The organism is Paenibacillus sp. V4I3 (assembly GCF_030817215.1).
In the GTDB taxonomy this organism is placed as follows: Bacteria; Bacillota; Bacilli; order Paenibacillales; family NBRC-103111; genus Paenibacillus_E.
Window position 1 is genome coordinate 3,478,558 of record NZ_JAUSZA010000001.1, and the last position, 115,343, is coordinate 3,593,900.

91 protein-coding genes and 7 pseudogenes (1 of these 98 running past the window's edge) are annotated in these 115,343 nt (G+C 44.2%); 67 read left to right on the plus strand and 31 right to left on the minus strand.

Features of this window, described 5'->3' with window-relative positions; translation table 11 throughout:
- Positions 1-21: 21 nt before the first annotated feature.
- The 6 genes from QFZ77_RS16065 (at position 22) to QFZ77_RS16090 (ending at position 12,735) form a co-directional block, all read left to right on the plus strand.
- Positions 22-1,620, plus strand: coding sequence for an ABC transporter substrate-binding protein (locus tag QFZ77_RS16065; RefSeq protein ID WP_307440988.1), 1,599 nt, complete (start codon positions 22-24; stop codon positions 1,618-1,620).
- 152 nt (positions 1,621-1,772) lie between these two features.
- Positions 1,773-7,406, plus strand: a complete 5,634-nt coding sequence (locus tag QFZ77_RS16070) for an OmpL47-type beta-barrel domain-containing protein (RefSeq protein ID WP_307440989.1) — start codon at positions 1,773-1,775, stop codon at positions 7,404-7,406.
- A 140-nt stretch (positions 7,407-7,546) separates the two neighbouring features.
- Positions 7,547-11,050, plus strand: coding sequence for an OmpL47-type beta-barrel domain-containing protein (locus QFZ77_RS16075; protein ID WP_307440990.1), 3,504 nt, complete (start codon positions 7,547-7,549; stop codon positions 11,048-11,050).
- Between the two features lie 193 nt (positions 11,051-11,243).
- Entirely contained in the window at positions 11,244-11,642 is a 399-nt protein-coding gene (locus QFZ77_RS16080) for a hypothetical protein (protein ID WP_307440991.1), read from the plus strand.
- A 14-nt stretch (positions 11,643-11,656) separates the two neighbouring features.
- Positions 11,657-11,920: a hypothetical protein gene (locus QFZ77_RS16085; RefSeq protein ID WP_307440992.1), complete on the plus strand. Its 264-nt coding sequence runs from the start codon at positions 11,657-11,659 to the stop codon at positions 11,918-11,920.
- 119 nt (positions 11,921-12,039) lie between these two features.
- Complete coding sequence (locus QFZ77_RS16090) at positions 12,040-12,735, plus strand: LVIVD repeat-containing protein (protein WP_483874775.1); 696 nt, start codon at positions 12,040-12,042, stop codon at positions 12,733-12,735.
- Between the two features lie 707 nt (positions 12,736-13,442).
- Here QFZ77_RS16090 and QFZ77_RS16095 read toward each other — a convergent pair.
- Positions 13,443-13,637 (minus strand): hypothetical protein, encoded by a 195-nt coding sequence (locus QFZ77_RS16095; protein ID WP_307440994.1) that lies wholly within the window; start codon positions 13,635-13,637, stop codon positions 13,443-13,445.
- Positions 13,638-14,186: 549 nt separating this feature from the next.
- On the opposite strand from QFZ77_RS16095, the gene tnpA reads away from it, so the two are divergent.
- From tnpA to QFZ77_RS16110, 3 genes are all read left to right on the plus strand, one after another.
- The gene (tnpA, locus tag QFZ77_RS16100; RefSeq protein WP_307440995.1) at positions 14,187-14,513 is read left to right on the plus strand and encodes an IS66 family insertion sequence element accessory protein TnpA; all 327 of its coding nucleotides are present in this window, start codon (positions 14,187-14,189) and stop codon (positions 14,511-14,513) included.
- Positions 14,507-14,842 carry an IS66 family insertion sequence element accessory protein TnpB gene (gene tnpB, locus QFZ77_RS16105; RefSeq protein ID WP_307440996.1) on the plus strand — a complete coding sequence of 112 codons (336 nt, stop codon included), beginning with the start codon at positions 14,507-14,509 and terminating at the stop codon, positions 14,840-14,842. The genes tnpA and tnpB overlap by 7 nt, the downstream gene beginning before the upstream one ends.
- A gap of 121 nt (positions 14,843-14,963) precedes the next feature.
- Entirely contained in the window at positions 14,964-16,328 is a 1,365-nt protein-coding gene (locus QFZ77_RS16110; RefSeq protein ID WP_307440997.1) for a glycoside hydrolase family protein, read from the plus strand.
- Positions 16,329-16,602: 274 nt separating this feature from the next.
- Here the strand turns inward: QFZ77_RS16110 and QFZ77_RS16115 are convergent, their stop codons facing one another.
- From QFZ77_RS16115 to QFZ77_RS16135, 5 genes are all read right to left on the minus strand, one after another.
- Complete coding sequence (locus QFZ77_RS16115; protein ID WP_307440998.1) at positions 16,603-16,731, minus strand: hypothetical protein; 129 nt, start codon at positions 16,729-16,731, stop codon at positions 16,603-16,605.
- Entirely contained in the window at positions 16,732-17,094 is a 363-nt protein-coding gene (locus QFZ77_RS16120; RefSeq protein ID WP_307440999.1) for an IS3 family transposase, read from the minus strand.
- Between the two features lie 171 nt (positions 17,095-17,265).
- Positions 17,266-17,415: a transposase gene (locus tag QFZ77_RS16125; RefSeq protein ID WP_307441000.1), complete on the minus strand. Its 150-nt coding sequence runs from the start codon at positions 17,413-17,415 to the stop codon at positions 17,266-17,268.
- A gap of 475 nt (positions 17,416-17,890) precedes the next feature.
- Positions 17,891-18,523, minus strand: a complete 633-nt coding sequence (locus QFZ77_RS16130) for an acetyltransferase (RefSeq protein WP_307441001.1) — start codon at positions 18,521-18,523, stop codon at positions 17,891-17,893.
- Complete coding sequence (locus QFZ77_RS16135; RefSeq protein WP_307441002.1) at positions 18,520-19,644, minus strand: DegT/DnrJ/EryC1/StrS family aminotransferase; 1,125 nt, start codon at positions 19,642-19,644, stop codon at positions 18,520-18,522. The genes QFZ77_RS16130 and QFZ77_RS16135 overlap by 4 nt, the downstream gene beginning before the upstream one ends.
- 240 nt (positions 19,645-19,884) lie before the next feature.
- Between QFZ77_RS16135 and QFZ77_RS16140 the strand changes: the two are divergent.
- The 3 genes and pseudogenes from QFZ77_RS16140 to QFZ77_RS16150 form a co-directional block, all read left to right on the plus strand.
- A pseudogene (locus QFZ77_RS16140) lies at positions 19,885-20,184 on the plus strand (transposase domain-containing protein); the annotation flags it as partial.
- Between the two features lie 540 nt (positions 20,185-20,724).
- Positions 20,725-21,876 (plus strand): CgeB family protein, encoded by a 1,152-nt coding sequence (locus tag QFZ77_RS16145; RefSeq protein ID WP_307441003.1) that lies wholly within the window; start codon positions 20,725-20,727, stop codon positions 21,874-21,876.
- 240 nt (positions 21,877-22,116) lie between these two features.
- A pseudogene (locus tag QFZ77_RS16150) lies at positions 22,117-22,622 on the plus strand (IS4 family transposase); the annotation flags it as partial.
- A 165-nt stretch (positions 22,623-22,787) separates the two neighbouring features.
- Here QFZ77_RS16150 and QFZ77_RS16155 read toward each other — a convergent pair.
- The 3 genes from QFZ77_RS16155 to QFZ77_RS16165 form a co-directional block, all read right to left on the minus strand.
- Positions 22,788-23,306: a class I SAM-dependent methyltransferase gene (locus QFZ77_RS16155; RefSeq protein WP_307441004.1), complete on the minus strand. Its 519-nt coding sequence runs from the start codon at positions 23,304-23,306 to the stop codon at positions 22,788-22,790.
- A 69-nt stretch (positions 23,307-23,375) separates the two neighbouring features.
- Positions 23,376-24,440: a glycosyltransferase WbsX family protein gene (locus tag QFZ77_RS16160; protein WP_307441005.1), complete on the minus strand. Its 1,065-nt coding sequence runs from the start codon at positions 24,438-24,440 to the stop codon at positions 23,376-23,378.
- A 100-nt stretch (positions 24,441-24,540) separates the two neighbouring features.
- A complete protein-coding gene (locus QFZ77_RS16165; protein WP_307441006.1) occupies positions 24,541-24,903 on the minus strand; it encodes a hypothetical protein in 363 nt (120 codons plus the stop codon).
- A 46-nt stretch (positions 24,904-24,949) separates the two neighbouring features.
- On the opposite strand from QFZ77_RS16165, the gene QFZ77_RS16170 reads away from it, so the two are divergent.
- The 5 genes and pseudogenes from QFZ77_RS16170 to QFZ77_RS38160 all read left to right on the plus strand — a co-directional run.
- Entirely contained in the window at positions 24,950-25,102 is a 153-nt protein-coding gene (locus QFZ77_RS16170; protein ID WP_307441007.1) for a transposase, read from the plus strand.
- Between the two features lie 1,135 nt (positions 25,103-26,237).
- Positions 26,238-26,588, plus strand: coding sequence for a hypothetical protein (locus QFZ77_RS16175; protein ID WP_307441009.1), 351 nt, complete (start codon positions 26,238-26,240; stop codon positions 26,586-26,588).
- 538 nt (positions 26,589-27,126) lie between these two features.
- A pseudogene (locus QFZ77_RS16180) lies at positions 27,127-28,731 on the plus strand (collagen-like domain-containing protein); the annotation flags it as partial.
- Positions 28,718-29,068 (plus strand): hypothetical protein, encoded by a 351-nt coding sequence (locus QFZ77_RS37830; RefSeq protein ID WP_373462610.1) that lies wholly within the window; start codon positions 28,718-28,720, stop codon positions 29,066-29,068. The pseudogene QFZ77_RS16180 and the gene QFZ77_RS37830, both read left to right, overlap by 14 nt.
- 198 nt (positions 29,069-29,266) lie before the next feature.
- Positions 29,267-30,036: pseudogene (locus QFZ77_RS38160) on the plus strand (transposase); the annotation flags it as partial.
- A gap of 575 nt (positions 30,037-30,611) precedes the next feature.
- On the opposite strand, the gene QFZ77_RS16190 reads toward QFZ77_RS38160, so the two are convergent.
- The 4 genes from QFZ77_RS16190 to QFZ77_RS16205 form a co-directional block, all read right to left on the minus strand.
- Positions 30,612-31,214, minus strand: coding sequence for a proton-conducting transporter transmembrane domain-containing protein (locus QFZ77_RS16190; RefSeq protein WP_307441011.1), 603 nt, complete (start codon positions 31,212-31,214; stop codon positions 30,612-30,614).
- A gap of 87 nt (positions 31,215-31,301) precedes the next feature.
- Positions 31,302-31,763, minus strand: coding sequence for a glycosyltransferase family protein (locus QFZ77_RS16195; protein ID WP_307441012.1), 462 nt, complete (start codon positions 31,761-31,763; stop codon positions 31,302-31,304).
- 233 nt (positions 31,764-31,996) lie between these two features.
- Entirely contained in the window at positions 31,997-32,692 is a 696-nt protein-coding gene (locus QFZ77_RS16200) for a class I SAM-dependent methyltransferase (protein WP_307441013.1), read from the minus strand.
- 496 nt (positions 32,693-33,188) lie between these two features.
- Positions 33,189-34,721 carry a glycosyltransferase gene (locus QFZ77_RS16205; protein WP_307441014.1) on the minus strand — a complete coding sequence of 511 codons (1,533 nt, stop codon included), beginning with the start codon at positions 34,719-34,721 and terminating at the stop codon, positions 33,189-33,191.
- Positions 34,722-35,112: 391 nt separating this feature from the next.
- Between QFZ77_RS16205 and QFZ77_RS16210 the strand changes: the two genes are divergently transcribed.
- A complete protein-coding gene (locus tag QFZ77_RS16210) occupies positions 35,113-35,976 on the plus strand; it encodes a glycosyltransferase family 2 protein (protein ID WP_307441015.1) in 864 nt (287 codons plus the stop codon).
- A gap of 261 nt (positions 35,977-36,237) precedes the next feature.
- Here the strand turns inward: QFZ77_RS16210 and QFZ77_RS16215 are convergent, their stop codons facing one another.
- Positions 36,238-36,390: a hypothetical protein gene (locus QFZ77_RS16215; RefSeq protein ID WP_307441017.1), complete on the minus strand. Its 153-nt coding sequence runs from the start codon at positions 36,388-36,390 to the stop codon at positions 36,238-36,240.
- Between the two features lie 426 nt (positions 36,391-36,816).
- On the opposite strand from QFZ77_RS16215, the gene QFZ77_RS16220 reads away from it, so the two are divergent.
- From QFZ77_RS16220 to QFZ77_RS16235, 4 genes are all read left to right on the plus strand, one after another.
- Positions 36,817-38,886 (plus strand): glycoside hydrolase family 31 protein, encoded by a 2,070-nt coding sequence (locus QFZ77_RS16220; RefSeq protein WP_307441018.1) that lies wholly within the window; start codon positions 36,817-36,819, stop codon positions 38,884-38,886.
- A 354-nt stretch (positions 38,887-39,240) separates the two neighbouring features.
- The gene (locus tag QFZ77_RS16225) at positions 39,241-40,842 is read left to right on the plus strand and encodes a glycoside hydrolase family 43 protein (RefSeq protein WP_307441019.1); all 1,602 of its coding nucleotides are present in this window, start codon (positions 39,241-39,243) and stop codon (positions 40,840-40,842) included.
- A gap of 18 nt (positions 40,843-40,860) precedes the next feature.
- Entirely contained in the window at positions 40,861-41,715 is an 855-nt protein-coding gene (locus tag QFZ77_RS16230; protein WP_307441020.1) for an alpha/beta fold hydrolase, read from the plus strand.
- Between the two features lie 68 nt (positions 41,716-41,783).
- A complete protein-coding gene (locus QFZ77_RS16235; protein ID WP_307449571.1) occupies positions 41,784-42,950 on the plus strand; it encodes a glycoside hydrolase family 88 protein in 1,167 nt (388 codons plus the stop codon).
- An 85-nt stretch (positions 42,951-43,035) separates the two neighbouring features.
- On the opposite strand, the gene QFZ77_RS16240 is transcribed toward QFZ77_RS16235, so the two are convergent.
- Entirely contained in the window at positions 43,036-43,896 is an 861-nt protein-coding gene (locus QFZ77_RS16240) for a helix-turn-helix domain-containing protein (RefSeq protein ID WP_307441021.1), read from the minus strand.
- 190 nt (positions 43,897-44,086) lie between these two features.
- Here QFZ77_RS16240 and QFZ77_RS16245 point away from each other — a divergent pair, with 190 nt between their 5' ends.
- Together QFZ77_RS16245 and QFZ77_RS16250 are read left to right on the plus strand one after the other, a co-directional pair.
- Entirely contained in the window at positions 44,087-44,473 is a 387-nt protein-coding gene (locus QFZ77_RS16245; RefSeq protein ID WP_307441022.1) for a beta-L-arabinofuranosidase domain-containing protein, read from the plus strand.
- Positions 44,457-45,932 carry a beta-L-arabinofuranosidase domain-containing protein gene (locus QFZ77_RS16250; protein WP_307441023.1) on the plus strand — a complete coding sequence of 492 codons (1,476 nt, stop codon included), beginning with the start codon at positions 44,457-44,459 and terminating at the stop codon, positions 45,930-45,932. Before QFZ77_RS16245 ends, QFZ77_RS16250 begins: the two co-directional genes overlap by 17 nt.
- Here the strand turns inward: QFZ77_RS16250 and QFZ77_RS16255 are convergent.
- The gene (locus QFZ77_RS16255) at positions 45,886-46,800 is read right to left on the minus strand and encodes an AraC family transcriptional regulator (protein ID WP_307441024.1); all 915 of its coding nucleotides are present in this window, start codon (positions 46,798-46,800) and stop codon (positions 45,886-45,888) included. The two genes, QFZ77_RS16250 and QFZ77_RS16255, sit on opposite strands and share 47 nt — an antisense overlap.
- Before the next feature lie 107 nt (positions 46,801-46,907).
- Between QFZ77_RS16255 and QFZ77_RS16260 the strand changes: the two genes are divergently transcribed.
- The 12 genes from QFZ77_RS16260 (at position 46,908) to QFZ77_RS16315 (ending at position 65,133) form a co-directional block, all read left to right on the plus strand.
- Positions 46,908-48,029: a glycoside hydrolase family 88 protein gene (locus QFZ77_RS16260; protein ID WP_307441025.1), complete on the plus strand. Its 1,122-nt coding sequence runs from the start codon at positions 46,908-46,910 to the stop codon at positions 48,027-48,029.
- 32 nt (positions 48,030-48,061) lie between these two features.
- Complete coding sequence (locus QFZ77_RS16265) at positions 48,062-49,087, plus strand: alpha/beta hydrolase family protein (RefSeq protein WP_307441027.1); 1,026 nt, start codon at positions 48,062-48,064, stop codon at positions 49,085-49,087.
- 41 nt (positions 49,088-49,128) lie between these two features.
- Positions 49,129-52,530 carry an alginate lyase family protein gene (locus tag QFZ77_RS16270; RefSeq protein ID WP_307441028.1) on the plus strand — a complete coding sequence of 1,134 codons (3,402 nt, stop codon included), beginning with the start codon at positions 49,129-49,131 and terminating at the stop codon, positions 52,528-52,530.
- 524 nt (positions 52,531-53,054) lie between these two features.
- Positions 53,055-54,497 (plus strand): glycosyl hydrolase family 28 protein, encoded by a 1,443-nt coding sequence (locus tag QFZ77_RS16275; protein WP_307441029.1) that lies wholly within the window; start codon positions 53,055-53,057, stop codon positions 54,495-54,497.
- A gap of 120 nt (positions 54,498-54,617) precedes the next feature.
- Positions 54,618-56,411, plus strand: coding sequence for a cache domain-containing sensor histidine kinase (locus tag QFZ77_RS16280; RefSeq protein ID WP_307441031.1), 1,794 nt, complete (start codon positions 54,618-54,620; stop codon positions 56,409-56,411).
- Positions 56,383-57,984, plus strand: coding sequence for a response regulator (locus tag QFZ77_RS16285; RefSeq protein ID WP_307441032.1), 1,602 nt, complete (start codon positions 56,383-56,385; stop codon positions 57,982-57,984). Before QFZ77_RS16280 ends, QFZ77_RS16285 begins: the two co-directional genes overlap by 29 nt.
- Before the next feature lie 260 nt (positions 57,985-58,244).
- Entirely contained in the window at positions 58,245-59,582 is a 1,338-nt protein-coding gene (locus tag QFZ77_RS16290) for an ABC transporter substrate-binding protein (RefSeq protein WP_307441035.1), read from the plus strand.
- Between the two features lie 78 nt (positions 59,583-59,660).
- Positions 59,661-60,566 carry a carbohydrate ABC transporter permease gene (locus QFZ77_RS16295; RefSeq protein ID WP_307441037.1) on the plus strand — a complete coding sequence of 302 codons (906 nt, stop codon included), beginning with the start codon at positions 59,661-59,663 and terminating at the stop codon, positions 60,564-60,566.
- Between the two features lies 1 nt (position 60,567).
- Positions 60,568-61,404 carry a carbohydrate ABC transporter permease gene (locus tag QFZ77_RS16300; RefSeq protein WP_307441040.1) on the plus strand — a complete coding sequence of 279 codons (837 nt, stop codon included), beginning with the start codon at positions 60,568-60,570 and terminating at the stop codon, positions 61,402-61,404.
- Between the two features lie 158 nt (positions 61,405-61,562).
- The gene (locus tag QFZ77_RS16305) at positions 61,563-63,065 is read left to right on the plus strand and encodes a winged helix-turn-helix domain-containing protein (RefSeq protein ID WP_307441042.1); all 1,503 of its coding nucleotides are present in this window, start codon (positions 61,563-61,565) and stop codon (positions 63,063-63,065) included.
- Between the two features lie 12 nt (positions 63,066-63,077).
- Entirely contained in the window at positions 63,078-64,274 is a 1,197-nt protein-coding gene (locus QFZ77_RS16310) for a LuxR C-terminal-related transcriptional regulator (RefSeq protein WP_307449574.1), read from the plus strand.
- A gap of 175 nt (positions 64,275-64,449) precedes the next feature.
- Positions 64,450-65,133: a DUF4386 domain-containing protein gene (locus QFZ77_RS16315; RefSeq protein ID WP_307441045.1), complete on the plus strand. Its 684-nt coding sequence runs from the start codon at positions 64,450-64,452 to the stop codon at positions 65,131-65,133.
- Between the two features lie 172 nt (positions 65,134-65,305).
- Here QFZ77_RS16315 and QFZ77_RS16320 read toward each other — a convergent pair whose 3' ends face one another.
- The gene (locus QFZ77_RS16320; protein ID WP_307441046.1) at positions 65,306-65,887 is read right to left on the minus strand and encodes a TetR/AcrR family transcriptional regulator; all 582 of its coding nucleotides are present in this window, start codon (positions 65,885-65,887) and stop codon (positions 65,306-65,308) included.
- Between the two features lie 322 nt (positions 65,888-66,209).
- Between QFZ77_RS16320 and QFZ77_RS16325 the strand changes: the two genes are divergently transcribed.
- Positions 66,210-67,586, plus strand: a complete 1,377-nt coding sequence (locus tag QFZ77_RS16325) for an MFS transporter (protein ID WP_307441049.1) — start codon at positions 66,210-66,212, stop codon at positions 67,584-67,586.
- Positions 67,587-67,653: 67 nt separating this feature from the next.
- Entirely contained in the window at positions 67,654-68,511 is an 858-nt protein-coding gene (locus tag QFZ77_RS16330; RefSeq protein ID WP_307441050.1) for an alpha/beta fold hydrolase, read from the plus strand.
- Positions 68,512-68,578: 67 nt separating this feature from the next.
- On the opposite strand, the gene QFZ77_RS37835 is transcribed toward QFZ77_RS16330, so the two are convergent.
- From QFZ77_RS37835 to QFZ77_RS16345, 4 genes are read right to left on the minus strand one after another with little or no spacing between them, the layout of a single operon-like run.
- The gene (locus QFZ77_RS37835; RefSeq protein ID WP_373462612.1) at positions 68,579-69,109 is read right to left on the minus strand and encodes a GerAB/ArcD/ProY family transporter; all 531 of its coding nucleotides are present in this window, start codon (positions 69,107-69,109) and stop codon (positions 68,579-68,581) included.
- 13 nt (positions 69,110-69,122) lie between these two features.
- Positions 69,123-69,692: a GerAB/ArcD/ProY family transporter gene (locus tag QFZ77_RS16335; RefSeq protein WP_307441052.1), complete on the minus strand. Its 570-nt coding sequence runs from the start codon at positions 69,690-69,692 to the stop codon at positions 69,123-69,125.
- Positions 69,692-70,753, minus strand: a complete 1,062-nt coding sequence (locus QFZ77_RS16340; protein WP_307441054.1) for a Ger(x)C family spore germination protein — start codon at positions 70,751-70,753, stop codon at positions 69,692-69,694. Before QFZ77_RS16340 ends, QFZ77_RS16335 begins: the two co-directional genes overlap by 1 nt.
- A 25-nt stretch (positions 70,754-70,778) precedes the next feature.
- Positions 70,779-72,263 (minus strand): spore germination protein, encoded by a 1,485-nt coding sequence (locus QFZ77_RS16345; protein ID WP_307441056.1) that lies wholly within the window; start codon positions 72,261-72,263, stop codon positions 70,779-70,781.
- Positions 72,264-72,404: 141 nt separating this feature from the next.
- On the opposite strand from QFZ77_RS16345, the gene QFZ77_RS16350 reads away from it, so the two are divergent.
- The 7 genes from QFZ77_RS16350 (at position 72,405) to QFZ77_RS16380 (ending at position 82,579) form a co-directional block, all read left to right on the plus strand.
- Positions 72,405-74,642, plus strand: coding sequence for a helix-turn-helix domain-containing protein (locus tag QFZ77_RS16350; protein ID WP_307441058.1), 2,238 nt, complete (start codon positions 72,405-72,407; stop codon positions 74,640-74,642).
- Between the two features lie 333 nt (positions 74,643-74,975).
- A complete protein-coding gene (locus QFZ77_RS16355) occupies positions 74,976-75,860 on the plus strand; it encodes an ABC transporter permease (protein WP_307449578.1) in 885 nt (294 codons plus the stop codon).
- Positions 75,861-75,931: 71 nt separating this feature from the next.
- Positions 75,932-76,831 carry a carbohydrate ABC transporter permease gene (locus QFZ77_RS16360; RefSeq protein WP_307441059.1) on the plus strand — a complete coding sequence of 300 codons (900 nt, stop codon included), beginning with the start codon at positions 75,932-75,934 and terminating at the stop codon, positions 76,829-76,831.
- Between the two features lie 120 nt (positions 76,832-76,951).
- Positions 76,952-78,646 (plus strand): ABC transporter substrate-binding protein, encoded by a 1,695-nt coding sequence (locus QFZ77_RS16365; protein WP_307441060.1) that lies wholly within the window; start codon positions 76,952-76,954, stop codon positions 78,644-78,646.
- A 120-nt stretch (positions 78,647-78,766) separates the two neighbouring features.
- Positions 78,767-80,011: an alpha-L-fucosidase gene (locus QFZ77_RS16370; protein ID WP_307441061.1), complete on the plus strand. Its 1,245-nt coding sequence runs from the start codon at positions 78,767-78,769 to the stop codon at positions 80,009-80,011.
- Between the two features lie 35 nt (positions 80,012-80,046).
- Positions 80,047-80,919, plus strand: a complete 873-nt coding sequence (locus QFZ77_RS16375; RefSeq protein ID WP_307441063.1) for a sugar phosphate isomerase/epimerase family protein — start codon at positions 80,047-80,049, stop codon at positions 80,917-80,919.
- A gap of 631 nt (positions 80,920-81,550) precedes the next feature.
- A complete protein-coding gene (locus QFZ77_RS16380; RefSeq protein WP_307441064.1) occupies positions 81,551-82,579 on the plus strand; it encodes a hypothetical protein in 1,029 nt (342 codons plus the stop codon).
- Between the two features lie 95 nt (positions 82,580-82,674).
- Here QFZ77_RS16380 and QFZ77_RS16385 read toward each other — a convergent pair whose 3' ends face one another.
- Entirely contained in the window at positions 82,675-83,034 is a 360-nt protein-coding gene (locus QFZ77_RS16385; RefSeq protein WP_307449581.1) for a lamin tail domain-containing protein, read from the minus strand.
- Positions 83,029-83,691: pseudogene (locus QFZ77_RS16390) on the minus strand (DUF2278 family protein); the annotation flags it as partial. The gene QFZ77_RS16385 and the pseudogene QFZ77_RS16390, both read right to left, overlap by 6 nt.
- 444 nt (positions 83,692-84,135) lie before the next feature.
- Between QFZ77_RS16390 and QFZ77_RS16395 the strand changes: the two are divergent.
- From QFZ77_RS16395 to QFZ77_RS16405, 3 genes are all read left to right on the plus strand, one after another.
- Positions 84,136-84,603 (plus strand): DUF2716 domain-containing protein, encoded by a 468-nt coding sequence (locus QFZ77_RS16395; protein WP_307441066.1) that lies wholly within the window; start codon positions 84,136-84,138, stop codon positions 84,601-84,603.
- Between the two features lie 83 nt (positions 84,604-84,686).
- Positions 84,687-85,085, plus strand: a complete 399-nt coding sequence (locus QFZ77_RS16400; protein ID WP_307441068.1) for a hypothetical protein — start codon at positions 84,687-84,689, stop codon at positions 85,083-85,085.
- Positions 85,086-85,140: 55 nt separating this feature from the next.
- Positions 85,141-85,749: a zinc dependent phospholipase C family protein gene (locus tag QFZ77_RS16405; protein ID WP_307441071.1), complete on the plus strand. Its 609-nt coding sequence runs from the start codon at positions 85,141-85,143 to the stop codon at positions 85,747-85,749.
- 129 nt (positions 85,750-85,878) lie between these two features.
- Here QFZ77_RS16405 and QFZ77_RS16410 read toward each other — a convergent pair whose 3' ends face one another.
- Positions 85,879-86,439 carry a DJ-1/PfpI family protein gene (locus QFZ77_RS16410; protein WP_307441072.1) on the minus strand — a complete coding sequence of 187 codons (561 nt, stop codon included), beginning with the start codon at positions 86,437-86,439 and terminating at the stop codon, positions 85,879-85,881.
- Between the two features lie 205 nt (positions 86,440-86,644).
- On the opposite strand from QFZ77_RS16410, the gene QFZ77_RS16415 reads away from it, so the two are divergent.
- The 6 genes from QFZ77_RS16415 (at position 86,645) to QFZ77_RS16440 (ending at position 93,769) form a co-directional block, all read left to right on the plus strand.
- On the plus strand, positions 86,645-87,124 hold the full coding sequence (locus QFZ77_RS16415) for a GNAT family N-acetyltransferase (protein ID WP_307441073.1): 480 nt from the start codon (positions 86,645-86,647) through the stop codon (positions 87,122-87,124).
- Between the two features lie 1,289 nt (positions 87,125-88,413).
- Positions 88,414-88,707 (plus strand): hypothetical protein, encoded by a 294-nt coding sequence (locus tag QFZ77_RS16420; protein ID WP_307441075.1) that lies wholly within the window; start codon positions 88,414-88,416, stop codon positions 88,705-88,707.
- Positions 88,708-88,834: 127 nt separating this feature from the next.
- Complete coding sequence (locus QFZ77_RS16425) at positions 88,835-89,545, plus strand: YebC/PmpR family DNA-binding transcriptional regulator (RefSeq protein WP_307441077.1); 711 nt, start codon at positions 88,835-88,837, stop codon at positions 89,543-89,545.
- Between the two features lie 326 nt (positions 89,546-89,871).
- Positions 89,872-91,455 carry a spore germination protein gene (locus QFZ77_RS16430; RefSeq protein WP_373462746.1) on the plus strand — a complete coding sequence of 528 codons (1,584 nt, stop codon included), beginning with the start codon at positions 89,872-89,874 and terminating at the stop codon, positions 91,453-91,455.
- A 21-nt stretch (positions 91,456-91,476) separates the two neighbouring features.
- On the plus strand, positions 91,477-92,577 hold the full coding sequence (locus QFZ77_RS16435; RefSeq protein ID WP_307441082.1) for a GerAB/ArcD/ProY family transporter: 1,101 nt from the start codon (positions 91,477-91,479) through the stop codon (positions 92,575-92,577).
- Entirely contained in the window at positions 92,564-93,769 is a 1,206-nt protein-coding gene (locus QFZ77_RS16440; protein WP_307441083.1) for a Ger(x)C family spore germination protein, read from the plus strand. The genes QFZ77_RS16435 and QFZ77_RS16440 overlap by 14 nt, the downstream gene beginning before the upstream one ends.
- 85 nt (positions 93,770-93,854) lie before the next feature.
- Here the strand turns inward: QFZ77_RS16440 and QFZ77_RS16445 are convergent, their stop codons facing one another.
- Both QFZ77_RS16445 and QFZ77_RS16450 read right to left on the minus strand, forming a co-directional pair.
- Complete coding sequence (locus QFZ77_RS16445; RefSeq protein WP_307441084.1) at positions 93,855-94,085, minus strand: cold-shock protein; 231 nt, start codon at positions 94,083-94,085, stop codon at positions 93,855-93,857.
- A 72-nt stretch (positions 94,086-94,157) separates the two neighbouring features.
- Positions 94,158-94,358, minus strand: a complete 201-nt coding sequence (locus tag QFZ77_RS16450) for a cold-shock protein (protein ID WP_028553508.1) — start codon at positions 94,356-94,358, stop codon at positions 94,158-94,160.
- A 387-nt stretch (positions 94,359-94,745) separates the two neighbouring features.
- Here QFZ77_RS16450 and QFZ77_RS16455 point away from each other — a divergent pair, with 387 nt between their 5' ends.
- Positions 94,746-95,207 (plus strand): CBS domain-containing protein, encoded by a 462-nt coding sequence (locus tag QFZ77_RS16455; protein ID WP_373462747.1) that lies wholly within the window; start codon positions 94,746-94,748, stop codon positions 95,205-95,207.
- Between the two features lie 102 nt (positions 95,208-95,309).
- Here QFZ77_RS16455 and QFZ77_RS16460 read toward each other — a convergent pair whose 3' ends face one another.
- Complete coding sequence (locus QFZ77_RS16460; RefSeq protein WP_307441088.1) at positions 95,310-96,050, minus strand: SDR family NAD(P)-dependent oxidoreductase; 741 nt, start codon at positions 96,048-96,050, stop codon at positions 95,310-95,312.
- Between the two features lie 126 nt (positions 96,051-96,176).
- Between QFZ77_RS16460 and QFZ77_RS16465 the strand changes: the two genes are divergently transcribed.
- Both QFZ77_RS16465 and QFZ77_RS16470 read left to right on the plus strand, forming a co-directional pair.
- Positions 96,177-97,070 (plus strand): LysR family transcriptional regulator, encoded by an 894-nt coding sequence (locus QFZ77_RS16465; RefSeq protein ID WP_307441090.1) that lies wholly within the window; start codon positions 96,177-96,179, stop codon positions 97,068-97,070.
- A gap of 75 nt (positions 97,071-97,145) precedes the next feature.
- Positions 97,146-97,403: pseudogene (locus tag QFZ77_RS16470) on the plus strand (helix-turn-helix transcriptional regulator); the annotation flags it as partial.
- Between the two features lie 238 nt (positions 97,404-97,641).
- On the opposite strand, the gene QFZ77_RS16475 reads toward QFZ77_RS16470, so the two are convergent.
- On the minus strand, positions 97,642-98,508 hold the full coding sequence (locus QFZ77_RS16475) for an AraC family transcriptional regulator (protein ID WP_307441092.1): 867 nt from the start codon (positions 98,506-98,508) through the stop codon (positions 97,642-97,644).
- 278 nt (positions 98,509-98,786) lie between these two features.
- Between QFZ77_RS16475 and QFZ77_RS16480 the strand changes: the two genes are divergently transcribed.
- The 3 genes from QFZ77_RS16480 to QFZ77_RS16490 are packed head-to-tail and all read left to right on the plus strand — an operon-like array spanning position 98,787 to position 102,671.
- A complete protein-coding gene (locus tag QFZ77_RS16480) occupies positions 98,787-99,866 on the plus strand; it encodes a glycoside hydrolase family 88 protein (RefSeq protein WP_307441093.1) in 1,080 nt (359 codons plus the stop codon).
- Between the two features lie 36 nt (positions 99,867-99,902).
- Positions 99,903-100,583, plus strand: a complete 681-nt coding sequence (locus QFZ77_RS16485; protein ID WP_307441095.1) for an RraA family protein — start codon at positions 99,903-99,905, stop codon at positions 100,581-100,583.
- Between the two features lie 30 nt (positions 100,584-100,613).
- The gene (locus QFZ77_RS16490) at positions 100,614-102,671 is read left to right on the plus strand and encodes a hypothetical protein (RefSeq protein WP_307441096.1); all 2,058 of its coding nucleotides are present in this window, start codon (positions 100,614-100,616) and stop codon (positions 102,669-102,671) included.
- A gap of 46 nt (positions 102,672-102,717) precedes the next feature.
- Here QFZ77_RS16490 and QFZ77_RS16495 read toward each other — a convergent pair.
- Both QFZ77_RS16495 and QFZ77_RS16500 read right to left on the minus strand, forming a co-directional pair.
- Positions 102,718-103,328: pseudogene (locus QFZ77_RS16495) on the minus strand (GyrI-like domain-containing protein).
- Between the two features lie 96 nt (positions 103,329-103,424).
- Positions 103,425-104,315: an AraC family transcriptional regulator gene (locus QFZ77_RS16500; protein ID WP_307441098.1), complete on the minus strand. Its 891-nt coding sequence runs from the start codon at positions 104,313-104,315 to the stop codon at positions 103,425-103,427.
- 116 nt (positions 104,316-104,431) lie between these two features.
- Here QFZ77_RS16500 and QFZ77_RS16505 point away from each other — a divergent pair, with 116 nt between their 5' ends.
- The 7 genes from QFZ77_RS16505 (at position 104,432) to QFZ77_RS16535 (ending at position 114,549) form a co-directional block, all read left to right on the plus strand.
- On the plus strand, positions 104,432-107,797 hold the full coding sequence (locus QFZ77_RS16505; RefSeq protein ID WP_307441101.1) for a DUF5107 domain-containing protein: 3,366 nt from the start codon (positions 104,432-104,434) through the stop codon (positions 107,795-107,797).
- A 117-nt stretch (positions 107,798-107,914) separates the two neighbouring features.
- Positions 107,915-108,853 carry an aldose epimerase family protein gene (locus QFZ77_RS16510; RefSeq protein WP_307441102.1) on the plus strand — a complete coding sequence of 313 codons (939 nt, stop codon included), beginning with the start codon at positions 107,915-107,917 and terminating at the stop codon, positions 108,851-108,853.
- A 103-nt stretch (positions 108,854-108,956) separates the two neighbouring features.
- A complete protein-coding gene (locus QFZ77_RS16515; RefSeq protein ID WP_307441104.1) occupies positions 108,957-109,862 on the plus strand; it encodes an aldo/keto reductase in 906 nt (301 codons plus the stop codon).
- A gap of 16 nt (positions 109,863-109,878) precedes the next feature.
- Complete coding sequence (locus QFZ77_RS16520; protein ID WP_307441106.1) at positions 109,879-111,024, plus strand: glycoside hydrolase family 88 protein; 1,146 nt, start codon at positions 109,879-109,881, stop codon at positions 111,022-111,024.
- Between the two features lie 14 nt (positions 111,025-111,038).
- Entirely contained in the window at positions 111,039-112,973 is a 1,935-nt protein-coding gene (locus QFZ77_RS16525) for a DUF8034 domain-containing protein (RefSeq protein WP_307441107.1), read from the plus strand.
- Between the two features lie 29 nt (positions 112,974-113,002).
- Positions 113,003-113,881: an amidohydrolase family protein gene (locus tag QFZ77_RS16530; protein ID WP_307441108.1), complete on the plus strand. Its 879-nt coding sequence runs from the start codon at positions 113,003-113,005 to the stop codon at positions 113,879-113,881.
- Positions 113,878-114,549 (plus strand): hypothetical protein, encoded by a 672-nt coding sequence (locus QFZ77_RS16535; RefSeq protein ID WP_307441109.1) that lies wholly within the window; start codon positions 113,878-113,880, stop codon positions 114,547-114,549. The genes QFZ77_RS16530 and QFZ77_RS16535 overlap by 4 nt, the downstream gene beginning before the upstream one ends.
- A 636-nt stretch (positions 114,550-115,185) precedes the next feature.
- On the opposite strand, the gene QFZ77_RS16540 is transcribed toward QFZ77_RS16535, so the two are convergent.
- Positions 115,186-115,343: the final stretch of a HEAT repeat domain-containing protein gene (locus QFZ77_RS16540; RefSeq protein WP_307441110.1), read on the minus strand. Its footprint extends 1,420 nt past the window's final position; the window shows 158 of its 1,578 coding nt (coding positions 1,421-1,578); its start codon lies off the right edge, out of view; the stop codon is at positions 115,186-115,188.

The following is a 115,343-nucleotide window of genomic DNA, read 5'->3' on the forward strand; positions in this document are numbered from 1 at the left end:
AAAAAGGGAGGAATAACAAACATGAAAGCGAAAAAAATCTCTGTCGCACTCCTTGCACTAACTGTACTCGGAGTAACGGCATGCAGCAACAGTAAGCAGGATCAGGCAAGTCCAGCCGTGAACGGCTCCGGAAAGCAACCGGCGCTGGCGCCGATTACGTTGAAGGGAATGTTGTTCGGCGATCAGCCGAAGGACTTACAGCTGGTATTCGACGAATTTGAGAAGCGGACGAAGGATACCCTGAATACGAAGCTCAACATTCAATGGAATCCGATCAGCGATCATAAACAGAAGGTTAAGCTGATGATGGCCGCCGGTGAAGAGATGGATTTTGTTTTCGAGGCCGATTTTATAAGTCTGAAGGAGCTTGTGCCGCAGGGCGCCTATGCCCAGCTCGATAAATACTTCAATAATGACGCGTATCCGGGTCTCAAGAAAGCGTTTCCACCGGAATTTGTAGAATCGAACAAGCGGTTCGACGGACACCTGTACACGATTCCGTTCACGCAATATTTCTATGATATTCCCGTTGTCTACCTGCGCAAAGACCTGCGCGAGAAATATGGACTTCCGCCGATCAACAGCTACGACGATCTGCAGAAATTTTATGATAAGGTGCTGGAGAACGACAAAGGTATAACACCGCTTGCATTGCGAGGTAATAGAGGGTTCCAGGAGATTTTTCAAGGAGAAAATCCGGAGCTGCCGAATGTGGTGGTAGGCACGGGGGGAATTCCATCTATTATAAAATTGTCTGATGATTTGAAGAAGGTTGAGACCATTGTCTCGGTAGGCGATCCAGCATCGGAGTGGGCCAAGCTGCCGGCGCCTTACAATACACCTAAGACTGCATTCCCTCATTTAGATAAGTGGGCGGAGTGGAGCAAATACCTGGAAAAGGACGTCGTCAGCCAGAAGGATGATTTGGGTTACTTCATGTCCGGCAAAGCAGCATCTTATTATTCAACCTTGAACGCTTTCGCAAAAGACAGGAAAAAGCTGAAGGATACGATCCCTGGAGCGGATTTGGAAATGTTCGTGCTCAAAACGAAAGTTCGGGAGATGAAGCCGCATGCAATCGGTGTGGACTATGTATCGAACAACTCTGTTGCGATCCCGGCCACTTCCAAAAATATCGACAGAACGATGAAGTTCTTTGACGCGGTGTTCAGCAGCAGAGAAAATCACGATCTGCTTGAATACGGCATACCGGGCAAGCACTGGGAAGCGGTTGGCGACAATCAGATCAAATTGCTCGACGAAGCGAAAAATTACAATTTCCCTGGCTATGAGCTCACATGGAATCCTTCGATGATCCGACTGAGCACCGATCTGGACGAAAATACGAAAAAGTATTACGAATATTCAGCGAAACCGGATACGTATTATACGCCGACGCTGAAAAAATTCAAGTTCGACAACACCGCTGTTAAATCGGAAACCGCGAACATTGCTTCCAAAGTTGATCCATTCACCCAATTGCTCAAGGATGGTCAAATCAAGGATTGGGAAGCGCAGATGGCCAAGCTGAAGGTCGAGGTGGATGCGCTTGGCGGTGAGAAAGTCAACGCCGAAACGAAGAAGCAAATTCAAGCTTACCTTGACAAGGGCGGCAAGTAAACAAGTATAGGCAGGTTGGCCAACCGATCTCATCCGTTAGAGATGAGATCGGCTGCCACCAAGCCCTTCGCAGCAAGAGAAGGAGGAGATAGACAGGTTATACGGACGATAGTTCGGGTAGGATTGCTCATTTTTATTAAAAGGAGGACTTTATGCGTAAGATTTCATTTCATTTAGGAATTCTTTGGAAGCGTTTACTCGCGGTAGTTGCAGTAGTGAACATGCTTGCAACGCTTATGCCGATTAGCACGGCTGCGGCTGCGGACGAAACCGTCAGCACAGGATATCAAGTCGAAATCAATGAAACGATCACCAGTGGTTTTACACATCCGGGTGTCGGTTTAACCAAAGCCACACTTGAAAATATGAGAGCGGAGGTACTGGCGCAAAAGGAGCCTTGGTACTCCTATTATAAGGCAATGACCGTATCTTCTACCTCTTCAACAACGATTACGTCGAGCAACCAAAGCTCCACAGATCCGACAAAACCGGCGGTCACTTCTTTTGACAGTCAGGGCTTTAATCAGAGATTTATACAAGATGCTTTGAAGGCTTATACACAGACGCTTATGTATTATGTTACCGGCGATGAGGTTTATCGGGCAAATGCTATGCGTATTATCCGCATTTGGTCCCAGATGGATCCTACGAAATACGTATATTTTACTGATGCGCATATTCACACGGGAATACCTCTCAACCGGATGGTAACTGCGGCAGAAATCTTAAGGTATTCCAGTTATCAAACCGAAGAGCTGAAGTGGACGGATAAAGATACGGCCGATTTTACGGCTAATCTGATTACGCCGGTCATCGAAACCTTTCAGCATGAAAATAACCATTTCATGAATCAGCATAATTATCCGCTGCTGGGAGCAATGGCAGGTTATATCTTTACCGAAAACAGAGAGAGATATAATGAGGCTGTCGAATGGGCAACCGTTAATAAGACGGCTGTAAATCAGGGCTTCAATGGGTCCATTAAGCAATTATTTCGATTGATTGATACCAATGCAGCAACAGGCGAGAAATTGGATAAGCCGGTCGTTCAGCAAGTGGAGATGGGCCGAGACCAAGCTCATGGCGCTGGTGACTTAACGAATTCGGCCTTTCTGTCGCGTTTGTTTCTTGCCCAAGGCACCAAAGTCGACCCGGTGGAAGGCACTGTATCTACACAGGCCAATGCAGTAGGTTATTATGAGTTTCTGGATGATAGATTTTTAGCGGCCGCCGACTTCTTTTGGAAGTACATGCTTGGTTATGACACGCCGTGGGTACCAGTTGCATACTCCACTTACCCTGATGGAACGGTAAGAGGCATCTACCAAAAGTTCTCGGACTCTTACAGAGGAAGAACGAATACCGCTCTATTTTGGGATATGTACTATTACTATACGTATGTGAAAGGGATTAATGTAGCAGAGAAAGCGCCTTACTTATATGATGCATTTACCAAGAGAAGCCCATCCAATTATTACTATAAAGGGGCACTTACTCAAGCTTGGGAAAGCGTGGATGGAGGCGGAGATTTCTGGCTTTATATGCCAAAGGCAGCTGAGTCCGAGGGGGCAAAGTATCTTCCCAAGGAGCAAACAAGCGCTGCGCTGGTAGAAGTAGAAGACCGTTACACAGCATTTGACAACAATACGGCTACCAAACAAGAGGGAGATACTTCCTATGTGGAGTTTACGGCAACAGCTCAAGGAAGTGAAATTGCCGTACAGAATCTATCCTACGCTGATCGTACGAATTCCCGTCTTATTGGATTAAAATTTAGAACGGGCGGCCCGGCTACATTAGAGCTAAGCAACGGTGTAGCAGCACCATACTATACATTGGCGCTGCCGGATACACAGGGTCAGTGGAAATATGTGACCTATGACATGGGGATTAGCCAAGTTTCCTATGGTCAGCTTGATGGCGATTACAGCCTCGTGTATATGAATGTAAAAGGGGACGGAACGACGGTTGACTTTGACCACTTTAATGTTCAGGCAGGCACTGGGCTGACACCTCCTTCATTTAAAGCTGGAAATTCGGATTTGAATATTTTTGCCTTTGTCGGGTCGCCATTGACTTTGGATTTCTCCGCTACGGATTCTGGTACGACGGATACGGTTGCTTATCAGAGTGGCAATAAGCCGGAAGGCGCCGATTTAAATGCGAATACGGGCGCATTTTCGTGGCAGCCGACGCAAGCCGGAGCGTATTCCTTTATCGTTGAGGCTTCTGACGGCACAACGATTGCAACCAAGAAGGCCAATATTGTTGTAGGTAGTGACAGGGCTTCTGCCGTACAAGCGGCAATTGCGCCATATAATCCGAACACAAGTTACGTTTCAGGATCGCTGAATAATTTTAATACTGTATATAATAACACCATTGGTCAGATTCAGACTGCGTCAGATAGTGCCTTCTCTCAGCAATTGATAACTCTGAGGAGTGCGGTCGAAAGCCTTCAATTGTTGACGCCTTCATTACAAGCTGACGGAAGTATGGCTTATACCAATATGATTACATCCACCTTTGGCAATTCAATCTCTCTCCTCGTGGATGGTAACAATAATACTTTTCCAGTCTATACGCTGGCGCCGTATCCGAATTTGTACCATATCCTGGATTTCGGGCCGGACTATAAATTAACAGCTGATGCTTTTGCTATGCAAGGCAGAATGAATTTCGTGGATCGTATGGCAGGCATGACGGTATTCGGGTCCAATGACAAGGAAAACTGGACGCGAATAACACCGGAACAAACGGCGTTTACGGATGGCTTTTCAAAATTAGACGTAGCAGATGCATACAAAAATGAGAAATTCCGGTTTATCAAGTTAGAAATGATTGATCCACAGCCTGATGTTCTTCGCGGTAATATTCAGAACTTACTTGAATTGTCCGAATTAAGAATCTACGGCGAGCGCCATGAGATTAATAACAAACTAGAGTCGATTTCGATAGGTTCAGATAAGAGCGTCAATGGCAGAATAGTTTTAGGCAGTACGGTAAAATTAACGATTAAAGCAAAAGAAGCGATCAATAACGTTAGTGTCAAAATTCAAGGCCAGGATGCAGCGGTCAGCACGCAAGATAATATCAACTTTACGGCCCTGGCGACTTTGAATGAGAATGTACAAACGGGTATAGTGAAATTTACCATCGATTACAAAAAGAATGACGGAACAAATGGAGACACAACATATTTTACAACCGACAACTCCAAGCTTTACCTTGCTGATGAGTCGGATTTGATTCGCAATGTGGCTAGTATCACTAATTTAATTGATTCTACTACAAGTTCAGGAAGAACAGCAGCAGAAACCTTGAAACAGACGAATTATCTGTTTGACAACGATTTAAGTACGTCTTCCGATTATCGTTTAAACGGCGGCGGATCGGGAAGCTACATTACCTTTGACTTCAAGGAAGGTAATCAAACTGTGCTTTCGAGTGTAGAGCTTCTTGCAAGACAAGATAATAATCTATACAGCAGAATTAGGGGTGCAGTGGTTCAGGGATCCAACGATAATGCGACCTGGACAACTCTCTCGAAAGCAGCGACATCTACGATAGATTGGCAAACGCTGGCGATTAGCGGCACAGAATCTTACCGTTATATCCGTATTCTCAATTCAAATGGATGGTTTGGAAATATGGCTGAATTGAGATTCCATGGTGTTGTTAAGTCCCTAAGCAAAATCGAATCAGCTTCAATGAGTTCGGATCAAAACCTCAATAAAAGGATTGTTCCGGGCAACACGGTCAAATTAACAATCAAATCAAAAGAAGCGATCAATAACGTCAAGGTTGCCATTCAAGGCCAAGATGCAACGGTTACCACACAAGATAATATCAACTTTACGGCCGTGGCGACGTTGAATCAAGGCGCAGCAGCAGGACCAGTGAAATTCACCATTAATTACAAACAGCAAGATGGAGCGGATGGATTCCCCATCACGACTACTTCGGATAACACCACGCTGTTCCTGGCAGACGAGTCAGATTTGATTAGCAATGTAGCTAGTATCGCCAATTTAATTGATTCTACTTCAGGAAGAACGGCAGCAACCACATTGCAACAGGTGAATTATCTGTTCGACAGCAATTTAAGTACGAGTTCCGATTTCCGTTTGGGCAGCAGCTCCGGAACGGGAAGCTACATTACGTTTGACTTTAAAGCAGGCAATCAAGCTATGCTTTCGAGTGTAGAATTGCTGGGAAGACAAGACCAAAATTTATTTACCAGAATTAATGGTGCAGTGGTCCAGGGATCCAACGATAATACGACTTGGACAGCGCTTACAAAAGCAGCGGTATCTACAGCGGATTGGCAAAGCTTTGCGATCAGCAGCAAAGTACCGTACCGTTATATCCGTATTTACAATCCGACGGGGTGGTTCGGTAATATGGCTGAACTTAGATTGCATGGGGCAGTGAAAGCGGCAGACCTGACGCCTCCGGTTACAACGGATGATGCGCCGCAGGGATCGGTCAACAAGGATACGAAGGTAAGCTTCAATGCGACTGATGCAGATTCCGGCGTTGCCTCAACCTTTTTCAAAGTAGACGGAGGCGCACAACAAACCGGGAACTCGGTTACCTTGACTACCGAAGGAACGCATACGTTAGTGTATTGGAGCGTGGACTCGGCAGGGAATGTGGAACAGCCGCATACGGTTGCAGTAAACATTGATAAGACGGCTCCTGCCGATGCAACGTTGTCTGCAGATGTGATAACGCCGACCAACAGCGACGTTACCCTAACGATCGGCTATCCGGCTGATGCCGCTGTGATAGAGTACAAAGTTGGCGAAAGCGGTACATGGACAGCTTACGGGGCTCCTGTAGTTGTTTCAGCAAACGACACGGTGTATGCCAGAGGAACGGATGCTGCAGGCAACGTAAACAATGTAACCAGCTATGAGGTAAACAACATCGATCATGTAGCACCGGTAGATGCAATCATAGCTGTAGATACCACAGCGCCAACCAACCAAGGCGTCACCGTAACGATCAACTATCCGGCAGACGCTACAGTGAAAGAATACAAAGTTGGCGAAAGCGGTACATGGACAGCATACTCCGCTACAGTCATTGTTTCTGATAATGAAACCGTGTATGCGAGAGGAACGGATGCCGTAGGCAATGTGTCGAATGTAACAAGCATGACAGTTAGCAACATTTACAAGATTGCCCCTGTCACAACTGCAACGCTAAGCCCGGCTGCGCCAAACGGCAACAACAGCTGGTACACGACAGATGTATCGGTAAACTTATCCGTAAGCGCCAATGTATACGGAGGAGCTGTGACAACCGAATACCAAGTGAATGACGGTGCTTGGATCACCTACACTGGTTCCATTCCTGCCTTCGGTGAAGGGTCTTATAAGTTCGGTTACCGCAGCACGGATCAAGCAGGCAATGTAGAACAACTCAAAACCGTCGAGTTTAAGGTTGACAAGACGCAGCCATCATTAATCGTCCAATTGGATAAGACGTCGATTTGGCCGGCGGAACATAAAATGGTGACGATCAATGCCACGCTGAATTCGAGTGATGCTGTATCGGGTGTTGAGTCTGTGGTGTTAACCTCCATCACGAGCAATCAACCGGATAGCGGCCAAGGCGACATTCAGGCCAATTTCGGTACAGCCGCCACTTCATTTAGTTTACGTGCGGAAAAATCACGTATCTATACGATTACCTACACTGCAACCGATAAAGCGGGCAACAAAACGGTTACTTCCGTAACAGTCACAGTACCTCATGATCAATCCGATACTCAATAGTTAAATCGTGCCGATTCGTTGATAGTTATCGAAACCTGAACTATTCCTGGCCTTGGGCTTGACTATGATTAGAATAGAGCTCAAGGCCAGGCTGCTTTTATTGCTTACACATAATCACGATAACTTGGAGGAGAGTTGACATGCGAATCAACCGATTGAGAAAAAAACTTGTCTCGAAACTTATTTTAGGCTTGGCCTTACCTCTGGCTTTGTTCTCGGGAGCCGTCGGCCAGCCGCAGACAGCCGCTGCTGACGTCGACGCAAGCTTTGTCCATCCCGGCATGATCTTTACACAGGCTGATCTGGATCGCATGAAACAGCAAGTTGCTTCCAAACACGCTCCGGAAATTTACGAATGGAACAATCTGCAAGCGAATCCGACAGCTTCTTTGAATTTTACCTCAACCTATTATCCTATTGTTTACAGAAACGATCCCGTTAATGGGAATACAGGAAATACCAGCCTCTACTACAGCGCATCGGCAGCCCTTCTGGATGCTATCCAATGGTATATTAGCGGAGACCAAGCCTATGCGGATCATGCGATCCAAATTCTAAACGGCTGGTCCTACAATCTGACCTCCATCCAAGGTCATGACGCGCAATTGGCGGCCAGCATCTACGGGTACAAGCTGCTGAACGCCGCCGAGATTATTCGGTACAGCAATGCGGGGTGGTCCTCTGCGGATATAAGCAAATTCACCGACATGATGACGAACGTATTCTATCCGCTGACAAGCACGTACGGCCAGGTGAATGGCGGCTGGGCCAATGGAAACTGGGACGCCGTCGATACGGTCTTCAATCTCTCCTTCGGAATTTGGACGGGAAATAAAGAAATTTATAATCAAGCCGTAGATTATTATAAGAATGGTGCGGGCAACGGAACCGTCATGCACTATATCCAAAATGACGACGGCCAGGTTCAGGAAAGCGGGCGCGACCAAGATCACACTCAAGGGGGGCTCGCAGGTCTGGCCGAAGCGGCGCAGATTGGCTGGAACCAGAGGGTAGCGGTTCCGAGCGGCGGCGATATGTACTCGTATCCGAACAATACATACCGGTTGCTCAAAGGCATCGAATATACAGCGAAATATAACTTGGGTTACGATGTTCCTTACACACCAATCCCGGGTGTAGGCTATACGCTGGACGACATGTCGAAGGGCTTCTCGTGGATCCCCGGTTTGGCGATTTCGCCGAGAGGGCGGGGTAAATTCAGCCCCATATTCCATCAGGTCTATAACCTCTATGTTAATGATGCTGGTTTGCCGGATTCCATGCTGCCTTATACCAAACAAGTGATAGCGAGACAACCGTTTCAAGCGTTTGCTCTAGACTTCCCGTCGTACGGGGGATTGTTATTCAACAGCCAAGACACCCCGCATTCCGATCAGTGGGGCAAGTCGGAGACAATCACGATTACAAACCGCGGTGCGGGCAAATCTATCGTCGTCATTAACGATCAATCGCCAGCTTCCGTAGAACAGCAGTTCATCTCTGCGGCGGATGCCAATGTACGTGGAGGCACGTCTTCCAAAATCAACTATGGCGCGGACGCAACGATGACGAGCAAGCTATCTGCATCAGATTTCACGCGGGAAGCCTATCTCAAATTCGACCTGAGCGGATACGCAGGAACCAAGGTCGATTCCGCTACCGTGAGGCTTTACGCCACATCCGTAGGTGCCAATGTTGGCAATACGGAGGCCGATTATGTAGCGGACGATAGTTGGACCGAGAGCGGCATTACCTGGAGTACGAAACCGGCTTCCGACGCCGTTCTTGCCACTTGGCCAAAGCCGAAGGCAGCAGGCTTTATCCAATTTGACGTAACGAATCAATTGAACGCCGAACTGGCCCGATCCGGGGATAAGAAGCTTTCCGTCCGAATTCAATCTCTTCTTAATGGCGATGGAGTGGACTACAGCACCAAAGAGGCAACGACAGCCGGCAACCGGCCGACACTCATCCTCAAGAACGAGGCGATGTCGTACCGTTATGCTATCGAATACCTCGGCACAAGCAATTATTACGCGTACAGGTCGCTCGCCAACAACAAATATTTGACCGTGTTGTCGGACAGCACATTAGTGGCCAATTCGGACACTATCGGAACTGCACAAACGTTTGCTTACAGCAATAATGGTTCAGGCAACGTCATGCAGTCGATGCTGAACGGCAAATATGTGGCAGTCGATTCGGCAACGGGACAGTTGAAAGCGAATGTAGACAATGTAACTAACGATTACGGGAGATTCGATTATTTAACCCCGCTTGATTCGCCGGTTACAACAGCCGTATTGTCAAACGCGGCACCCGACTGGCAAAATGGGTGGTATGTGCATCCGGTTTCATTAGCGTTACCGGCATCCCCTTCGGTACTTCCGGTGAAAAACACCGTTTATACCCTTAATGAAGGGCAAACTTGGCAAACCTATGAGGGACCGATTACGTTCAATCAAGACGGCAAGTATTCGGTTTGGTATGAATCAAGAGATATCGGGGGCGGCGTAGAAATTGCCCGCAACGTCTTATTCAAACTGGATACGACCGCACCTGCCGATGCTACCTTTGTTGCAGATGTGACATCGCCGACCAACAGCGACGTCACCGTAACGATCAGTTATCCGGATGACGCAGAAGTGAAGGAATACAAAGTGGGCGATAACGGCACATGGACAGCATACGGTGCTCCAGTGGTTGTTTCCGCAAACGACACGGTGTATGCAAGAGGAACGGATGCAGCGGGCAATGTATCCAATGCAACCCATTATGTGGTCAGCAATATCGATCATATAGCACCGGTAGATGCAATTTTAGCTGTAGATACCACAGCGCCGACCAACCAAGGTGTCACTGTAACGATCAGTTATCCGGCTGATGCGTCGGTGAAAGAATACCAAGTGGGCGACAGCGGGACTTGGACAGCATACACAGCACCAGTCGTCGTTTCCGATAATGACACCGTGTATGCAAGAGGAACGGATGCCGTAGGAAACGTATCCAATGTCACCAGCATGACAGTAAGCAACATCTATAAGATTGCCCCTGTAACAGCCGCAACGTTAAGTCCGGCTGCGCCTAACGGCAAGAACAGCTGGTATACAACGGATGTTACGGTAAGCTTATCCGTGAGTGCGAATGTATACGGAGGGGCTGTGACAACCGAATACCAAGTGAATGACGGTGCTTGGATCACCTACACCGATTCCATTCCTGCCTTCGGTGAGGGGACGTATAAGTTCGGTTACCGCAGTAAGGATCAAGCAGGCAATGTCGAACAACTCAAAACCGTTGAGTTTAAGGTTGACAAAATGGTGCCATCATTTACGGTCCAATTGGATAAGACGTCGATTTGGCCGGCAGATCATAAGATGGTGACGATTCAAGCCACACTGAATTCGAGTGATGCTGCATCGGGCATTGAATCTGTTGTGTTAACGTCCATCACGAGCAATGGGCCGGATAGCGGTCAAGGCGACATTCAGGCCGCTTTCGGTAAATCCGCCACTTCATTTAGCTTGCGTGCGGAAAAATCACGTATCTATACCATCACGTATACAGCTACCGACAAAGCGGGCAACAAAACGGTTGCTTCTGTAACCGTCACAGTACCTCATGATCAATCCGATAATCACTAAAAAGAATCATGCTGCGGGAGGAAGGCCTTAGTGCCTTCCTCCCAATAAAAGAGGCAATCTAATCGATCTTTAACATGATTCCCTTTTGCTTAATAACTTGAGTGTTGCGAAAATATTGCTGTCAGCTAACAACGGATAAGGCAATAAATTGAGAAGCTTCGTCGAATGAATAACCAGAAGAAGGACATCACCCTTGGATAGAGTAATTGTTGTTCACCACAAACCACAATTTCCAAGAAAAAGGAGATGTCCCACTCTCATGGCATCCCTCTACCTGCCTATCGTCAAGTACATTTTAGCTTTGAAGCTGGAATTTTCTAAACCGCAGCTTGGTCATCTGTTTACTCTCGTTCACGGCATCATTCTTTGTGCCGGTCGTAAAAATATTACACAAATTCAGCAAGCTGCCCGAGGAGATCGTCACCTCAGCTTTCAATATTCACACGAAGCTGGAAAATCGGTCTGGTGCCACTGTATTGTCACTGCTCACGTTGTAAGTGAAGACTGTTCCTATGCCTGGGATTTCTGCCCATATTACCGTGAAGAATATTGCGATGAACACCGTCTGACATTTTCGTCTCGTATCGGATGAACTTTTAGGAACAGATGAAGGACCGCAAGGACCTCAAGGCGCTACAGGCGCTCAAGGACCTCAAGGCGCTACAGGCGCTCAAGGACCTCAAGGACCTCAAGGACCTCAAGGACCGCAAGGACCGCAAGGACCTCAAGGACCGCAAGGACCGCAAGGACCGCAAGGAACTCAAGGACCGCAAGGACCTCAAGGAGAACAAGGACCGCAAGGACCTCAAGGACCGTAAGGAACTCAAGGAGAACAAGGACCTCAAGGACCTCAAGGACCTCCTCCTGTGACAGTTCTTTATGTATCAAATGCTGGGGGTGACACGGTAGAAATTTATGATATTTCCACTCCAACAGCTCCTGTACATCTATCGGATTTTAATGGAGGAAATTTAAGTCAACCTAATGGAATGGCTATAACAGGTACCACGCTTTATGTAGCAAATGCTGGCAATGACACGGTAGAAATTTATGATATTTCCACTCCAACAGCTCCTGTACATCTATCGGATTTTAATGGAGTAAATTTAAGTATTCCTAGAGGCTTGGCAATAACAGGTACCACGCTTTATGTAGCGAATGATGGCAATAACACGGTAGAAATTTATGATATTTCTACTCCAACATCTCCTGTACGTCTATCGGATTTTAATGGAGGAAATTTAAGTACTCCTAGAGGCTTGGCAATAACAGGTACCACGCTTTATGTAGCAAATTTTGGTAATAACACAGTAGAAATTTATGATATTACCACTCCAACAGCTCCTGTACGTCTATCGGATTTTAATGGAGGAAATTTAAGTGGTCCTACTGGCTTGGCAATAACAGGTACCACGCTTTATGTAGCAAATTTTGGTAATAACACAGTAGAAATTTATGATATTACCACTCCAACAGCTCCTGTACGTCTATCGGATTTTAATGGAGGAAATTTAAGTGTTCCTGCCGGCTTGGCAATAACAGGTACCACGCTTTATGTAGCAAATTTTGGTAATAACACAGTGGAAATTTATGATATTACCATTCCAACAGCTCCTGTACGTCTATCGGATTTTGGTGCGGGAGATTTAGGTTCTCCTTTCGGATTGGCTATTTTTACGGTATAGGCTAAAGAGTTCTGTTACAACAAAAACTAAAAGTAAACAAATTGCCCCTATAGAGGGAGGATGTATATAATATACAAATTTAGTTAACATAATCAGATCTTATAGGTACTGAAAAAAGGATCTTCAAATCGAAGATCCTTTTAGCTGTTATTTAACTAAAGCACCTTAGTTCATATTAACTCTCATCACTTGATTTAAGTTACTTTTATTATATTTAAGTTACTTAATTCAAAAATCGATTTTTATTTGCAGGATTTTTAAAATATCCCCCCAATACCTTTCTACATTTACAAGGGGTTTTTAGTATGAAGACTAGATTTTCTACATGAATACTCTATACAAATCTAGTTAACATAAACACAACTATAAGAAGTTAGTAAAAACGCCAATCCCTTATGGTTCAAGGGATTGGCCTTTGGTCATTTTTTATCGTTTATGCAGGATTTTATACATCCTTGATTTAGTAAGGGTTTGTCGGCTTGTAAGACTTCTATAACAGAACTATTTTTTGCATGAAAACCTGTATAAAAGAAATCTCTACTTTAAGCTTTTTCAAGGTATCGTATATTTTGACAAAATTTTTGTTTGGTATGTTATATACTAGTTTTTGTTTTTATCAGTATGGAGGGGTAAGGGCTAAATGACTGAACTGGTAATTAAAAAAGAGAATAATGAGACTTTGACATATGTGGTAGAATGTTGCTTTGCTAGTAAATAGCAGTAGTAATAGCAGTAGTTATTAGGGTCATAACATCATGACTTTGCTCTTTTTCTTCTATGACGTCATGACTGTTATTCTTCTGTTTTGTACTTCCTATCATTTTTGCGACAGACTCAAGGGTCATGCCGTCATACTTGCTTAATTCAATGAATCCTTTAAACATACTTTTTTTATTCTTCAAGATGCTTTCTTTTTTGTTTTTTAAAATTTACTCTTAGTAAAATTACGAATGTATTCTTGAGCTATCCTGGCTTACTTAGTTATCATGAACGAAACTAGCCCCTCACTCGTAGGAAATAGGATACAGCAATTATAAGTGTATACGACATGCATTATTAGTTAACATAATGAGACGTTATCGGCATTGAAAAAGGATCTTCGACTGGAAGATCCTTTTTCAATGCCCTTTAGCCTAATTTAATGTGTTTTTGCACACCCTAAAATTCCCCAACATACAATTAATAGACAATGGTTCCAATTTCATTTGCTACACTTCTGAAACCACCGTATAGGTGGTTTTTTAGTTGAACAGGATCTCGAAGATATTTCATGAATACTCTATACAAATCTAGTTACATAAAACCGATTATAGGCAATTAAAAAGGCTTTGGATTCTATTAAATCCAAGGCTTTTTTAATGCAATATAAGTAAGCGTCAAATGCTCCCCACATTTAATATCTCAATAGTCCATGAGAAAATGAGCATATCCTAAATCAAGGTGGTTATCTCATGGACAAACAGCAACGTTTGCAAGAATGGTCGGCTAGGATCACAGATTTTAAATCTAGCGGACTGACCATGCCCGCTTGGTGCCAAGCACATGGCCAAACCATTCACCAATTAAAATACTGGCTTCGGAAATTGAACGAACCGTCTTCCTCTACTTCTTCATCTTCTAATTGGCTACCTCTCGCCATTCATAATCCTTCTGCCGAGGTTTCCTCGCCTTCATCTTCTCTCACAGTCCGTGTTGGACTCGCCGGGATTGAAGTTCATACTGGTTTTAACCCCGAACTGCTTCGTGAAATCGTTCGGGTACTAGAATCGTCATGTTGACACTAGCTAACATCGACCGCGTTTATTTGGCCTGCGGCAGCACCGATCTTCGAAAATCTATCGATGGCTTAGCTGCACTTGTGCAAGCTGGCTTTGAACTCGATCCCTTCTCCAGCAGCCTTTTCGTATTCTGTAATCGCCAGAGGGATAAGCTGAAAATGCTCTTTTGGGAACACAACGGGTTTTGGTTATTCTATCGCCGGTTGGAGCGTGGTACGTTTGGCTGGCCTGTGGAACCGGAGGCTACGCCGATGGTAATCACGCCTCGCGAGCTCCGTTGGCTTCTTGACGGTTTGTCGTTGGAACAAAAGAAAGCACATCCATTCTGAAAATCGTCCGGTAGGTGGAGTCAGACCCACCCAACAAGTGACGGTTAAATTTGTTAATCAAGATTCCGTCAATTCCTCCACTGTTTTAGTACAGGGGTATTTCTTAAACGGGATCAGAACGTTGTATGTACTAGAAACAGTATCACTAACTCCCAATGAAGTTGCGACGAGAAATTATTTTGCCAACTTTGATGCATTTGAATTCGTTTTTACAACAAGTGGTCCAGCAGCAGAAAGTACTGAAATTTCAGTTTGGGGGAAAAATGCGTCTGGACAGTTAGTAACGGCTCATCGTCTTGTATCGGATGAACTTTTGGGATCAGAAGTGGTTGGACCGCAAGGACCTCAGGGTGAACAAGGACCACAAGGCGCACAAGGACCTCAAGGCGAACAAGGACCACAAGGACCTCAAGGCGAACAAGGACCTCAAGGCCCATCAGGCCCACCAGGCCCGTTCCCCCCCTGCGGCATGCCGTCCTGCGAGTGGTCTGAGAGTCCGAACAATCCAATTTACAATCCACCTGCACCGGAAAGAGCATTTTACCAGACTGTACGTTATAGAGCAGACGAATTTACACCTTTTGGACCATCTGCTTTTTATAAGATGTGGTACGACTTTGCCAGTGCCGGTGGAATTGCTCTTGCTCTCTCACCAGACGGAATAAATTGGACGTTTAATTCTAATATGAGCGGTCTAATTGCTGCAGCTCGCCATTCCAGGGTATTGTTCGATGCAGATGGGTTCGGAACAGGTACCCCGTATAAAATATGGTACTGGGATAGTACTTTTACAACCGTTGATCCGGGTAGTCCTTCAATTCTTCAAATGATGCGAACCGCCAGCTCACTCGATGGGATCAATTGGGTCGGGGACACCACCCTTGTCCAAGACACTACTGCACCTTTGATAACCACCCCAGGTAATTTTGACGGAGCGAGTACAGGGCCCGGAGACGTATTGTTTTTTCCTGGTAATCCATCTGTCATCGATCCGGTCAACCCATTCAATAACCGGTTTGTCATGTATTATAATATCAACGACGGTTTTGTTGAACGATTGGCACTGGCAGTTTCAACTGACGGTATAACATGGAGGAGGGCAGGACCTCCTATCATTCTAGACGTTGGTGGCCCAGGAGCGTGGGATGAAAACAAAGCGACGATTCACGTTGCGGTTTTGCGCTTAACTCCTACCAATTTTATGATGTGGTACAGCGGTGGAATCAATGAGAGTCATGAAGGGATCGGCTGCGCATCTTCCATGGACGGTTTGAATTGGACCAAATTCCCCGGAAATCCGATCTTCAGCATCAATGACGGTGTTTTATGGAGAAATAACCGTACGTATGACCCTTGGGTGTTGTTTGACCCACAAAGATTTAGCGGCCATGGAGATACCGTTTGTTTCAAATTCTGGATGACGGGCGCCCCTGCTGCGGATCCTAATGACATTAACATTGGTTACGCCACTAATTTACTAGGATAAGGGCGCAACAGGTTAGCCAGTCCTAACTGCCACGCAGCAGTCTTTTGTTCAAGCAATGGCTATTAATTAAATGCGGAAAACTATAGCTTAATAACGGCAGCGGCAGTCTAAACATAATTTTCATGTTCTGGCTGCTGCTGTGTATTTTACTTTGGTTGGTCTAATACTTATTTTTAGGGAACTGACGTTAATTCCTCTTAGAAAGCCCCAATCTACGGGGTTAGTCAGTCTAATACTTTAAATTTGACAGCGGGAGGCAAGGTTCTTCCTTCCGTTATTCAGATGTAAATGTAAACACAACATCATGGTTATACACAGCAGCTGGTGTATGGTTCTGCAAGGATGTGTAGATGAATGTAGCTTCCGACACCTTTCCGCGTCTCACGCGGGCTGTTGTAATCATTCAAATACCAGGCTTCCACTTTGCTAGCCCCCGTTTCATCGTTTCTAGTACAAAGCCAATCTCCAAGCTTTTATCGAGCTGCCAGTCCACGATATAGCGGGAATACCAGTCCATCACGGCATAGAGTCCCATTTCACGCATATAGCGTCGAACGGTATTCTTATGAATCGCATCGTTCTCACGATTCATGATGGAAGCTATCGTTCGATACCCTATGAAAGGATGCTTCGTATAAAGCTCATCAATCCGGTGTTTGAGGCGTATTTCCTCTGGAGATGGAGGAATCGGTTTGTAATTCAGGCTGGTGCGGTTCAGGCTTAGAAGATCCGCTTGTACGATGATTGCGTGTTCGGGGCAGTCCATTCCAACAAGTCTATTCGTTCCTCGTGGGATAGGTTAGAAGATTTTTTTTTTGAGCCACGACAATTGAGTGGTCAGTCTGCCAACTTCGCCGTAGAGTTCGATTTTCTGTTCGTAGTCTTGTTTCATTTTTGTGATACCTTTACGATCATCGACAAACAATTGCGAGAGGTTTTAAACCGCCTCTGATTTCCACCGGTTGAGGACATTGGTATGAATGCCTGCTTCAGCTGCGATCTGTGAAACTGATTTATCTTCCTTCAGAATTTCCAGTACCATTCGCGCTTTCTCTTTAGGGCTAAACTTTCTTCTGCTGGTTTTCATACAACTAAGAAACTCCTTTTTTGCTGTCTAGATTATATGTAGCATTATAGGATGTCGGCTTGAATTGATTAAGTAATTATAATTCGAGGTGTTTACTGTGGATTGGAAAGAGACTAATCACTTGGCTCAACTAACGGAGAATGAGGGAGTTCAATAAGTAATAAAAATGAAGCTGCCGGCAGATGGACCGGCAGTCTTCACTACGTTAATGGGTAAGATACATAAAAGTGATGTTAGCATTTGAAACATTGTACTTAATTTACATGTCTTCGGGAGTTTTTTTATCTATGGTAACCGGAGTTTTTGCGTCGTCCAACACTGCTGTTCAAGCAATGTGGAGAAAAGTCTCTTGGAATAAGTTAAGTCATCGATGGTTATAACCATTGTGGCTTAGCTTATTTTCGTTTGTCGATTCAATTGAAAGGGGATGATGTTAGCCAGATGCCAAAGGGTGCTAAACCGGCATCCTCCTTTTTTAGAGATTTTTTTTAAACTGCGCAGGTACCCCCGCATACATAGTCTTCGCAGGAATATCATTTTTTACAAATGCTCCACCTCCTATAACCGACCATGCTCCAATATTGATTTTTTCACGGATAGAGGAACCAATGCCAATGTATGCTCCTTCACCTATTGTGACATTACCCCCAATATTAACTCCGGGACCTATTGTTACATAGTTGGTGATGATATTATCATGGCTAATGTTTGAACTGCGATTAATGATAACAAAATTCCCTACTTGAACATTTGTGGTTAAAATGGTTCCTTCACAAATAATCGATCCAATTCCAAGTGTATTCCGCTTTGAAATATAAACAGAAGGATGCACTAAAGTATCAGCAATCTCAAAACCTGCATTCATGGTTTTGATGGCAAACCTTTTTTTTAGAGAGGGGTCTCCTACACCTGCACAAACAATTTTAATCTTGTCTCGAAGAGAATAAATATCATGAAGATCTCCTAAAACCGGTACACCATCTATCATTTTTCCCTTCATTTCCGATCTTTCATCAAGAAATCCTGCAACCTCATAATTTGAATTATCACATAGATGATTTACCTCGCGTGCATGCCCACCGCATCCCCAGATGACGATTTTTTTCATGGTTTCAATCCTTTGGCGAGAATTTGTGTTACTTGGGCAATATCACTTTCTTTCATTTCCTCCCATATAGGTAAACTCAGTATTCGTCCAGATAAATGATCAGTATTAGGCATTAATGTTCGTTGGAATGATGAGAAGAACTTCTGTTGATGACAAGTAGGGGAAAAATAGGTCCTTGCTTCTACATGATTGTCGGCCAGTAGTTTCACAAAATCTAAATTGCTTTGATCTTTAGGACAGAGAACAGGCAAAAATTGATAAGCAATTTCACCTTCTGTTTTTTGGAGCTCCCACTCTTCGTTTAACACAGGGATTCGTTGGAATTTGTCAAGGTACCATTGAAAAATTTGTTGTCTTAGTCGCCTTTTTTCGGGAAAGATATCCAGAGTTGCAAGAGCAATAGCTACGCTGTATTCTGATATTTTGCTATTAAGACCTTGTGAGATCGTTTCCCTAGCAGCCGAGAACCCAAAATTTCCTGCTCGTCGAATTTGACTGATCAGGTCTGTGTCACCACTATAGATTAAACCGCCTTCGCCAATTCCAAAGGATTTAGTAGCATGAAAGCTAAAAACGCTAAGACCTGGGAAATTATTACCAAATGCCCCGTTGCGCCCCGATGTTCCGAAACTAGGGGCAGCGTCAAAAACTACGGGCACACCCGACTCATGAATTTGCTTATAAAAGGCTAGGTTTACGTCTGTACCGAAGGTAGCATAGGGAACAACGACTGCCACTTTATCTCCCAACTTAGTTAATAAGTCTTCTAGAAGATTTTCGTCCATACACCAGTCGTCTTGTTTCACATCTACAAAATATGGTTCCAAACCACACCACATAGCTGCTAAAGGGGTGGCAGAAAAAGTAAAGCTGGGCATTAAGGCAAACCGCCCTTTAGGCCGTTTAATCTGATTTATAGCTAACATTAGTCCGATTGTAGCATTGTTGACCGTCAATGCCGCTCCGTTTCCTTCATAGTACTCGTGTAGAACCCGATTCTCGAAAAGCGTATTTAATGGACCGTAATTACTGTACCATCTGGATTTTTCAATTTGGGATAGATATTTAGTAAATGTGTCTTGTTTGACCAAGTTGGGCAGTAAAAACGGAATATTAATCATACAGATACTTTTCATCTCCTTTCATATTTCCACTTATTAACAGAATATGTGTTTACTCCTGGTGTGTTCTTGTTGGAAAAGTCTAATCGTTGATGTCCTTTAGAATAAATTTTATTTACATTTTCCGAAGGATTTTAGATGTCATACTCTGTACTCATAGAGCATACTTTTGATGATATTGACAGATGAAAGAAATAAATCGCGTCTTAAAGGAAGCAAATGGGAATTCTGCCGGAAACTTATCTAACAATACGTTTTTTGGAGATCGACAACAACTGTAGCGAACGGGCAATTAAGCCATTTGTCATCGGTCGGAAGAACTGGCTATTTGCTAATACGCCTCGATGTGCAAGGGCGAATAGTGTTATTTACAGTATGATCGAGACGGTAAAAGAGAATGGGCTGAATCCCTTCAAGTACTTGCTGTACCTGTTCGAACAACTCCCGCAGCTTCCCGATCCGAAAGATCCGGAAGCACTGGACAGCTTGCTGCCTTGGTCGCCGTCACTGCCATTGACTTGTCGTGTGTTCAAATCTTGATTAACATAGATTAGCCCTCAACTTGATAACAAGGTGGGGGCTGTTTGACGCTTACGTTTAAACAATTCAAATGTTTCAAACGATAGCCATATCTAAGTTTGGAAAAGAAGGGCACTTGTTTTAAGGTTTCCCTTCTTTTTTGCAACTTCATTAGTTAGTATCGGTTTCAATGTACCTTCGTGCCATAGTTCACCAGCATTTTTTGCTCCCGCCACGTTGCGTGGAGTAGGTGCTTTTTTATTTGTGAGAAAGTTGCCAATCTTGGAAAGTCCCCATCCCTGTCTATTCTGCTGGTAGCCCAAAACTAACAACGGATACTAGGTGGATTGCGCCGTTACAATTGTTGGAACCTCAACATAAATTATTAAATAGCAAACTCTTTTTAGAGATGAATAGTAATGACAGAGTCAGCAGCGTTTTAATAAGCGGAAACAGACAATTGAATCCCAGTACAAAAATAGTTGAGAGCAATTTGGTTGATGGAGGAAGCTTCAGTGAGAACGAGAAAGAAATTCGAGTAGAAAAAGGAGATGAATAGAGGTGTTCAAAGAAAATGATAATAAGAACTATAATACGTTTGTGAAAAAAGAATTGCCACAAAATAAAAACGTTCTTAATGACACAGAAAACAGTTCTTTTATTGGGGGGGAAGAAGGGTTTCTTATTAAATCGGATGGTAATATTGCCAAAGATGTAACCGGAACTGAGGTGGGACTTAATTTCTGGGATAAAAAAGTACTTTATATCCATCCCAACCATGAAGGGACCTATAAGGTTATCAGTCAAGGCATTATTGAGGGGCTTAGAAATTTGGTGCGTGAAGTATATACAGCCAAAACGGATCAAGATGTGGTCAACCTTGCAAATCAAATTAAGCCAGATCTTTTACTTGTACTACTCGGAGATACATTTCCAATTGATCAAGTGAATGCCATTAGGACAATGGGTATCAAAACAGCTGTTTGGTTTACGGATGACCCTTACTATACTGATGTCACAACAAAGATAGCCCTATATTATCAGTACATTTTTACCCAAGAGTTAAGCTGTGTATCTTATTATCAATTGTTAGGATCCCCTCAAGTTCACTATTTACCTCTCGCGGTCAATACAAAATATTTTTATTATCAAAAGGAATATAACTCGACTTCTATTGACGTTTGTTTTATGGGGGCGGGTTGGAACAACAGAATTACTTTATTTGACCAAATAGCTTCCTATCTATCAAATAAAAATACACTTATCGTTGGATCGCGTTGGGATCGAATGCGGAATTATCACTTACTCTCCGATAAAATCCGTTTTGGATTCCTATCGCCGGAAGAATCGGCTAACCTTATCAATCAATCTAAAATTGTAATTAACAACCATCGTTCATACGATGATAGTACGTTATTCAACCGTAACAGTAATAAACTACCAGCCGTTTCAATTAACCCGCGAACCTTTGAAATTTCCGCCTGCTGCGCATTTCAGCTTTCGGATGTTCGACAAGAATTACATCGTTATTATGAAGTAGGGAAGGAAATTGAAACCTACTCATCCCCTACGGAATTAATTGAAAAGATAGACTATTATTTAAACCATGAGGATGAGAGACATGAGATTGCACGAAGAGGACATAGCAAAACATTAATAAATCATACTTATACGAAAAGATTAGTAACTCTGTTGAAAGTGGTATTTGGATAATTCTAATTTTTGATTTAGGAGTTAGTCGCGGGTGAAATGAAACTAATATTAGACTGGATGTAAATCCCTGCTTACAATGAATAAATGCAACGTCGTCAAGGTGAACAAGGCCCACAATGCAGCCCAGGCATGGCTAGTTCAGGTGCAATAATCCCATTTGTATTCGGACTACCTATCGAACACGTTAACGATGAAGTATTAACCGGCATTGACAGGGGCGCAGCACTTGGATTTGGAGGTACATCTTGTGGGTTACCCGTTAAGTTGGTTTTCGTTCAAAACCGTAACAAACGCCGGGAATGGCTGGCGATTCTCAGTACCGACCTGACGGTAAGTGCAGACGAGGTTGTTCGAGTCTAAGGCATGCGCTGGAGCATCGAGACCTTTTTCAAATTCACCAAAAGCTATCTTAAGCTGGGCACTGAGTTTCGGGGCCGCCTCTTTTGTCATGCTCATTAGCCATATGACTATTGGTATTCAGCCGTTATCTAGTCATGGAGTTTGAGCATCGGCAAGAGAACGATGCCAAGTCGCTGGGCAGTCTTTTTTTCCTTTTTGCTGATGAGGTAAGGGAGACTTTGGATTACCAAACCGCGTTGCAGCAACTGATGACGTTGTTCCTGCAGATGGCCGGAGCCAAGACAAAACAGGAGAAGTCCGATGTATTTTGTCAACTCCGCGAGTGGATCGTCGGTTTACCCAGCTACATCAAGGGTTTGTTCAAAGATTTAAGCTGCGAAAGTTGAGTTAATAACATTTGCTTTGCTAAAGTTTTAAGGAATAAGCAGAAAATAAAAGCATTAACAGAAGACAAAAATAGCTACTGGAGACTAAACAAAATGACCCCGGTCCATAATACCAGAGTCATCTGTAGCTACTTAACCGATTAGGATTTTTTTAGTTTTTACTTTTTATTTCAATTTACGTATGAGGCGCAAACTATCGTAATCACAAACAAGTACATATTCTCTACTCTCACATAGTTCATCAACAGCTCTTCTAAGATCAGGATAAACAGTATAGTCATGAAACGCTATAAATCCTCCGCTGACAACTCTTGGAACATATAATTCTATATCTCTTTTTACGCCTAAATAACTATGGTCTCCATCTACAAAAAGGACAGATAAGGTCTCAGGACAATCCTGTATTGCATCATGGCTGAAATTTTTTATTGGTGATACATAGTTTGCAAGACGGAAGTTTAGAATATTATTCTGAAATTCATTAAAATAATCGGTATAATATCCATTAGAAATAAAAGGATCAATGGCAAAAATTGTTCGTTTCCTTTCACTTAACCACTTGCTGCCGAGACCTAATGCAACAGTACTCTTCCCTTTAAAGGAACCGATCTCAACAATTTCCCCATCTAAATGATCAACGAGAGCTGGCAAATGTAGTAGTGCAGTTTGCTCTGCAGTTGTCAACCACCCACTGACCGAATCAATGAACTGATACAATTGGCTGATTTGAAACTGATGTCCAGAAATTTTAGGTCACCTCTCAATAAAATCGTTATTTTCTAATGCTTTTTTTATTGCTTCCAAATATTGAAACTCATATTTTTTATCTGGTTCTAAATATGTTCCTTCGCCCCATTCATTCCAGGCATTAATAAACAAAAAGTCACTGTTTATTTCTAGAGATCTTTTTATTTGTTGTGTTAGATAAAAGGAAAATTTTTCGGGAGACGCGCCGGTGAAGATGAGGGGCCATTGACCTCCAACCCGGGCGGAGTTATCCCAATCGATGAAAGCTCCTAAATAAGTTTTAACACTTTCCTTGTCAGCCTTTCTTTCTAGTATACAGGACCAGTATTTATCGTAATCCATTAGATCAAATTTTTGCTTATAACCATCAACAGCTCTTCCACAATGGATACCGTTTGTTAAATACATTGTGTATCCTGGCTCAAACTCAATACGAGCATCGAAACCTTTAAGTTGAGGGTTGTTAAATCTATTTAAAGTTTGGACAAAATAGATTCCATCAAGCCCATTATCGACAGCTAATTTTTGCCAATACTCCAGCATTTCCTCGCATTCGGGAATATCGCTAGGACGATAAATAAGAAATAAAGGTTTGTTTTCTACTCTGATATACCTTTTATCTTTAAATGCTGTTAGGAGAAACTCGAAATGTTCTTTCCAATCTACTTTTTCTCCGTAATCTTGATCTACCAATACCTCATTACTTGAACCGGTCCATGTTTTTGTCCACGGGTCGTTTGCCCAGGAAAGACAGAAGGGGAAATCGGGCTCCCCTTTTTGAAGAACTGCATCTAATGGTTTATGAAGAAACCTTTTCCCCTTAAACCAGTAATGATAATAACAAAATCCGTAGATGCCATATTTTCTTGCAATTTGTGCTTGCCATTCCCTTGCAGATTCGTCTGTCAAATCATAGTAATAGTCTTGGTACGGCTCTTTCGGCTGATAATGTCCAGGAAATAGAGGCTTTGCTTTTCTGGTATTGGTCCATTCGGTAAATCCTTTTCCCCACCAATGATTATTTTCGTCGTTCTCATGAAATTGAGGCAAATAGAAAGCTATAAGTTTCAAAATCATCTCTCCTTTAAAAACTTTAGAAGGTAGGTTCTAAAGCGCACTAGATCATATACAAATAGTGTGTGTCCGACCATGGGCCATTGCTAATGATGTGCTATGGCAATTCCGGTGCTAAATCCATGACAAATATAGTATCGTTAAATGCCCATGACAAAACCATCATCTCCATCTTTTTTTTAATACGATATATATTATGTGCGTATTCCGGTAATGTTTGGACTCTCATTCCGGAAACAATTGGACAGTATTCCCTTCCAGTTCTCCCCCTTAAGAGGGCATCCACTTTAGCAAAGATTTCCCCTTCCTCTCTCGCGAATGTCTTTCGGGACACCGACTGAATGGAGTATAGCAACTTAGGGTACAAGCGAGTCCAGAGGACATTGACTATACAGCGCTCCGTGAATTGGATCACAACTTGATCCGCCAGCTCTTGACCGGGCAATGGCTGACGTCCCACCACAATCTCCTGGGTTAATCCGATGAAATTCTAGGGAGTGCATTTTATGTCAGCGAAAAAAGGTCAGAAGTTTAATCACTATCCGGAGTCCCTTAAAGTAGAGGCAGATCGATTGCATGTGGATGAGGGATGGAGCTACAGCAAGATTACAGAACACTTGGAGATTCATGATAAGAATCCTATTAGGGTGTGGATGTAGAAATATCGTGAACAAGGGCAAGCAGCATTGAAGAATCGACGTGGAGACCCCTATCTAGCTGAAACTGAGCAGGAACGTGAGCTCAAACGTCTTTACATGTAGGTAGACGTCTTAAAAAAGCGAAGACTAAACAAGCTGACACCGGTAGAATACCAGCGCCAGCTTGTTGCCAAGGTCTTTTTCAAATTCTATCAAATGGGGTCTAGACCAATATATATATAGTGCTTTTTAAAATCTTATTTTATGTTTGCTAGGTGAATGTTATCTCTATGACGGTACCTATATGGCTGGATCAAATCCAAGATTTAATATCAAGTCATTTTTAAAAGAGAATGATATTAACATCCATACAACCTTATATCCAGGTGGTGGTCGGGATCCTTCCACTTCTGATGAATTTCTCCTTATAGCAGTTCAAAATTGAAAACAGTATTTACGAACATAAATGAAGTATTAAATGTTATTCCGAATAGCATTTATTTTCCGGTAGACAGATTTCTATTCTTATTTTCCAAAATCTAAATCTAAACCAATACAATTAACTTTTTCTGCTCATCGTGCCGAACGTAAAGGGTTTCCATTATTGGCCCAAACATTAATCAACCTGATGAACATTTTCATCTAAATATTATAGGCGACTGGCAGAATGATCTCCATTTAATAACAAATAAAAATTATACTTTTTTTGGTCTTCTAAACCCCGAAAGAATAAAAATTTTGTATTTATTGTGGTACTCAAGATCAGTTTGCACTTGAGGGGTTTCCAACAACAGCAGCAGTTGATTTGTGTCTTAGTTTCCACCAACCCTAAAACATTAATATCGCTTTTCAATTATTATTTGATGGATGAATCCTATTAAAGGGATAGGAACTCGCAATCTATTAAAAATGCCGTTTTTTTATTACTTAGGGCAAATACTCAATCATTCACATTAAATTAGAATACGATAGAGGAACAAAGGAAGCATGCCCCTTTATTTTGATTCTGTATTTTAGTTCTAGTATCATTCTTGATCCCTGACTCAAAACACACTCTTGTTAGCAACTCTAGTTAATTTTTAATTCTAGGATACTATTATTCTATTTAATAGGTATGATACGAGTGTGAATTATGAATAAAGGAGGTATCAATTAAATGGCAGTTCTTTCCACCGGACCTATTGAAAATAATCCTGTTGATGGGGTCAGACCCACCCAACAGGTCACAATTAAAATGGTTAACCGAGATTCTGTCAATTCTTCCACTGTTTTAATTCAGGGATACTTTTTAAACGGCTCCAGAACATTGTATGTACTAGAAGAAGTTTCATTAGGTCCCAATGAAGTTGTTACAAGAAATCATTTTGCAAACTTCGATGCATTTGAATTCGTTTTTACCACAAGCGGGCCAGCAGAAGAAAGTACTGAAATTTCAGTTTGGGGAAGAAATGGGTCTGGAGAATTTATAAGCTCACAGCGTCTTGTATCAGATGAGCAACTTGAGTAATAAAATCCACGGCTGTACCAGGATAAACTCATAATCATTTTACAGGGATTGAAATAAGATATAGGGAACAAGTGCTTGGAAATCCTTTGTTCACGCTGCTTTTTACCACAAAAATATGTCTTCATTATCAATTGTATGACGTTAATGCTATTTAACACTTAGTTAGAAAGGAGGTATCAACTAAATGGCAGTATTATCAACCGGGCCAATTGCAAATAACCCTGTTAGTGGGGTCAGACCCACCCAACAGGTCACAATTAAAATGGTTAACCGAGATTCTGTCAATTCTTCTACTGTTTTTATAGAGGGGTTTTATTTAAACGGTACCAGAACATTGTATGTAGCAGAAGTGGTAGCATTAATCCCCAATGAAGTTGCGACGAGAAATTATTTTGCAAACTTCGATGCATTTGAATTCGTTTTTACCATAAGCGGCCCAGCAGAAGAAGTTACTGAAGTTTCAGTTTGGGGAAAAACTGCATCTGGACAATTGGTACCTGCCCATCGTCTCGTATCGGATGAACTTTTAGGAACAGAACCACCTGGACCTACTGGACCACAAGGCGACGAAGGACCACAAGGTGACCAAGGACCACAAGGTACTACTGGAGCACAAGGTGTTCAAGGGCCACAAGGTGTTCAAGGGCCACAAGGTGTTCAAGGGCCACAAGGTGTTCAAGGACCACAAGGTGTTCAAGGACCACAAGGTGTTCAAGGACCACAAGGTGTTCAAGGACCACAAGGTGTTCAAGGGTCACAAGGTGTTCAAGGGCCACAAGGTGTTCAAGGACCACAAGGTGTTCAAGGGCCACAAGGTGTTCAAGGGCCACAAGGTGTTCAAGGACCACAAGGTGTTCAAGGACCACAAGGTGATCAAGGACCACAAGGTGTTCAAGGACCACAAGGTGTTCAAGGACCACAAGGTGTTCAAGGACCACAAGGTGTTCAAGGGCCACAAGGTGTTCAAGGGCCACAAGGTGTTCAAGGACCACAAGGTGATCAAGGACCACAAGGTGTTCAAGGACCACAAGGTGATCAAGGACAACAAGGTGATCAAGGACCACAAGGTGACCAAGGACCACAAGGTGATCAAGGACCACAAGGTGACCAAGGACCACAAGGTGATCAAGGACCACAAGGTGATCAAGGACCACAAGGTGATCAAGGACCACAAGGTGATCAAGGACCACAAGGTGACCAAGGACCACAAGGTGATCAAGGACCACAAGGTGATCAAGGACCACAAGGTGATCAAGGACCACAAGGTGATCAAGGACCACAAGGTGATCAAGGACCACAAGGTGATCAAGGACCACAAGGTGATCAAGGACCACAAGGTGATCAAGGACCACAAGGTGACCAAGGACCACAAGGTGATCAAGGACCACAAGGTGACCAAGGACCACAAGGTGATCAAGGACCACAAGGTGATCAAGGACCACAAGGTGATCAAGGACCACAAGGTGACCAAGGACCACAAGGTGACCAAGGACCACAAGGTGACCAAGGGCCACAAGGTGATCAAGGACCACAAGGTGATCAAGGACCACAAGGTGATCAAGGACCACAAGGTGATCAAGGACCACAAGGTGATCAAGGACCACAAGGTGATCAAGGACCACAAGGTGATCAAGGACCACAAGGTGATCAAGGACCACAAGGTGATCAAGGACCACAAGGTGATCAAGGACCACAAGGTGATCAAGGACCACAAGGTGATCAAGGACCACAAGGTGATCAAGGACCACAAGGTGATCAAGGACCACAAGGTGATCAAGGACCACAAGGTGATCAAGGACCACAAGGTGATCAAGGACCACAAGGTGATCAAGGACCACAAGGTGATCAAGGACCACAAGGTGACCAAGGACCACAAGGTGATCAAGGACCACAAGGTGACCAAGGACCACAAGGTGATCAAGGACCACAAGGTGATCAAGGACCACAAGGTGATCAAGGACCACAAGGTGATCAAGGACCACAAGGTGATCAAGGACCACAAGGTGACCAAGGACCACAAGGTGATCAAGGACCACAAGGTGATCAAGGACCACAAGGTGATCAAGGACCACAAGGTGACCAAGGACCACAAGGTGATCAAGGACCACAAGGTGATCAAGGACCACAAGGTGATCAAGGACCATAAGGTGACCAAGGACCACAAGGTGATCAAGGACCACAAGGTGATCAAGGACCACAAGGTGATCAAGGACCACAAGGTGATCAAGGACCACAAGGTGACCAAGGACCACAAGGTGATCAAGGACCACAAGGTGACCAAGGACCACAAGGTGATCAAGGACCACAAGGTGATCAAGGACCACCACCACCACCATAATAACCACAAAGTGACGTTCTATAAACCAAATAAAAAGAAAGCACTTATTAGGAAAGTATTGGATTTAATATTTCACACATTAATGCTGATTCAAAGGTCGTTTCATTATGACTTTTGGATCAGCATTTTTATTATTTTATAGGGGATTTATATTATAAAGTTTTAAGAATTTTCCATATGTTTTGCTAAGGTATAAAAAAGGACTTCACCCCTAATTTTGTAGAATTTTTCGAAGTGATATTTCAACAGAGGAATGTGTATAACAGTTGAACTTTTATGTATAGCTGTTTTTAATACCTACAAACAAGGGATTTTGGACATAAAAAAGGGACTTCACCCGCTTAATCTAAGACCCTATCAAAGAACTGAGAAGTCGTTCACCCCGAGGTGCACACGGACATTGCAGAGAAGGAATTCTTCGAGCGCTACTGGCCGCACCACTTGAGCATATTGATACATTTACCAGTTTGCATCATCGACTAGAAATGGATTCTAGCTTCCGCTATCAATGTGGACTCTGACTGGATCGAGAAGCTCCTTCGATATCGACATTGAGCCGCGTTTTTGCAGAGTTAACTAAAAAGAGTTTGGCAAAGCGTCTCTTCGAAAAGCTCGTCACACGCTGCCATCCATGCTTACGAGAAGAAGCAACCCAAACGTAAAAGCGAGCAGACCGGAAATGCGAACTGGGGCGCGAAATACGACTCGTTCGGCAACAAGATTACCTGGTTTGGTTACAAGCTCCATCTCGCTGTCGATACGAAAAGTGAGCTTCCTCTAGCGAATGATGGAGAAAAGGCGCCTGATTTGATCGAGCAAGTAGCAACTCGGACGAACACGCGGTTCTTTATTTTGGATGCCGGGTATGACCAGATGAAAGTCTACGAGGCAGCTCAAAACGTGTAGGCACAAGCGATTATTCCGCTCAACCTCTGAGGCGAGAAACAACCTCCTGCTGGGATGATGTCGAACTGAACCCCCTGCTGTTCGATGGGTTTCACGATGATCTAATGGGAAGCAGACGGTGATTATCTGAAGTTCCGTTGCCCGCATGCGATGGGTAAGGTCGATTGCCCACTTGGTGGGATGGTAGCTTGCTCATCTTCCAATATTTGAACGCGATTGTGCTGCTCGTATCTGCGCTTTCTATGGCTCAACAGAATAACCAGATCGCTGTTTTAATTCCGAATGTCTGAAATTCTGCAGGTCTGCCCATTTTTCGAACTTCGCTACAAAGTAGTTGTTACCACTGCGTTCAAACGAGAGTATCTACCCGTCTTTTAATCTGTTATGGAATTATGCAAAATGCTCAATTGATAAAAGGGAACCGAAACAAAAAAATGTGGTTATGAACTCTAATATATCAGGTTCCGAATTTAATGATTGTTTTGCGAATCATGTAGTATTCAAACCTACAGTGGTAAGGGACTTCCCCTTCTTTTGCAGGGTTATCCAACTTCGCCAGCCAACACGGTTAATACCGCCTGTTCCGGGGGTTGCTTTCCAGTCCTCCGCACCCTGCCTCACGGCCAGAGCACTACTGGTCAGCTATGCGCTTCCGCCACCTTCCGGTGCGTTCGGGACTCTCACCCGTTAGTACGATGCGCTGCCAAGCGCACAAAAAACCTTTCCGGGTTAGCGGAAAGGTTTTACGAAGTTATACTTTTGCATGCGCTCGGCTCGCATTATTTCATCATGAATAAATCTTGCGTCATTGTAAATACGCTGCCGATCCAGCCGAGTACGCCTTGCGGATAGAAACCCATCACGAGCATCACCGCCGTGCACAGCCACAGCGTAATGCCGAGCGGCGTGCTTACCCTTATTTCGGCACCTTCGTAGTCGCTGCGCATGAACATTTGCCGGTTGAAGCCGAAGTAGTAATAATACGAGACGACGCTTGTGCCGATCATAATGCCCGCCAGCCAGTAATGCTGCGTCTGGATCGAACCGAGCAATATGTGCAGCTTCCCGAAAAATCCGCCCGTTACCGGCAGGCCGGCCAACGACAGCACGAGAATGACGGCGGCCGCCGCCGTCCACGGAGCGCGGAAGTAGAGTCCCGCGAAGCCGTGCAAATCGCCGTCGGCGATATGGTGCACACCGATCAGCGGAAGCTCCAGCGAGAATGCGAGCGTTGTGGAACGCCCCGGCAGACCACGGAGTCGTAAACGCCTCCTGTTCGATGCGCAAATGGCGGGAATATCTTCTATTTTCATCAGGCGAAACGCAATATGCCCGACTCCCTGATCGGGATGCTCCGCTCGCTGTTCCAACAAATGAGTCATCTGGATTGTATGCTCTTATGATTCAGCCTCAAATACCACATTCGAAAGTTGTTTCAATCTATGCGGATACGTATGCTCCTGCAATGTTCAAAGAAGCCCCCTTAAAGCGATCGTATTTCGTCCCTTCTCATGGATGTGGTAATATCGTATTTTTTCGATCAGATCCGCAGGAGACGAGTAGGTTTCGATTTCTTTTCCAACCGTATAATTGCGAACCAATTCCTCTCGTACATCCGTAAGCTGAAAAGTACCGCATGCCGCGATTTCGAACGTTCTCGGATTGATAGAATGAGTGGGTAGTCTTCTGCTGTTCTTGTTGAATAGGGTCACATCGTCGAATGCCCTGTGATTGTTGATTGCGATTTTTGATGCATTCAAGCATCGTGCGGATTGTTCAGGTGAAAATACCTCCAACCGGATTTTATCGGATAACAACTTGGAATGAACTATGCTCTCCCAGCCCTGGCCTACAATTAGGGTTTGATATCGATTCAATTCGTGAGCGATTTGGTCAAAGAAAGCAATTCTGTTATGCCATTCCGTACCCAAAAAATAAACATCTACATTTTTAGGTATTTCTTCGTCCCGATGAATATCGCCGTATTGACAGCAAGCGGTAAATAGTGAACTTGACTGTAACCCAATGACTTATAAAAAGCACGCAGCTGATTTCTTGCGTAAAAATATAGTCGTAATGGGAAGCAACTCCTGCCGTTACATCGGTATTTCGAGTTAATGTCGGTTCCGATCTCCTTTGCGAAACATTTCCTGCCATATCGCCATCAAAGCTTGGAATTATGGATCAGTTTGGCAATCCTTTTATTAAGCAGCTCATCAGCTTCAGTAGCCACTTCGAGCAAGACGCCCAGCCCGAAATGCGATGAGACGCGATGTAACTGAATGTTCCTCTTCGTATCAGCAAGGAAATCTTCTATTGCCGTCAGCACCCCGTTTTTTTCTCCATGTTCATAAAGAGCATTATTATGTCTGTGGTTTACGCCTCCTGGAACAACCTCCTTTACGCCAGGCAGCACACCTAGCGAGGAATAAGGCTTTCGGTAAGCTTCGGGAATGGAAGCCGGATTATAGTACATATCCCTTCTGCCATACGGCCACTCGATATCGTGTTCAAATACAAGAGGAAAACGCTCCATGGCATCAATCATTTTTAATTCGTGAAAAACGGTATACCAGTTATGGTCTCCGTCAATTAAAACGACGTCGCAATGCTTAATTGTTTTTAAAGCCGTCAAGCTTAAATCCCGAATGAATTCGAACCGGTCACCGTACGCCTCATTTGCTTTCTGCACATTGAACATGGGGGCCGGATCGATGCAGATTAATTTGCTGTCCGTAGCTTCGCAGTAGCGAAGCAAGTTGGCTGTGTTCAAACCGTCCGCGCAGCCGATTTCAACAATGACTTTTGGACGAATCATGTTGAAGATCGGTTGAATAAGCGGGTCCCAAAATCTCTTCATATTTACCCTCTCTTCTTCTATAATTTGGTAATTCACGTCATAATTGCTCAAAGAGCGCGAAGCAACCACACTTAGGTAATGGAGGTTTGCTTCATTGTACGTGCGGGATGGATATTGTGAAACGGCAATTGTACGGTCTCGTGATTAAAGAGACATCCGGTTGCCCGCATTTCCCACCATATCCGCTTCATCATCGACTTATCGTAATTATCGTTTGTTAATCGTGTTTGATTCTGCTGTCTAGTTCTCAATCACGGAATTATGCAAAATGCTCATGTAAAAAGTTTCTTCATTATAATAAAGAAAAAAGGCTAATGCATTGATAAATAGAATCAATGCATTAGCCTTTTTTGTAGAAAAGAACCCCAATAAAAATTCTTATCAGTTTGATTACTTTGTCTATAAGAATGCTCCCATCAACAACACTAAGCACAAATACAGAATAACAGGAGACTTGTTTCGATGAGGAGGTTACATTTTTCATCCTTGTAGGGGTTCACGGCAGCACAATCACTTTCTCCTTACATGAAGCGCAAAACTTGGCATATTGGATACAAGTTTCTAATGAATCATTTGGCTCCATTGGCCACCATCGGATTGCCCCCGTCGGCGCCTTCGACGCAAAGGTCTCGATTTCTGGTGGAACACGGCCTACAATCACTACCTCGATCTCCTTAAAGCTGGTTTCAATGCCCTTTTGAAGAGTCATAAATAATTGGGTATGCTTTTTTGCAGGACAGGAATGGGAGATAGGAAACAATATCGAAACTCTGGACAGATCTTCATGAATGATATGAGCAGATTTCCGGGCAGGATCATCTGTAGATGTCTCCCATACACGACTATATGGCAGCACTTGATCGGGTAAACCCAATTCTTTCACTCTCGCATAGATTCTCTGATGATAATAACTTTTTAGTTCTTTTACGAGAATCTGAATCTGCTTATTTCTAAGGAAAGTGGAGTTATCTCCATTTTCATTCCGATATTGGATATAGAGTAAATCGGGAATAGCTGCATACTGAGTACAAAGAAACGTCCGAATTAGCATGTCGTAATCGTCAGCCACCAATAGTTCAGCACGATGGCCACCTATCAGATGGTAACAATCCCGCGTCCACGCACGAGGATGATTCGGTAAACCGACCAAATGACGAAGGGTATTCCCATTGATAGTTGTATGTTTTTGCACATTTTGCCATCGGTTCATTTCATGAAGCCAGACTCGATAATGTATACTATATCCAAAACCACAATCCCAACCATACCAATGAGCATGATGGCTCCCTACGTGCACCTCTGTACAATCCCCATAAACAAAACCACATTCAGGGTGTTGTTGAAATGCATGGACGATCTTCTTTAGACAGTCAGGAGTTAACTCATCATCATGATCCATTTCTACTAAAATTTCTCCTGTACACAGACCTGCTGCATGCCTTTTGGTTGCCCCAATGTAGCCATTGCGGGAATCTTGGCGATATCTCCGCACACGGGGATCGTCTAGTGGAAGCAAGAATTGGTTGTATGTCTCATCCTCATCACCAGAGTCATCTACAATTACCCATTCCCAATTAGGGTAAGTCTGATTCAATAGAGAGCGATAAGGTCGCTGAATTTTATCTTTGGACTTATAGCTAGCTGTGAACACGGACACTAAAGGTGTATCTGAAGAAAAACGAGTAGCGGGAATCATCCTATTTTCAGGGAGGGGATCGGTTCGGCTGAGCCAGCAGTAAAATAAATGAAAGGGTTGAATCTCTTCTGGAGAATTGAAGTGTAACCAACGTTTTCTCTCGTGTGAAGGTAACGCATTTAGTGTTCTAAATTCTTCCCACCCCGTTCCCAACGAAACGTAGACGCGAGGTTTTTTTGGGTTAATATCTAATAATGGATCATCAGGTCCATGCAAATTCACTGTGATGCGGCTTTCTTCCAGTCTCATTATAAATTCTTTCAATTCATCCATTGAAATCTTCCTAGAAACAAATAGATGAGTTGTCAAGAGTGGAGTGAAATCCAATGACATGTTCATTCTCCTTTCCTATATATCCAACCAACTAGAGGTTCGTGTTGCTTCACAAATTAGTCTTCATAACCTTGTTCCATTCTTATCATCATCTTCTCACTCATTTTTCTTTTATATATATATATATATGAACGGAAAATGTTACTCAATTTCGGACCCAAAGAATAAATCAGACTTTCAGTCTAATGGATGTTCTATAGAATTTTTTATCGGTTGGAGTCTATTGCCGATGCGATAACAATATATTTTAGTGAAAGAAAGGAGTTGATATTCGTCAAACATGATAATAACGAGTATTGGATGAATACTTTGATCGCCGAGGATGTCGCAACAATCACCTTTGGTGTGACAACTGAACATACTGAACATATTAGAGAAAAGAGGAGTCATCTTGGGACGTCCATTAGTTAGTATAGTCATACCTGCTTATAATCGGCCCCATACTCTACAAGTAGCCATCGACAGTGTATTGGAACAAACCTATCCGAATATCGAAATCATCATATGTGATGATAGTACAGATGATGGTGTACAAGAAATGCTTAATCCTTATTTACACGCTTTCCCTCAGATCAAATATCATAAAAACGAACAGAATCTATTCCTTGAAAATTGGCACAAATGCTTTGATCTAGCGTCAGGGGAATATATCAATTACTTAATGGATGATGACGTGTTTCATAAAGAAAAAATAGCGAAAATGATCTATTTTTTTAATGAATTTGAAAATATTACACTGGTCACATCTTATCGACAAACCATCAATGAATCAGGGGGATTTCTCCCGCCTCTCCATGCAACGGCTAGGCTATATGAAGAAACAAGGATATTAGATGGAAAAATGTTAGCAAATGTTGCATTAACTCGTTGTCTAAATGTGATTGGCGAGCCGACGACTGTGTTATTTAGAAAAAAAGACCTTACTGAACAATATGGCGTATACAAAGGGAAACAGTATTCACTTATCAATGATTTAGCTGCCTGGTTGTCTTTGCTATCCAAAGGTAAAGCTGTCTATATTCCGGAAGCACTAAGTTATTTTCGATTACATCCGAATCAAAACAACAATAAACTGGGTCTAAATGCATTTAGTGAATGGTTAGATATTATGATTGCCTCAAGAGAAGGTGGATTTCTTGAAACGAACGAGTTATTTAAAACTGCACTTCATTCTTATCGTGAACGTGTAAAGGGGCATCAACACTTTGTAGAAGATATCAAGCGGATTGAAATAATATTAAAAACGCTAGACTAAAAATCTAGATTTGTATCTCAGGCTTGCTTAAAAATACGAAAACGAAAATATACAAAACTTTATACCCGGTGCTTCTTACCACGTGAAATTTGGCAAATAAAATAAGCATAATTAACAGTGAAATATATCATTGTTAATTATGCTTATTTGAGATGAGTGATAAGCGACTATCGGTAAGTAAAATAAAACGGGTTATGAAAGCCAAGCCGTTCGCTAATTTCCGAGACATTTAATGAAGTGGTACGCATTAGATGCAGGGCTTTATATACGTCCGACATGTAGATCCGCTTTTCCAGACGCTTTCACTTTTTCTCGGTTAGATGCCGATTGATGCAGGATCAGGAATAACTGATACGCCTGTATACTGATTTCCGTCATACCGTGCGGCCTTTGCTTGCGATAGCTTTCGATCATGGACTTTAAGCTCAAGACGTTATCCTACATGTATTTGAACTCGAGGACGGACGCACAGCATCAACCACTGTGTACAACACGAAGGGAGAAGCGGAGCTAGTAGTGAACGCAGAGCTGAGCAGTCGCAGCATATCTATTAGCGCAAGTGGCACAGAGGTGCAAATCATAAGCATGATTTTTGTCCTTGCCTTGCCATCAGTGATAATATCCTTTGAAATCATGGACGGTATATATTTTATAGTCCCAAAACAACGGGTTCGAACAGTCGGTTCATAATTCCTCCAAAGTGGATAAAATTCAAACATTTTCTCATATCTTATTATAACTTTTACTATGGACAGAGGGGTATAATCAGAATAAATATCGTTTGATGTTGATAAAATTATTGGCTCGTTTTTTGGGCAAAACACAGAAAGAGGTTTAACGATGGACAAAATAGCAAATGGCATTTGGAGAGTGCGTTTCGGAAATCCCGAATCCCATACTCCAGTCAATCTACGTGAAACGGAAGTGAGAACGGAAGAACTTGCGAAACTCGATTGCCACGGAGTTTCTCCATTCTCGCTTAGTGACATGGTGATTAAGCAATCGGCAAGAGGGATTTATCTTGAACTTCCTCTGAAAGCCGAGGAGCATATTTATGGTTTTGGACTGCAGCTGCATCGTGTGGATCACACAGGCAGGAAGAAAGTAATTCGTGTCAACAGCGATCCCGTGGCCGATACAGGAGATAGTCATGCACCTGTACCGTTTTATGTAACGACCGCAGGATATGGCGTCCTCGTTGACACATCGCGCTACGCAACTTTCTACTGCGGAACTAATTTGCGTAAAGGGGCTTCGGAGAATAAGAAATTTGAACAGAAGGAAATCGGGACCTCTGAAATAGAATTGTACGGCTACCAGACTACGGAGGGTGATCGATCGGTTGTTGTCGATATTCCATCAGCGGAAGGCATTGATGTGTATTTGTTTGAAGGTCCGGACATGGTGACCGCCGTGCAGCGGTATAATCTGTTTTCTGGAGGAGGCGTTCTTCCTCCTATGTGGGGACTCGGGATGTGGTACCGGGCTTACAGTGCAGCCTCACGTGAGGATGTCATGCGGCTCGCCAAGTGCTTCCGGGATGATGGAATGCCGGTCGATGTGTTTGGCTTTGAGCCCGGTTGGCAAACGAAGGCCTATTCTTGCTCTTTTGTATGGGATGAAAGCCGTTTCCCGGACCATGAAGGAATGCTCGATGAATTATACGATATGAATTACCGGGTCAACCTCTGGGAGCATCTCTTTGTGCATCCGACTTCCCCCATGTACGAAGATTTGATGCCTTATTCCGGTGATTACGAGGTTTGGGAAGGACTTGTTCCCGACCTGGCCGTAAAGGAAGCCAGAGACATCTTCGCTAAGCATCATTTGAAGGAGTTTGTTGAAAAAGGGATATCCGGATTTAAATTAGATGAATGTGACAGCTCCGACTTTGTGCATTCGAATTGGTCCTTCCCGGATATTGCGACATTCCCGTCAGGGATGGACGGGGAACAGATGCACAACCAACTAGGAACGCTGTATCAATCCGCTATACAGGCTCCTTTCGAGGCGCTTGGCCGAAGGACGCTATCTCAAGTCCGATCCTCCGGAGCTCTTACTTCGCCGTTTCCTTTTGTGCTTTATAGCGATCTATACAATCACAAGGTGTTTATACGCGGTGTCGTGAACTGCGGATTCTCCGGGCTTCTATGGTCGCCCGAAGTCCGTCAAGCGGAATCCCCCGAGGATTTGATTCGCAGGATTCAAACGGCAGTCTTCTCGCCAATGGCTCTGCTCAACTGCTGGAGAATTCCGAATCCACCATGGATGCAAGTGGATCGTGACAAAAACGTACGTGGTGAATTCCTCGATAATTACAAGGATATTCGAGACATTTGCCGCAAGCTGTTCGAAATACGTATGACTTTGATTCCTTACCTGTACACAAGCTATGCGAAATATAGTATAGAAGGGTTGCCGCCTTTCCGGGCGCTTGTCATGGATTACCCGGATGACCCAAATACGTACGAAATCGACGATGCCTACATGATGGGAGATTCTATCCTTGTGGCGCCAATCATAACAGGTACATCAGAGCGCGACGTGTATCTGCCGAAAGGCCGCTGGCGGTGTTTCTGGACAAATGAGGCCTACGAAGGCGGACAAGCCTACACCTTTGCGCCGGGCTTGGAACGTATTCCGGTATTCGTGAAAGAGGGTACGCTTCTGCCGCTTGCCAAACCTTTGCCATATGTTTCCGATAATGCCACCTTCGACATCACCGTTAGAGCTTATGGAGACAGACCGTCGGATTGCTTCCTTTATGAGGATGACGGAACGACATTCGAATACCGAAAAGGCAGCTTTAATTGGGTGAAGCTAACTTGGAACGAAGGTGTTGATGTTGAACGCATAGGCAACTATACGGGCAAACGATATAACATAACCGATTGGGAACTGTTTAAGTAATTCTTGCGCAACGGGAAATAAGTTGAAGAACAAAGCGACATATATTTGAGTCAATTTCATAATAAAAGTCCGATTTTTCCACAAGGGATCAATTCGGGAGAAATGCAGTTGGATAAGAGCCTTTAGAGACTGCTATTTCTTCATTTCCAGCGTATTTTGTAAAAATAAGAGTCCCTAGAGACTCTTATCCGTCAAGTAAAGTGTGAATTCGGGAGAAAAGCAATCGGATAAGAGCCTTTAGAGACTGCTATCTCTTCATTTCCACCGTATTTTGTAAAAATAGGAGTCCCTAGAGACTCTTAACGTTCAAGTGAAGTGTGGATTCATTTAAAAAGAAAATGCAGGAGGAACAAAATGACAATATCAGAAGCTAAATTGAAAATTACGAATCCCGTGTTGACCGGCTTTAACCCAGACCCATGGATGGTGCGGGTCGGTGACGACTATTATATCGCTACTTCGACGTTCGAGTGGTTTCCGGGGGTTGCGATATACCATTCGCGGGATATGGTCCATTGGCAGCTGCTGACCCATCCGCTTTCCAAGGGCAGTCAGCTTGATCTGCTTGGCGTACCAAGCTCCGGCGGTATTTGGGCGCCGAATCTGACTTACGATAACGGTACGTACTATCTGCTATATACGAATGTAGTGGGACGTAAGGGCGTGTTTAAAGACTTGCACAATTACTTGGTTACGGCTGAAAATATCATGGGTCCATGGTCAGAGCCGATCTATCTGAACGCCAAAGGATTCGATCCGGCTTTTTTCCACGATGACGATGGACGCAAATGGCTGATGCAGATGCGCTGGGATTTCCGGACAGGCCGTTCGCGCTTTAGCGGTATTTTGATTCAGGAATACGATCATGCTGAGGACAGGCTGGTTGGAGAGGAGTCGGTCATTTATCGAGGAACCGAAATTGGCGTCACCGAGGGGCCTAGTATGTTCAAGAAGGACGGCTACTATTATTTGATTACTGCAGAAGGTGGTACTGGATGCAACCACGCAGTTACCGTCGCCCGTTCCCGCAATATCGAAGGACCGTACGAAACAGCTCCGGACAATCCGATGATGACGACGGCTTATGATCGTGAACATCCGCTGCAAAATGCAGGCCATGCGGCCTTCGTAGAGACACAGAACGGAGAATGGTATATCTCCCATCTTGCGATACGCGTACTACCTGATGGAAGACGTTTGAACCCGCTCGGACGTGAAACAAACATCCAACGGATCGTTTGGACGGAGGATGGATGGCCCCGCCTTGAAAACGGCACCCGATTACCTTCACTGGAAGTTAAAGCTCCTGAGCTGGAGCCGCATCCGTTCGCACCTGTACCGGAGAGGGACGATTTCGATGCTCCCCAGCTGAATATTCATTTCAGTACGCTGCGAACACCGGCTGATGAAAGCTGGCTTTCTTTGCAGGAGCGTCCGAGCTATCTTCGCTTGCGCGGCAGGGAGTCTCTGAATTCCTGGCACAAACAAAGTATGGTGGCGCGTCGTATACAGCACTTTGAGTGCGAAGCGGAAACATGTGTCGAGTTCGATCCGCAATCTTTTTTTCATATGGCCGGTCTCGTTTGCTACTACGACGAACAGGATTATTACTATCTGCGTATCAGCCATGATGAACACTTGGGCAAACATATTGGCATCGCCAAAAGTGTCGGGGGTAAATACGAAGAGCTTCTCGAAAGCATCGTCGTTGTCGATGGCTGGGAACGCTGTTATTTGAGAGTGACGATTGAGCATGGAATGCTTCAGTTTGCCGTCAGCGCAGACGGAAGCAGTTGGTCGAACATCGGGCCTGAGCTCGATTTTGGCGTCCTTTCCGACGAATACGCCGGAAAGCTTGGTTTTACGGGCGCAATGGTTGGCGTGTGTGCACAGGATATGAGCGGCGGCGGACATCATGCTGATTTTGATTATTTTACTTATCGTGAACTTTTGTAACGGGAGATTAGGTTAAATATGAATAATCGGGAAATCCTTTCAGGGCGTCTTGACATCGGTGGAAAAGAGCTCCATTACGAAGTCTCCGGAGCAGGACCTGCTGTCGTCCTGCTTCACGGACATTCCGTAGATCGTAGAATGTGGGACGCTCAGTTTGCGAGTTTAGCTACCCGGTATCAGGTCCTTCGTTATGACTTAAGAGGCTACGGCCTTTCCGATATGCCGCAAGAGGGAGAAGCTTATTTACATGCCGAGGATCTGTACAAAGTAATCAATCATCTGGGCATTAAGCAAGCACATATCGTTGGTTTATCCTTGGGGGCCTTTGTAGCACTGGACTTTCTGTATCTACATCCGGATCATGTGATGACTGTCTCCGTTGCGAGCGGAGCCATCTATGCGAATGAGGAAGATGAGTCAGTAAACAATGATCCGTTTCAGGATGCAGATTCTGCTCACGAATCCCAATCGTCAAGACCAGGGCGTAACGACCCGGCGATCCAAGAGAAAGTAGACGAATGGTTCATTAATCTGATGGACAGCTGCGGGAAATACAAGGATGAAATCCGTGACCAGCTATGGAAAATGATTGGCGACTGGTCTGCTTGGACGCTGAGGCATCGAGAACCTAAGTGCCTGATCGGTCCAGATCTCGCACGCGGCCTTCGCACAAACGTTGTCCGAACGCCCATTCTTGTCATCATTGGAGGGGACGACTCGGAGGGCAGCATCCGCTCGTCGGAAAAGCTGCTCGCTCTTGTGCCATCCGCTCGCAGAGCGGATATCGCAGATGCAGGTCATTTTTCCAATATGGAGCGACCGGAAGTTTTTACGAACGTGCTGGAGCACTTTTTTGAAGAACAGAGACAGTGAGAATGAGAAGATAGTCTACTAATGAATAGAAAGAGTGATAACCTGTGCATACGATTAATTTGGAACCATTGAGCCGTCTGGAGCAGTTTGGACAACCGCCAGTCATAGATTCAACATTTGCAGAGGAAGCTATTGGTTTTATTCTTAAGCAAATCGATCGTAATCTGGAAGCATTCACGCATCAATTTCCGGCGCCTGCAAGCGAAAATCTGATTTATCCGGGCATTGACAATGTGGAGTGGACTTCGAGCTTCTGGACGGGTATGCTGTGGCTTGCTTACGAATATACAGGGGATGAAAAATACCGCCATGTCGCGGAAAGCCAACTTCAAGGCTACAAGGAACGCGTAGAGAAACGGATCGAAACGAATACGCATGATATTGGTTTTCTGTATTCTCTGTCTTGTGTCGCTGCTTATAAGCTAACCGGCAATGAAGAGGCTAAGCAGACAGCTTTGCTCGCAGCGGATTTATTAATGGAACGCTACTTTGATAAAGCAGGCATCGTTCAGGCTTGGGGAGAACTCAGCGACCCCGAACAGCAGGGCAGAATGATCATCGACTGCAACTTGAATCTGCCGCTTCTGTACTGGGCGACTGAAGTGTCGGGCGAGCCGAGGTATGCCGAAGCAGCGAGAAGTCACGTCAAGCAGGCAGCTGCCTTTATTGTCAGAGAGGATGCATCGACGTACCACACCTTTTATATGGATGTGAAAACGGGATTGCCGAGATTCGGAAGAACTCATCAAGGCTATGCCGACGATACATGCTGGTCGCGTGGTCAAGCCTGGGGAATCAGCGGCTTCCCTCTCAGCTATTTATATACGGGTGATACAGAACTGCTCGAATTGACCAAGAAGCTGTCAAATTATTTTCTTAACCGTCTGCCGGACGATCTTGTCTGCTACTGGGATTTGATCTTCTTAGAAGGCAATGAACAGGAGCGGGATAGCTCGGCGGCTGCGATTGCCGCATGCGGTTTGCTCGAACTCTCCAAACAATTGCCGCTTCTAGACCCGTCGAAGAACGTCTACGAGAATGCGGCGCTGCACATCCTGAAATCACTTCACGAAAACTACACAGCCAAGAATTACCCAGAGTCAAATGGCGTGTTGATTCACGCCGTGTACAACAAGCCACGCGGAATGGGCATCAACGAGTGCAACATTTGGGGCGATTATTTCTATTTTGAAGCATTAATTCGCGTTGTGAAAGATTGGAAGCCATACTGGTAGTCAGGCAAGAGTGTGATTTTAAATTTTATATGATTTGAACAACAAAAGGGGGCGACGAATGTTAAATTCGATCTGCCCCTTTTGTTTAAGACCTGTAGAATTGCCGCATGTACGCTGATGGCGATTCGCCATAAACTTTCTTGAACACTCTGCTAAAGTAAAAAGGATTCTGATACCCGAGCCGCTCACTAATCTCCGCTAAGTTCAACGAGCTTAGTCGCATCAGCTCGATCGCCTTGTTCAGCTTTAACATCGTATGAGTCTCTACGATGCTTTTGCCCGTTGCTCTTTTGAATGAGGCAGAAATGTAGCTGTAATTCATGTTCAAGTGTTTTTGCAGTCTGGCAGCATCGAAAGGCTCCTCGAGATGTGCCACCAAATAGGTCATGATTCGGTCGGTCGTCCGACGAGCAGCTTCGGCGATTCCATCCTGATCGGAAGCGGCCGCATGCAGTTCGAGGAAGAATTGATAGACGTTCAAGCTAGTCCGTGTCATTTTGTGAGCAGCTGAATCACGCATTCCATGGATCATAGCATGAAGTCGTTTCTCTGTTCCTAGGGGTGCTTTAGCAAATTTGGGCAGTACGACGCGGTATTGATAATGATCGGGATAGTAATACTCCAGCTCGGGACGCGGGGTATGGTCTTTGTAATCCTTACTTTCGTCAGCGACTGTGTCGAAATGAATCCAATACCAGGAAGTTCCCGCCAGCGTCTCAGGTAGGCCCCAGTGATGTAAGCCTTTTTTTAAGAATAAGTACTCCTGTTCACCTACAACATAGGAAGATCCTTCCTCGATGACTTGCATGCCTCCTTTGGCGACATAGAGGAATACATGGTAGTCCAGAATACGGTCAGGATGGGTATATCGTGTATCCGTTTGGTTCAAGCCAATATCCCGGATCAACGGGAATCTGTCCGCAGTTAAATCAAAGAACTTGTCCATAGAGCGATTCCTCTCTCAACATGTTTGTTGCTTAATAAATAACAAAAAAAGTATATGAAAATTCAAAATATAGTGTATGGAGTGAAGTATATCATAACTTTAAAATGAAAAAGAAAACAAAAAAAAGAATGGGTGAGAAGTGATGAGAGGAAAGACGGTCATGTGAGACTTTCCGGCTGGACACGTTCGATTGCTAGCGGGTCCACTCAAGAAGCGGTTTGAACTAAATAAACAGTACATGATAAGCCTGACCAACGAGAATTTACTCCGTAGTTTTTATCTGGAAGCAGGGCTGTGGAGCTATAGCGGCAACGGCGGCACTACTAGCGCTACGACCACAAGCATGGATGGTCCGGAGCATTGGCATTGGGGTTGGGAATCGCCAACCTGCGAGCTGCGAGGACATATTATGGGACACTGGCTTTCGGCAGCAGCCCGCATATATGCGCAAACTGGCGATCCGTTAGTGAAAGCGAAGGCTGATTATATCGTAGCTGAATTGAAGCGCTGTCAGAGAAGCGAATGGAGGGGAGTGGCTTGCTGCGTTCCCAGAAACATATATGGACCGCATAGCTAGTGGTAAATTCGTATGGGCACCTCACTATACGATTCATAAACTGCTTATGGGATTGTATGAAATCTATGCAATCACGGACAATGAGCATGCGGTACATCTGATTTCAGGCATCGCAGCCTGGTTTTATCGCTGGACGGGACAATTCTCGCAGGAGCAGATGGACGATCTGCTTGATCTTGAGACCGGCGGCATGCTGGAAGCTTGGGCGGATCTGTATGGGATTACCGGCGATGAGAAGCATCTCGAGCTCATACGGAGATACGATCGGCGGCGATTTTTCGATGCGCTGATGGAAGGAAAAGATGTACTGACGAACAAGCATGCCAATACACAAATTCCTGAGATTCTTGGTGCTGCACGGGTTTGGGAAGTAACAGGGGATGAACGGTACCGAAAAATAGTGGAAGCGTTTTGGGCCACTGCCGTCACAAATCGCGGTTATGTTGCTACAGGGGCAGGCGACAATGGCGAGCTATGGATGCCGGCAAACGAAATGGCTGCCAGACTCGGCGTCGGTCAGGAGCACTGCTGCAACTACAACATGATGCGCCTTGCGCAAGTGCTGCTCCGCTGGACGGGTGATCCTATTTATGCCGACTATTGGGAGCGTCGGTTTATGAATGGTGTGCTTGCTCATCAACATGGGGATACTGGCATGATTTCATATTTCCTCGGCGCAGCTGCAGGCAGCAAAAAAACATGGGGCTCACCGACTCAGCACTTCTGGTGCTGTCACGGTACGCTTATGCAGGCTAACGCATCCTATGAGTCGCAAATTTTCATGGAGGAAGAGAGCGGAATCACCGTCTGTCAATGGCTGCCTTCCGAGCTGCATTGTGATCACGGCGGCAGCGCATTAAGTATCCGCTTGGAACAGGACGGACAGCACGGCATTTATCCACTTAACAACTGGTCCGTTGAAGGTATGACCGCGATTACGAAAGTGAGCATTCCGTCCATTCCGGTTCAACGTCCGGACAGCTTCATTTATAAAATTACCGTCAAGGTTGAGAAAGTTTCTACATTTACATTGAAGCTGCGCTTGCCTTGGTGGCTGAAGGGCCACCCAAAGATTTCAGTGAATGGCGTCGAACAGGCGCAGGGAGTGGCAGAAGCATCGTCCTTCTTCCAACTCACCCGAGAATGGCTTAGTGGCGATACGATTACCATCGAATTCTCGAAGGCGTTAACGGCTGAACCTCTTCCTGGAGAGCCAGGTACCTATGCGTTCTTAGATGGTCCGATCGTGCTTGCGGGATTAACCAGTGAGGAACGGGTGCTTTCTGGGGATCCTTCTCGTCCGGATACGATGTTGGCTCCTGACCGAGAGCGGAACCATGGCTGGTGGAATCCCGGATATTACCGCACTAAGGCGGTGGACCGCGGATTTAGGTTCATTCCTTTGTATGAGGTTAAAGATGAAAGTTATTCGATTTATTTTCCAATCCAGACGTCTTAAGAGATGGTGCGCTTCTATCATTCCTGTATTTGAGCGGAGTTATTCCGACCACCCTTTTGAAGAGCTGAATAAAGTAAGAGGCGTTCGGTATGCCGATTCGAATACCGATTTCCTCGACCGCCAAATCCGTCGTCTCGAGCAATCTGCAGGCTTGTTTCATCCGTCTGGCCGTCAAGTAATCCGTTACGCTGCTGCCTGTCTCCTGACGAAAAACTCTAGAAATGTAGCTCGTGGACAGATGTGTTTCTTTGGCCAAATTTTCAAGACTAACGTCATCCTGATAATGCTTTTCGATCCAACTCATAATCGTTTCCGAGTAACGCGGATTTCTTCGCAATGCCTCTTGTACATCTTTCACTTTCGCGTACACACTGTCCACAACATTCAAAAGTTGCAGCAAAAGCAAAGTGATATCTTCACAATCGCGAACGTTATCATCGTTATTGCGATTAAAGGATGAGTAAATCCATTCTATCGATTCTGCTTGTAGGGAAAGATCATAAGCATGATTACGGTCACTACCTTGCCATAATGCAGTAAAAAGGGCGTGCTTTTTCGGGAATGGACGTAATTGTTGTTCAATGAGAACAGGATCTACATAAAAGATGGATCGAACATAGGGTGTTTCAGGACTAACCATTGCGTGAATACGATGGAGTTGAAAAGGCTGGAAGAAGAAGAACATTCCTCGTCTGATTTCGTAAGCCTGGCGATTCAGGACGATGCTGCCCTGTCCTTCGTGTACGAAGACTGCTTCGCAGCATTGATGCCAGTGATAGTACCCTTTGAAGCCATTTTCAGACCTGAGGTGATAATCCCAAACGATGTCTTTATGATCAAAGATAACAGGTTCGAATAGCCGGTTCATAGGGCTACCTCCTATATGACAAAATATGAACATTTGTTGATATTGTATCATAACTTTTGCGTGAAATGGTGATCTATAATGGATAAAAACAGATGGAGGTATTCATAATGAGTACAACATATTGGCAAGACATCATGGCAAGGCTCGATAGAAAAGTTACACGCACGATGGATCAAATGGGTACGAAATGTCCGCATTTCGCAGGGGAAGACGGCAAGTTTGACGACATCGGCTCCGATTGGTGGACGACTGGCTTCTGGCCGGGCATACTGTGGATCATGAATGACATGACAGGCAAGGATTACTATAAAGAGGCTGCCTGGCACTGGGATTGCCTTCTGGAAGAGTGGTTCGTGAAACCGACGGAGGAGCTGCATCATGACGTAGGATTTCAATTTCTGCCAACAGCTGTTATCAAAAATACGTTAACAGGGGATGAGGATGGATTCCGTCGAGGGATTGAGGCAGCGAATTTTCTAGCAGCACGTTATAATCCTGTTGGGCGATTTATCCGAGCCTGGAATAATGGACCTGATGGTAAACCAGTACCCGGCTGGGTCATTATCGATTGCATGCTGAACATCTCACTTCTGTTCTGGGCTAGTAAGGTGACTGGTGATCCTAGGTATAAACATATGGCGATTCGTCATGCCGAGACGACGATGGCATATGGCATCCGAGAGGATGGATCGACGAAGCACATCCTTTCATTCGACGCAGAGACTGGTGCTTATATCGAAAACTTTGGCGGCCAAGGCTTGTCTCCGGAATCATCATGGAGCCGTGGTACGGCCTGGGGATTATACGGTTTTGTGAATACGTATCGTCACACGGGGGATGATCGGTTTCTTCATACAGCGAAGAGGATCGCACATTACTTCATTGCAGCGCTGCCTGAGGATCATGTCCCGTATTGGGATTTCCGCTTAGAATCGGAAGAGGGGATGTCGAGGGATACCTCAGCAGCGGCGATTGCCGCTTCAGGCTTACTTGATCTTGCAGATTTCGTACCGGCAGGAGAAAAGAGGTTGTACGCCGGTGCAGCAGAGCGGATCCTGCGTTCGCTGACTGAGAACTATGCGACTTGGGATCAGCCGGAGCACGAAGCCATTTTGCTCCATGCCACCGGCAGCGGAACTTCGTTTATTGATGTATCACTTATTTATGGCGATTATTACTACGTGGAAGCGATATCCAAGCTTAATGGATGGAAGCACCGCATTTTTTGATTATAATAATCAATTGGAAGAGAGGAAGCAACATGAACTGGACAACGGATGAATTTCTGAAGCGATTGTACGAGGAAACGAAGAATGAGCGACTTAAGCAGCGCTCAGGAAAGAAAGATATCGGAGTAGATCGGCAGGAGCTGAGCAACCGATTAAAGCAAGCGCTGGGAAGCTTTCCCGGAACGGTAACACCACTTCAGCCAATTGTGCTGGAGACGAAAGATTACGGCGATTATTATCTTGAGCACATTCAATATACAACTATGGAATCCGTAGACGTCCCTGTCATGGTGTTGGTACCGAAAGATGGAAATAGCTCATGGCCTGCTGTGCTGGCTTGCCATGGACATGGCAATGGTCAACGAGACGCTGTTGGTCTGGCTCCGAACGGCAGCGTGTTGGACGAACCCGGAATCCATAATCGTTTTGCTGTCGAACTGGTGAAGAGGGGGCTGCTTGTGGTCATCCCGGAAATCATGGGTTTCGGAGTGCGTCGGATGGCGGAAGAGATCCAAGCGAATCCAAACTACAGTTCCTGCGGCACGCTGTCATCCCAATTGTTGATGTTCGGTAGAACATTGGCGGGCATGCGGGTTTACGAAGCGATCCGGGCGCTGGATTACATACAATCCCGAGATGATGTCATAGCTAACCGCATCGGGATTTTCGGCTTTTCCGGAGGAGGTCTGATCAGCGCATTTACGGCAGGACTAGATGACCGTATTAAAGCCACCGTGCTTGCCGGGTGGACGAATACGTTTCAGGGAAGCATTCTTGCCATGCATCACTGCATCGACAATTACTTACCCGGTATCCTGACCGATGCCGAACAACCGGAGCTCATCGGTTTAATAGCCCCTCGTAATTTGTTTGTAGAATCAGGCGAGAACGATCCAATCTTTCCAGTAAAGAATGTTCGCGAGGCTATTACGGAGCTTAAGGAGATTTATATGGGCATGAATGCTCTGGATTGTTTTCAATCGGATCTTTTTCCGGGTAGTCACGAAATATCGGGACGTAAGTCCTTTGATTGGCTTGCGGAGTGCCTGCGATCATAAGGAAATTCGTTCGGCAATTATAACAATATGGAGGTGAGTTCGTGTTAAATCTTATTCATCTATTGGAAGAATGGCATGTCGTAGGACAACAAAGCGATCATGGTTATGATTTAAGAGAGACTGTAAATATTGAATACCCAACACCCCCTAATGCTGTAGGCTGGTATCCCATCGGATTTGAAAGAGGCAATGACTCTTCGCTTGAAGCAATGGGCTGGCATGGATTGAAGCTTCATTTGAACGCGCATGCTGAGGAAATTGAAATAACGGTCAAAGCTAGTTTTATCGATAATAGGAGTGTTATCGCGAGAATTCTACTCGCTGGGTCTGGGAAGCATGATGTAAAGCTGAAGCTGTCCGATTTTGAAATAGAAATGAGTAAAGGGGATATATGGAGATTTCTGAAAAGCTTTGAACTGCAAGGGAATGCTGAATTAATTTCGGTAAGCCTTCATCGAGGGGATCAGATATTTGTTGAAACGAATGTGTTGGGTAAATCCGGTAATGTAGGTGAAGAAGTCGTATATACGATGAGTGTATATAATTGTTCGGAAACCAAACAAAATGTTCTCATCAAACAAGTATTTGAAGGCTGGGAATCTTTATTTCCTATTGTTACGCCATCCCAATTTGTATTAGAGCCGAATGCCAGACAGGACATAACAGCGATTGTAAAAGTACATGATTATATGGTAGCGGGCGGGCATGAAAATACGATCCTTAACTTTATAGCAAATGGTGAAAGCGTCCATAAAGTCGAGTTCAAAACATTAAGAAGATTACCGCATCCTTATATTTATCATAATAAGCAGCAGTGGAAAGAAACCAAGGAGAAGATTGATAAGTATCCGAAATTCAAACCGGAGTATGATAAGTTAATAGCAACCGCGAATGCTTGGGAAGTCAAACCTCCCGTAGAAGAACGAGATTACTGCTATAACACAAGTGAAGAACATAATATCATGTCAGCTGCGTATGCTTATGCGCTTACCGAAGACATCAAATATGCTGAGAAAGTGGCTAAATTCCTACGCTATTTCATAGATGAGGAAATAGGGTATCCGAGAAAGAAAAAAGGCTGCAGCCAGAGCTATGTACAGGAAGGACATTTCTTCCAGCACCTAGCGATCCCCTACGATATTATTCATCAAGCAGGTGTTTTGACGCCTGAAGAACACCAAGGGGTAGAAAAAACGTTCCGTATCTATATGGATATCTTAGATACACATCTACATCAAGGGCATATTTCTAATTGGTTATTATCAGAAATAACAGGCGCTTTTTATTGTGCGCTGGCTACCCAAGATATCGAGCGAGCCTTACGTTTTGCATTCGGCATGGGGGGCTCCATTCATCACTTGAAATATGGTTTGTTTAATGACGGCTGGTGGCATGAATGTTCCGTGGGGTATAACACATGGGTATCCTCGATGTATATCCATACCGCACATGCCTTGCTTCCCTTCGGAATTAACATTTTGCATACGCATTTCCCGATCCCCTTTAATGATGAAGTGAATAGTACCTATAACGGTGAAGATGCAAAAGTAAGATTCGGTATGTATAACAAAAAGTGGGGGGGCAATAGAAAAAACTATATCTGTATTAAAGACATGTTCGATGCGACGATCCCATTTTTGGATTACAGGGGGGTTATGTTTGGTATTAGTGACTCCGATGAAAAGAAATTAGAGGGTGTGCACTTTGGCTCGACTTTCGACTTGGCTTATAGCTATTATAAGGACCCGGAATACATCCCTGTTATCCATCAAAATGTTAATGTGGACCCGATATTTGGACATGCAGAATTGCCGGAACATCGTTCTTCATACGTTAAAAACAATGCTTATGCGGATAATGTTGGCATAGCGATGTTAAGAAGTCAGACTGAAAATAGAGAGCAGAAGGACCAAATCCAAGCGGTTATTCGATATGGCTCACATGGATATGCTCATGGACATTTTGATCGTACGGAAGTCTTATCTATTATGCGTTATGGGCGCAGCTTTTATAACCCTGAGCATGTATGGTGGGGTTATCCGCATTTTATGTACAAATTCTATGTCCAAAACTCGATGACCAAAAATATGGTCGTAGTCGATGGAAAAATGCAGGTGCCCAGTGATTCCAAAAGATTGTTATTTTATAGCGGAAAGGCGATTCAGGCAGTTGCGATAGAGACAAATTCGAGGTGGTCCTATCCTCCTTATGGCGGAATGGTTTACAATGAGACCAAAACATTAGAAGAAAGAAGCAAGATGAATGCGAGCTCATTGCCAGAAGTGAAAGATGCCCCTCCATATGGAGAATTGTCAGAGTTCACAGAACCAATCACGCAAAAAAGAGTGATGGGGGTAACCGACGATTATCTTGTTTTATTTGATTACCTTAAAGGCGAAACAGAGCATCAATATGATAGTTTGTTCCAAATAAAAGGATTCAAAGGAATAATGGCTGATACCTTGAGTGAACGGAAGCATACTAGTCAATTTACCGAAAACCCTTTGTCCGATACGCAATTTATAACGGATTGTCATTGGTATGAAGTGGGCGGCACAAGTGTTGCAAGCTTTGAAACCATCTTTGGTGAAGGCGAAGATATGCGTGGTACGAGAACAGCCCATAATACACCAGGTTTATTGAAAATGGATGTACACACCGCTTGGCCTAAACAATCGACTCAAATCGTAGGCATAACTGCGGAGGATCACGGATATACGATACCGTTAGAGTACCAAGTAGAAGTAGATGGTGAAGTGAAGGCAGAAGGCGAGTTTGGCGCATGGCTCCTAAGCGAGAGGAAGTGTGATATAGATCTTCAAGGGGCTAGAACATTAACTTTAAGAGTCAAAAATAATCCTACCTACAACGAACAAAAATATCCGCAAAAAACAAAACAAGGGCTTTTCTGGGGTGAAGCTTATGTGGTCACAGCAGATGGCAGACAGAAAAATCTTTGCGATTTAGACGTGGTCTACGAAAATATTGATCGTGGCTTCGGTATAGGTAAGGATTACGAGGGGGGACGGGTTACAATCGTAGGAAATGAATATCCGACGTCCATACCTACAAGCCCAATTGACCATGACATGGTTGGCACCCTAACCCTTGATTTATCAGGAATGAATGCTTTGCGTTTTGTAGGATTGATTGGAGCCGATGCCTTCCCAGGTGATGAAGCCCAAAGACGCAAAACGTATGCTGTAAGAACTAAAACTAAGGGTAAAATTGGCCGCTATATCACCATCGTTGAACCTTTCGAGACGGAAAGCATGATCTTATCCGTGAATGCTGCCGATGAAAATACGGTCGAAGTGATTCTTAAAGACGGCAGAACACAAATCATCACTGTCCATCATATTGAACATGACGAAATAACAGTCAATATCATGGAATACAAGAATGGTATTCTCATTCGCAATGAATTAGCGTGTGGTAGGTAATAAATATGCAACTCGTTGCAGCCTGAGAAGGCAGAAAATGCTGTCTCACTGGCTCGAGTGGAGCGAAAGTGTCCTGAGACGTCGGAAAAAGACCTCTCAGTTGCTAAGAGCAGGCAAGTTAACGTGTTTGCAGCCTGAGAAGGCAGAAAAGGCTGTCTCGCAGATTCGGAATGGAGCGAAAGTGTCCTGAGACGTCGGAAAAAGACTTCTCATCTGCTGAGAGAAGGCAAGTTAACGTGTTTGGAGCCTGAGAAGGCAGAAAAGGCTGTCTCACTGGCTCGAGTGGAGCGAAAGTGTCCTGAGACGTCGGAAAAAGACCTCTCAGCTTTCGTGCCAGCGCGCTCTCTGCCGAATAGGGTCGGAAATCAGATTAAACAGGCATTAAATGTCTATAAAAACCGTACATGTATCTTAAAATACCACACTCCAAATCGGAATTTAGTTCATTATAATAGTAGTACCGCAACCCTGCCAAAATCCGATGGAAGCGGGAGTTATAGATATGTGATACTCTGGAGGAAATAATGACTAACAGATTAATCGTCTATGAGGCACCAAAAGGTGCTATTGGAAGGAATGACTTTTCTGTAAGTGTTCGAACACCTGGACAAGAGTGGCAGCAACTGTTCGTTTATGAAGTAAAAGTTGATATGCATAACGTTCGTTCAGCATCGATGGTTTATTTCGACATGGAAGGAACGGTTGAGGTTCAGGTGACAGTGCTAAACCAAGAAGTCGACCAAGCGGTCATACGTCCGCTATCATCCCAGATACCTTTTTCGAGCGACGAAAATAGGGTTGCTTTTTCACTGGATCGACCAAGTAAGCTGTCTATCGAAATCAATGGTGATCGTTTTAGTAACCTTCATCTTTTTGCCAATCCAATAGAAGAGAATGTTCCACAACAGGACGATCCGAAAGTACTTGTGCTAAAGCCTGCCATACATCGTACCGAGGATATCTATCGCTTGGCCGCAACACCTGTTATGCCAGGAGGCAAGACGCCCGAAGTCATTTACTTTGCTCCAGGTATGCATTATTTGGAGGAAACCATCCTGCGCATACCGTCAAACACGACCGTTTATATAGCTGGAGGTGCAATCGTAGTAGGATCGCTCGTTTGCGAGCATGTGGAGAATGTCCAAATTCGGGGCAGAGGGTTCCTCTATTTGTCTGACTTTCATCGCTTCTCTGCATTTCGAGGTATTCGAATCCTATTTTCCACGCATATATCTATCGAAGGCATCATGACCTTGGATCCACCGCATTATAGTATTTATATCGGGAAGTCGGAACATATCTGTATTCGTAACTTCAAGTCGTTTAGCACACGCGGTTGGTCGGACGGCATCGATATGATGGATAGCTCGAACATCGAGATTGATGATGTCTTTTTACGCACATCCGATGATTGCATAGCCTTTTATGGTACACGCTGGGACTATCATGGTGATGCGAGAAATCTAACAGTGCGCAATTCGATATTTTGGGCGGATGTCGCTCATGCGTTGATGATCGGAACCCACGGTGACCATCACCAGGATGGGGATACGATTGAGAATGTGCTGTTCGAAAATATCGATATTCTTGAGCACCATGAGCCACAAGTTAATTATTGGGGAGCGATGGCGATTAACGCAGGAGATAAGAATACGGTCCGAAATGTAACCTATGATAACATTCGGGTGGAGGAATTTGAATTAGGTCAATTGTTTGACCTGCGTGTCGTTTGGAACAAGGACTACAATCCTGTTGCAGGCAACCGAATTGAAAACATTACGTTCCGGAACGTCTCGTATAATGGAAAGAATGCGAACTCGAATCGCATTTATGGCTATGATAAAGAACGGGCTGTGGAAGGTGTCCAATTCATCAATCTGCGCATAAATGGCCAGTTGATAATGAGCCCTGAGCAGGGGAACATTGAGCTTAATGAGCATGCAAAGGGCGTATCTTTTTGCGAGTAATAATAGTAGTATTTGCAATAATAATCCTTGTATCCTAGAGATGCGGGGATTTTTTGTCGCAATATGCGAATTTTGTTATGATAGGGATACAAGTCCAGTGTTAAGGAATGAGGCGATCATTTGAATTCTTTTTCCAAATTACGATTTAGTAAGAGCATCTTCGCCAAGTTTACATTTTCCTTTATTATCGTAGGGTTAATTCCTTTGCTCGCGCTCAGCTATATTTCATTGAATACATTTAGCAACTATTTGGAAAGATATGCAGTTACCAACTTTGAACAAATGCTGCTGTTCGCAAGTAAAAATGTTGATGACATGTATAACCGATATAATAATGAATCCAAGCTAATGTATTCTTATGGTACGAACAAAGGGCAAGTACTTGGAGAGACTATTGCAGCACAAACCCTTGAGGGTGACTATCGCTTGACTCGGACAGTGGATGATTTTCTGCAAACGGTGCTGTATACGGACCGGCATTTGCAAAGTGTATTCTTCGTATTCCCGAATGGCGCTTATCAAACGGTGACCAAACAGAATAGAACTTTCGATTTTCGTTATCAATTCCCTGATCGAGAGTGGGGGGAAGTGCTCCAACAGAATCGTAATCTGCTGTCTTATTTCCCCACTCATCTTGATAATTACTATCTCGGTTCCAATCAACAAGTACTTACCTTTGGCCGAAACCTAGTGAATGTGGTAAATGCTCCAGGTGTTGAGGGGGAAATTGTAGGTTCCTTATATATGGATGTAAGCATGGGGGCATTCGATGAAATTTTCCAACAAATGATGTTGAATTCTAAAGATGTGGTCTATGTACTGGATCAAAACAACAGAATCCTATATAGCAGTGATCGAGCATCTATAGGTCAAACCTATGTGCAGAACGATTCTAACGAATATTTTCGGATGCAGAAAGATAATTCCAATGTTGCTTGGAAAATTGTTGGCGAGCTATATAAAGATGAGCTGGTTGTGAGAACCAGGAAAATTATTAATACGATCACGATTGTCGTCGGTCTTTGTATCGTATCGCTCATCTTGGTAGCCATCTGGTTCTCCAGAAGATTTTCTAAGCCGATTCGCAGTATTACTAGTGAAATGGCTAAGGTAGAATCAGGAAATTTCAATACCCAAGTAACCGTGCAAACTGCGGATGAACTCGGGTTGTTGTCTCGAGGTTTCAACAAAATGGTTGTGCGCTTGCAATCTTACATCGATGAGGTCTATGTTGCTCAGATCAAACAAAAGCATGCGGAGCTTAATGCTTTAAAGAATCAAATTAGGCCCCATTACTTGTATAATACCCTTGAGGTTATTCGAATGAGTGCGGTAGCTAACGATGACAATGAAGTAGGAGATATGATTTTGTCGTTATCGCATCAATTGAAGTATGTGCTTGATTATGGCCAAGAAACAGTTGCCTTGCAAGAGGAGAAAACAAACATCGAACAATATTTCCGGCTAATGGAGCTCCGTTATGGCGAGCATAAGCTATCTATGGATTTTCGTTTTGAAGGGGATGTGCTAAGTTGTTCTTTGCCTAAGCTTTCGATCCAACCGATCGTTGAGAATGCGATATATCATGGCATTATGCCGAAGTCGGGTAAAGGGACAATTCGAATCATAGCGGAGAAGCTTGCGGATAATCTTCTTTGTTTGACGGTCGATGACGACGGTGTCGGCATGACGGAGGAAACGCTTCATCAGGTTCGTCAAAAGCTGGAAAGCAGCTATTCTCTCGACTCAGGCGGAAGCAGCATTGGATTAAAGAATGTCCACGATCGTATTGTAACGCTCTACGGACCAGACTACGGTTTAGAAATCAATAGCACTAAACATATCGGAACCTCCGTAAGGATGGTCATTCCATTGGGAGAGGTGAATGCAAGTGCTGAACGCCATAATAGCTGATGATGAGCCAATTATCATTAAAGGCTTAAAGAAACTAATCCCCTGGCAAGAGCTCGGCATCGAGATTGTAGGAGAAGCATGGACGGGAAAGGGGCTTATGGAGCTCATCGAGCAAGAAAATCCCGACTTGGTTATCACCGATATTAGTATGCCTGACGGCACAGGAATTGATGTGATTAAGGAAATTCAGAAGCAAGGGCTTCATACGAAGGTCATCTTTATCAGTGCCTATCAAGAATTCTCATATGCGAAGGATGCGCTTGCGTACGGTGCGGTTGATTATTTAGTGAAGCCTATTGAGAAAGGTCTTTTGCGCGAAGCCGTGCATAAAGCTATAGCTATGCTCCAGGAAGAACACAATGAGCAGTCCTCCAAAGGAAAACTGGCTGTCTACGAGCAGAAGGACAAAAATACGCAGCTAGAAGAATTATTCGATCGGTTAACAGAGGGCGATATTCGCATCGAGGAGGTGGAGCGAAAGCTGCAATCTTTGGAAATCCTTTTTTCTTATGAAAGGTTCACGATTTTGGTCATTGAGCTTGAGCAGCTGCAGGCTGCGGATAACAGGTGGGAGGAGCACGAGAAGCGCCTATTGCTGTTTGCGATTACCAATATGGCAGATGAGCTTATCCGCGAGTATGGAATGGGTGTTGTGATTCGCAAGTCGGAAAATTTATGTGCGATTGTTAATCATTCAGTAGAACGGGACATCCTTCCCTTATGCGAAGATATATTGGACAAGATTCGTTATTATTTGAAAATTGGCGTAACGGTTAGTATTGGAGAAACAGTTTCCAATTTCCGGGAGATCAAGAGCTCCTATACAGCAGCACTTCACTCATTAAAAAGCAGTTATTTTACTGGCACGGGTAAAGTGATACCTTTGTGGTCCTTAACTAAGGAAATGCATGCTTCGGAGCACCAGTTAGGTCAATTAAGACAATCTATTATCCAAGCATTGCTTGCTAAAGAGAAGGATCAAGTGTCACAAATAACCGAAGAACTGTTCAAACAAGTGGAAGCTTCATCGCGTGGAAGTAAAGAAGCCGCGGTAATGAGCTGTTATTCGGTGCTTACCGAAGTAACCGAGGAGCTGGCCGGAGTCGGAATCCCATCAAGTGCATCCTTGCAGGAACAGCAGGATTGGCTTCACAGGATGCACCAGTTTCATCGATTTGAAGAGTTAAAGGCCTTTGTGAATTTAAAAGTAACGAATATGCTCGAACAATTGCATTTGGCTAGCGGAGGTAAAGAAGCCCAGCAAATGAAATTTGTGAAAGAGTATATTGAACAGCATTATAGCGAAAACATTACGCTTGAGAGTATTGCTTCCATGATCTATATGAACCCTTATTATTTCAGCAGCTTCTTCAAAAAGCATACCAATGAAAATTTCAAACAGTATGTAACGGATGTACGAATGAAGCAAGCTGTCAAATTGCTGCTACAAACCGATAAGATGGTCTATGAAATCGCGGAATTAGTAGGATACAACAACGCCAGGCAGTTTAGTGATATGTTTAAGAAACACTTCGGTAAGCTTCCGCAAGAATACAAATCTCAGAAGCAATGAACGCAAGCTCCTCAACCTTCAACAGACACCTGGCGACATTGTATCAGGATTCGGTTAGAGGTTTTTTCCGTTTGTGTTATTTTGATTTCAATTTTTACACATCTTTAAATGCTGCATATTAATCTTAAAAAACTTCATTCTAAAGCAAAAATGCATGTGTTAATCTTAAGTCACAGAACGGATGCTAATGTGGACGAACAAATGAAGCGGCCAATATGCTTTCGTCTAAGGGATTGAATATATAGGGAGGTTTATCTAAGATGGCTAAAAAATTTGCAAAAGTATTAGTTGGCTCGACAGCTCTAGCCCTTGCATTAACGGGATGCGGCGGTAAAGCATCGAATACAGGTTCCAGCGCTTCTCCCGCAGCTTCAGCTAAAGTCAGCGAAGCACCTAAGAAAGACGTAACTTTCAGTATCATTTATGCACCAGGCGATCCAGCGACGAAAAAAGCGGTGGAAGATTCAATTGCCGCCTTCGGCAAGGCATTTCCACATATCAAAATTAAAAATCTCACTGAGGTTACTTCTGCTTCCTACCTCGATTTTTTAAAAACGAAAGATGCTGTTGGCGAATTCCCGGATCTGGTTGAGATGCGTGACACACAGCTATTCGCAGACAATGGCAAGCTTGCAGAATTGCCTAAGGAACTGCAAGGATTATTCGATTCCATTCCTCAAGTAAACGGTAAAGTCTATAATGCGCCTATTGCTTTGGAAGCGCCACATGGGATTATTTACAGCAAAAAGGCTTATGCAGATGCAGGCATAACAGAAGAGCCTAAGACTTATGCTGACTTTCTTGCAGCACAAGAGAAGTTGAAGGCCAAAGGCATTTCGCCAATCGTAATGGGTGGTAAGGATATTTTCCACTGGGGCTTCTGGATTAATAAATATTTGATGGATGAAGTTCTTGGCGATGACCCTAATTGGAATTCCAAGCGTTCTAAAGGCCAAGTAAGTTTCACGGACGCTGGACCAATGAAAGCAATGACGCTTTTCACTGAGCTTTTCACTAAAGGATATGTTGATCCGGGCTTCATGAGTACAGCTGATAACCAAACGGCTTCGATGCTTGTAACAGGCAAAGCGGCCAGCTTGTTCTCCGGTCCTTGGATGTTCCCGCAAATTGCGCAAGCAGATCCTAAATTCGAATTTGGTTTCTATCCGGTTCCAGATCAAAAAGGCAGAATTATTGTGAACGGGTTGGCGAAACCTTCTGGTTGGTCGTTATCTGCTGCGGCAGCTAAAGATCCGGATAAAGTGGCAGCGATGAGTGAATTCATTAAATTCTTCTTCAGCAAAGACAATTATGCGGCTTATCTGAAAGCAGCAAGCGCAATTCCTTCTACCAAAGAGAAAATCAGTTATGAAGCTAGTCCCCAGCTTAAAGAAGTTCTCGATTTGATGGCTGATCCGAAGACGATTAAATCCCTTCAAATCAATGCGTTCTGGGGTGAGAATCAAATGCCTCCAACATGGCGCAACTGGTTCTATAAGCTTGCTCAGGATTGGATAATTAAAAAGGACTTCAGCGTAGAACAAATGAAAAAAGCGGATGCGGAATGGGATGCAGCAGTTAAAGCAATGAAAAAATAATAATACTCGGCTACAAATGGAAGAACCTCTGCAGGCAGCGGAGGTTCTCCTTCTCTAAGCCGATTGGAGCGTGAGAGAATGGCAACCACCATACAACCAGAAAAGAAAAAGAGGTTGTGGATTTCCTATTCCGTACTATTTCTTTTACCAGCTTTTATTCTATATACCATGTTTGTAATTGTTCCTACATTCGGAAGTGTGTATCTCAGTTTTACTTCATGGGACGGAATAAGTAATGACATCCGTTATATTGGTTTTGATAACTTTGTAGAAATGTGGCATAGTGACCGCGTTCATAATGCTCTTAAAAATACACTCATTCTTTCCATCGTTTTGGTCGTTTTAGAGAATGTGGTTGCTTTAGCCTTGGCTATGCTGGTTGATCAAGTGAAATGGTTCCGAAACCTATTTAGAAGCATATTTTATTTACCGGTTCTATTAAGCGGTATCGTATTAGGTTTTGTTTGGACGATTATTTTAAACTATAACTTCGGTGTGCTTACGCAGATACTGGATAAGTTAAACTTATCTTCTCTAAAGCTTGACTGGCTTGGAAATCCAGATTATGCACTCATCGCGATCATCGTCTTTACCGTTTGGAAGGCATCAGGCTACTATATGATTATTTATTTAGCCGGACTTCAAGGGATTCCGCCTGAATTAACCGAAGCGGCAAGTATTGATGGAGCAAACCGCTGGCAGCAATTCAGACATATTACATTTCCTTTACTTGCGGGTGCCTTTACGGTATGTATGATGCTGTCGATGATTGGATCTTTGAAAATATTCGATCAAATCGCCGTTATGACCGATGGCGGTCCTGGTTTCTCGACAGAAACATTGACTTATATCATCTATAAAGTAGGTTTTGGTGAGTTGAGACAGGGTTATGGAACGGCACTATCGCTTGTACTATTCATACTGATCATGATTGTCTCGATTATTCAAATTAAGGTTCTTCGCAAAAGGGAGGTTCAGATGTAACATGAAAACAAAAAGTCCAAAAAAAGGGTTAGATCTGCTCCTCTTTATCATAACCTTATGCATCGCCGTTATTTTCTTTTTCCCCATTTATTTCACTCTCATCTCGGCATTTAAAAGCAATGGGGAGATATTGCGAGACGCAATCGCATTTCCAACCAGCGTGTATGTAGAAAGCTTTAAATATTTATTAACAAAGACTGATTTTCCTCATGCTATGTTGAATAGTATTCTATTGACCTTTGTATCGATTATTTGCATGGTCGGTGTTATTCCAATGGCGGCTTATGCGATTGAACGGACGAACAAAATGTGGACATATCTTGTGTATATATACTTTCTAGCCGGGATGATGATTCCTTTTCAAGTGTATATGATTCCGTTGTTCAAGGAAATGAAATTACTAGGGCTTTATGGAAGTTTGGGATCCCCGGTTCTCATCTATATTTCCGGTTCGGTCGGTTTCGGATGCTTGCTGTATACGAGCTTCTTGAAGGGGATTCCTCGTGAGATTGAAGAAGCCGCAGAGATTGATGGATGTTCCAAATACGGTATATTTTGGCGGATCGTATTTCCGCTATTGGGACCTTGTACGGCGAGTATGGTGGTGCTTCAAGGCCTCGGAATTTGGAACGACTTTTTGATGCCAAGCCTGGTGCTTCCATCCGATAAGCCAAAAACAATGATTGTGGAAATATTTGGTTTTGTAGGCGAGTATGCGTCTCAATGGGATATGGTATTTGCAGGTACAGCCATGTCGATCGTTCCTGTTCTTATTGCTTTTATAGCGCTGCAAAAGTATTTCATCAAAGGAGTCGCAGCAGGTGCCACAAAGGGCTGATATAACTGCTTAAAGTAAGGCAGTCAACCTGTAATGTGTGGAAGGATTAAGTTGATGGCGAAGAACTGCAATGTTATATTTGATCTATGAATATGCCAATTTTAGCAACTAAACTATACATCCCCCAGCTTCGGACCAAAGTGGTATTACGCCCTAGTTTGATTGAGCGGCTGAACGAGGGGCTGCACTGTAAACTGACCCTCATCTCTGCCTCAGCAGGCTTTGGTAAAACCACACTGGTCAGCGAATGGCTCGCCGGTTGCGAACGGCCAGCCGCCTGGCTGTCGCTGGATGAATTCGATAAAGACCCGGCACGCCTTCTTACATACTTAGTTGCTGCGTTACAGACGATTGCGGCGAATATAGGAGAAGGCGTGTTTACTGTGCTCCAATCCCCTCAGCCACCGCCAACCGAATCGATTCTGACGATACTGCTCAATGAAATTAGCACCATCCCGGACAATTTCGTCCTAGTACTTGACGACTTCCACGTTATTGATGCCAAGCCAGTTGATGATATATTCACCTTTCTGCTCGAGCACCTGCCGCCACAGATGCACCTGGTTATCATTACTCGTGAAGAGCCAAATCTGCCCCTGGCTCGGTTACGTGTCCGGAACCAATTGACCGAATTGCGCGGTGCAGACTTGCGGTTTACCTCCTTCGAAGCCGCCGGATTTCTCAACCAGGTGATGGGCCTAAACCTTTCATCGGAAGACATAGCCGCCTTGGAAACCCGCACCGAAGGATGGATTGCCGGCCTGCAATTAGCCGCGATCTCCATGCATGGACATAAAGACACAGCCAGCTTTATCCGATCGTTCACCGGCAGCCACCATTTCGTACTTGACTATCTGGTTGAAGAAGTTTTGCAACATCAGTCCGAAAGCGTTCAGACTTTCTTGTTGCGCACGTCTATCCTCGACCGCCTGTGTGGTCCCCTTTGTGATGCCGTTCTGCTTGACCCCTCATCTTCCGGGCAAGAAACCCTTAAATATCTCGAACGCACCAACCTGTTCATCGTCCCCTTGGACAACGAGCGGTGTTGGTACCGCTATCACCATCTCTTTGCTGATTTGCTACGGCAGCGGCTGCACCAGAGTACTGTCTCTTCTACAGGGGATGAGGGTAGTGGCATGACCGAACTACACAAACGTGCTAGCGTATGGTTTGAAAACAATGGCCTGGAGATTGAAGCTTTTCACCATGCTGCTGCCGCCAATGATGTTGAGCGCGCAGCGCGGTTGGTTGAAGGAGATGGGATGCCCCTGCACCTTCGCGGCGCGGTTGCCCCTGTCCTGAATTGGCTGGAGTCACTACGGGCGGAGGTACTGGATGCTAGGCCTTCGTTATGGGTGATGTATGCTTCGGTGTTAGTGATTGCCGGTAAACCAACCGGCATCGAACAGAAACTGCAGGCTGCTGAAGCGGCCATGCAAGGTGCCGAGCCAGACGATAAGACCAAAGACCTTGTGGGACTTATTGCCGCCACACGGGCTGCGTTGGCTGCGTTAATGATTGCCGGCCAACAGAAAGGCATCGAACAGAAACTACAGGCTGCTGAGGCAGCCCTGCAAAGTACTGAGTCAGAGGACAAGACCAAGGAAATTGTAGGATATATTGCCCCCATACGGGCCACAGTGACTGTCAACCAGCAATAGGTTGAAACCATCATTGCCCAATCGAGACGCGCCTTGGAGTATCTGCACCCCGACAACCTGTCTGTTCGCACTGCCGCTGCATGGATGCTGGGGGTTGCCTGCCAGCTCCAGGGAGATCGTGCAGCTGCCAGACAGGCTTATACCGAAGCTATATGTAACAGTCAGGCGATTGGGGATAACAACATCACCATAATGGCTACAATCGGCCTGGGCAACTTAGAGGAAACTGCAAACCGGCTCTATATGGCGGATCAGAGTTACCGCCGCGTACTGCAGTTGGCAGGTGATCTGCCTCTGCCGGCTACCTGCGAAGCGCATCTTGGCTTGGCCCGTTTATGCTACGAATGGAACGACATGGATGCCGCTCTAGAGCATGGGCAGCAGAGTGTCCAACTAGCGCGACAGATAGAGAACACGGAAGGAGTCATTGCTTCTGAGGTGTTTCTAGCCCGTCTGAAACTTGTCCATGGAGATGTGGCCGGCGCTGCTGCTACTTTAGCTAAGGCTAGTCAGTCCGTGCGCCAGCATAGCTTAGTGAATCGAATGCCTGAAGTTGCTGCCGCACAAGTGCTTACGTTGCTCCACCAGGGAAAACAGACGGCAGCAGCTCATCTGGCTCAGACACACGAACTCCCCATCAGTAAGGCGCGGGTGCACTTGGCCCAGGGAGACACGTCCTCAGCATTGATGGTGTTGGAGCTATTGCGCCAACAGCTGGGGGCAAAGGGCTGGGAGGATGAACGGCTCAAGGTGATGGTTCTACAGGCGGTTGCTCTTCATTCGCATGGCGTCAAGGACAAGGCTGTGAAACTTATGGGTGACGCACTGACGCTGGCAGAGCCGGGCGGCTTTATCCGTATCTTCGTCGACGAGGGTATGCCGATGGTTAGGCTATTGTCCGATGCAGCAGTGCATGGGATTAAACCGGACTATATAGGTAAGCTGCTTGCTTTGTTTGAAGCTGAGGAGCAGCAGAGCGAAGATGTATCTGATCTGCCCCCTGCCATTCCGCTTATCGAGCCATTGAGCGGGCGTGAGTTAGAAGTACTACAACTCATTGCCCAAGGATTCTCGAATCGTGAAATTAGCGAGCGACTTTTCCTCGCCTTGAGTTCTGTTAAAGGGCACAATCAGAATATCTTTGGCAAGCTGCAGGTCCAGAGGCGCACCGAAGCTATAGCACGAGCCCGTGAATTGGGTCTGTTGTAGCCTAAACGTCCGTTTGCCCACCCCCTCTGAAACCCTACAACAATACCTCTAAAAACCCTAAAACAATACTTTAGTATCTATACGTTAATACCAAATTGTAGATATAATCCTTGTAAATTGAGCAAGTGGCATAGACAGTAGGTTGTGCCGCATCTCAAAACAAAGGAGAGAGAAAATGAATTCAAACAAAAAGACCGCAAGAATTGTAGGCGTATTATTTCTAATTGCGACGGCAGCTTTCATGATAGGAAATGGGGTTTTAGAATCTATTCTAAACCATCCGGAATTTCTTGCGAAACTCTATCCAGACAGAACAAAAGTGATAGTGGGAATATTCTTTGAGCTGATTAACTCCGCAGCAGTTGTTGGCATAGCCATGTTAATGTTTCCAATTTTAAAACAACATAGCGAAGCTATAGCACTTGGGTACTTTGGTTCCAGGCTCATTGAGTCTGCGCTTCTCATTGTGAGTATACTCAGCCCGCTAGTACTAATAACATTAAGCGAAGAATATATAACCTCAGGAGTTTCGGGCAATTCCTATTTTCAAACTATAGGGAATCTAGCTATGAAAGGACATTATATGGCCTTTGAAATGGCTATGTTAGTTCTTAGCTTGGGTAGTCTGATATTTTGTTATTTATTATATAAATCGAAACTAATGCCACGATTTATTTCAGTCATTGGTCTTATTGGATATGCAGCTTTGTTAGCAAGTGGCTGTTCAGCGATTTTCGGTTATGATATTGGATTGATCCTGTATATTCCAGGGGCATTATTTGAAATCATTTTCCCAATATGGTTGATAGTAAAAGGTTTTAATTCAACTGCAATAGATTCTGGGGCTGTAAAAAACTAAGAACGTTGAAGTCTTGATAAAAGTTCCTGCGGTGTCTGAAGTTCGGCTGACTGACATAAATATTCAGCTCTAAAAGGGCTGTCCTCAAGATAAATCTACTTGAGGACAGCCCTTATTTACACAGCTGTATAGCTGGCAACCCTTCCGGTACTTATAATTGCTCCTTATCGAATCACAAAATAGATAAGGCTACTTTTACAACGTCCTGCAGAGATTGCCGATCTGAAGCGGTTTTGCCAAGTACATAAAGGCCGTTACGCGTATTGACTAAAAACCGTGAAAGCTCGCGTAGAGTATGGTGGAATTTCATTCCCCCCTGTTTTTGCGCGTTCAGCAGAAAATGATAAAATCGGGACTCCATGTCGAGGTTATATGCTTCAACCCTAGTGGCGATGCCGGAATCGATTGCTGCCAGCTCCATGGCTGTATTTGCAATAAAACATCCCCTTCGCTGCGTTCCGTTACCCAAGGCACTATCGATTACCTTATCAAAGAAACGGGAAAGCACCTCTCTGGGAGAACCGGGTTCATCTAAGATGGAAAAAAGTCTATGGTTGGAAACTTGACGGAACCGATCTAAGCAGGTCAAGAAAAATTGATTTTTATCTCCGAATGTATCATATAGGCTTCCGCGGTGAACACCGGTCTTTTCCACGAGGTCTTGAATAGAAGTTCTTTCGTAGCCTTGCTGCCAAAATAGCTCCATGGCTTTATCTAAAGCGATTTCTTGATCAAATTCTTTCGGTCTAGGCATAGGTTAACCTCCTTAAGGACAGTATAATTATTTAAGAACGGTTAGTCAAAATAAATAGCTAATATACTTTAAATATCGATCGATATGGCTTCAAAAAACCAATATATATCCTTAAATCCAAATATTATAGTTGACTGATCATTCTTAAATGGCGTATAGTTGGGCTTAGATAACGCTGCCGGAACTGTTATCTCGCTGTCTATTCAAGAATGGTCATTCTTAAATGATATTTTAATGGGAAGGAAAGAATTCTGGATGACTCTAATATTCACTTATCAAATTTGGGACTATAAAAGAATAAAGCTTGAGGGAGGGGTAAACAATGACGTTTAAGATGAAGAATGCTTCCAGCCATGAAAAGGATCAGGGTGTTATGAAAGAAGGTTTGGTTACCTTTCTACTCGGTATAACGATCGTACTCGTCATCATGAACACGATGATGTTTAATTTGGCTTTACCTGCTGTTTCAAAAGACTTTCATCTTTCTGCTTCATCTACATCGTGGATAGTGACGGGCTACTCCATTGTTTTCGCGATGGCATCCATTACGTATAGCCGATTAGCTGATTTCATTCCAATACGAAGGCTCTTTATTATAGGAATATTATTTCTCAGCCTTGCGGCAATCGCCGGATTGTTCAGTAACAATTTTATCATGCTGCTATTCGTTCGCATTCTACAAGCAGCCGGAGCAGGTTCAATCCCAGCCTTATCCCTAAATTTGATTTCACGTTATGTGCCAATTGAGCGAAGGGGTAAAGCAATGGCTCTGATCATGTCTTCCATTTCGCTTGGTCTTGGTTTAGGACCGGTCGTAGGTGGAGCCATTGTCCAATACCTAGGCTGGCATATTTTGTTCGCCGTGACGGCAGTTACTTTGCTGTTAGTGCCTTTCTTTGTAGTGCTCATTCCTAAAGAAGAGCCGCGGAAAGGGTCATTTGATGCCCTAGGCGCATTGTTTATTGGCGTTGGAACGACAGGACTGCTTCTTTTCTTAACGAACCATTCCTGGTTCATGCTCATAATTGGGCTTATCGCTCTTGCCTTATTTATCGTCCGCATCCGATCTGTTAAAGAGCCTTTCGTACTCCCATCGCTATTCCTGAATCGGTCTTTTCTCATTCTAGGAGCTGTGGGGATTGCAGCTTATCTATGCAGCTTCGCTACACTATTCCTAATGCCGCAGATTCTTGTTAAACAGTATGGCTTAAGTGCTATTCAAGCCGGGCTTGTCATTTTTCCAGGCTCGATATTAGCCGTGTTCGTATCCCGACGGGTTGGCCGTATCATTGATGCGCGTGGAAACAACACGATTATCAGATTTCTACCGTTGTTCCTTCTTGCTTCCGTCATTTTGTTCGCCTTGTTCGAAGGAACTTCATTTGTTTCGATCATGTTGATTTATATGCTAATGAGCGTTAGTATAACGATTTTGAATAGCAGTGTATCCAATGAAATGTCTAGAATATTGCTGCCTTCTCAGATTGGATCTGGACTCGGTCTGTTTCAGCTTCTCCAATTTTTTAGCGGAGCCTTCGGTGTTGCTATGACAGCAAGTGCCCTAGTTTGGCAGAAGAACATTCCTCAAGCGAGTGCTTATAGCAACATCTATTGGGGACTGGCGATAATTGTAATCTTATCCATCGGTTGCGCAATTGGTTACCTCAGATTGACTTTGAGAAAAGTAGAAATGGCCTAAGATTTAAATAAGACTCACTTTTTGGACATAATACTATCAAAATTAATCTCAGGGGAGAAGATAAATCATGAATGCAATTAAACAAAGTGGGGCAACAGCAGAAACAGTTGAGACTTCTTATATTGAAGCTGACGGAATACGATTCGCATACCGGACTTTCGGTAAACCATCCGATGTTCCGCTTGTATTCTGCCAACGTTTCAGAGGTACCATGGATGATTGGGATCCTGCTTTTGTTAATGCATTAGCGAAGGAACGTACGGTCATCCTGTTCGATAGCGCAGGTGTAGGATTTTCTTCAGGAGAGGTAGCAGAAACTTTCTATGGAACGGCGAAATTCGCAGTCACATTCATTGAAGCACTTGGTCTTAAACAATTGGATCTCCTCGGCTTCTCTATGGGAGGTTATATAGCCCAGCTAGTAACGCTTGATCGCCCCGACTTGGTCCGTCGTTTGATCTTGGCAGGTACAGGAGGTGGAACGGGGGAAGGTACACAGTCTGGCAAACCTGAAGTGTTCGAAGTTGCTTTTAAGCCGGTTAACGAACCGGAGGACTTCCTTTACTTGTTCTTCGAACAGACGGAAACGAGCAGAGCGGCAGGGCTTAACTATCTAGAACGGCTTGCTAGAAGAAAAGACGATAGAGCGCCGTTAGTCAAGCCTGAATCGGTACAAGCGCAAATAAAATCAGCTGTGGCTTGGGGAACGAACTCAACCTTCGACCGACTGGGAGAGATCAAGCAGCCCGTTCTTGTAGCTAATGGAGATCATGATATTATGGTTCCGACTATCAATTCTTATATTGTGTCCCAGCGAATTCCTAATGCACAATTGATCATTTATCCGGATTCCGGTCACGGATTCATGTTCCAATACGCGGATTTGTTTGCCGAACATGTTTCCATGTTTCTAAATAGAGATTAATTCGACTAAGTACGATAACACAAAAAACCAGTCCAACACCATTTTTCGTGTTTTGGCTGGTTTTTTGTTATTCGGGTCGTATAGTCTTTGATTTTTGCTGTGAGATTTTGCTGCGAATCAGATAAAGGATAAATAACAGCGGGATATACGCGTAAATAAAATAAAATCCAATCTCTGCAACGTTCTTTCCTAACCAATCAATCTTAACGCGATCATTGAATGGTAGTGTGGCTATGAAGATTGCTATCAGTATCAGTAATAGTGACAACGTTGGTTTAAGATTCGTAACTCTTTTTATAATTCTAGTACAGCTCCAAACCGAGAGACAAAGCATGGGGATAATAATAATAAGCCAGATACATATAAAAATAAATTCAACCCTTGCAATAAGTGAAAACTCAATCACTTTTATCATCACCAAAGTTGGCCAGTAGGTATGCCTTAATAACCCCTGACTAAAATACATGAGGGTTACAATCGTTAGTGTGGAGTACTTGAGTGTGCTTAAAAATAAACCGAGATGGGCCCATTTTACATTTTTCTCTGGGGCTTTTATAAATGGAAAGTAAATGAGTAAACCTTCGAATCCCATGAACATGATGCCTGAGTATTTAGATGACGTTGAGCAGATCTTTCATAGAATGATTAAACACAGGCAATAAATTGTCGATATGCCCAAACTTGATATTGAAGTACATTAACAGCGGTAAAAGCGTGGAGAAAATAACACCGAAAAAACAATACCCGGCTAATACTCGAAACCCTCCGGAAACAATGTAGTAGATGATACAGATGAATAGGAATGCCAGAATCCAGGTTCTAAGGGTTGGAAACATCCAAACTTGTATGATTTCGATGTAGCCGCGAAAGACCGTTAGAGCCAGTATAAAATAATATCCGACCATCACTAAAGAAACGGCATTCCCAATGAATTTACCAAAAAGTATGCGATGTAAGTCGATGACATCTTTGGCTGGATTGCCAAGCATCCTAAATATCATCCAAATGATGACATGAAGGCTTAATCCCATAAAAAGAACTGAAATCCAAGTATCGTTGCCAGCAAAATCAAAAATTAAATGTTGAAAACTTAAAGCACCAACCCCGACCAAAGAAGCATGGATGAGGAAAAATACAAAAAAGCCGGAAATCAAGTGGTTTTCCTTAACCACGTTCTGCACTAATGCCCAACTCCCAATAATAATATTTTAACTTCTGTCTGAACATCAAATTTTAAATTTGGGTAAATGTGAGCAGTGAACTCTTGCTCATTCCAATTCCGTTGGTGAATGCTATTCTGATGGCCTAACCCAATTGGATCTACAAGATTCTTTTGGGAATTTTCCAGCATAGTCTTGATATCGGTTGTTAAGTTATTTTCGATTTGCTTCTTTAGTTCAAGCATATCGTTTTTATTTTCAAAAACGTTAAAGGATGCTGGATAATCTCGGATGTCGATTTGGAGATCAAGTGATATCACAGCTTTTTCATTTATTACAGACATTTTTCGTTTTGAATCAATAATTTTAAATGAAATTTGTTCGTTTTGATCATTTGTGAAATCATATATGCCTGACGTGATGTTGGCTTTATGATCTTTAAGGAGTTTAATAAATAATCCTTCTTTATTTGTCAACAAAAGCTTTAATTTTTCACCCTGAAAAATACCTGCACCGTCCATTTGTAAAACACCTTTGGGGTTTTTAACCAAAATGGGCAAATAAACATCTTGTCCTTCTCCAAAGTAATGATCAAGAAATAAATGGCCATTTGTTGTAGGCGTATTCCCAGTGTCCATGTTTTGTTTGATTAGATTTGATAAATAGATGGGTGGATATTTTAAAGTTTCAGATAATATATCTCTTGCCAGATCTGTTGTTAAAACAATTGTAGAGCGATTACTAATAAGGGGATCACGAACTACGGTACTGGCAAGCTCTGATATGCCTCTTCTGGCCATTTTTTCACTAATAACCAATGTCCGTAATTGACCGATTGCTATAGGGTGATCCGATTGCGTAGTGAAAGGTGTAAGTATCTCATTAAATGATTTAACTTCTCCATTAAATAGAAATAATCTAGCTTTTTTTTCATACGCCGTATATGTACCGCTAACCTTAAATGTATCTCCTTGCAAGTCGCATCCAATACTTTGTATAAGCTTAATCCGATCTATAATTTGTTCTTTTGCGCATCCCGATAATAGGAAGCAAAAGAAAAGGAGGGAGACAAATCTATTCATGCCGCTAGTTCCCTTACTTCGTAATTTATTCGTTGTTGTAATCGTTACTAATATCGTTATTTTTCTTTACCTTATATCTTTTGATCGAGAGAGGACGTAGAAAACGAGGTCGATTAAAAGTAAGACTGAGGGAAGATCGAATAAAACTATCTGTGAAATCACGGAAACGAAATGGGAACATGGGAACAATGTAGGGAGTACCCAAAGATTTTAATCTCAACAAATGGCCTAAAAGAATCACTAACCCGATCATAATGCCTAACCCACCCCATGCTGCCGCCAAGCCCATCAAAGGAAACCTCAAAAAACGGATCGTGTTAGCCATTTTGAAAATGGGTGTGGCAAAAGAAGAGAGGGCCGAAAGAGAAACAATGATGATTAATATGTTGCTCGTGAGAGCGGCTTGCACGGCTGCTTCTCCGAGTACGATACCGCCCACAATCCCCAACGTTTGTCCGACTTTGGTTGGCAATCTGGACCCAGCTTCACGTAACATTTCGACGGTTAATTCCAACAGCAATACTTCAATAATCGGCGCAAAGGGGACATTCGTTCTTGATTCGATAATCGGGGCTAGAAGAGATTGCGGGATAACGGAATAATGAAAGGTTAACACGGCAACATAGAAGGGAGATGCAAGAATGGAAAAGGCAACTCCCAAATACCGTATGCACCGAAAGAATGAACCCAAAACCCATGGCAGATAATAATCTTCGGGTGAGAGGAAAAAATCAAACACAGTGGTAGGTCCTGATATGACATAAGGAGAACCACTGCTTAATATGGCGACTTGACCGTTAAGAAGATTAAATTTTGTCCTGTCCACACGTTCAGATGACATAAATAAAGGGAATGGTGAATTTGCGTTATCCGCTATGATTTGGTCAAGAACCGAACTATCAAATATCACATCAAAATCAAGATCCAAGAGCCTTTGTCTTACTGTATTTATATGCTGGGGGTTGCAAACACCGTCTAAATAAACAATTATTACTCTCGTTTGTGACAGAGAACCTATGATATGTTCCTCAAACATAAGTTTATCCGATATAATCTCTTTTCGGAGTAAATTAAGGTTGGTATCGATATCTTCGACAAAGCCGACTTTCGGACCAATTACGCTGTATTCGTTATCCGCTTCGTTATTACTTCGATACCCTCGTTTTAGATCCGCAATATGGATTAAGAGCCCTTCATTTAAATCAGGTTCCATCTGAACATAAATGAAGCCTTTAATCAAGCTTTGCGAAATCTCTTCCAAATTTGATGATAACGTGATTTTCTCAAGGGGAATCATATTTTTTAACGCATGAAGAGTATTAATTTCTGCTTCTGAGATTTGAATATGGTGGAGTAATTCATGATGAATGAGTTCCTGGTCTACAATGGCTTTGCAATATGTAAAATGAAACCGTTTGTCGTGAATAGTATGGACAGATTGTTCAAAATCATTCGATTTGAAGGTATCTTTCAAAACCGTGTATATAGTTTCCGGAATTGGAATCAACACCTCTCAGTAAGATCTTCCACTTATTATGAACTTAGATACAGAAACTATCCGTAAAAAAGAGTTCGATCGACAGCAGGAGAAGGGAATAACCTCTGAATAAAGAAATAAACAATAGCAGGTATTCTAAACGGGAGGCTGAACATGGGAAAAACGTTATTTCATCGGCTGCTGCTTTCGTATGTACCGATCTTTTTTATCGTGGTCACGTTTACGTTTTTCGTATTTTTTCAGCTGCTAAGCGAGCAAAGCCGGAAGGAGGCGCTGAACGCCAACAAAATGTTGTCACTGCAGGCGATGCGTCTGATCGACACCTCCCTGAAAGCGATTGACAATATGGTGATGACCGAATCGATTAACAATAAGCAATTGATTGATTTCTTTAATAATGACGCAAAAGATAACGTTTACATCAATATAAGTGCGGTGAAAAAAATGCAGGATATGATCTCTTCCTATCCAATTATCGATTCGATCTATTTGGTGCGTTTTGAAGACAATTTCGTTCTCAGCAATGCGACAAGTGATCAACTCAGCAATTATATGGACGAGCCGTTCATTAAACGAGCCATGGCTCCACAGGTGTCCAAACACTGGTCGGGCGTTAGAGACTTTGAGCAGTTTACGGTGAAAGGCAGCAAGCCTGTTGTTAGTCTTGTCCGGGGGGCGCCGTTCATTACGAGCGAGAAAGGTATGATCGTTGTCAATGTGGCGACCGATTCTTTGCAAAAAAATATCGCCGACCTCTACGATTCGAAAGCAAGCTTTATCGGGGTTCTGGACGCTTCAGGCAACGATTTGTTTAAAGATTCAAGCTCTAATAAACAAGCAAGGGTATTCTCCAATTACGTATCGAGCTATACGGGATGGTCCTATCAAAGCGGACTTGTCAACGGCAGGGTGTTTCATATCGTCTCATCTCTGTATAACGTGTGGTTTATTATCGGGATCGTGATGATTGTGTTTGGATTCATATGGCTAGTTTATGTGACCAGACGCAATTCAAAACCGCTTGAGCAGATAGTGGCGCGTATTCGCGGTTACCGTCTTCCGCTGTCAGGTAGTTTGTCTAAGGAGGGCGGGGATGAGTTTTCGTTCATCGAATCGGCGCTCGTAAATATTATTGAGCAGTCCAATCAGTATCAGCAAAAGCACAAAGAAGACATGCATCTTCGAACGAAGTATTTGTTTCATCAGCTTATTGAAGGCGGTACGGGATTAACCGTCGATGAGTGGATAGAAGAAACGAGCAGTTTGCAGCTTCCGCGCCCTTCCGACGGACAAGTGGTGCTTGTGATCGAAATGGATAAATACAATGACTTTTGCCGCCAATACTCGCGCATAGACCAGAATCTGCTTAAATTCGCGCTTCGCAGCGTCATTCAAGAGCTTGCTCCCAAGCATGAGCTCGAGCTGTGGGCAGAGTGGACTTCCGCGTCTCAGCTCAGCGTCATGGTGTTCGTCGACAGCGAGGAAGAGACCAGCGAGCATTCTGAGATTCTCGAGCTTTTTGAGAGCGTTCGTATATGGACGCAGGATAACTTGAAGTTTACGGTAACTATCGGTATCGGTGAGCAGGTTGTACAACTTACCGATGTTGCAAATTCGTACAAAGAGGCGCTTACGGCGCTGAAACATAAAATTGTGCTCGGGGAAAACCGGCTCATTACAAGCAAACACATCGCAAATCACGGCCAAGCCGAAGTGTTCTCGCATCTGAACGCGATTCGCTCCATTGTCCAGTCGTTTAGATTGCTCGAAGACGAATGGGAGACAAAGTACGACGAGCTGTTTCGCGAAATGAAACAGGGGCTGCTGACGAAAGATGAAATTACGAATCTGATGAATTATTTAATTTACTATTTGGGCCGGGAAATGGCTGGCATGACCAAAGAGTTTCAAGAAATATGGGTACGGGATGGTTTACCAAAGCTGAGTGAAACCATTGATCATTGCCATTCTCTCGATCAAATGCGGGAAGAGACTATAGTCGTGCTGAATAGTCTGGGTACCGTTTTGCAGGAAGCGCAGGAGCAGCGTCTGCATGCAGCTACGATTCGCGATATGCGAAAATTCATCGAAGAACAATACGCCAATCCGAATATGTCGCTCGATTATCTCAGTTCAAACTTCAACATCAATGCCAAATATGTAAGTAAGCTGTTTAAGGAAGAGACCGGGCAGAAGTTCGTCGACTTCCTGATCGATATCCGCATGCAGGTTGCGCAGCGTCTCCTTACGGAATCGCAAGCTTCCATGCAGGAGGTAGCCGAACAGGTCGGTTATACGAGCGCGATTTCATTCAGCCGCGCGTTTAAGAAAGTGATTGGCTGCTCCCCCAGCGAATTCCGCGAGGAAGCGGCACGTAGGGAGACTGGGTGAAATTGGTTAAGCGGTAGAAAAGAGTTTGTAGAGCTTGTTCACCTATCCGTTTAATATTGGTTATCAAGCAGCAGCTCCGGCTATTAACCGGAGCTGCGCGTATTTTCAGGCTATGCGAAAAAGGTTAGGGCCACGATTCTTGTTTCTTGCAGCATCCTGCTATCGCACTCTAGTATTAAGATATGAAGCGCCATCAGCATTGGACGAAAGGAGAAGGAGCTAATGTCAATCATCCAAAAGGAATTAAGGACGTCCATACCTCCAAACAACAGCAAGCAGCATAAAACGGTATTGCCCGGCAGCAAGTCATCTTTAAACAACGTTGGGAAAAAAATGAAGCGTCACTGGCAGTTATATTTGGTTGTATTACTGCCGCTTCTTTATTTGGTCATTTTTAAGTATATTCCTATGGCTGGTGTTGTCATTGCTTTCAAAGACTACAACGTCATCAAAGGCATTTGGGGAAGCCCCTGGGTTGGTTTGAAATATTTTGAACAATTTTTTGAATCGCCGAATTTTTGGTTGTATATGAAGAATACGCTCGGCATCAGTACGTACGGTTTGCTTGTCGGCTTTCCGGCCCCGATCCTACTGGCGCTGGCTTTGAATGAAATACGCAACGGATTTTTCAAAAAGAGCGTACAGATGGTCACTTACGCGCCTTACTTTATTTCAACGGTTATCATGGTGTCCATTCTCATCGTAACACTGTCGCCAAACGTCGGAATCATCAGCAAGTTTCTGCAAATGCTCGGCGTGGAAAACACAAACTTCATGGGTATTCCCAGCTTGTTCAAATCGATCTATGTCTGGTCAGATGTTTGGCAGTATACGGGTTACGGTGCCATCATTTATATAGCGGCTCTTTCAGGCGTTAACCCTGAACTGTATGAATCGGCGAAAGTGGATGGCGCGTCCAGACCACAGAAGATCATCAATATCGATATCCCGAGTCTCATCCCGGTATCCGTCATCCTGCTTATTTTGAATTTAGGCAACATTATGAAGCTTGGCTTCGAAAAAATATATTTGATGCAAAATCCACTTAACGTCAGCACGTCGGAAGTCATTTCGACCTATGTGTACAAGGTGGGTCTGCTTAGCTCCAGTTTCAGCTTCTCAGCAGCAATCGGCTTCTTTAACTCAGTCGTCAACCTGATTCTTCTCGTAGGTGTCAACTATATAGCCAAGAAGCTGTCCAATTCGAGCTTGTGGTAACGGACGGAGCTGCAAGAACCCGTTGTTACGCACAATTCAGGAGCGTCAGTCCGCAGTAAGGAGGATCATTTATGTTAAAAACGACAACGATTCGGGAATCGCAGGGCGATCGGTTGTTTCTGCTCGGCATCTACGTTCTATTAACAGTGGTGCTGATAGTCGTCCTATTCCCGCTCATTTTCATCATCAGCTCATCGTTTAGCTCGCCGCAAGCTGTCGTATCCGGTAAGGTATGGCTGTTTCCGGTCGATTTTACACTGGAGGGCTATAAAGCAGTGTTCCGCAATCCGCAAATCGTATCCGGTTACTTGAATTCGCTCTTTTATGCAGTCGCCGGTACAGCTGTTAACGTTGCATTGACCGTCATGCTTGCTTATCCGCTGGCCAGAAAAACGTTCTACGGCCGCAATTTTATTATGGTGCTTCTAGTCGTCACGATGATGTTTGACGGAGGGCTTATCCCGTTCTATCTGGTCGTGAAAAACCTGCATATGCTCGATACTCGCTGGGCGATGATTTTGCCAGGAGCGATGGCGGTGTTTCAGGTTATTGTCGCTCGCACCTTTTTCCAGACAACGATTCCCGATGAGATCGCCGAAGCTGCTGAACTTGACGGCTGCAGCGACATCCGGTTCATTACCAGTATCGTGATTCCGCTCTCCAAACCGATTCTGGCTGTGCTAACGCTGATGTATGCTGTCGGCCATTGGAACGCTTACTTCGATGCCTTGATTTTCCTGAAATCGCCGAATTTGTTCCCTCTGCAGATCGTGCTGCGCAACATTTTGATTTTGAACACGATCGATCCGACCATGGTGTCCAAAGTCGACCAGATGCTGGCTCAGCAGGGGCTGAAGGACTTGCTCAAGTATTCGCTTATCGTTGTTGCGAGTGCCCCCGTGCTGATCATTTATCCGTTCGTGCAGAAGCATTTTGTTAAGGGCGTCATGATTGGTTCATTGAAAGGGTAGCGCTTTGGCGGCCAAGCAGCCCAATTAACATGAAAGGTGGTGGTGAGTTCGTCGTGCAGCTTAGATTACTTCCTTTGGGTTCAAATGACATGGTTCGATAAAACGGGAGGAGTCGTCTATATGAAAAAATGGAATAAAGCTTACATGGGTACGATGGGGGTAGCATTAAGCTTTTCGCTCGTTTTGAGCGCTTGCAGCACAGAATCAGGTACGCATGCAGCAAACACACCTTCAGGCAGCGCGCCTGTTGCTAGCGATGTGTTCTCACCTGTTGGACAATACCCGATCGTAACGAAACCGATGACGATCAAAATGTTTGCACCTCAGCTCGCCAGCATCGAGAATATGGAGACCAATACATTTACGAAATACGTTCAGGACAAGACAAACATTCAAATTAAATGGGACCTCGTACCTGACAAAGCACTTAACGACCGCAAACAGCTAATGCTGGCAAGTGGCGATTATCCGGAAGTAATTCTACATGGGTCCTTGACCAAAGATGAGCAGATGAAGTACGGCAAACAGGGCGTATTTATTACGCTGAATGATTTGATTGATAAATACGCGCCGAACTTCAAGAAAGCGATGGCCGATCTGCCTTATCTGAAGAGCTCGATCACGGCGCCGGATGGCAACATTTATGCGCTTCCGCAAATAAACGAATGCTATCACTGTAACTACGCCCAGAAGCTGTGGATTAATCAATCTTGGCTGGATAAGCTCGGGCTGAAAATGCCGACAACAACGGATGAGTTTTACGAGGTGCTGAAAGCATTTAAGGAAAAAGATCCGAACGGCAACGGTAAAAAAGACGAGATTCCGCTTACTGGTTCCGACGACATGTGGGCAGGAAACATTGCCTCCTTTCTGATGAACTCGTTCATTATCGACGACCAGGTGGACAAAGACAGCGGCACGTTCCTCCAGTTGAAGGACAGTAAAGTGGATTTGGCCGCCAATAAGGCAGAATGGAAGCAGGGATTGCTGTACCTGAACAAGTTATATAAGGAAGGACTAATCGATCCAGCGTCATTTACGCAAAATTCCGACGCGATTCAGCAGTTGGGCAACCGCCAGGACGCAAATGTGATGGGAGGCATTACAACGGCTTTGATCAGTTACGCACACTCGCCGGACGAAAAGCACCCGCGCCATAGAGAATACGTAACTGTTCCTCCACTCAAAGGACCGAACGGTGTGCAGCAAGCAGGGTATTTTGCGGGAGTGGGCAGCTCGCAGATGGCGATTACGAATAAAGCAACGAAAGAACAGCAAATTGCCGCAATCCGTTTGGCCGACTATTTGTACACGGAAGAAGCAATCGTACTTGAAGAGCGCGGTCCGGAAGGCCAAGGATGGCGCAAAGCGAAGGACGGCGAGCAGGATATGAACGGCAAGCCGGCGAAATATGCCATTATTCCGAAAGCTGAAACCAAAACGACGCACAACGATGGTTGGGAACAGATCGGTCCATCTCTCCGAACGTTCCAATACCGCGATTCGTGGGCAGCCCTTCAAGATCCTTTTGCTGAAGGTGCATACGAAGTTAGACTGAAGCGTGAATCGGCGAAATATGAACCTTACCAATCGAAGATGATGTATCCGTCCAGCGTGTTCATCGCACTGGAAGATGCGGAAGTGGCAGCCCAACTGAAAACGACAATTCGCGATTACATTAAGTCCAACATGGCGCAGTTCATTACGGGCAGCAAAGACATTGAGAAAGATTGGGATAGCTATGTAAAAGGTTTTGACGGCCTGCAGCTAGGCAAGTATATCGAAATCTATCAAAAGGCAATTGCCAAAAAGTAATACGATAGTTTCATTATGTTCCGCCTTCGGATCTGATTTGATGGCGGAACTATGCGATTTCTGACTGCTATAGATAAGGCGATTATCATATAAATGAAAGAAAGTGAGTGTGGCTCATTCATGGATACTGATGTTTTAGCGAAACCGACCCTTCAGCAGATGGCCTGGCAGGACTTGGAGCTTGGTATGTTTTGTCATTTTGGCATGAACACGTTTTGTGATCAGGAATGGGGAGAGGGCACGGACTCACCACAAAAGTTCAAACCAGCGCAGCTGGATGCGCGCCAGTGGGTAAGGACAGCAAAGCAGGCCGGATTTAAATATTTTGTTTTGACGGCCAAGCATCATGACGGGTTCTGCTTATGGCCAACGAAGACGACCGATTATTCGGTTAAGTCGAGCCCATGGAAATACGGACAGGGGGACGTCGTTCGCGAAGTGTCCGATGCCTGCCGGGAGGAAGGCTTGCAGTTCGGTTTGTACTTATCGCCTTGGGACCGACATGAGCCTTGCTATTCGGACAAAGCGGCATACGACGATTTCTATGCGGAACAATTGACTGAGCTGTTGACACAATACGGTCCGCTTGTTGAGGTATGGTTTGATGGGGCGGGCTCTCAGGGACGGGAGTACGACTGGCAGAGAATTATCGGACTTGTCACACAGTACCAACAGGATGCGATGGTGTTCAATATGGGACAGCCGACGATTCGCTGGGTTGGAAACGAAGACGGCGTTGCCCCATATCCGTGCTGGAATACGGCGGAGAGCGCAAGAGAGAGTATGTTCACAAGCGACATGCTTACTTGGATGGAAGGAACTACGTCATGGGTGCCTGCAGAGTGCGATGTGCCGATCCGCAGACGCCATTGGTTTTGGCATCCGGACGACGAGAGCAGCCTGCACAGCTTGGAACACTTGATGGATCTTTATTACCGCTCAGTAGGGCATGGCGCGACACTGCTGTTAAACGTGGCTCCTGATGACCGCGGTCTACTGCCGGAAGTGGACGTGCAGCGTGTAGTCGAACTGGGCGATGAAATCCGCCGGTTTGATGCTCCGCTTGCCGTTACAACAGGAGGAGGAACGGAAGTTACGCTTTATTTGGAGGGAGAGCAATCCGTCGACCACGTCGTTTTGATGGAAGACATCGCACACGGCGAGCGGGTACGGGAATATGTGCTTGAAGCGAAGTGTAAAGGCAAGTGGGTGGAGCTTGTAAAAGGAAGCGCCATCGGTCACAAGAAAATCGACAGATTTACAGCGGTTGAGACAAGCGAACTGAGAGTCCGGTTTACCGCGTGCGCCGCAACGCCGATTGTACGCAAATTTGCCGCTTTTTCGGTAAACGGATACGAAGGTTGAACGTTAATCGATGATGAATACTTGGAGGTATGAAGATGAAAATCGGGCTTAGTTCTTATAGTTTGCTGCAGGCGTTGAAGTCGGAAAAAATGACAATTCTGGACGCAGTTCAGTGGGTGAAAGACAACGGCGGCGAGCATCTGGAGATTGTTCCGTATGGCTATACGCTTGTGGATAACCTGGAGCTGGCGGATGCGCTCAGAGATAAGGCGGGATCGGTTGGCATCGACTTATCGAATTATTCAATTCCCGCTAATTTCGTGCAGGGGACGGAGGAAGAGTTCGAAGCGGAGATGGACCGCATCAAGCAGCATGTTGATCTTGTGCATCGATTGGGCATGAGGCATATGCGCCATGATGTTACTGCCTTTACACTGCCTCCGGAGAAAATGACAATCAAATACTTTGAAAACAGTTTACCGCTCATCGTTCGGGGAAGCCGAATTATTGCCGATTATGCGGCAAACTACGGCATAACGACAACGATTGAAAATCACGGTTTCTCCGTGCAGGCGAGCGACCGGGTGCAGCGTGTGCTGGCCGAAGTGAACCGCCCAAATTTTAAAACGACATTGGATGTAGGGAATTTTATGTGCGTGGACGAAGCTCCACTTGTCGGCGTTCGCAAAAATCTGCCGTACGCTTCTTTAATCCATTTCAAAGACTTTTATTTCAGACCGTACTATCAAGACCCGGGAGAGGGCAATTGGTTCCGGACTACAAATGGGAATTATTTAAGGGGGGCAATCGTCGGCCATGGGGACATCGAGATCAGAGAAATCATAAAGCTGATCAAAAACTCGGGCTATGACGGCTATGTAACTGTAGAATTCGAAGGGATGGAAGACTGCGAAATCGGTTCGCGGATAGGCATGAATAACTTAAGAAGATTGTGGAATGAAATTTAGGTGAAAGACAAAGGCAGCCGTCCAGTATGGATTAGCTGCTTTTTTCGCATAAGTGTAGCAGGATAAGAGTTTCAAGTGAAAAGATACAGCCATTCATAAGCATTTTGGGGTCGGGACGGTGTTTCTGATCTCTTTGTGCTACCTAAATGTCGACAAAATAAGCGTAATACTCATCTATAATGTGACAAACATTTATCCAATGCAAGCTTATAATAGATATATCAGAATAAGAAGTCCTGCTACTCATTTACAGACACTTGAGAGGATGGTCAACATGGACAAGCAGTTCATAAAGAGGTTACACACGCTCAATCGTCGCGACGAATTAAGATCAAGACTACTAATTGAAGGTGTTAAACTCGCTCTCAAACGAAAAAAGAAATTGAGTTTATTAGGTAGGGTTTTTAAGAATAAAAAGAAACCGGTTATTGCTAAAGGGTGGAACTAAAGAACACGATAGCTTCATAATAATATTGTACCACTAGGCTGCCGATAAATAGCTCGGCGGCCTTTTCAGCGCGACAGTTTAATACAAATAAAACAGGGTTTTGAAGATCAGATATCGAACATATTATCGAAATTATTTGAAACCATAACTAGAGTGAATTCTCTGATCCGGAGGCAATTAAGTTTGAATAGACAACTTCTTTTTCTTTTCGCTTTTACTCTCCTCCCCATCACTGGCTGCAAGGGTAACAGTACACCTTCCGAGCCATCCCAAGCTTCCGCAACTGTTGCGGATTCGATGGTATCTCCTACAGTAAATGGAGTCCATTCATCCCCAAATCCCACCACAGTAAAAGAAACATCTAATACAACTTCTTATTCAGCTAATTCAACGACTCCGTCTGTCCCAAGAAAATTAGACGCAATCATAGGGGATATACTGAAAGACCAGACATTCCATGTCAATTTCGATAATTTTGGAGAGTCTGATTTTATATCCACTGAAGAAAAAATAAATGGAAAGAACAGACCGCATTTTTATTTCAAAAACAGGGATTCAGTGGCTGAATTGAAGTTTGATCCCGAATCGCCAGAGTCTTTTTATTCTATCTCAGCAGTCTCTTTTCGAGATGTAAGTGGTGATGGTAAGAAGGACATTATCGTGATCGCTGATTACACAACTGGTTTTGGGTATATGGGGGCAATCCCCATTTCGCAATTAATAATTTATAAGCAGACCGACTCCGGGTTTATAGAGGATCGCTCAATCGAGGACAAGGCACGCTCCGGAGTTCCATACCGAATCCTGACAGTTCAGGACGTAATGATCGGCCTGAAAACGGACCCAAAAGAAAGTATACCTAACGCCTGGCAACGATTGCATCTTGGCACTTATAAGTTGGAGGACTCAGGTGAGCTTGCTGGCTCTACGTTGACCATTAAACAAGCTTCTGGTGATGGTATTTTATTCAGTCTTGATGCTTTTTACGCATCGAATAAAGAAGCATTGAGGAATGGTGGGGTCAATATAGGCACCATTGAGACGGGTAAAGCTACCCCCTCATTTGCAGATATGATTTTCACGGACGGAAAATATGAATTATCCTTCTATATGATATCCAATACAGATCTTTATCTTCGGGACAATGGCCAAACATACTTCGGACATAACGTGTACGTAAATGGAATTTACACTCCCGTGTCCAAACCATAAGAATTATAAGTTTATATAACAAAAAAAATCCGTAAAAAAATAAAAAGCCGTCTTCCGACTATTAATTGGAAGGCGGTTCTTCTATTTGTATAAATTCAAAAGAGTATCGTCCAGCCTGGTTTCACTTGATGCTTCGTATATGAGACTCCGGCGACTTTTAGGCCGCTACGGTCGAGTAGAGTAATAATATCACCCTTGTCTCGGAAGAATGCAGGTTCAGCTACTGGGATGGACATAAACTGTCCGGGTTCGATGATGCCATGAATCTTATATTTTTGCTTAGCCTTGTTTGCGATTACCCACCCTGTCAAGTCTACAGCCCGATTGGAAGCATTTAGCAGTGTGACCGTTTCGTAACTGCCGTCTTCAGTCAGCACGACGACCCCTGCGATTCGAATGCTGCCGCCTTCCACCTGAACCGGCGTTGTGTCGGTATTAGGTACTGGTTCCTCCACAGGGCCTGTGATTACGTGTCCCGAATTATCGTCGGTGTGCCATGACTGGGACTGAAAAGCGAGGAATACGGCGATCCACCTGTCCTCCGACGGGAAGCGAATCAGCAGCCCCCCGTCCTGATAGACACCGTCGTCTTTCGTAAATGTGCCACTATTACCTTGATTCATATGAATATCGTGAATGCCGTTGCCGATTTCGAATCCAAAAATTTTGTCCGACTTGCCGTGTTCAGGACCCCATCTTTCACCGAATGCGTACATAACGGCATCATCTGTTTCCATCGCGCGTCTGATGTAGAAGTCAAGCTTCTCGTTCAGATCGTTGTCTCTTCCCGGAATATTGAAGGCAAGCGGTAGCATGTTACGGCGATCGAATAGATTGCTACGAATATAATCGAGTGCCTGTCCGTCAGGCTTGCTTGCCAGCGGTGAAAAACCAAATGGCATAGCAGACAATTCGGCTGTCGTGACATGTTGAAAATGTTCAATCGTACAGTACAACAGCTCGGATGGGCTCTGCTGCGACTTGACATTGATCGCTATGCGGAAGTGTTCGTTATTTGCGATAGCGTGCACCTGGTAATGCGGGTTCTCGTTTGTGCCGAGACGCCGGTCGTGTGCTTTGCATTTGAGCAATCCGTAGGGATGGATGGGCATAATGTTCCTCCTTCAATCCGGACTCGAAAATGTCCGTTGTTCACTCAATTAACCTTTCCACATAAGGGGGATAATTCCTCTTTCTATTCAATGTAACTTTTTGTAAACCATAATACACATAGGAAAAACACGATATCGGATGTCGGATTCGTTCAAGCTGGCGGCCATTACATCGTATTGGCTCCAGACAATTTAGCTCTCGGGTATCTTTAGTAGCACCCTTTTTTCACGATTAAATGCCATTAGAAAACTAGAAGGAAACCCACATGATGTACATATTGGAAATTTCGGTAATGCTATAGCTTTTATTGTTAAAGGTATTCCAGATTCTTATTTCAAATCAGTTAGAGGAAAGATTGCGTGGGAACATAATCCTCAAGAAAGTCCATAATATGGTAATATTGATTTAGGCTTTACACAACAATTATTTCTGAGGTGCGTTACATGGACAATTGGATCTCATTATCTAATGAACTTTATCGACATGTGTGGGATAAATTTTATGAGGATTTCAATTTTAATCCCAGTGTTTATAGTAGTGATTGGCCTTCCTTTAGTTTACCGACTCCTTATATTACTTATAAAATAACAAATTATACGGATGAAGACATAGACGACTTAGAGAGAAAGTGTGTTGCATGTCTTAAAGTAGTGACTGAGCCAGACGAATATCTGTATGCGTTAGACTGGCAGCATGAATCCTTTCATTACAATCCACATTTGGGTCCTCCCAGGACAATTTCGTTTTATCCAGACGGTGATTATTATCTCTTTATAAATAAAGATTTTTTATGGGGATATTTAGGGCATCCATGGGAACACACAATAAGTATTTTTGGCGTAGAGCTAATTCATCAGTTTGAAATCAATAGACCAAATTTGTTTGGGGAAATAATACGAAGTAGTCCATAGAGGATTATGTTAATGGTGAACGACAGCATATTAAAATTGGAAGATGTCAACCGAAGTAGTTCTGATTTTAGGAGGACCATTTGATGTGGAAACCATATGAGGAAACAAGGAAATATAAAGCTGATTTTAGAGTTAAGTACAAGTTGTATTCTCAAGAAGAAGGTGGGAGAAAGAAGCCTGTATTCCAAGGTTACCGTTCTGATTTTTTTTACGATGGAGATGAGATAAAGGACGGTATTTATGCAATACATCCAGAATTTGAAGATGAGCACGGAAATATTATTCTTGATGACATCAATCCTGTGCTTTTAGAAGGAACTGCTCTGATGTGGATTCTCTTCCCTGAAATGAGGAAAGAAGTACATGTGAAAAGGATTCAAAATGGAGTTACAGGGTATTTCATGGAAGGCTCAAAGAAAGTTGCAATTGCTGAAGTAATCGAAATCTTAGACCTACATCTAAACGCTAAGTTACTGAACTAACGGGAGGTTAGTTTAATAAAATTCAGGGTAAAAGTCTGAAAGGGGCTGGTAAGTAATGGGTTCGAGAATTATGCACCTTATTATTGCTAATCAAATAGCTGACCAATTTTCATTAAAAGATAAACCAACCTTTTTGTTAGGTGGAATTGTACCTGATGCTGTTTCTCCTAAAGATTTATCCCATTTTTTTGCCGGAAGCCATAGTGATTACTCAAGGAGTATTGATTTTGAAAAATTCATAAATAAATATAGTTCCCATAAGCATTCCAATTTTATATTGGGTTATTATACGCATTTAATTGCTGATGATATATGGCTAAAAGGCTTCTTTTTACCTTGGTTAAAAAATAGACTTGAAAATGATAAGGACGTTTTTGATAGATATCACAATGATTTCCGTTTATTAAATGGAAAGTTATTGGACTATTACAACTTTACAAACAATTTTACTCAGGTGATTACCAAAGAGGTTGAAATCGTTGAATTACAAGAAGTCACAGAAAAAGATATAGAAAAATTTCTACCTGAGGTATTTGAAGATATGAATTATGAACAAAGCTCTATTAAAGAGCAGTTGAGTGTTTTTACTTTTGAACAAATAGTTGGTTATATAGAGACTTCAGTTGAAAAAGGTGCTATGTATATTAAACATCTAATCCGATAGAAAACTAACCATTACAATTACCCGATAAATAATCGTTAAGCGCTAACGGCAAAAAATCGGAGGTTATTATAAAATCAATAAAGAGGTTGCCAAACGGCAACCCCGTATTGATCATTTAATCAACGTATTTTATTTGGTGAGCAGTTTCAAAAACTCGCGCATGAAGCCTGGTAAATCCGGCCAAGCGTGACCAGTGACTAATTTCCCATCCACACGAAGTGAATCTGTCGTATACAATGCTCCGAGCTGCTCCACATCTAAACGACAAGCGTTATATGCAGTCATGGTGCGGCCTTCAAAAAAACGATTGTCTTTTAAAGCGGAGAATACCTGTACAGCATGGCAAATAGCGCCAAGCGGCTTATCAGCTTCAAGGAAGTGACGAATAATGCGCGGAACATGCTCGTTCGAACGAATGTATTCTGGGGCTCTGCCTCCAGGAATGATTAAACCATCATATTGACTAGGATCTACATCAGCGAAAGCGATGTGTGACGGCAGTAAATGCCCCGGCTTCTCTGTGTATGTCTCCCAATCTTCGATGAAATCGTGAACGACTGTACGAAGTACTTTCTTCGTCGGTGAAGCAATGACGGCCTCGTACCCTTCCTCTAATACACGAAAATACGGGTAATAAACTTCCAGAACTTCTGCAGCATCACCAGTGAGAATTAAGATACTCTTTGACATTGAATCACTCCTTGGAATAGATGGTAACCCATATATAATTATGAATAAACCTCGTTTCGTTGTAAACGGGTGGAATTTGATACGAATTGTCGAATCGAACTAATCCGGCAGCTTCGTTAAGCGATTGGGCAGAAATCGATAAAATAATTCGTTCTATTGATCGCACCATAATAGAATTTAGATTTAGTTACAAAGGGGTGATTCTATGGTAGTTGTAAGACTATTGGAACAGAAGGAATACGATTTTTTCATGGATATGCACTATGAGTCAATTTATATATTAGAGGATAAACCCTCCAAGTATGAACTTCTAAATGCACCTAATATCAAGAAATACAGTGAGGAATGGGGAAGAAAGGGAGATAAGGCTTTAGTTGCTCTCATTGACGATAAACCCATAGGAGCTGTTTGGTATAGATTATTTGACGAGACAAATAAAGGATATGGATACGTTGATAATAATACGCCTGAATTAGGCATTGCTCTATTACCTGATTTTAAACAAAAGGGAATAGGTACGATTCTTATGAAGGAAATCAATCAGCAAGCTAGAATCGATGGTTATAAATCACTTTCTTTAAGCGTTGATCCAGATAATCATATAGCGGTTCGGTTATACGAAAAACTCGGATTTGAGTATTTTGGTATGTCGGGAACTTCTTGGATTATGAAGATAACATTCTAAGACAATTGTTAATGTCGGCTCTATGAAGAGCCGTATGCATCCCTATTAATGCTGCCATGACTTCTACTCATGTAACACATACCAAGTGCCGTGAAGTCGGATGTACCCCGTTATGATCACTGGCTTCGGTCTGAACCACCTGATAATCCATTTCAAGGCTGCACAACCTTTCGTGTTAGCGCTATGCTTTCTAGACGGTCAATGGCCCATTCTGTTAAGTGATGGGCTAAGCAAGCGTCCCAAGGGAATTGTTATGTTTAAAAAACTTATCTAAGCAAATAAAGTGATGCGACGGCTAATATTGGAACCACAAAGAGCATGATTACGAGTCGAATTGAAATTAAATCTTCGTGTGAGTACGTAGAAGTCACGACCTTTCTTATCAGCTTAATATATGCATACAATATCAATTCAATTTAAGCCTTGTCGAACCCTTTGATGAAAAAACACTACTTTTGTCAGTTTTCTTTTTGGCAAAAAAAGAATCCACTCATAGGGGGCGTAGCATACAGATATTGAATCCGTTCATGAAGTCGTACAATGTTTAAAAGCAAGAATAGATGGCATATATATTGGAATTAACATTCTTAAAAATCGGGAGAGCAGTTACTTTTATGAGCTCAGTCATTATTATAGAGGCGCAGACACTGCCGGACCTCTTGTTGCAATGGAAAACCGTTATAAAACGCTAGAGGAAGCAGCAAAAGGAGCGCTCCAAGCTGCAACGATGTGTTACCGAAGCACTGATGAAGGAGGGTCTTGGCTTAGAAACGATTCCTTTCTCCAATAAGAATCAACTCTATGATGAGCTTCACGATTGCGAAATTCCCCCATTACAAGCCGCTTATATTGCGGCTTTTTTGCATGGGATCAATTAAGGCAGCCTGCTCAGGGACGGACAGATTACTTCAAACTTGCTATTATATCGGATGGAAACATATCTGTTAGGTGTGTTGAGAAGCAGATTTGCGTTTATTACAAAGAAATTCACATATGAAACCGAAGGGCGAGGCAGCTACGAGATTATATCCCCGGCATTTTCAAAGGAATATGAGCTTTTCATTTGAGCAATCAAAGCGAATATTTGGATACTTACGAACTTGTGGCGGTGATTATGGGAATGCATGCGATTCAGAAAAGGCAGAGTGCTGCGGCAAACAACGCTTCCTATTGAATGTTGACCAAAAATAGATGTTCATAATGAACAACCTAGTTATTTTATCCAATGGCAGGTGTATCATTGAGGATGATGAATAGATAACCTAAATAAAAAGTTAGGTGGTTAAATCATGAAAGTTCTTGTTACCGGTGCTGCCGGCAATGGTGGTCAAGCTGTCTGCAGAGCATTAATTCAAGCAGGCTTTTCGGTCAGGATGGCAGACGTTATGACTCCAAGTGCGGACGATTTGAGAGAAATTGAATTCGTTAGGTGTCTGCAAATAATGGATCCACAGCAGTGTTCAAATCGCAGGTGTCTGGAGTCGTACTCGGACAAGTATTCAAATCCTCGATCGTATAATGAGGGGCTGTGGGAACTGCTGTTCCAAACACGGATCCCGTACCGTCCCACGCGTCCATGGTGATTAAGCTCATAAATGTTTTTGAACAACGAAAAACGTTAGTACGGGAATAATGATGCAATTTTTTTTCCATTTAGAATGAAAATCGGTTATTATGTTAATGAAATAATAATAGAAAGTGGGATCAATCGTGGGCCGTAAGTGGAATAATATTAAAGAGAAGAAAGCCTCTAAAGATGCAAATACTAGTCGAATTTACGCTAAGTTCGGCTTAGAAATTTATGTAGCAGCACGGAAGGGTGAACCGGACCCTGAAGCGAATCGTGCTTTGAAAGTTGTACTCGAACGGGCAAAAACCTATAATGTGCCGAAAGCAATTATTGATCGCGCCATCGATAAAGCAAAAGGCAGCTCAGATGAAATTTATGAGGAGCTTCGTTATGAGGGCTTCGGACCAAACGGTGCGATGGTCATAGTGGACGCACTGACGAATAACGTGAACCGTACTGCTTCTAGCGTACGTGCAGCATTTAGTAAAAATGGCGGTAATATGGGTGTAAACGGCTCAGTCGCTTACATGTTCGATGCCACTGCTGTCATCGGTATTGAAGACAAGAGCATCGATGACATCATGGAAATTTTGCTGGAAGCAGATGTAGACGTTCGAGACATTGTCGAAGAAGATGACATCGTAATGGTTTACGCAGATCCGGAGCAGTTCCATGCAGTTCAAGAATCATTCAAAAAGGCTGGAATTACGGAGTTTGCCATTGCTGAACTGACGATGTTAGCTCAAAACAACGTCACCTTATCGGAAGAAGGTCAAGCCCAATTCGATAAATTGATTGATGCTTTGGAAGATTTAGAGGATGTGCAGCAGGTGTATCATAACGTGGAATAACCAACAAGAAAATTAGTCTCATAAAACAACGGGAAAGCTGGTTCCAGTACGCAAAAGGAATCAGCTTTTTTCGTTGTTTTCTACTGTAGTTGACGAGAACTTGAATGAAAAATCTGGAAGAAGCACAAGATACAGTTGAATGATAAGTAGGATAAAAAATGGGTTGGGGACAAGAAGTCATTGACCTAAGAAAACGATTCCCGGAGAAATTATTCCAAAAAGACGGTGAGATCATCATCATGATGCAAAAGGTAATGGTTTATTTTTTTAAGCCGGATATATGGTTGGGAGCTTTTTTTTCTTTCGTTATCCCGTTCGGAATTTCAATGGTATTTCATTGGATACATGGTGTGGAAGGAAGTAAATCCCCTTGGTTGGGCTTCGTTCGGAGAAATAAGAAGAAAGAAAAACATATGGAACAGACAGTACCTCAACAGAATTTTCAGTTATCAGTCTGTCTGGAGGAAAATCTACGGGTAATGAGAGAAACCATCGGGCATAGTCCTGACGTCATTTTTCGCCAATTCAGTGTGAGTCTTATAAAATGGAAAGCCGCCGTTGTTTATGTTGATGGTTTAGTCGATAAAGTCGCTATAACCGAACAGGTGGTCAAGGCGTTGATGAAGGATCAAGAAGTACTCATGCAAACACCTGTCAGTGCGGAAGAGATGAAAACCAGAATTACGGATTGTGTGATTTCGGCTACAGAAGTGAAGGAAGTTCACAGCCTGAAAGATTGTATTCACGATGTACTTTCCGGAAATGTTGCCTTATTCGTGGAAGGTATGGCCGATGTCCTCATCATTGGATTATGCGGAGGGGAAGGCCGATCGATTGAAGAACCCCTTTCTGAGGCAGTTGTACGTGGGCCAAGGGATGGTTTTGTCGAGAACCTCCGCAGCAATACGGCGCTGCTTCGCCGACGCATCAAAGATCCCGGCTTCACAATGGTCAATTATACAATCGGACACCGATCAAGAACGGAAGTGTCCTTGATTTATATAAAAGGATTGACGAGTCCGGAATTGGTGGAAGAAGTAAAAGAAAGGGTGGAGAGGATCGATATTGATGGGGTTCTCGAGTCGGGGTATATTGAACAATGGATTGAAGATAATTACCTCTCCCCATTTCCACAGGTCCAAAATACGGAACGCCCTGATCGAGCAGTAAGTGCTTTAATGGAGGGACGTATTGTCCTTATGACAGACGGGACACCTTTTGCTTTGATTGTTCCTATTACATTTTTCATGATGTTGACTTCATCTGAGGATTACTATGAGCGATGGCTCCCGGCATCGTTGATCCGAATAATGCGGTATGGCGCTGCATTCCTCGCCTTGTTTCTTCCAGCTCTTTATATTGCATTAATCTCCTACAATCATGGACTCATTCCGACGAAGTTGGTCATCTCTATCGCCGCGGGAAGAGAAGGGGTTCCATTTCCGTCTATTGTGGAAGCGCTAATTATGGAAATTACCCTTGAAATCCTCCGAGAAGCCGGGCTCCGCCTACCGAAGCCCATTGGGCAAGCCGTTGGCATCGTCGGAGGTCTGGTGATCGGTCAAGCAGCTGTGCAAGCGGCAATCGTGAGTCCCATCATGGTTATTGTTGTTGCTTTGACCGCAATTTCTTCCTTTGCCTTTCCACAGTACGGTGCGGGGATTGCAATCCGGATACTGCGATTTGCGATGATGATGGCGGCTGCAGTATTGGGCCTTTACGGGATTATCCTGTTTTTTATCCTCATCACGGTCCATCTTGTGAAGCTAAAAAGCTTTGGGGTTGACTATTTGTCTCCATTAGCCCCCATTCGTCCAGGAGATTGGAAAGATCTCATCTTAAGAATGCCGCTCAAAATCATGAAGCAGCGCCCTAAAATGAACAAAACGCAAGATCGTACACGCCAATAATGAGGATAAGGGGCATACAGCGTGATCACAAACCATAAAGAGCAAATCACAACTACCCAGGCTTCCTTGATCGTATCGAAGAGCATGATCGGTACAGGAATTCTCATCTTGCCTCAGGGAATATCGAAGGAGGTAGGAACCCCCGACGGATGGATCTCCGTGATCGTGAGTGGGCTTCTCGCCCTATTGGCTGGATATATAATTGTCAAATTGAGTCAACGTTTTCCAAAGCAGACTTTTTACCAATACAGTCAAACGGTCGCTGGAAAACTATTGGGGAGAAGTGCGAGCATCGTACTTACCCTCTATTATATTGTCTGTTCAGGTTATTTGCTCCGCTTTATGGGTGAAGTGATTCGCATGTACTTATTGGATAATACCCCGTTAGAAGTGATTATAATTGTGTTTTTAAGTTTGGCGACCTATCTCACAGTGGGAGGTATAAATCCGATTGCTCGTCTGGCCGAACTGTTTCTTCCCGTTGTTGTTTTGCTACTATTGGTGTTTATTGTATTCAGCTTGGGGGATTTCGAACTAGACAATATTCGTCCGGTACTGGGCGATGGAATGCTGCCTGTATTGAAAGGTATCAAGCCTTCGATCTTTTCATTCAGCGGCTTCGAAATCATGCTGATTTTACCTGCCTTTATGATAGAACCCCGGAAGGCAGTGAAAGCTTCACTTATGGGTATTGCTTTGGTCATCCCCTTGTACACCTTGGTCGTAGTGATTGCTATCGCTACGTTAACGGTAGATGAAGTAAAGACAGTAACCTGGCCAATGATGTCCGTAGCCAAAAACATTGAGCTGCCGGGTGGATTCTTCGAACGGTTCGAATCTTTGTTCTCCGTCCTTTGGGTGATATCGATGTACTCAGCTTTTGTCATCTTTCAGTATGCAGCGTCCCTTGGGTGTAGTCAGTTTTTCCGGAAGGAGTATCGAACATTCATTTATGCGTGTCTGCCGGTTATTTATCTCATTGCAATGTTTCCTGCCGATTTGAATAGTGTATTTAAATTGGGTGATTTTGTTGGATACTCAGCTTTGTTCATTACTGCTATCATGCCCCCATGCTTCTTGATCATCGCCAAGCTAAGGAGGAAAGGCCTTGAGAGTCGTTAAGAGGAGCTGCATACATCTGGCCCTTCTTTTACTCGTCATTTTCATGACAGGTTGCTGGGATAGGAGAGAGATTGAAGACGTCGGAATTGTGCTTGGAATCGGATTTGATGAGCCGGATAAGAACATGACGGAACGAGAAAAGAACGGAAGTATCGATGGCAAAAAAGGAAAACGTCAAGCCATTTCCATGATTCATCAACTTGCCATTCCGAAACAATTTGCTGCTAAAGAAGCAGGGATATCGCAAAAAGATTATATCAATCTTATTAGCGAAGGAACTTCAGTTTTTGAAAACATACGTGAATTGTCTACGCGGGCAGAGCGTTCCCCCAGTTATGAGCACTTGAGGATCATTGTTATTAGTGAGACTGTCGCACGGAACATCGATTTAAATAATCTTATCAATTTCTTGTTGCGGAATACAGAAACGAGGCGGTCCATTCGTGTTCTGATATCTCAAGGAAAAGCCGAGGATGCTTTTGAAAAGCGCGGGATCGTTAGAAACCCAGCCTTGGTACTTAGGGAATTAGCGGATAATTACCAAAAAACCTTGAGCATGGTCAATGAATTCAAATTGGGTGATATGTCGGAAAAGATAACGGGGAAAATCAGTTTTATTGTTCCACGGGTAGATACCACTAAAAAAGAAGCGATAATTGCCGGGGCTGCCGTGATCAAAGGCAAGACGGCCAAGATGATCGGCTGGTTAGGCGAGAAGGAAATTGTAGGATTGAACCTGTTGAAGGGAGAAAAGAAAAGCTCGGGAATTATTTCAGGCTCGGATCCGAAGAGCGGAGAGACGATTGTCTATGAAATCCGAACAGTGAAAAGCAAAATTAAACCCCAAGTAAAAGGAGACAAGCTATCTTTTGTGGTTGAAATACATTCAGAAGGAAAACTGCGGGAAGATTGGGTTGATCCCGGAAATGCTTTTGAACCGGAATTTATAAAAAGAGCGGAACAGGCGACAGAGGTGTCCATTCAGGAAGCGGTCGAGAAGGTGCTTACCAAAACACAGAAGGATTTCAAGGTTGATGTAATAGGATTTGGAAAGAAACTTAGCATTGATTATCCCCAAATTTGGAAAAAGATGAAAGACGATTGGGATGATGAATTTAGCGGTGTGCGTGTAGAAGTTAAAGTTAAAGTGAAAATACAAGAATTTGGAACAAAGGGCACGAAGAAGGGGTAGCAGCAAGGCATCCTTGCAAGCGTAATGGGTTCCGTCTCTTTTTCGCGCTCCTCCAAATCAGTCAGCCATTTCAATATGGATCAGTCTACGAGATTTGTCTGCCTTTATTTAGGGACTTCATATCTATGTTGGAGTTGGCAAGCAGAGGAAGCATCTTCACGCTACTAATCATGGGAGAATGGCAAAGATGGCAAGTTGGAACGTACTCAAACGCAAAATTGTCCCGAATCCAACCCTTACATTCTTCTTTCTTGCAAGCCCAGATTTTAGTGTTTTCCTGAGGGAGATCCTCTAACGATTTTCTTCGAAAATACATAGTTAACTCCTCCTTAGATTAAAAAAAACTGCCCTTAACACTTGTTAAGGACAGTTTACTGTGTATTTCAATTTACAGTTTTACAACATTCTCGGCTTGAGGTCCGCGGTTGCCTTGAGCTACGTTGAATTCAACACGTTGACCTTCGTCTAGTGATTTAAAACCATCGCCTTGAATCGCGGAGAAATGTACGAATACGTCATTTCCGCCCTCTACTTCGATAAACCCAAAGCCTTTTTCTGCGTTAAACCATTTTACTGTTCCTGTTTCCATAATAAATTACCTCCAAATAGTTATTTAACATGTTTTTTTTAAACAAAAAAATCACACATTGAAAAAGGTACCATTACACAAATGATCACCTTTTCAATATGTGAATTTATGTTAAAGCAGTTTATAAGCTCATCTTATCACACAAAAGTCTGCAAAGCAAGTTAGCATGAATCCAATGAATCGCCCCTGTTTGTTTGAAGCCAGTTCTTTGGCCCCACTTTCTGTGATTTGAAGGGAATAGGCACGTCCATCTTGGGGATCTTGAATCCGGTATACATAGCCTTTTTGTTCCAGTTCGCATCACATAGTTGTATAATGCAAGTATATAGTTTCATCATACAACTTATTTGAACAGAAGGCAATTTCTCAACTGGAGGGGAAACCGTCATTAAGGCAAATGAAATCATGGTTCGTCAAGTCTACAAAGTAAAAGAAGGCGATACTGTACGCGACGTGATTGAAAAATTTATAAAGCACAGAATCAGTGGGCTTCCCGTTGTTAACGACCGGAATGAAGTGGTTGCTTACATTAGTGATGGGGATATTATGCGTTTTATCGGCAAGCATGAGGACCATGTCTTCGGTTCTTATTTCTACACGGCTATCATCAAGGGAGACAATGAAGAGTTCCACGAAAGAGTTCGTAGCTTGCTTCCTTTGAATGTGATGAAAATCGCCCGAAAGAAGGTATTTTCCGTAGATTCTGAAGAGGATATTGAGCAAATAGCTGCCATATTGGGTAAAAAACGAATTAAAAAACTGCCGGTTCTAAACCAAGGCGTTCTTGTCGGAATAATCAGCAGGGGGGATGTTATTCGGCATTCCTTCCAGTCTATTTTACAGGATTAAAAAGGAAAATATGTCAAAAAACGGATAAGTATTGACTGGTTACTAGTAGTTTTTCGAACAAGGAGCAAACTGCCGTTGCAGCTGCTCCTTGTTTTTATTTGATTATAACGTTTGTCCACTATCCACTGTAATGATTTGACCTGTCATTGCTTCTTGTTCCAAGGCTGCACAGATAAATTTAGCAATATCCTCAGGTGTTGAAATGCGCTGCAGCAGAAGATTAGGAGCTAACCTCTTCATTTGTTCTTCCCTTCCAGCCCACCATCTTGTCGCGACGGCTCCAGGTACAACGCAGTTGACTCTAATATCCGGAGCTAAGGCGCGTGCTAACGATTTCGTAAGACCGTGAACTGCTGCTTTGGATACGGCGTATGGAAGAGAGGAGCCTAATCCTGTTTGTCCCGCTATACTGCCGAGATTGACTATCGCTCCTTGTTTATTCATTTTCATGAAAGGGGCAACAGCTCGCGCGCAAAAATACATTCCTTTGACATTAACATCATAAAGTTCGTCCCATACTTCTTCCGTTGCCGCTTCCAAATCATCAAGCGGGATATGTCGTGTAATGCTGGCATTATTCACAAGCAAATCAATCGTCCCGAATTGTTGCACCAATGTATCAACCATTTCCCTGACTTCCTTGTCTTGAGAAACATCGGCTTGCACGGCTATTGCGCGCCCACCTTTTGTAAGGATGATTTGTGCTGTTTCTTCCGCATCGGCTTTAGAGCGCGAATAGTTCACGGCGACGGTTGCCCCCCGCTCAGCAAGTGCAAGGCAAGTAGCCCTTCCGATCCCTGTTCCTCCGCCAGTAACAAGAGCAACTTTGTCTTTTAAATCCATAATTAGTCATCTCCTTTTGCTGCACCATGATATAAATGATTGTATATTGTCATTTTGAATTTTGTATAATTGAATTAGTTGATCGATATGTTCAAAAAAATTGAACTTGAAGCTAGGGGTACTAACATGGATCTTAAAACATTAAAAACGTTTCAAATGATTGTAAAGTACGGTAGTTTTATCCGAGCAGCTGATGAAATGAATTATGTGCAATCTACCGTTACGATGCAAATTCAAAAGCTTGAATCCGACTTGGGCGTTCAGCTTATCGAACGCGGAAAAAAAATCCGGTTAACAGAAGCCGGGAGACTGTTTTGCGAACAGAGTTTGCAAATTGTAAAGAATATAGAGCAATTACAAACGAACTTATCGGATTTGAAATTAGGCGAAAGGGGGAATATCCGTTTAGGGGTGACGGAGCCTACTGCCAGTTATCGATTACCTGGTATTTTAGAGAGGTTTTTATCACAATTTCCGAAAATTCGTATCTCTGTAGAATTTGCAAACACGCCAACATTGAGCGAGCGGCTTCTCAAAGGGGAAATTGATTTGGCTCTTTGTTCGGCACCGGATCTGGGTTCCGATCTCTATTTTGAACCCTTATTTAAGGAAGAGTTTGTGGTCTTGATGCCGGAGAACCATCCGCTTGCCCAAAAATCGATTATTGCGCCGGATGATATTCGGGGACATCGTCTGCTCATCACGTCAGCAACCTGTCCGTACCGCAGAAAACTTGAGATGGTATTGCAGGAATCGGGGAACATTCCAATAGACACTATGGAAATTGGCAGTATGACAGCTTTGAAATATTATGTCGAAAGCGGACTAGGTATTGCCCTTGTGCCAAAGATTGTTTTGAAACCAGTTCCTATAGGAACTACGATTCGGCCTATGAGCGGCAGCCTTATAGAAATGACTTTCGGCATTCTCTCCAAGCCATCAGAATATCCGTTGAAAATGGCTAGCTCAAAGCTTTACCAATTTCTCAAGCATGAACTTCTTGAACAATTCCCCCATTGACTTTCCGCAAAATATATCAAAAATAAAATTACGAAATGATGTACAGTTGAGGTAACCCCATCCTATCATTTTCACCGAATCTTCCAAACTGTCACACGAAATACCGTCTCGGATTACATAAGGAGGCGGAGATTGACTCATGCGGCATACGATTTGTTTCATTCCGATCTTAGAATCGTAGAGATTGCCATCAAATATCAGTTTGAATCTCAGGAAGCCTTCACCCGTGCCTTTCAAAAAATGCTCTCCATCTCGCCGGGACGGTTCCGCAAGCAAACAAACATGAAAGACACGCTGTTTCGGACGATGGAGAAGAAAGCGAAGAAAGTATAAGTTTTTCGGTTCCCGAAAACCGTTTTATTATTAGGTCACCCATCTTTGAATGGCCTCGATAGAGGTTTTCTCAATGGTGGAGTTTTGCTGATGAGCCATGCCCAACCAGTCCCATATCTTAAACCTCTCACGTCCATTTCATGTCGATTCTCCTTTGAACAGATTTCTATTTACCTACCCACGCGTCTGAAATTGAGGAATCTGGGCGAGCCCTCCCGTTGCTAATTCGTCAATCATGCTAACGTAGTTTTTTTCTGTATTTCATCGGTGTCGTGCCTACGAGCTTTTTGAAAGCCTGGCAGAAATAAGGGAAATTGTTCATCCCCACCTCAATGCTGATCTGCTCAATCCCTTTGTTGCTTGTATTTAATAACAGACAGGCTTGTTTGATTCGCCTTGCGAGAATATATTCCATCAACGTAGAGCCGGTTTCTTGTTTAAAGATACGAGACACATAATATTTGGATATATGCATATGTTCCGCTAATTTATCGAGTGAAATTTCCTCCGAATAATGCCCCTCCAGCCAGTTCATAATCTTTTCTGAATAATGAAGCTGTCTTTGCGGATGTAATCCATTTTCAATTGGATCTCCAAACCCTTTTGCATAGAGAAATTGAAAAACCTGCAGCATGAGTAAGGCGAAATTTTGTTGTTTTGCATCGTGCTGATAGCTGGAAAACACCGTATGATGATGCTGAAATAATTGGTTGATAAAGCTCATGTTATCCATTTGTTGGAGTACCTGATCCTCGAGTTCGTTTTTCCACAAATGTTGAAAATAATCATTTAACTGTGGGAATGCAGCAAAATAATGCTCAAATATAGAGGGCTCCAAGGCGATAATTGTTCGTTCGTAAGGGGCATCTGGATGTACGTCAACTTGAATGTGATGCAGTTGATACGGCTGCAGGTAGAGGAAGGTGCCAGGCTGAATTAGGTATACTTTGCGATTGACTACAATCTGACCGGTGCCTTGAAGCACATATAAAAATTCCATACCTTGATGGCAATGGTAGAATCCTTTGTAATCCTCAGTCGTTATCTTGCGATAACTGAAGCGATAGGGGATTTTTTGTAATTCCACGTCTTCAAAGAATTTCATAATGTGCAGACCTCCTGAATGCTACGATGATTCGTTCAGAATAGTGTACCACGGTCTATTTAAACATGACAAGAAAACAACAATTCCATGCAATGGATTGTAACTTTGAAACCGACAGATTTAATATAATGAAGTCATTCTAAGGGCAGCAGGGGGACAAGACGAATGCGGATGGGCATTGGAGCAAAGCTAAACGAACTGGAGAATCCAAGTTTGTTTATCGATCGGACCTGGGAGTCTTCGTTATTCACAGGTGCAGTTGATCGGATTTCAACACGATGAAAGCGAATAGGCAGCGTTTTAAAGGAAGCTTTCCTGGGGATGAAGCGACGAATGGGATATATGCAAAGTTTAAAGGTGCACAGAAAAACGCTTGGGGCGCTGGCTACTGGATTGGCATACATTGGCTTCTTTATCAGATGACCAGTGATGAGATATTTAAAGAGACCGCGTATCAGTATGTTGAGACATATACACAAACCTTAACCCATGAGCATTATGAGCTCACGCATTGTGTTGGCTGCGAAGCTGATCCTGCTTTAGTGTGGGGCTATAAGTTTACAGGGGATTCCTACTTCAAGAATCTCATCACTCATGCAGCTGATATTATGCTCGACCGCTTTGTTCCGACACCCGGAATCATGCATATGGCCGGAGCTATGGATGATGCCACACAAAATAAGCGTGTCATTGTAGACAGTTTAACGGTGATTCCTATCTTAAAAGTGGCAACGGATATAAGCGGGAATCCGGCCTATGCCGAAGCAGCTGTGCAGAATGGAGAAACGGTTCTTAGATATAATGTTTGCAATGATGGAGCTATCATTCAATTGGCGCAGTTTGATCCAATTCTAGGTCGTTATGCGGGTCATCTGCCTCATCAAGGGTTGAATTTGCAAAGCACGTGGAGCAGAGGTTCGGGATGGGCTGCATGGGGATTGCCGGATCTGTATCGTCTGACTGGCAGCCAAGAAGTCTTGTACGGTATCGAGCAAGTCGTCCGTTATTATGTCAATGCGTTACCCAATGACTTAGTGCCTTATTGGGATTTATTTTATCGGGAAGGCAGTCAAGAGCCAAGAGACAGCTCAGCTGCGGCTCTGGTTTCGGCAGGTATTCAAAAATTTCTCAAGCTTGCCCCTGATCATAAATCCACACAATTGTATAGTCGTATCAATGATGCCATCCTCGCTTCATTGATTCAAACATGCTGGGAGGAGAAAGACAACATTGAGGGCTTGCTGGCACATGTCTGTGCAAATCGTCCCAGAAACAGAACTTTAGATGACTACGCGTTATGGGGAGACTATTACTTTGTGGAAGCTTTGTATTACAAGCTTGGCGGAGAATTATATTAGAGCGTGTTTAACAATAGACGGAGGGGAATGATGATTATGGAACAAAGGAAATCTGCAGCATCCATAGCCAATCTGACATTTGACGAATTGGAACAAAGATTATATTCTGCTGTTATCGCGGACATTCTGGATGACGAGGGTTACCGCAATCAAACCTTTGGTGCGGGAATCCGATTGTTAGATACGAAAACCAAGGTAAGCGGTCGCGCCTTCACGGCTCAAGCGAAGAAAGTGACGACGATTCCAGACGAGCCTTATAAGCTGCAAATGGAAGCGATCGATGCGGTGTTGCCGGGAGAAGTGTTCATCGTTCAAACGGGTGCACCGGGAGAGGCTGCTTTCTGGGGGGAGCTAATCTCTACGGCATGCCGGGCAAGAGGGGGCAGAGGAGCCATCGTTGACGGGCTTAACAGAGATACGGAGAAAATTCGCGAGATGGGCTTTCCGCTCTGCTCAAGAGGGCAAGTGCCGACAGATTCCAAAGGTAGAGTGGATCTGATTTTCTATCAAAAAACGATTGAGATTGATCAAGTGAAGATTGAGCCTGGCGATTATTTATTTGCAGATGTTGATGGGATTGTGGTGGTTCCCAAGGATATCGAGGAACGTGTTATTCTTAAAGCTCTGGAAAAAGTAGCTGGAGAAAATCTAGTCCGCACGGCGCTGCAGAACGGAATGCTCTGCACGAAAGCTTTCAAAACCTTCGGTATTTTATAGTCTTATATAACGGAAAAGGGGGATATAGAAATGACCGAGGATTATGCGCTGAATGAAGCAGCTTATTTGGAGCTTTTGTGTAAGAACGATCCAACTGTACCTCTAGTTGATCACTTTAGTCTTTTATTGGAAGAGTCTGAGGCTGTTTGGGAACCGACAGGTATAGATGCTAGTCAGTATCTGGATCAAGCCGAAGATATTCTGAGGCAATTTGCCGTCTGTCAGAACCAGGATGGCGGGATCATAGATCCATATGCCGGCGCAGAGAAAGAGTTCGTGACGGCAAGTTATGTGAAAACCGGGGCGATTCTGCTGCAAGCGGGGCGCTGTGATGATTTGCGCGAGTCGATTCTACTTGCCATGGATTTGGCATGCCGCCAATTGGGGACGAATACAGTGCCGGACGCGCATGGAGATTTTGTCACGCATATGCTGATGTTGGCCTATCGGATTTTAAGCCCGGACACCCAAGGGAATAGAGTGGAAGCTTGGAAAAACCACTTGAGCGGATTCGATCCGGAATTGGTGTACTCACAAGTGGAGCGCAGGATGCCGCTCAAAAACATTCGGAATTGGGCAACTTACAGCATGCATGGTGAAATGATGCGATATAAGGAAGGGGTTTCTGCGGATAAGCGTTTTATCGATAAATATTTGCCGCCGCAAATGACGAGGTTTACGCCTGAAGGCTTATATCGTGATCCTAATGTAGCGGCAACTTATGATCTGGCGGCAAGGGATCAATTATCAGGTTTGCTGAAGGAAGGGTATACGAGCGAGTTCACGCCATTATTGGAGCTATTGCTGCACCGGGGCATGCGAACTATGCTTTTTATGCAGTCTTCCACAGGAGAAAGCAGCTGCGGGGGGCGCAGCAACCAATTTATTTGGAACGAGCTCACGTTTGCTCATTTGTGTGAACGCGAAGCGACCCGCTTATGGGCAAACAACGAAACGAAGTGGGCAGGCGTTTTCAAAAGGGCTGCACGGCGGGCATTTTCCGCTACGCTGCGGTGGAGAGCAGACTCGCTGATGCCGCGTCTCAATAAAAGCCGATTCCATCCAGAGAAACGGCACGGCATGGAATTCTATGCTTACTATGCAAACTACAGTCTCTATGCAGCACAAATTGCCGCATCCTGTTATCTTTCAGCAAACGACCTGATTCCAGAAGTGCCGACGCCTTCGGATATTGGCGGATATGTGATGAATCTTCCAGCCTTTAACCGCACTTATGCGACTACAGGATCTACAGGTGGGAATTATCATGTTATGCTGGATCATTACGCTCAAAGGGGGCACGATGCGACGGGGTTTGTAAGACTTCATCGGGCGCACATGCCAGGAGAGCTGGCTTTGTCCGTAGGGATTCCCGGTAAAGAGAGAAACGAATCGCTTGTGTATGTTCGTCCGCATTTAGCGATGCCTTCTCCAGAATGGCCGGTGTCTATTGGGGTGACTTGGCGCGATGGGTTTGGGGTTTGGCATTCGCTTGCGCAATCGGGCCGGAGTAAACAAGAAGTATTCTCTGAGCTTGGCCCGGATGGAAATCCATTAAAGCCTGAAATCTCGCCTTGGGATTTCCGTGTGGAAGCCAAGGATACGCAATCCGGCACCGTGGAATTTCAGGTTATTTACACCGCTAAGGATCCTGCTGCCTTGGACATTGAACCTGCAGATGATTTCGAACGGAGTGTCGTAAAGGACCGCAATCATACGATGGGCGTCGGGGGATGCCAAGAAATCCGCGAAACGTATCATATGCATGCGGGCGGGGTGGAGGTAGAATGGGAACTAATACCTGCCAGCGATGGCATATTGACGGCAATTGCAGCAGTTATTCCTTTTCTTGAAAGCAATGGTGTAGACGGGTCAGAAATCAGCGGAGACGCTGGGGAGCTGCGTCTTAACTACATGGGGTATACCTATATTATCAAACCGGAGGCAGCGGTAAAAGAAAATGAGGCTAAGCCTGTGTTGGAATTGTTCCCTAGCCTAATGCCGAACAGGAATGGATTATATGGACTTGCGCAATGGACTTATAAAGATCGCTTGCGCATCCGTTTCTCTTTACAGCTTGTGAAGTAGTTATTCTAATGGAAGGAGGGTTACAAAAGAACCCTCCTCCATATGTTTACTTTTTCAAAACCGGTATCCATATTTCACTTTTAAAAGTTGGTGAGGTTACATCTTTATTCTCATTCCAAAGGATTTCTGGACCTTCTATTGCTTCATAGTTTGAGGATGGAAACCATTCGGAATAAATACGTCCCCATACATTTTGCGGCGTCTTGCTTCGAATACAGCCCATGTTGAGTCAGAAACATCAAGCTGTGTTAGGTGATCAGGACACTCCTTCGTGGTTGCTACACCAATATAGTGATCAAGCTCCCCTTGATAGGAACTCTTTTCTTAATTCCAACTATGCGAAATGCCTCTTTTTCTTCAATTCGATAGATCATTTCATTTCCTCCTTTGATGGATAACTGGAAGGTCATTGGCGGGTAGGCTTTAAGTGAATGGCCATTATTTCTGGCTTCTGATTTTGAGTTCAAGCGCTGCAAGAGTAAGACGTCTGCGGCGGATGTATTCCGATAGCGAAATACCTGCAAGGAAGGAAAACATCCTTTTAAAATGGTATTCGGAGCAGTAAGCCCTTCTTGCTACTTCTATAAAATCAATATCGTTCGTAAGATTTTCCTCAATGTACTTTAAAGCACCATTCATGTTTTTAAGCAAATCCATTTATCTGACCTCCATTATCAAAAGAATAGCAGGAATTGCATGTATCCATCCGACATATCGTGCACAATTATGCAGGGTCTATTCTTAGGTACATCGTTACCCCTTTGGAATTTTGCGATAATCTGTTGGGGAAACCCCCATCATTTTCTTGAAAAGTCTGGAGAAGTAGTAGGCATCGGATATGCCGATCGCGTTTCCGATTTCCTTAATAGTGAGGGCGGTCAAGTCGAGCATTTGGCTCGCTTTTTGTATTTTGAGACGTAAAAAGTACTCCACTGGCGGAAATCCGGTCTCCTTCTTGAATAAAAAAATCAAATGCTGTTTGGATACCCCAGTATGCTTGGCTAAATCGGCGAGTGTAATGGAAACCTCCAAATGGTCGTTCATGTACCGGATGGCGTTTTCCATATAGCTCTCCCTTTTTTTGTCTTGCGTAGACCCCGCTGAACTCATTCCAATATCGCTCAAAAGCTCCCGAAAGACATTTGAAACATGAACTTGTATCGCCATGGAATACGCCTTGTTCGAAAGCAATTCATAGCAGTGTTCGAATTCCGCCAGAAACTTTGCGTTTATGCTATGCGGCAGATAGATGGGGCCCTCGTACAAATTGTACATTTTAATTAATGGAGCAGCATGATCGCCATGCAAATGAAACCAGTGAATACTCCAGGGTAAATGGGAAGATGCTCCATAACGGTGTGGTATTCCTGCAGGTATTACGGCTAAATGCCGCGCAGATAATTGCAGCGGTTTATGGTTTTCAAGCTCGATCCATCCTTCGCCATCTGTGCAATAGATAACAATATGGGCGTTGCAGCCGTCAGAACGTTCCCGATAATGGTACTGAGCTCGCGGAAATACGCCGATATCGCTTATATATAGATGCTTTGTCAATTCCGATTGCTCTAATTCTTTCAAAATATATTCGGGCATGACATGAAGTAATTCCTGTTGGAAGCCCTCAGGCTTCATAATCGTTTCCATAAATCTCACACCTCTTATTGAAATAAGAATATCATCCATCATAAACCGCATTTCGTCAATTGGCAGAACTGAATCCTAGAAGTAAATTAGAGATATAATCTAGCAGGAGGTCACCCATGAAGAATGAAAAGACAGATTCAATGGCTCAAGATAACGTTCAAGCGGTTCGAGTATGGGAAGAAGCAGTTGAAATTCCCACCTACGGAATCGGAGTGCCCAATCCAAATCCAATGTTCTTGGAAAAACGGGTGTATCAAGGCAGCTCCGGCCGCGTCTATCCGCATCCTGTCATTGATAAAATAGAAGACGAGAAAGTAATGAAAAGCTATCGACTGGTTATTCTTGAAAACGAATATGTTCGAATTGAAATGATGCCAGAGCTCGGAGGACGGATCTATCGCGCGCTGGACAAAACGAATCATTACGATTTCGTTTATTACAACAGAGTGATCAAGCCTGCGCTTGTTGGCCTCGCCGGACCGTGGATATCAGGAGGTATCGAGTTCAACTGGCCGCAGCATCACCGTCCCAACACATTCGGACCCGTAGAATATCGCTACACAGTGAACGAGGATGGCAGCGCAACGGCATGGGTGAGCGAAATTGATCGCATGTACGGCACGAAAGTAACCACAGGTTTCACGTTGTATCCAGGTAAAGCGTACTTGGAAATCTCGGCACAGCTTTACAACCGTACGCCAGAACCGCAAACCTTCCTGTGGTGGGCCAATCCGGCGGTTGCCGTAAACGAACATACGCAATCCGTATTTCCGCAGGACGTTACGGCCGTATTCGATCATGGCAAGCGGGATGTGTCCCGATTCCCAATTGCTACCGGCACGTACTACAAAATGGACTATTCCGCTGGCGTTGATATCTCGCGGTACAAGAACATTCCAGTTCCAACTTCTTACATGGCGTACAAATCCGATTACAACTTTGTCGGGGGTTATGATCACGGCGTACAGGCAGGGCTTTTGCACGTCGCTAACCACCACATTTCCCCGGGGAAAAAGCAGTGGACGTGGGGGAACGGCGAATTCGGGCAAGCATGGGATCGCAATCTGACCGACGAAGACGGCCCTTATATCGAATTGATGACCGGCGTATATACCGACAATCAACCGGATTTTACTTGGCTGCAGCCTTATGAAGAGAAATCTTTTAAGCAGTACTTTATGCCGTACAAAAATATTGGAGTCGTCAAAAATGCGACTATCGATGCCGCAGTTAATCTTGAAGTCGACGAAGCAACCCGTGAAGCTGTTGTCCATGTTTATGCAACTTCGATTTTCCCGGATGCCGTCGTGGAGCTGAAAAGCCGTCAGCGCACCTATTTAAAGGAAAAGCTTGAATTATCACCAGTCTCAACCTATAAATCGGTGATTTTGCTTGATGAAGCAGATAAACCGTATGATTTGTTTGTGCAAGTTTGGGATCATAAAGGCAATTTGCTCGTATCCTATCGTCCAATCAAACCCTCGATTGAGCAGGCGCCAGATGCGGCCAAGCCGCTTCCAGAACCTCAGGAACTGATTTCGAACGAGCAGCTATATTTGGCCGGACTGCACCTGGAACAATACCGCCATGCAACGTTCGAGCCGGACGATTATTATTTGGAGGGGCTCAAGCGCGATCCGAACGATATCCGAATCAATGTCGTGTATGGAACACTGCTGCTCCGCCGCTGTTTGTTCCGCGAGGCCGAAGGACATTTCCGCACAGCGGTGAAGTCGCTTACGTGGCGCAACCCGAATCCATACGACAGCGAAGCCTACTATCAGTTGGGTGTATCTCTGAAAATGCAGAGTCGCCTGGATGAAGCGTTCGCCGCCTTCTATAAAGCAGTCTGGTCTGCAGCTTGGCAGGACAGCGGCTACTTTTCGCTCGCTCAGATCGTCTGCGAAAAAGGAAACTATGAAGAAGCGCTTGAATTGGCTGAGCGTTCGCTCATCCGCAACGCTCATAACTATAAGGCGCGCCATTTGAAAACAGTATTGCTGCGCAAATTAGGATTCAACGAGGACGCGCTCGCTTTTGCCCAAGAAACACTTAAGCTTGATATTGCCGATTTTGCAGCATATAACGAATGCTATCTAGTGAATTTAGCCCAAGGTGATCAAGAAAACGCCAATCGTGTGCTTGGAGAGTTAATACTGCTTATGCGCGGCGATGCTCATAATTACTTGAACCTCGTATCGGACTATGCCGGGAGTGGTTTATATGCCGAGGCGATTGAAGTGCTGAATCGAATCGTTCAGAAGGATAGTACGGATGCATATCCGCTACTGCACTACACACTTGGTTACTTGCATGAGAAAGCGGGCTACCCGGACGTCGCAGCGAAACATCGGCAACACGGAAATGCAGCGGCGCCGGATTACTGCTTCCCGAACAGTTGGTTCGACTTGCTTATTTTGGAAAGTGCCATTGCCTCCAATGACAATGATGATAAAGCGCATTACTATCTTGGTAACTTGCTGTATGACAAAAGACGCTACGAGGACGCAATCTGCCATTGGGAATCTTCCCAGGATATTCACGGCGATTTCGCAACCGTTCACCGTAATTTAGCACTGGCCTATTTCAATAAACGCGGCGACGCTCAGGCGGCGATTGTGTCCTTGGAAACAGCGTTTGAATGCCAGCAGAGTGACGCGAGAGTATTTTATGAGCTTGATCAGCTTTACAAAAAGCTGGGTTACTCGCCGGAGAGTCGTTTTGAAAAACTTGAAATGCACATGGCTTTAGTCGTTCAGCGTGACGATCTCTATTTGGAATACGTTACACTGCTCAATTCTCAAGGTAAACACGAGCAGGCTGCAGAGGCTCTGGCTTCTCGGAAGTTTCATCCCTGGGAAGGCGGTGAGGGGAAGGTAACAGGCCAGTACATGTATTCACATGTAGAGTTGGCTAAGCGCGCATTAGATGAAGCTAAGTATGAGCAAGCGCTTGAACTTTTGCATAAAGCACTTCATCTTCCTGAAAACCTCGGTGAAGGAAAGCTTACCGGCGCGCAAGAAAACCAAATCTTTTACTATTTAGGCTGTGCTTTTGAAGGTCTGAACATGAAGGACAACGCGACAGCGTTTTTCGAGAAGGCGTCAATAGGTATGGAGGAGCCTGCCGGTGCGATGTACTACAACGATCAGCCGCCGGATATGATTTTTTATCAAGGCTTGGCATGGTTGAAGCTGCTAAATGAAAAAGAGGCTAAGCGCCGATTCAACAAGCTCATTGACTATTCCGAAAAGCATATTTTTGATCAAGTGAAATTCGATTATTTCGCAGTCTCGCTCCCGGATTTCCTTGTGTTCGAGGATGATCTTAACAAGCGCAACGAAATCCATTGCAATTATATGATGGCACTCGGCTTCATTGGAATCGGCAAGCTTGAACAAGCCAAATTGCAATTGGAAGAAGTGCTTCGTTTAGATAAAATTCATCAAGGGGCAAGTACTCACCTCCGTTTATGCGAGTAAAGCAATTGAAAGTAAGTGAGTCAAGTAATAAATAGGTACGAATTAAGCTGCCAATTCGAAAAATTGGCGCTTTTTCTATTTGCAGGGTTTTAAAAAAGATTGAAATGAGGGATAGACTTGGGAAGTTGGACACAAATCGAAAGTGAAGGCTATTTAACTTGGGTTGGGCAAACAAACAGCATCTCGTTAACCGTGATTCCGAGTCTCGGCAGTAAAGTGGCGTCGCTATTGAATCGAAAGACGAACCGGGAGTGGCTCTGGCGAAGCGGTAAACCGCTGGGAAACACTGGTTTTGGTTCATCCTTTGCTACTGGAGACGAGAGTGGATGGGATGAAATGTTTCCAAGCATTAACAAGTGTTTCTACCCGGAAAAACCATGGCAGAACCAGATGATTCCAGACCATGGGGAAGTATGGTCCACCGAATGGAGCAGTCAGTGTAGGGGAGATGAGCTACATTGCCGAGTGAATGGTGTTCATTTTCCGTATACGTTGGAGAAGGTGTATTCTTTTGCTGCTGAAGATACCTTGCGTATCGATTATAATTTGAAGAATCATTCCTTATCGCCATTTTCCTTTCTTTGGGCAGCACATCCTTTATTTCAAGTCCGAGAAGGTATGATATTGAATGTTCCGAACGACATGATAGAAATTGAGATCTCTTATTCTGAACGGCAACGTCTTGGCGTCTTTCAGGACAGGAAATCTTGGCCTCTCATTCAAACGGAAATCGGTCGTGTAGATCTTAGCATGATCGAACCAGCAGAGGGGAAATATGCGGAAAAATACTATTTTACAAATAAGGTTAAGCATGGCTGGGCACAACTTAGTGATCCTGCGACAGGCGAAGCGGTTACGCTCCGGTTTCCTCCGGAACAAGTGCCTTATCTAGCAATTTGGGCTAATTATGGTGGCTATGGCGGCCATTATCATTTTGCAATCGAGCCTGCGACAGGAAAGATGGATGATCTTGCTCATGCAAAACGGCAAAACGAAGCAGCCATTGTCGAAGCTAACGGGGAGTACAGATGGTTTATAGAAGTATCCATAAATTAGTGCAAGAAAACAACAATTCGGTGTATTTCTGCAAAACTTGAAGGAGGCTAAGTGAAGTATAATAACAGCATCAGTTAATAGAGACATTGAGGATGTGATCAAAGTGGAGTATACCACATTTGGCAAAACGGGAATTCGAGTTTCGAAGCTTGGACTTGGGGGTGCCCCGCTTGGCGGGGATTACGGTCCGGTCACGGATGAGCAAGTAACAGAGGTGATCGATCGCGCTTTGGAACTCGGGATCAACTTTATCGATACAGCACCGTTATATGGAAGAGGAGAAAGCGAACGGCGAATTGGGAAGGCGCTGCAGGGCAAAAGAGAGAAGGTAGTCCTTGCGAGTAAAGCCGTGATGCGCGGTGTGCCGTATACTTACGACAATACGATTCGTTCTGTGGAGGACAGTCTTACACGCCTTGGGACTGATTATCTGGATCTTATCCAAATGCACGAACTTGATCAGACGAACATGGAAATGGGAATGAACGAAACGATTCCCGCCCTTCTCAAGCTGAAGGAGCAGGGTAAGGTTCGAGCCATTGGGGTCAACGCCTTTGATCCATCTTTACTGCTGCCCTTTATTCGGTCAGGACATATTGACTCCGTGCAAACGTTTTGTCGTTATATGCTTATTGACTATTCTGCCATGGATGAGTTGCTGCCGACTGCCCGAGAGCATGGCGTTTCTGTTATTAATGGGAGCGTTCTCGGAATGGGTCTTCTTGCAGATGCTCCAGCGCCATTTATGAAGCAGGATTCGCTCCTGTTTCAAGAAGCGCAGCGTCGAATCCAAGAGTTAGCCTTCCTTCGTAAGTCGGAGCCCAAAGGGTTGATTGAGCCTGCCATGCGGTTTAGCCTATCTAGCCCAGACATTACGGTGACCTTAACGGGAACGACTTCATTACGCTCGTTAGGCCTTAATGCCAGTTATTGCGATGGAGTTGGTTTGCCTCAAGATGAATTGGATCGGCTGCTTTCTTTATTTCCAGGTCAGCCATTAACATGGTAAAAGGGGATGTTGAACAATGTCTAGCGTAGAAGCAATTGTTGGAGCGGATGCATCGCGTGCACCGTGGGTAGAAGAGATTTGGCAACAAATTATAGGCAAAGTAGGACGAATGAGCGAGACCATTGGCGCTGATTTCCCATATATCTCATATAACAGAAAATATAATAGTGAAGAAGCCGATTGGTGGACGAATGGGTTCTGGCCAGGCCTGATGTGGCTGGTTTATCGCGAGTCCAAGGAAGTGGAGCTTAAAGAGACAGCAGATCAGATCGAAGCCTTGATGGACCCTGTACTTACCGACTTTTACCCGCTGCATCATGACGTAGGTTTTATGTGGAGCTTATCTTCCGTGGCGCAGTACAAGCTGCTTGGCAGTGAAATTTCGAAACGGCGTGCAATGACGGCAGCCAGTCATCTTCTTGGGCGTTTTAATGTGAAGGGCCAGTTCATTCGCGCCTGGAACCAGCCGGAGCGGGTTGGTTGGGCTATTATTGACTGCATGATGAATCTGCCGCTGCTTTATTGGGCAAGTGAGGAGTCGGGCGACCCTCGTTTCCGGCATGTGGCAGCTCTTCATGCGGACACGACTTTGCGTGAATTTCTTCGTCCGGATGGCTCGTCACACCATATTGTGTGCTTCGATCCTGAGACTGGAGAGAGACAAGAAGCGCTTGGCGGACAAGGCTATTCACCGGATTCAGCATGGTCTCGCGGAACCGCATGGGCGCTATACGGCATGGCACTTAGCGCTCGCTATACAGGAGATCAACGATATATCGATGCAGCCAAACGTGCCGCGCATTTTTTCCTAGCAAATGTTCCTGACGATGGTTTGCCTCCTTGGGATTTCCGAGCTCCTTGGGAAGAAGGAATGGCTATGGACTCTAGCGCTTCAGCCTGTGCAGCAAGCGGAATGCTGGAGTTGAGTTTGTTGGTACCTAAGGACGAGTCTGAGCTATATCGTAGTGCAGCCGAGAAACTGATTTTTAAATTAAATGAACGATATACGGCTTGGGATGATCCAAACGAGGAAGCAATTCTTAGGATGGGAACTGCCAATCGTCCTAAGAAAACGCACGTTAACGTACCGATGATCTATGGTGACTATTTCTTCGCTGAAGCGGTCTGCAAGCTGCGCGGCGTACATGATACATTCTGGTAGGAGGAATCACACCAATGAGACAAACAAACAGATCCAATTCCACAACCGGTACCATCTATTCGCGTGATTCGTGGACAGCACCAACTTGGGCGCTCATGGAGCGGGAGTTAATAGATACATTGAACAAGGCAGCGGTTGAGTATGTACGTCGCTATACACGGGAAGACGGGACGATCGTTTGGCGAAGCGATTGGCCGGGGATGGACGGATCGGACGATCCATACGAAGCTTTCATGAATTTATCTTTGCTGTATGTGCTGGGAGGGAACGAAGAAATTCAGCGCTTGTCCCGTCTCATGTTTGATGCCATTACTTGGCAATGGACGGAATACGGTCAAATTCATAATGAATTCGATGCTTACTATGACTGGATGCATCATGGCGAAGGCTATTTATATTTCTATTTCCTTGGTTTGTCTGATCCGCAATCGCTGAAGAATCGTCAGCGTGCCGTTAAGTTTGCTGAGCTCTACACGGGTAATAATCCAGAGGTGCCAAATTATGATGCGAATCTTAAGTTGATGCGTTCGCCTATTACCGGCAGCAAGGGACCGCGCTTCCAGATGACAGAAGAGGATTGGGTAACACATCGAGGGGTGCTGGACGATTACTTGGCTCCGTTCGAGGATGTTCCTGGTGTGGACTTTGCAAGCGGTAAGTGCAAGTGGTCAGACGATGCCATTTACAGTGAAATTATAAGCAGAATGAATGAGAGGAAAGCGAAGGGAGACGTACCCCTTAATTTGAATGCCACCGGGCTAATGACCAATGCTTACATGTACACGGGCGATGAAACTTATCGCCAGTGGGTTTTGGACTATTTGGACGCCTGGGCAGAGCGGACACAGCGGAACGGGGGGCTTATTCCCGACAACGTTGGATTAAGCGATACCATTGGTGAGTACAACGATGGTAAATGGTGGGGCGGTTACTACGGCTATCGTTGGCCGCATGGATTCATGTCCATTATTGAACCTCTGACGAATGCATGCATGAACGCTGTACTCCTGTCGGGCGATCGAAGTAAGCTGGATTTAGCACGCTCGCAATTGGACCGCAATTGGGAGCTCGGTAAGGAAGTGAATGGGAAGTGGCTTGTTCCGAATAAGCATTTTGACTCGGGTTGGACCGACTATCGTATCCAGGTTCCTACATATCCAATCTATTTATGGTCGGTATCGATGGCTGAGGAAGATGCGGCGCGTGTGGATCGGATTCCCTATGAAGACCACTTCCGATCTATCGATATGCCCACCATTTCTGGCAGAAATGGTGTAACCCGCAAGGAAACAAAGCATTATATTGCTAATACAGTACCATGGTACTTATATATGCGAGGGCAGTTCCCTGACTACCCAGAGCGCATTCTGCAGCAAAATCTAGAGCTAATCTCTATCCAATTAGAGAAGCTTCGATCTCCTGAAGGTGATCCAACCAGCTGGGATTGGGATCATCCCTACAGCATCCATCAGTGGCAGGAATTTTCCCCTGTTTATTTTGAAGGATTGCTGCAAATGATGTTAGGTGCTCCCATGCACATTTCCCACGGAGGACTTCAGCATGCTAGAGTACGCTATTACGATGCGGTCCGTAAGCGTTGTGGTCTTCCTGAGGATGTTAGCGCTTTAGTTGAGGCTATCGGCGACGAGTTTGTTACATTAACGCTTGTGAACCTTTCCGCGTTCGAGGAGCGCGAGCTGATCGTACAAGCGGGCAGCTTCGGTGAACATCAGTTTATTTATATGGAGAGTTTTAATCAAAGTGGTCGGAAAGTTGGAGAGAGAGAGCTCGATGGTAAATGGCTGCCAGTCACCCTTGCATCTGGGGCAGGAATTCAGTTGAAACTGCATATGAAACGCTATGTGAATCAGCCGACCTATGAAACGCCTTGGAGTATGGAAGCGGAAGGTGCGACTGCGAAGCTTATTCGAGGCCGTAACCAAGCATAGCGAGTCATAATGAGGAGAGAATGTAATCCATGACATCTAATCGTCAATCTTCTACTGGAGATGGAGTTTCCTATCTCGACAGCCATGTCCACTTCTGGAAGCTGGAGCGTGGAGATTATCATTGGCTTAAGCCCAGTAATCCGGTTCTGTACCAGAATTATTTGCCATCTGAATTGCTTGCAATTGAGGCTGCTGATGCTGTGCATGGGTTTATCGCCGTACAGGCGGCACCGACAGTAGCTGAGACGGAATTTCTGCTTGAGCTGGCAGGTAAAGATAAGCGAATCCTCGGTGTCGTAGGTTGGCTTAATCCGTTCGCGGATTCATTCGTTGACGACTATAAACGTTTACGTAACAACCAGCAATTCGTTGGGATTAGGTTGGACCGTTCCGTCTTCGAGCCGAGTACAGAAGTTCCGGATCGTTTGCTAGAGCATCTTCGTCTGTTAGAGGAGGATGGTTTTCCAATCGATCTGCTTATCGGTCCGGATAATATGCCAACTGTACTTCAATGTCTTAGGTGCGTACCTCACTTGAAGGCCGTTATTAACCATCTAGGCGGCCCGCCTATTCGTACGGGTGAATTAGAGCTTTGGTCGGCATACATTACCGAGTTTTCTGCATTCCCTAACGTGTATTGCAAATGGTCAGGCATGATCACACCGGCTGGTGGTATGAATCCCCAACTATTAAGACCGTATATTCGTCACACTGCTGAACGATTTGGTCCGAACCGTATCATGTTCGGCAGTGATTGGCCTGTAGCCTTAATGGCGGGCTCATATTACGATGTTGTTCAATTATTCGAGCAGCTTCTGCCTGAGCAGTGGAACGTCAAGGAGCGTGCATGCGTGCGCTTTCACAATGCTAGGGCATTTTATTTTGGGGCGGGGGATATCGAAGCATGATACATAGGCTCCTCTTCTACTCCCAACTTCGCAAAGTAATGGTAAGCGGATTCCAGCAAATTGTTAAAGAAGATGCAAATGCACTGCGTGAAGAATGGGCAGCAATAGGTCTAACGAATGTTTCTGTTTTCTCTTGCGTTCAGTATGTTTGCGTATATGCCGAAGTATTAGGCGGTCCGAATGTTCCAGTCTGGGATTGGCCGATGTCTTTCGACCAATACCTAGAGAGGTGGCCAACTGAACCTAATGATGGCGACAGTTCTAGTGAGACGTTATACAGACTGGCGATCCCAATGATAGACGTTTTTCACGACGGGGTGCTGGAAGACACGGATTCATGGTACGGCAGCCGGTCAGTCGAGAAGCGAGTTGGCTCAATTGCCAGATTGAAACCGGATATGACATCGAGCTATATCTATTATCATTATCAAAAGCAAAAAGAGTCCCCTGACAGCTTTAATCAAACCTATATGATCGGTTCTTTTGGTAGGTTATTATTTTCCTATCATGAATTACCTGCTAGGGTCAGCACTATAAAACGTCAAGGCTTGTTGACCACGAAGCAGTCTCCGGACAATTGGCACGAGGTCATGTTTCCTCATTTTGAGCCATGGGAAGAAGCCCGGGAAGGGCAGCAGCTGTGGCGTAAAATGGAGCGAATGATGTGATTTTAGCTTGGGGGATGGATAGGGGGCTTTTCCAAAAAGCCCTATTGGGAATATTCAGCCCCCAGTTTGAGAATTTCGAGGGCTGAATGCTACTTCCATTGGATTAAATCCAGTGAAAGTAGGGAATTGACAGCCTGAAAGCTGTTAATATTGGAATATTGAGACTGTCGATTGATTCAATATGTCTCTCACAACTGGTATTCAAATCTCCAAAATTTGATTTTAGAGTCATTCAGCTTCCGTGAGGGCAAATGGGCTATAGTGGCTGCCAATGTTGCATTTTATACAATAATTTCCGCACCCAAAGGCTATTTTGCAACTTGAAGTTGCAGTTTGCTCCAACATTTTGAGCCCTTTTGTTGCGAAATGGCCTGTATAGAACCAAATTGTTGTATATTCTACAACAAAAAAGGGAAAAAGGCGAGATTTAGGTAGCAATTGTTGCACTTAATACAACATCATTCAACGGCGAATAGGGATTCATTCATCAATTCTATTGGAAAATTTCCAATGGAAGTATTTATTTCATGCTGAATACGATTCGAATGTTCCATAATGTCAAAGGGCTGTCCTCAAGTAGATTTTACCTACTTATAGGACAGCCCTGCTTTCATTTTTGAATTAGTAATCGTGTCCTTAAAAAGTACTGACTTTACTTGTATCCGGACACCAGCGGGAAGTGCGGTAATATCGAATCAAGATATCAACAGCTTCGTCCGTTCTCAGATGGGTGAGAGCTTCCGCTGCATAAGCTCTAACGTAACGGTCCTTGCTGTAAAGCGCTTGCTCTAAGG

What these genes read in the sequence shown, in the direction of transcription:
- QFZ77_RS16065 (WP_307440988.1), top strand. Translation starts at nt 22, where the DNA reads ATGAAAGCGAAAAAAATCTCTGTCGCACTCCTTGCACTAACTGTACTC.
- QFZ77_RS16070 (WP_307440989.1), top strand. Translation starts at nt 1,773, where the DNA reads ATGCGTAAGATTTCATTTCATTTAGGAATTCTTTGGAAGCGTTTACTC.
- QFZ77_RS16075 (WP_307440990.1), top strand. Translation starts at nt 7,547, where the DNA reads ATGCGAATCAACCGATTGAGAAAAAAACTTGTCTCGAAACTTATTTTA.
- QFZ77_RS16085 (WP_307440992.1), top strand. Translation starts at nt 11,657, where the DNA reads ATGAAGGACCGCAAGGACCTCAAGGCGCTACAGGCGCTCAAGGACCTC.
- QFZ77_RS16090 (WP_483874775.1), top strand. Translation starts at nt 12,040, where the DNA reads ATGGCTATAACAGGTACCACGCTTTATGTAGCAAATGCTGGCAATGAC.
- tnpA (WP_307440995.1), top strand. Translation starts at nt 14,187, where the DNA reads ATGGACAAACAGCAACGTTTGCAAGAATGGTCGGCTAGGATCACAGAT.
- tnpB (WP_307440996.1), top strand. Translation starts at nt 14,507, where the DNA reads ATGTTGACACTAGCTAACATCGACCGCGTTTATTTGGCCTGCGGCAGC.
- QFZ77_RS16115 (WP_307440998.1), bottom strand. Translation starts at nt 16,731, where the DNA reads ATGATTACAACAGCCCGCGTGAGACGCGGAAAGGTGTCGGAAGCTACA.
- QFZ77_RS16120 (WP_307440999.1), bottom strand. Translation starts at nt 17,094, where the DNA reads ATGGACTGCCCCGAACACGCAATCATCGTACAAGCGGATCTTCTAAGC.
- QFZ77_RS16125 (WP_307441000.1), bottom strand. Translation starts at nt 17,415, where the DNA reads ATGAAAACCAGCAGAAGAAAGTTTAGCCCTAAAGAGAAAGCGCGAATG.
- QFZ77_RS16130 (WP_307441001.1), bottom strand. Translation starts at nt 18,523, where the DNA reads ATGAAAAAAATCGTCATCTGGGGATGCGGTGGGCATGCACGCGAGGTA.
- QFZ77_RS16135 (WP_307441002.1), bottom strand. Translation starts at nt 19,644, where the DNA reads ATGATTAATATTCCGTTTTTACTGCCCAACTTGGTCAAACAAGACACA.
- QFZ77_RS16170 (WP_307441007.1), top strand. Translation starts at nt 24,950, where the DNA reads ATGTCAGCGAAAAAAGGTCAGAAGTTTAATCACTATCCGGAGTCCCTT.
- QFZ77_RS16175 (WP_307441009.1), top strand. Translation starts at nt 26,238, where the DNA reads ATGGCAGTTCTTTCCACCGGACCTATTGAAAATAATCCTGTTGATGGG.
- QFZ77_RS16190 (WP_307441011.1), bottom strand. Translation starts at nt 31,214, where the DNA reads ATGACTCATTTGTTGGAACAGCGAGCGGAGCATCCCGATCAGGGAGTC.
- QFZ77_RS16200 (WP_307441013.1), bottom strand. Translation starts at nt 32,692, where the DNA reads ATGAAGAGATTTTGGGACCCGCTTATTCAACCGATCTTCAACATGATT.
- QFZ77_RS16205 (WP_307441014.1), bottom strand. Translation starts at nt 34,721, where the DNA reads ATGTCATTGGATTTCACTCCACTCTTGACAACTCATCTATTTGTTTCT.
- QFZ77_RS16215 (WP_307441017.1), bottom strand. Translation starts at nt 36,390, where the DNA reads ATGATCGAAAGCTATCGCAAGCAAAGGCCGCACGGTATGACGGAAATC.
- QFZ77_RS16220 (WP_307441018.1), top strand. Translation starts at nt 36,817, where the DNA reads ATGGACAAAATAGCAAATGGCATTTGGAGAGTGCGTTTCGGAAATCCC.
- QFZ77_RS16225 (WP_307441019.1), top strand. Translation starts at nt 39,241, where the DNA reads ATGACAATATCAGAAGCTAAATTGAAAATTACGAATCCCGTGTTGACC.
- QFZ77_RS16230 (WP_307441020.1), top strand. Translation starts at nt 40,861, where the DNA reads ATGAATAATCGGGAAATCCTTTCAGGGCGTCTTGACATCGGTGGAAAA.
- QFZ77_RS16240 (WP_307441021.1), bottom strand. Translation starts at nt 43,896, where the DNA reads ATGGACAAGTTCTTTGATTTAACTGCGGACAGATTCCCGTTGATCCGG.
- QFZ77_RS16250 (WP_307441023.1), top strand. Translation starts at nt 44,457, where the DNA reads ATGGACCGCATAGCTAGTGGTAAATTCGTATGGGCACCTCACTATACG.
- QFZ77_RS16255 (WP_307441024.1), bottom strand. Translation starts at nt 46,800, where the DNA reads ATGAACCGGCTATTCGAACCTGTTATCTTTGATCATAAAGACATCGTT.
- QFZ77_RS16260 (WP_307441025.1), top strand. Translation starts at nt 46,908, where the DNA reads ATGAGTACAACATATTGGCAAGACATCATGGCAAGGCTCGATAGAAAA.
- QFZ77_RS16265 (WP_307441027.1), top strand. Translation starts at nt 48,062, where the DNA reads ATGAACTGGACAACGGATGAATTTCTGAAGCGATTGTACGAGGAAACG.
- QFZ77_RS16275 (WP_307441029.1), top strand. Translation starts at nt 53,055, where the DNA reads ATGACTAACAGATTAATCGTCTATGAGGCACCAAAAGGTGCTATTGGA.
- QFZ77_RS16285 (WP_307441032.1), top strand. Translation starts at nt 56,383, where the DNA reads ATGCAAGTGCTGAACGCCATAATAGCTGATGATGAGCCAATTATCATT.
- QFZ77_RS16290 (WP_307441035.1), top strand. Translation starts at nt 58,245, where the DNA reads ATGGCTAAAAAATTTGCAAAAGTATTAGTTGGCTCGACAGCTCTAGCC.
- QFZ77_RS16295 (WP_307441037.1), top strand. Translation starts at nt 59,661, where the DNA reads ATGGCAACCACCATACAACCAGAAAAGAAAAAGAGGTTGTGGATTTCC.
- QFZ77_RS16300 (WP_307441040.1), top strand. Translation starts at nt 60,568, where the DNA reads ATGAAAACAAAAAGTCCAAAAAAAGGGTTAGATCTGCTCCTCTTTATC.
- QFZ77_RS16315 (WP_307441045.1), top strand. Translation starts at nt 64,450, where the DNA reads ATGAATTCAAACAAAAAGACCGCAAGAATTGTAGGCGTATTATTTCTA.
- QFZ77_RS16320 (WP_307441046.1), bottom strand. Translation starts at nt 65,887, where the DNA reads ATGCCTAGACCGAAAGAATTTGATCAAGAAATCGCTTTAGATAAAGCC.
- QFZ77_RS16325 (WP_307441049.1), top strand. Translation starts at nt 66,210, where the DNA reads ATGACGTTTAAGATGAAGAATGCTTCCAGCCATGAAAAGGATCAGGGT.
- QFZ77_RS16330 (WP_307441050.1), top strand. Translation starts at nt 67,654, where the DNA reads ATGAATGCAATTAAACAAAGTGGGGCAACAGCAGAAACAGTTGAGACT.
- QFZ77_RS37835 (WP_373462612.1), bottom strand. Translation starts at nt 69,109, where the DNA reads ATGTTCATGGGATTCGAAGGTTTACTCATTTACTTTCCATTTATAAAA.
- QFZ77_RS16340 (WP_307441054.1), bottom strand. Translation starts at nt 70,753, where the DNA reads ATGAATAGATTTGTCTCCCTCCTTTTCTTTTGCTTCCTATTATCGGGA.
- QFZ77_RS16350 (WP_307441058.1), top strand. Translation starts at nt 72,405, where the DNA reads ATGGGAAAAACGTTATTTCATCGGCTGCTGCTTTCGTATGTACCGATC.
- QFZ77_RS16355 (WP_307449578.1), top strand. Translation starts at nt 74,976, where the DNA reads ATGAAGCGTCACTGGCAGTTATATTTGGTTGTATTACTGCCGCTTCTT.
- QFZ77_RS16360 (WP_307441059.1), top strand. Translation starts at nt 75,932, where the DNA reads ATGTTAAAAACGACAACGATTCGGGAATCGCAGGGCGATCGGTTGTTT.
- QFZ77_RS16365 (WP_307441060.1), top strand. Translation starts at nt 76,952, where the DNA reads ATGAAAAAATGGAATAAAGCTTACATGGGTACGATGGGGGTAGCATTA.
- QFZ77_RS16370 (WP_307441061.1), top strand. Translation starts at nt 78,767, where the DNA reads ATGGATACTGATGTTTTAGCGAAACCGACCCTTCAGCAGATGGCCTGG.
- QFZ77_RS16375 (WP_307441063.1), top strand. Translation starts at nt 80,047, where the DNA reads ATGAAAATCGGGCTTAGTTCTTATAGTTTGCTGCAGGCGTTGAAGTCG.
- QFZ77_RS16395 (WP_307441066.1), top strand. Translation starts at nt 84,136, where the DNA reads ATGGACAATTGGATCTCATTATCTAATGAACTTTATCGACATGTGTGG.
- QFZ77_RS16400 (WP_307441068.1), top strand. Translation starts at nt 84,687, where the DNA reads ATGTGGAAACCATATGAGGAAACAAGGAAATATAAAGCTGATTTTAGA.
- QFZ77_RS16405 (WP_307441071.1), top strand. Translation starts at nt 85,141, where the DNA reads ATGGGTTCGAGAATTATGCACCTTATTATTGCTAATCAAATAGCTGAC.
- QFZ77_RS16410 (WP_307441072.1), bottom strand. Translation starts at nt 86,439, where the DNA reads ATGTCAAAGAGTATCTTAATTCTCACTGGTGATGCTGCAGAAGTTCTG.
- QFZ77_RS16415 (WP_307441073.1), top strand. Translation starts at nt 86,645, where the DNA reads ATGGTAGTTGTAAGACTATTGGAACAGAAGGAATACGATTTTTTCATG.
- QFZ77_RS16420 (WP_307441075.1), top strand. Translation starts at nt 88,414, where the DNA reads ATGAAAGTTCTTGTTACCGGTGCTGCCGGCAATGGTGGTCAAGCTGTC.
- QFZ77_RS16430 (WP_373462746.1), top strand. Translation starts at nt 89,872, where the DNA reads ATGGTATTTCATTGGATACATGGTGTGGAAGGAAGTAAATCCCCTTGG.
- QFZ77_RS16445 (WP_307441084.1), bottom strand. Translation starts at nt 94,085, where the DNA reads ATGTATTTTCGAAGAAAATCGTTAGAGGATCTCCCTCAGGAAAACACT.
- QFZ77_RS16450 (WP_028553508.1), bottom strand. Translation starts at nt 94,358, where the DNA reads ATGGAAACAGGAACAGTAAAATGGTTTAACGCAGAAAAAGGCTTTGGG.
- QFZ77_RS16460 (WP_307441088.1), bottom strand. Translation starts at nt 96,050, where the DNA reads ATGGATTTAAAAGACAAAGTTGCTCTTGTTACTGGCGGAGGAACAGGG.
- QFZ77_RS16465 (WP_307441090.1), top strand. Translation starts at nt 96,177, where the DNA reads ATGGATCTTAAAACATTAAAAACGTTTCAAATGATTGTAAAGTACGGT.
- QFZ77_RS16475 (WP_307441092.1), bottom strand. Translation starts at nt 98,508, where the DNA reads ATGAAATTCTTTGAAGACGTGGAATTACAAAAAATCCCCTATCGCTTC.
- QFZ77_RS16480 (WP_307441093.1), top strand. Translation starts at nt 98,787, where the DNA reads ATGAAAGCGAATAGGCAGCGTTTTAAAGGAAGCTTTCCTGGGGATGAA.
- QFZ77_RS16485 (WP_307441095.1), top strand. Translation starts at nt 99,903, where the DNA reads ATGGAACAAAGGAAATCTGCAGCATCCATAGCCAATCTGACATTTGAC.
- QFZ77_RS16490 (WP_307441096.1), top strand. Translation starts at nt 100,614, where the DNA reads ATGACCGAGGATTATGCGCTGAATGAAGCAGCTTATTTGGAGCTTTTG.
- QFZ77_RS16500 (WP_307441098.1), bottom strand. Translation starts at nt 104,315, where the DNA reads ATGGAAACGATTATGAAGCCTGAGGGCTTCCAACAGGAATTACTTCAT.
- QFZ77_RS16505 (WP_307441101.1), top strand. Translation starts at nt 104,432, where the DNA reads ATGAAGAATGAAAAGACAGATTCAATGGCTCAAGATAACGTTCAAGCG.
- QFZ77_RS16520 (WP_307441106.1), top strand. Translation starts at nt 109,879, where the DNA reads ATGTCTAGCGTAGAAGCAATTGTTGGAGCGGATGCATCGCGTGCACCG.
- QFZ77_RS16525 (WP_307441107.1), top strand. Translation starts at nt 111,039, where the DNA reads ATGAGACAAACAAACAGATCCAATTCCACAACCGGTACCATCTATTCG.
- QFZ77_RS16530 (WP_307441108.1), top strand. Translation starts at nt 113,003, where the DNA reads ATGACATCTAATCGTCAATCTTCTACTGGAGATGGAGTTTCCTATCTC.
- QFZ77_RS16535 (WP_307441109.1), top strand. Translation starts at nt 113,878, where the DNA reads ATGATACATAGGCTCCTCTTCTACTCCCAACTTCGCAAAGTAATGGTA.